Source organism: Methylovirgula sp. 4M-Z18 (assembly GCF_037890675.1).
GTDB lineage: Bacteria > Pseudomonadota > Alphaproteobacteria > Rhizobiales > Beijerinckiaceae > 4M-Z18.
The window spans coordinates 4473831-4586445 of record NZ_CP149574.1 but is presented as its reverse complement, the minus strand read 5'-3'; the positions used below and the strand labels follow the sequence as shown (position 1 = coordinate 4586445).

111 protein-coding genes, 1 tRNA gene, 1 pseudogene and 1 riboswitch (1 of these 114 running past the window's edge) are annotated in these 112615 nt (G+C 61.0%); of the genes and pseudogenes, 54 read left to right on the top strand and 59 right to left on the bottom strand.

Annotated elements, in window-relative coordinates; all coding sequences use genetic code 11:
* Positions 1-51 carry the beginning of a cupredoxin domain-containing protein gene (locus V9T28_RS21230; protein ID WP_158554804.1) on the bottom strand. It extends 297 nt beyond the left edge of the window, so the window shows 51 of its 348 coding nt (coding positions 1-51); its start codon is at positions 49-51; its stop codon lies beyond the left edge, outside the window.
* Positions 52-330: 279 nt separating this feature from the next.
* Here V9T28_RS21230 and V9T28_RS21225 point away from each other — a divergent pair, with 279 nt between their 5' ends.
* A complete protein-coding gene (locus tag V9T28_RS21225; RefSeq protein WP_199500153.1) occupies positions 331-789 on the top strand; it encodes a GNAT family N-acetyltransferase in 459 nt (152 codons plus the stop codon).
* A gap of 191 nt (positions 790-980) precedes the next feature.
* Positions 981-2660 carry a hypothetical protein gene (locus tag V9T28_RS21220; protein ID WP_116401113.1) on the top strand — a complete coding sequence of 560 codons (1680 nt, stop codon included), beginning with the start codon at positions 981-983 and terminating at the stop codon, positions 2658-2660.
* Positions 2661-2713: 53 nt separating this feature from the next.
* Here V9T28_RS21220 and V9T28_RS21215 read toward each other — a convergent pair whose 3' ends face one another.
* Both V9T28_RS21215 and rpsA read right to left on the bottom strand, forming a co-directional pair.
* Positions 2714-3793, bottom strand: a complete 1080-nt coding sequence (locus V9T28_RS21215; protein WP_116401112.1) for a hypothetical protein — start codon at positions 3791-3793, stop codon at positions 2714-2716.
* A gap of 253 nt (positions 3794-4046) precedes the next feature.
* On the bottom strand, positions 4047-5777 hold the full coding sequence (gene rpsA, locus V9T28_RS21210) for a 30S ribosomal protein S1 (protein ID WP_116401111.1): 1731 nt from the start codon (positions 5775-5777) through the stop codon (positions 4047-4049).
* 358 nt (positions 5778-6135) lie between these two features.
* Here rpsA and V9T28_RS21205 point away from each other — a divergent pair, with 358 nt between their 5' ends.
* The 5 genes from V9T28_RS21205 (at position 6136) to V9T28_RS21185 (ending at position 7662) form a co-directional block, all read left to right on the top strand.
* Positions 6136-6342, top strand: coding sequence for a hypothetical protein (locus V9T28_RS21205; protein ID WP_116401110.1), 207 nt, complete (start codon positions 6136-6138; stop codon positions 6340-6342).
* Positions 6320-6550 (top strand): GNAT family N-acetyltransferase, encoded by a 231-nt coding sequence (locus tag V9T28_RS21200; protein WP_116401109.1) that lies wholly within the window; start codon positions 6320-6322, stop codon positions 6548-6550. Before V9T28_RS21205 ends, V9T28_RS21200 begins: the two co-directional genes overlap by 23 nt.
* A gap of 75 nt (positions 6551-6625) precedes the next feature.
* Complete coding sequence (locus V9T28_RS21195) at positions 6626-6898, top strand: hypothetical protein (protein WP_116401108.1); 273 nt, start codon at positions 6626-6628, stop codon at positions 6896-6898.
* Positions 6899-7105: 207 nt separating this feature from the next.
* Positions 7106-7378, top strand: coding sequence for a CopG family ribbon-helix-helix protein (locus tag V9T28_RS21190; RefSeq protein WP_116401107.1), 273 nt, complete (start codon positions 7106-7108; stop codon positions 7376-7378).
* Positions 7375-7662: a type II toxin-antitoxin system RelE/ParE family toxin gene (locus V9T28_RS21185; RefSeq protein ID WP_116401106.1), complete on the top strand. Its 288-nt coding sequence runs from the start codon at positions 7375-7377 to the stop codon at positions 7660-7662. The genes V9T28_RS21190 and V9T28_RS21185 overlap by 4 nt, the downstream gene beginning before the upstream one ends.
* A gap of 360 nt (positions 7663-8022) precedes the next feature.
* Here V9T28_RS21185 and V9T28_RS21180 read toward each other — a convergent pair whose 3' ends face one another.
* The 4 genes from V9T28_RS21180 to V9T28_RS21165 form a co-directional block, all read right to left on the bottom strand.
* Positions 8023-9609, bottom strand: a complete 1587-nt coding sequence (locus tag V9T28_RS21180; protein ID WP_116401105.1) for an acyl-CoA dehydrogenase family protein — start codon at positions 9607-9609, stop codon at positions 8023-8025.
* 170 nt (positions 9610-9779) lie between these two features.
* Positions 9780-10559 (bottom strand): Bax inhibitor-1/YccA family protein, encoded by a 780-nt coding sequence (locus V9T28_RS21175; RefSeq protein ID WP_116401104.1) that lies wholly within the window; start codon positions 10557-10559, stop codon positions 9780-9782.
* 117 nt (positions 10560-10676) lie between these two features.
* Positions 10677-13223 carry an ABC transporter permease gene (locus V9T28_RS21170; protein WP_116401103.1) on the bottom strand — a complete coding sequence of 849 codons (2547 nt, stop codon included), beginning with the start codon at positions 13221-13223 and terminating at the stop codon, positions 10677-10679.
* A 10-nt stretch (positions 13224-13233) separates the two neighbouring features.
* Positions 13234-13944, bottom strand: coding sequence for an ABC transporter ATP-binding protein (locus V9T28_RS21165; RefSeq protein ID WP_116401102.1), 711 nt, complete (start codon positions 13942-13944; stop codon positions 13234-13236).
* A 119-nt stretch (positions 13945-14063) separates the two neighbouring features.
* Between V9T28_RS21165 and V9T28_RS21160 the strand changes: the two genes are divergently transcribed.
* From V9T28_RS21160 to thpR, 3 genes are all read left to right on the top strand, one after another.
* Positions 14064-14651 carry an arylesterase gene (locus tag V9T28_RS21160; RefSeq protein ID WP_116401360.1) on the top strand — a complete coding sequence of 196 codons (588 nt, stop codon included), beginning with the start codon at positions 14064-14066 and terminating at the stop codon, positions 14649-14651.
* 29 nt (positions 14652-14680) lie between these two features.
* The gene (locus V9T28_RS21155; RefSeq protein ID WP_116401101.1) at positions 14681-15730 is read left to right on the top strand and encodes an NADP(H)-dependent aldo-keto reductase; all 1050 of its coding nucleotides are present in this window, start codon (positions 14681-14683) and stop codon (positions 15728-15730) included.
* Between the two features lie 276 nt (positions 15731-16006).
* On the top strand, positions 16007-16540 hold the full coding sequence (thpR, locus tag V9T28_RS21150; protein ID WP_116401100.1) for an RNA 2',3'-cyclic phosphodiesterase: 534 nt from the start codon (positions 16007-16009) through the stop codon (positions 16538-16540).
* Between the two features lie 16 nt (positions 16541-16556).
* Here the strand turns inward: thpR and V9T28_RS21145 are convergent, their stop codons facing one another.
* Positions 16557-17351 carry a helix-turn-helix transcriptional regulator gene (locus tag V9T28_RS21145; protein WP_116401099.1) on the bottom strand — a complete coding sequence of 265 codons (795 nt, stop codon included), beginning with the start codon at positions 17349-17351 and terminating at the stop codon, positions 16557-16559.
* An 89-nt stretch (positions 17352-17440) separates the two neighbouring features.
* Between V9T28_RS21145 and V9T28_RS21140 the strand changes: the two genes are divergently transcribed.
* Both V9T28_RS21140 and V9T28_RS21135 read left to right on the top strand, forming a co-directional pair.
* The gene (locus tag V9T28_RS21140; protein ID WP_116401098.1) at positions 17441-18154 is read left to right on the top strand and encodes a class I SAM-dependent methyltransferase; all 714 of its coding nucleotides are present in this window, start codon (positions 17441-17443) and stop codon (positions 18152-18154) included.
* A gap of 240 nt (positions 18155-18394) precedes the next feature.
* Positions 18395-19345 carry an IS110 family transposase gene (locus tag V9T28_RS21135; RefSeq protein ID WP_116401927.1) on the top strand — a complete coding sequence of 317 codons (951 nt, stop codon included), beginning with the start codon at positions 18395-18397 and terminating at the stop codon, positions 19343-19345.
* A 559-nt stretch (positions 19346-19904) separates the two neighbouring features.
* Here V9T28_RS21135 and V9T28_RS21130 read toward each other — a convergent pair.
* Positions 19905-21203 carry an SAM-dependent methyltransferase gene (locus tag V9T28_RS21130; protein WP_245424174.1) on the bottom strand — a complete coding sequence of 433 codons (1299 nt, stop codon included), beginning with the start codon at positions 21201-21203 and terminating at the stop codon, positions 19905-19907.
* Between the two features lie 287 nt (positions 21204-21490).
* Here V9T28_RS21130 and V9T28_RS21125 point away from each other — a divergent pair, with 287 nt between their 5' ends.
* The gene (locus tag V9T28_RS21125; RefSeq protein WP_116401925.1) at positions 21491-21868 is read left to right on the top strand and encodes a hypothetical protein; all 378 of its coding nucleotides are present in this window, start codon (positions 21491-21493) and stop codon (positions 21866-21868) included.
* A 10-nt stretch (positions 21869-21878) separates the two neighbouring features.
* Here V9T28_RS21125 and V9T28_RS21120 read toward each other — a convergent pair whose 3' ends face one another.
* Genes V9T28_RS21120 through miaB form a run of 4 tightly spaced genes read right to left on the bottom strand, consistent with a single transcriptional unit; the run spans position 21879 to position 25868 of the window.
* Positions 21879-22982 (bottom strand): hemolysin family protein, encoded by a 1104-nt coding sequence (locus V9T28_RS21120; protein WP_116401924.1) that lies wholly within the window; start codon positions 22980-22982, stop codon positions 21879-21881.
* Positions 22979-23476 (bottom strand): rRNA maturation RNase YbeY, encoded by a 498-nt coding sequence (gene ybeY / locus V9T28_RS21115; protein WP_245424173.1) that lies wholly within the window; start codon positions 23474-23476, stop codon positions 22979-22981. Before ybeY ends, V9T28_RS21120 begins: the two co-directional genes overlap by 4 nt.
* Positions 23477-23484: 8 nt before the next feature.
* Positions 23485-24516: a PhoH family protein gene (locus tag V9T28_RS21110; RefSeq protein ID WP_116401944.1), complete on the bottom strand. Its 1032-nt coding sequence runs from the start codon at positions 24514-24516 to the stop codon at positions 23485-23487.
* Between the two features lie 5 nt (positions 24517-24521).
* Positions 24522-25868: a tRNA (N6-isopentenyl adenosine(37)-C2)-methylthiotransferase MiaB gene (gene miaB / locus V9T28_RS21105; protein WP_245424172.1), complete on the bottom strand. Its 1347-nt coding sequence runs from the start codon at positions 25866-25868 to the stop codon at positions 24522-24524.
* A 275-nt stretch (positions 25869-26143) separates the two neighbouring features.
* On the opposite strand from miaB, the gene V9T28_RS21100 reads away from it, so the two are divergent.
* Positions 26144-26401 (top strand): type II toxin-antitoxin system VapB family antitoxin, encoded by a 258-nt coding sequence (locus V9T28_RS21100; RefSeq protein ID WP_116401921.1) that lies wholly within the window; start codon positions 26144-26146, stop codon positions 26399-26401.
* On the top strand, positions 26401-26787 hold the full coding sequence (locus V9T28_RS21095) for a type II toxin-antitoxin system VapC family toxin (RefSeq protein WP_116401920.1): 387 nt from the start codon (positions 26401-26403) through the stop codon (positions 26785-26787). Before V9T28_RS21100 ends, V9T28_RS21095 begins: the two co-directional genes overlap by 1 nt.
* A gap of 12 nt (positions 26788-26799) precedes the next feature.
* On the opposite strand, the gene V9T28_RS21090 is transcribed toward V9T28_RS21095, so the two are convergent.
* From V9T28_RS21090 to V9T28_RS21070, 5 genes are all read right to left on the bottom strand, one after another.
* Complete coding sequence (locus V9T28_RS21090; protein WP_158554853.1) at positions 26800-27636, bottom strand: lysophospholipid acyltransferase family protein; 837 nt, start codon at positions 27634-27636, stop codon at positions 26800-26802.
* 8 nt (positions 27637-27644) lie between these two features.
* On the bottom strand, positions 27645-28127 hold the full coding sequence (rimI, locus tag V9T28_RS21085) for a ribosomal protein S18-alanine N-acetyltransferase (protein ID WP_116401918.1): 483 nt from the start codon (positions 28125-28127) through the stop codon (positions 27645-27647).
* Between the two features lie 5 nt (positions 28128-28132).
* A complete protein-coding gene (tsaB, locus tag V9T28_RS21080) occupies positions 28133-28819 on the bottom strand; it encodes a tRNA (adenosine(37)-N6)-threonylcarbamoyltransferase complex dimerization subunit type 1 TsaB (protein WP_116401917.1) in 687 nt (228 codons plus the stop codon).
* A gap of 77 nt (positions 28820-28896) precedes the next feature.
* Positions 28897-29484: a malonic semialdehyde reductase gene (locus tag V9T28_RS21075; protein ID WP_116401916.1), complete on the bottom strand. Its 588-nt coding sequence runs from the start codon at positions 29482-29484 to the stop codon at positions 28897-28899.
* Between the two features lie 77 nt (positions 29485-29561).
* On the bottom strand, positions 29562-30128 hold the full coding sequence (locus V9T28_RS21070) for a NifU family protein (RefSeq protein WP_116401915.1): 567 nt from the start codon (positions 30126-30128) through the stop codon (positions 29562-29564).
* 212 nt (positions 30129-30340) lie between these two features.
* On the opposite strand from V9T28_RS21070, the gene V9T28_RS21065 reads away from it, so the two are divergent.
* The 5 genes from V9T28_RS21065 to V9T28_RS21045 are packed head-to-tail and all read left to right on the top strand — an operon-like array spanning position 30341 to position 36186.
* Positions 30341-31396: a sugar phosphate isomerase/epimerase family protein gene (locus V9T28_RS21065; RefSeq protein WP_116401914.1), complete on the top strand. Its 1056-nt coding sequence runs from the start codon at positions 30341-30343 to the stop codon at positions 31394-31396.
* Between the two features lie 22 nt (positions 31397-31418).
* Positions 31419-32594 carry a Gfo/Idh/MocA family protein gene (locus tag V9T28_RS21060; protein ID WP_116401913.1) on the top strand — a complete coding sequence of 392 codons (1176 nt, stop codon included), beginning with the start codon at positions 31419-31421 and terminating at the stop codon, positions 32592-32594.
* 53 nt (positions 32595-32647) lie between these two features.
* Entirely contained in the window at positions 32648-34189 is a 1542-nt protein-coding gene (locus tag V9T28_RS21055; RefSeq protein WP_116401912.1) for a sugar ABC transporter ATP-binding protein, read from the top strand.
* Complete coding sequence (locus V9T28_RS21050) at positions 34186-35193, top strand: ABC transporter permease (protein WP_116401911.1); 1008 nt, start codon at positions 34186-34188, stop codon at positions 35191-35193. The genes V9T28_RS21055 and V9T28_RS21050 overlap by 4 nt, the downstream gene beginning before the upstream one ends.
* A gap of 51 nt (positions 35194-35244) precedes the next feature.
* The gene (locus V9T28_RS21045; RefSeq protein ID WP_116401910.1) at positions 35245-36186 is read left to right on the top strand and encodes an ABC transporter substrate-binding protein; all 942 of its coding nucleotides are present in this window, start codon (positions 35245-35247) and stop codon (positions 36184-36186) included.
* A gap of 43 nt (positions 36187-36229) precedes the next feature.
* Here the strand turns inward: V9T28_RS21045 and V9T28_RS21040 are convergent.
* Positions 36230-37647: pseudogene (locus V9T28_RS21040) on the bottom strand (M20 family metallopeptidase).
* 209 nt (positions 37648-37856) lie between these two features.
* Here V9T28_RS21040 and V9T28_RS21035 point away from each other — a divergent pair.
* The 6 genes from V9T28_RS21035 (at position 37857) to V9T28_RS21010 (ending at position 44808) form a co-directional block, all read left to right on the top strand.
* Positions 37857-38642 carry an SDR family NAD(P)-dependent oxidoreductase gene (locus V9T28_RS21035; protein WP_116401909.1) on the top strand — a complete coding sequence of 262 codons (786 nt, stop codon included), beginning with the start codon at positions 37857-37859 and terminating at the stop codon, positions 38640-38642.
* Positions 38643-38712: 70 nt separating this feature from the next.
* The gene (locus tag V9T28_RS21030) at positions 38713-39909 is read left to right on the top strand and encodes an AGE family epimerase/isomerase (protein ID WP_116401908.1); all 1197 of its coding nucleotides are present in this window, start codon (positions 38713-38715) and stop codon (positions 39907-39909) included.
* Positions 39910-39915: 6 nt separating this feature from the next.
* Positions 39916-40812, top strand: coding sequence for an SMP-30/gluconolactonase/LRE family protein (locus V9T28_RS21025; protein WP_116401907.1), 897 nt, complete (start codon positions 39916-39918; stop codon positions 40810-40812).
* Positions 40813-40970: 158 nt separating this feature from the next.
* Complete coding sequence (locus tag V9T28_RS21020; protein WP_116401906.1) at positions 40971-41888, top strand: pirin family protein; 918 nt, start codon at positions 40971-40973, stop codon at positions 41886-41888.
* A gap of 51 nt (positions 41889-41939) precedes the next feature.
* Positions 41940-42953 carry a TRAP transporter substrate-binding protein gene (locus V9T28_RS21015; protein ID WP_116401905.1) on the top strand — a complete coding sequence of 338 codons (1014 nt, stop codon included), beginning with the start codon at positions 41940-41942 and terminating at the stop codon, positions 42951-42953.
* Positions 42931-44808, top strand: coding sequence for a TRAP transporter large permease (locus tag V9T28_RS21010; RefSeq protein WP_116401904.1), 1878 nt, complete (start codon positions 42931-42933; stop codon positions 44806-44808). Before V9T28_RS21015 ends, V9T28_RS21010 begins: the two co-directional genes overlap by 23 nt.
* 22 nt (positions 44809-44830) lie before the next feature.
* On the opposite strand, the gene trpS is transcribed toward V9T28_RS21010, so the two are convergent.
* The 5 genes from trpS to V9T28_RS20985 all read right to left on the bottom strand — a co-directional run bounded on the left by trpS (position 44831) and on the right by V9T28_RS20985 (position 50297).
* Positions 44831-45877, bottom strand: coding sequence for a tryptophan--tRNA ligase (gene trpS, locus V9T28_RS21005; RefSeq protein ID WP_116401903.1), 1047 nt, complete (start codon positions 45875-45877; stop codon positions 44831-44833).
* Positions 45878-45949: 72 nt separating this feature from the next.
* Positions 45950-47506 (bottom strand): murein biosynthesis integral membrane protein MurJ, encoded by a 1557-nt coding sequence (gene murJ, locus V9T28_RS21000; protein WP_116401902.1) that lies wholly within the window; start codon positions 47504-47506, stop codon positions 45950-45952.
* Positions 47507-47707: 201 nt separating this feature from the next.
* Positions 47708-49012 carry an ATP-dependent protease ATPase subunit HslU gene (gene hslU, locus V9T28_RS20995; RefSeq protein WP_116401901.1) on the bottom strand — a complete coding sequence of 435 codons (1305 nt, stop codon included), beginning with the start codon at positions 49010-49012 and terminating at the stop codon, positions 47708-47710.
* A 15-nt stretch (positions 49013-49027) separates the two neighbouring features.
* Entirely contained in the window at positions 49028-49582 is a 555-nt protein-coding gene (gene hslV, locus V9T28_RS20990) for an ATP-dependent protease subunit HslV (RefSeq protein ID WP_116401900.1), read from the bottom strand.
* 82 nt (positions 49583-49664) lie between these two features.
* Complete coding sequence (locus tag V9T28_RS20985; protein WP_116401899.1) at positions 49665-50297, bottom strand: LysE family translocator; 633 nt, start codon at positions 50295-50297, stop codon at positions 49665-49667.
* A gap of 137 nt (positions 50298-50434) precedes the next feature.
* Between V9T28_RS20985 and hisB the strand changes: the two genes are divergently transcribed.
* The 4 genes from hisB to hisA are packed head-to-tail and all read left to right on the top strand — an operon-like array spanning position 50435 to position 52882.
* The gene (gene hisB / locus V9T28_RS20980) at positions 50435-51028 is read left to right on the top strand and encodes an imidazoleglycerol-phosphate dehydratase HisB (protein ID WP_116401898.1); all 594 of its coding nucleotides are present in this window, start codon (positions 50435-50437) and stop codon (positions 51026-51028) included.
* Between the two features lie 3 nt (positions 51029-51031).
* Positions 51032-51475 carry a DUF2628 domain-containing protein gene (locus V9T28_RS20975; protein WP_116401897.1) on the top strand — a complete coding sequence of 148 codons (444 nt, stop codon included), beginning with the start codon at positions 51032-51034 and terminating at the stop codon, positions 51473-51475.
* Positions 51472-52122 carry an imidazole glycerol phosphate synthase subunit HisH gene (gene hisH / locus V9T28_RS20970; RefSeq protein ID WP_116401896.1) on the top strand — a complete coding sequence of 217 codons (651 nt, stop codon included), beginning with the start codon at positions 51472-51474 and terminating at the stop codon, positions 52120-52122. Before V9T28_RS20975 ends, hisH begins: the two co-directional genes overlap by 4 nt.
* A 28-nt stretch (positions 52123-52150) precedes the next feature.
* Positions 52151-52882 (top strand): 1-(5-phosphoribosyl)-5-[(5-phosphoribosylamino)methylideneamino]imidazole-4-carboxamide isomerase, encoded by a 732-nt coding sequence (hisA, locus tag V9T28_RS20965; RefSeq protein WP_116401895.1) that lies wholly within the window; start codon positions 52151-52153, stop codon positions 52880-52882.
* Between the two features lie 37 nt (positions 52883-52919).
* On the opposite strand, the gene V9T28_RS20960 is transcribed toward hisA, so the two are convergent.
* Entirely contained in the window at positions 52920-54041 is a 1122-nt protein-coding gene (locus tag V9T28_RS20960; RefSeq protein WP_116401894.1) for a branched-chain amino acid ABC transporter substrate-binding protein, read from the bottom strand.
* A 286-nt stretch (positions 54042-54327) separates the two neighbouring features.
* On the opposite strand from V9T28_RS20960, the gene V9T28_RS20955 reads away from it, so the two are divergent.
* From V9T28_RS20955 to coaA, 4 genes are all read left to right on the top strand, one after another.
* Positions 54328-55749, top strand: coding sequence for an aminotransferase-like domain-containing protein (locus V9T28_RS20955; RefSeq protein ID WP_245424170.1), 1422 nt, complete (start codon positions 54328-54330; stop codon positions 55747-55749).
* Between the two features lie 163 nt (positions 55750-55912).
* On the top strand, positions 55913-56677 hold the full coding sequence (hisF, locus tag V9T28_RS20950) for an imidazole glycerol phosphate synthase subunit HisF (RefSeq protein ID WP_116401893.1): 765 nt from the start codon (positions 55913-55915) through the stop codon (positions 56675-56677).
* A complete protein-coding gene (locus V9T28_RS20945; RefSeq protein WP_116401892.1) occupies positions 56677-57000 on the top strand; it encodes a phosphoribosyl-ATP diphosphatase in 324 nt (107 codons plus the stop codon). Before hisF ends, V9T28_RS20945 begins: the two co-directional genes overlap by 1 nt.
* A gap of 26 nt (positions 57001-57026) precedes the next feature.
* A complete protein-coding gene (coaA, locus tag V9T28_RS20940; protein ID WP_116401891.1) occupies positions 57027-58025 on the top strand; it encodes a type I pantothenate kinase in 999 nt (332 codons plus the stop codon).
* A gap of 8 nt (positions 58026-58033) precedes the next feature.
* On the opposite strand, the gene V9T28_RS20935 is transcribed toward coaA, so the two are convergent.
* The gene (locus V9T28_RS20935) at positions 58034-58936 is read right to left on the bottom strand and encodes a LysR family transcriptional regulator (RefSeq protein ID WP_116401942.1); all 903 of its coding nucleotides are present in this window, start codon (positions 58934-58936) and stop codon (positions 58034-58036) included.
* A gap of 160 nt (positions 58937-59096) precedes the next feature.
* On the opposite strand from V9T28_RS20935, the gene V9T28_RS20930 reads away from it, so the two are divergent.
* Positions 59097-60332: an MFS transporter gene (locus V9T28_RS20930; RefSeq protein ID WP_116401890.1), complete on the top strand. Its 1236-nt coding sequence runs from the start codon at positions 59097-59099 to the stop codon at positions 60330-60332.
* Positions 60333-60346: 14 nt separating this feature from the next.
* On the opposite strand, the gene V9T28_RS20925 is transcribed toward V9T28_RS20930, so the two are convergent.
* The 5 genes from V9T28_RS20925 to V9T28_RS20905 form a co-directional block, all read right to left on the bottom strand.
* On the bottom strand, positions 60347-61345 hold the full coding sequence (locus V9T28_RS20925) for an adenosine kinase (protein WP_445242175.1): 999 nt from the start codon (positions 61343-61345) through the stop codon (positions 60347-60349).
* 186 nt (positions 61346-61531) lie between these two features.
* Complete coding sequence (locus V9T28_RS20920; RefSeq protein ID WP_116401889.1) at positions 61532-61906, bottom strand: helix-turn-helix domain-containing protein; 375 nt, start codon at positions 61904-61906, stop codon at positions 61532-61534.
* A complete protein-coding gene (locus V9T28_RS20915; protein ID WP_116401888.1) occupies positions 61903-62484 on the bottom strand; it encodes a Smr/MutS family protein in 582 nt (193 codons plus the stop codon). Before V9T28_RS20915 ends, V9T28_RS20920 begins: the two co-directional genes overlap by 4 nt.
* A complete protein-coding gene (gene mltA, locus V9T28_RS20910; RefSeq protein WP_116401940.1) occupies positions 62481-63626 on the bottom strand; it encodes a murein transglycosylase A in 1146 nt (381 codons plus the stop codon). The genes V9T28_RS20915 and mltA overlap by 4 nt, the downstream gene beginning before the upstream one ends.
* Positions 63627-63633: 7 nt before the next feature.
* Positions 63634-64356 (bottom strand): Tim44/TimA family putative adaptor protein, encoded by a 723-nt coding sequence (locus V9T28_RS20905; protein WP_116401887.1) that lies wholly within the window; start codon positions 64354-64356, stop codon positions 63634-63636.
* A 185-nt stretch (positions 64357-64541) separates the two neighbouring features.
* On the opposite strand from V9T28_RS20905, the gene V9T28_RS20900 reads away from it, so the two are divergent.
* On the top strand, positions 64542-64982 hold the full coding sequence (locus V9T28_RS20900; protein WP_116401886.1) for an FxsA family protein: 441 nt from the start codon (positions 64542-64544) through the stop codon (positions 64980-64982).
* A gap of 140 nt (positions 64983-65122) precedes the next feature.
* Entirely contained in the window at positions 65123-65602 is a 480-nt protein-coding gene (gene secB / locus V9T28_RS20895; RefSeq protein WP_116401885.1) for a protein-export chaperone SecB, read from the top strand.
* Between the two features lie 37 nt (positions 65603-65639).
* Here the strand turns inward: secB and dnaQ are convergent, their stop codons facing one another.
* The 4 genes from dnaQ to V9T28_RS20875 all read right to left on the bottom strand — a co-directional run bounded on the left by dnaQ (position 65640) and on the right by V9T28_RS20875 (position 68481).
* Entirely contained in the window at positions 65640-66344 is a 705-nt protein-coding gene (dnaQ, locus tag V9T28_RS20890; protein ID WP_116401884.1) for a DNA polymerase III subunit epsilon, read from the bottom strand.
* A 10-nt stretch (positions 66345-66354) separates the two neighbouring features.
* Positions 66355-66942, bottom strand: a complete 588-nt coding sequence (coaE, locus tag V9T28_RS20885) for a dephospho-CoA kinase (RefSeq protein WP_116401883.1) — start codon at positions 66940-66942, stop codon at positions 66355-66357.
* Between the two features lie 95 nt (positions 66943-67037).
* Complete coding sequence (locus V9T28_RS20880; RefSeq protein WP_116401882.1) at positions 67038-67661, bottom strand: Maf family protein; 624 nt, start codon at positions 67659-67661, stop codon at positions 67038-67040.
* On the bottom strand, positions 67648-68481 hold the full coding sequence (locus V9T28_RS20875; protein ID WP_116401881.1) for a pyruvate, water dikinase regulatory protein: 834 nt from the start codon (positions 68479-68481) through the stop codon (positions 67648-67650). Before V9T28_RS20875 ends, V9T28_RS20880 begins: the two co-directional genes overlap by 14 nt.
* Before the next feature lie 384 nt (positions 68482-68865).
* Here V9T28_RS20875 and hemE point away from each other — a divergent pair, with 384 nt between their 5' ends.
* The 4 genes from hemE (at position 68866) to V9T28_RS20855 (ending at position 73189) form a co-directional block, all read left to right on the top strand.
* Positions 68866-69927, top strand: coding sequence for a uroporphyrinogen decarboxylase (hemE, locus tag V9T28_RS20870; protein WP_116401880.1), 1062 nt, complete (start codon positions 68866-68868; stop codon positions 69925-69927).
* Positions 69928-69929: 2 nt separating this feature from the next.
* Positions 69930-70352 carry a protoporphyrinogen oxidase HemJ gene (gene hemJ / locus V9T28_RS20865; protein ID WP_116401879.1) on the top strand — a complete coding sequence of 141 codons (423 nt, stop codon included), beginning with the start codon at positions 69930-69932 and terminating at the stop codon, positions 70350-70352.
* Positions 70353-70602: 250 nt separating this feature from the next.
* Positions 70603-71868, top strand: a complete 1266-nt coding sequence (rho, locus tag V9T28_RS20860) for a transcription termination factor Rho (protein ID WP_116401878.1) — start codon at positions 70603-70605, stop codon at positions 71866-71868.
* Between the two features lie 103 nt (positions 71869-71971).
* Positions 71972-73189 (top strand): multidrug effflux MFS transporter, encoded by a 1218-nt coding sequence (locus V9T28_RS20855; protein WP_116401877.1) that lies wholly within the window; start codon positions 71972-71974, stop codon positions 73187-73189.
* A 5-nt stretch (positions 73190-73194) separates the two neighbouring features.
* On the opposite strand, the gene V9T28_RS20850 is transcribed toward V9T28_RS20855, so the two are convergent.
* A complete protein-coding gene (locus V9T28_RS20850; RefSeq protein WP_116401876.1) occupies positions 73195-73572 on the bottom strand; it encodes a hypothetical protein in 378 nt (125 codons plus the stop codon).
* A 116-nt stretch (positions 73573-73688) separates the two neighbouring features.
* Positions 73689-75734, bottom strand: coding sequence for a thioredoxin domain-containing protein (locus V9T28_RS20845; RefSeq protein ID WP_116401875.1), 2046 nt, complete (start codon positions 75732-75734; stop codon positions 73689-73691).
* Between the two features lie 58 nt (positions 75735-75792).
* On the opposite strand from V9T28_RS20845, the gene mnmE reads away from it, so the two are divergent.
* The 5 genes from mnmE (at position 75793) to V9T28_RS20820 (ending at position 82137) form a co-directional block, all read left to right on the top strand.
* Entirely contained in the window at positions 75793-77112 is a 1320-nt protein-coding gene (gene mnmE / locus V9T28_RS20840; protein WP_116401874.1) for a tRNA uridine-5-carboxymethylaminomethyl(34) synthesis GTPase MnmE, read from the top strand.
* Between the two features lie 493 nt (positions 77113-77605).
* Entirely contained in the window at positions 77606-79456 is a 1851-nt protein-coding gene (mnmG, locus tag V9T28_RS20835; RefSeq protein ID WP_116401872.1) for a tRNA uridine-5-carboxymethylaminomethyl(34) synthesis enzyme MnmG, read from the top strand.
* Between the two features lie 282 nt (positions 79457-79738).
* Complete coding sequence (gene rsmG, locus V9T28_RS20830) at positions 79739-80389, top strand: 16S rRNA (guanine(527)-N(7))-methyltransferase RsmG (RefSeq protein ID WP_116401871.1); 651 nt, start codon at positions 79739-79741, stop codon at positions 80387-80389.
* A 27-nt stretch (positions 80390-80416) separates the two neighbouring features.
* The gene (locus V9T28_RS20825) at positions 80417-81229 is read left to right on the top strand and encodes a ParA family protein (protein WP_116401870.1); all 813 of its coding nucleotides are present in this window, start codon (positions 80417-80419) and stop codon (positions 81227-81229) included.
* Between the two features lie 17 nt (positions 81230-81246).
* A complete protein-coding gene (locus tag V9T28_RS20820; protein WP_116401869.1) occupies positions 81247-82137 on the top strand; it encodes a ParB/RepB/Spo0J family partition protein in 891 nt (296 codons plus the stop codon).
* Between the two features lie 39 nt (positions 82138-82176).
* Here the strand turns inward: V9T28_RS20820 and holA are convergent, their stop codons facing one another.
* The 5 genes from holA to V9T28_RS20795 form a co-directional block, all read right to left on the bottom strand.
* Complete coding sequence (gene holA / locus V9T28_RS20815; protein WP_116401868.1) at positions 82177-83202, bottom strand: DNA polymerase III subunit delta; 1026 nt, start codon at positions 83200-83202, stop codon at positions 82177-82179.
* Between the two features lie 181 nt (positions 83203-83383).
* Entirely contained in the window at positions 83384-83809 is a 426-nt protein-coding gene (locus tag V9T28_RS20810; protein ID WP_116401867.1) for a DUF302 domain-containing protein, read from the bottom strand.
* Positions 83810-83917: 108 nt separating this feature from the next.
* A complete protein-coding gene (gene lptE, locus V9T28_RS20805; RefSeq protein ID WP_116401866.1) occupies positions 83918-84463 on the bottom strand; it encodes an LPS assembly lipoprotein LptE in 546 nt (181 codons plus the stop codon).
* Positions 84450-87116 carry a leucine--tRNA ligase gene (gene leuS, locus V9T28_RS20800; protein WP_116401865.1) on the bottom strand — a complete coding sequence of 889 codons (2667 nt, stop codon included), beginning with the start codon at positions 87114-87116 and terminating at the stop codon, positions 84450-84452. The genes lptE and leuS overlap by 14 nt, the downstream gene beginning before the upstream one ends.
* A gap of 99 nt (positions 87117-87215) precedes the next feature.
* Positions 87216-87995 (bottom strand): hypothetical protein, encoded by a 780-nt coding sequence (locus tag V9T28_RS20795; protein WP_116401864.1) that lies wholly within the window; start codon positions 87993-87995, stop codon positions 87216-87218.
* A 45-nt stretch (positions 87996-88040) separates the two neighbouring features.
* On the opposite strand from V9T28_RS20795, the gene V9T28_RS20790 reads away from it, so the two are divergent.
* The 3 genes from V9T28_RS20790 to V9T28_RS20780 all read left to right on the top strand — a co-directional run bounded on the left by V9T28_RS20790 (position 88041) and on the right by V9T28_RS20780 (position 90997).
* Positions 88041-88691, top strand: a complete 651-nt coding sequence (locus V9T28_RS20790) for a glutathione S-transferase family protein (protein WP_116401863.1) — start codon at positions 88041-88043, stop codon at positions 88689-88691.
* 249 nt (positions 88692-88940) lie between these two features.
* Positions 88941-90080 carry a GGDEF domain-containing protein gene (locus tag V9T28_RS20785; protein ID WP_116401862.1) on the top strand — a complete coding sequence of 380 codons (1140 nt, stop codon included), beginning with the start codon at positions 88941-88943 and terminating at the stop codon, positions 90078-90080.
* A 230-nt stretch (positions 90081-90310) separates the two neighbouring features.
* Positions 90311-90997, top strand: a complete 687-nt coding sequence (locus V9T28_RS20780; RefSeq protein WP_245424168.1) for a YggS family pyridoxal phosphate-dependent enzyme — start codon at positions 90311-90313, stop codon at positions 90995-90997.
* Here V9T28_RS20780 and V9T28_RS20775 read toward each other — a convergent pair.
* On the bottom strand, positions 90988-92295 hold the full coding sequence (locus V9T28_RS20775) for an MFS transporter (protein ID WP_199500196.1): 1308 nt from the start codon (positions 92293-92295) through the stop codon (positions 90988-90990). The two genes, V9T28_RS20780 and V9T28_RS20775, sit on opposite strands and share 10 nt — an antisense overlap.
* A gap of 119 nt (positions 92296-92414) precedes the next feature.
* On the opposite strand from V9T28_RS20775, the gene V9T28_RS20770 reads away from it, so the two are divergent.
* Positions 92415-92488, top strand: a tRNA-Gly gene (locus V9T28_RS20770).
* 23 nt (positions 92489-92511) lie between these two features.
* Here the strand turns inward: V9T28_RS20770 and V9T28_RS20765 are convergent.
* The 8 genes from V9T28_RS20765 to V9T28_RS20730 all read right to left on the bottom strand — a co-directional run bounded on the left by V9T28_RS20765 (position 92512) and on the right by V9T28_RS20730 (position 100783).
* A complete protein-coding gene (locus V9T28_RS20765; protein WP_245424167.1) occupies positions 92512-93438 on the bottom strand; it encodes a LysR substrate-binding domain-containing protein in 927 nt (308 codons plus the stop codon).
* Between the two features lie 99 nt (positions 93439-93537).
* Entirely contained in the window at positions 93538-94926 is a 1389-nt protein-coding gene (gene argH, locus V9T28_RS20760) for an argininosuccinate lyase (RefSeq protein WP_116401859.1), read from the bottom strand.
* A 47-nt stretch (positions 94927-94973) separates the two neighbouring features.
* Positions 94974-96335, bottom strand: coding sequence for an MmgE/PrpD family protein (locus tag V9T28_RS20755; RefSeq protein WP_245424166.1), 1362 nt, complete (start codon positions 96333-96335; stop codon positions 94974-94976).
* The gene (locus tag V9T28_RS20750) at positions 96328-97215 is read right to left on the bottom strand and encodes a polysaccharide deacetylase family protein (RefSeq protein ID WP_116401858.1); all 888 of its coding nucleotides are present in this window, start codon (positions 97213-97215) and stop codon (positions 96328-96330) included. The genes V9T28_RS20755 and V9T28_RS20750 overlap by 8 nt, the downstream gene beginning before the upstream one ends.
* On the bottom strand, positions 97212-98111 hold the full coding sequence (locus V9T28_RS20745; protein WP_245424165.1) for a polysaccharide deacetylase family protein: 900 nt from the start codon (positions 98109-98111) through the stop codon (positions 97212-97214). Before V9T28_RS20745 ends, V9T28_RS20750 begins: the two co-directional genes overlap by 4 nt.
* Before the next feature lie 167 nt (positions 98112-98278).
* Complete coding sequence (locus V9T28_RS20740) at positions 98279-99106, bottom strand: ABC transporter substrate-binding protein (RefSeq protein WP_116401857.1); 828 nt, start codon at positions 99104-99106, stop codon at positions 98279-98281.
* Between the two features lie 31 nt (positions 99107-99137).
* Positions 99138-99899, bottom strand: a complete 762-nt coding sequence (locus tag V9T28_RS20735) for an amino acid ABC transporter ATP-binding protein (protein ID WP_116401856.1) — start codon at positions 99897-99899, stop codon at positions 99138-99140.
* The gene (locus V9T28_RS20730) at positions 99899-100783 is read right to left on the bottom strand and encodes an amino acid ABC transporter permease (protein ID WP_116401855.1); all 885 of its coding nucleotides are present in this window, start codon (positions 100781-100783) and stop codon (positions 99899-99901) included. The genes V9T28_RS20735 and V9T28_RS20730 overlap by 1 nt, the downstream gene beginning before the upstream one ends.
* Before the next feature lie 424 nt (positions 100784-101207).
* Here V9T28_RS20730 and V9T28_RS20725 point away from each other — a divergent pair, with 424 nt between their 5' ends.
* Positions 101208-101777 (top strand): TetR/AcrR family transcriptional regulator, encoded by a 570-nt coding sequence (locus tag V9T28_RS20725; RefSeq protein ID WP_158554852.1) that lies wholly within the window; start codon positions 101208-101210, stop codon positions 101775-101777.
* Positions 101778-102055: 278 nt separating this feature from the next.
* A complete protein-coding gene (locus tag V9T28_RS20720; RefSeq protein WP_116401853.1) occupies positions 102056-102547 on the top strand; it encodes an acyl-CoA thioesterase in 492 nt (163 codons plus the stop codon).
* A 307-nt stretch (positions 102548-102854) separates the two neighbouring features.
* Here the strand turns inward: V9T28_RS20720 and V9T28_RS20715 are convergent, their stop codons facing one another.
* Positions 102855-103937: a 2'-deoxycytidine 5'-triphosphate deaminase gene (locus tag V9T28_RS20715; protein WP_116401852.1), complete on the bottom strand. Its 1083-nt coding sequence runs from the start codon at positions 103935-103937 to the stop codon at positions 102855-102857.
* Positions 103938-104020: 83 nt separating this feature from the next.
* A complete protein-coding gene (locus tag V9T28_RS20710) occupies positions 104021-104368 on the bottom strand; it encodes a hypothetical protein (protein WP_158554851.1) in 348 nt (115 codons plus the stop codon).
* A riboswitch (SAM riboswitch) is annotated at positions 104351-104430 on the top strand. (Overlaps the previous gene by 18 nt.)
* Before the next feature lie 55 nt (positions 104431-104485).
* Here V9T28_RS20710 and V9T28_RS20705 point away from each other — a divergent pair.
* Both V9T28_RS20705 and V9T28_RS20700 read left to right on the top strand, forming a co-directional pair.
* Positions 104486-105685 carry an O-succinylhomoserine sulfhydrylase gene (locus tag V9T28_RS20705; RefSeq protein ID WP_116401850.1) on the top strand — a complete coding sequence of 400 codons (1200 nt, stop codon included), beginning with the start codon at positions 104486-104488 and terminating at the stop codon, positions 105683-105685.
* Between the two features lie 51 nt (positions 105686-105736).
* Complete coding sequence (locus V9T28_RS20700; RefSeq protein ID WP_158554850.1) at positions 105737-106390, top strand: CGNR zinc finger domain-containing protein; 654 nt, start codon at positions 105737-105739, stop codon at positions 106388-106390.
* Here the strand turns inward: V9T28_RS20700 and V9T28_RS20695 are convergent.
* From V9T28_RS20695 to V9T28_RS20670, 6 genes are all read right to left on the bottom strand, one after another.
* Entirely contained in the window at positions 106364-106786 is a 423-nt protein-coding gene (locus V9T28_RS20695; protein ID WP_158554849.1) for an antibiotic biosynthesis monooxygenase family protein, read from the bottom strand. The genes V9T28_RS20700 and V9T28_RS20695 overlap by 27 nt on opposite strands.
* A 155-nt stretch (positions 106787-106941) precedes the next feature.
* Positions 106942-108489: a tRNA (adenosine(37)-N6)-threonylcarbamoyltransferase complex ATPase subunit type 1 TsaE gene (gene tsaE, locus V9T28_RS20690; RefSeq protein ID WP_116401847.1), complete on the bottom strand. Its 1548-nt coding sequence runs from the start codon at positions 108487-108489 to the stop codon at positions 106942-106944.
* Between the two features lie 141 nt (positions 108490-108630).
* On the bottom strand, positions 108631-110226 hold the full coding sequence (locus V9T28_RS20685; RefSeq protein WP_116401846.1) for a DHA2 family efflux MFS transporter permease subunit: 1596 nt from the start codon (positions 110224-110226) through the stop codon (positions 108631-108633).
* Positions 110227-110232: 6 nt separating this feature from the next.
* Positions 110233-111342, bottom strand: coding sequence for an HlyD family secretion protein (locus tag V9T28_RS20680; RefSeq protein ID WP_116401845.1), 1110 nt, complete (start codon positions 111340-111342; stop codon positions 110233-110235).
* Positions 111339-112022 carry a TetR/AcrR family transcriptional regulator gene (locus tag V9T28_RS20675; RefSeq protein WP_116401844.1) on the bottom strand — a complete coding sequence of 228 codons (684 nt, stop codon included), beginning with the start codon at positions 112020-112022 and terminating at the stop codon, positions 111339-111341. The genes V9T28_RS20680 and V9T28_RS20675 overlap by 4 nt, the downstream gene beginning before the upstream one ends.
* Positions 112023-112104: 82 nt before the next feature.
* On the bottom strand, positions 112105-112587 hold the full coding sequence (locus tag V9T28_RS20670; RefSeq protein WP_116401843.1) for an Lrp/AsnC family transcriptional regulator: 483 nt from the start codon (positions 112585-112587) through the stop codon (positions 112105-112107).
* Positions 112588-112615 lie beyond the last annotated feature (28 nt).

Below are 112615 nucleotides of genomic sequence, written 5' to 3'. Positions count from 1 at the left end.
GCCTGCTGCGGCGAAGAGACATGCGGCGGCCAGCTTTGTCGAGGTATGCATCCCAAAACTCCAATTGGCGGAGTTCAAGGCTCCGCAATTCATACAAAAAGCGCACGTTCCGGTGCGCCTTAGGCCCCATTCCACGGATTCATTAAGCCGTCAACAGGTTGAAAAAACATTAGAATTAGTCGAAATTAACAGAATCGCAGCAGGCAATTGTAAGGGCGGAGATTTTTGCCTTCTTTGCGATGTTTCTAAATTGCGGGTGCGGTGTAAAAAGCGTGCCGGTGCTTCGACAAATGGGCGCGCAACATCGATGACCTCGCGGATATCGACGCCATGACCGAGATTGCCTGGGATTATCACAGCTTCCCGACTTTCATGCTGCAGGACCTGTATGCGGTCTTGCGGCTGCGCCAAAGCGTGTTCATCGTCGAGCAGCAAAGTATCTATCCCGACATCGACGGATATGACGACCGGGCCATGCATCTCATCGGTCGGATCGGCGGCGAGGTCGTCGCCTATGCGCGCGTCTTTCCGCCAGGGGTGAAATATGCGGAATATGCCATCGGCCGGGTGGCGGTGGCAGCCAGCGCGCGCAACCGCGGCCTCGGCCGCGCCGTTATGACGGAAGCCATGTCGCGCATCTTCGACATCGACCGTGACGCCTCCATTCGCATTCAGGCGCAGGCGCATCTTACCGACAGCTTCTACCGCCCACTTGGATTCGCGTGCGTCGGACCGCCCTACGACGAAGATGGAATCCTGCACGTCGATATGGTGAAGGGGCTGCGCTAGACAGCGTTGCGTTTGGGGGCATTGCCCTGGACCGCGAGCTACCGGCTCGCGGTCCAGTTCCTTGTCGCGCGTCGCCATGCGGCCGGTCATCTCAAAATGCGGCTTGTGTTCCCGCGCGCTGGATTGCACGATTCTATTGGGGGCTGGCTGGGACACCTCTCACGCGGCTGCAATAGATTCCGGATTCGTGCATGGACCGTTTCAATCTTGGCACGTATCGGCGTGCGATCACGACACAATCCGCCGAGGCGCAGCGCTGGTTCGATATCGGCCTCAACTGGTGTTACGGCTTCAATCACGACGAGGGCATCAAGTGCTTCGAGCGCGCGCTTGCGGCCGATCCCGATTGCGCCATGGCGTTGTGGGGAATCGCTTACGCCGCAGGCCCCTATTACAACCTGACGTGGAAGGAGCATGGCCCGGTCGAGGCGAAAAAGGCCACGCATCTATGCTTCGATCATGTACAGCGGGCGCTCGCCCTCGCCCATCGGGCAAGCGATGTCGAGCAGCGTCTGATCGCCGCGCTGGCATGCCGGTTTCAGAAACCGCATCCGGTTTCGCCGGAAGAGTTCGAATGTTGGGACGATGCCTATGCCGCCGAAATGCGGCGGGTCTATTACGCCTTCCCCGACGATCATGACGTGATGGCGCTGTTCGTCGAAGCGCTGATGATGCGCACCGTGCGCCGCCTGTGGAACCTCAAGACCGGCGTGCCGACACCGAATTCCGATGCGCTGGAAGCCTTGGCAATCTGCGAGCGTTCCATCGCGCTTGCGGATCAAGCGGGCGTGCCGCAGCATCCGGCCATTCTTCACCTGCACATTCATCTGCTCGAAATGTCGCCTATGCCCGAACGGGCTTTGCGCTCGGCGGATGTGCTGGGCGAGATGTGCCCCGACGCGGGGCACATGAATCATATGCCCGGCCACATCTATGTACTGTGCGGCGATTACGACAAGGCCAAGACCGCGAGCGAGAAGGCGGTGCGCGCCAACGATTTGTATCTTGCCTATACGCCGAACCCGACGAGCTATCTCCTGAGCTGCTGCCACGATCTGCATCTCATGATGTTCACCTGCATGTTTCTCGGCCAATACGGCTCTGCGCTATGGGCCGCCGACAAGGTGCGGCAATTGGTGACGCGCGAAGCGGTCACCATTCCCGACCGGCCGAAGCTCACCTGGACCCTCGAAGGCTATCACGCGATGAAATCGCATGTGCTCGTGCGTTTCGGCCGCTGGCGCGACATCATCGATGAGCCGGAGACGGCGGAGCCGGAGCTTTATGTCGTCACCGCCGCCCTGCAGCATTATGCCAAGGGCGTTGCCCATGCGACGCTGCGCCAATTCGATGCGGCAGAGAAGCGGCGCGATGCTTTTCTCACGCATATGCGCCGTATCCCGCTCGAGCGCCGGTTCTTGAGCAATCCGACGCGCGATTCCCTCGCTGTCGGCGCCGCGCTGCTCGCGGGTGAACTCAGCTATCATCAGGGCCGGCACGAGGAGGCGTATCGGCATTTGCGCCGGGCGGTGGAACTCGACGACAATCTCTCCTACACCGAGCCATGGGCGTGGATGCATCCGCCGCGCCACGCGCTGGCCGCGCTGCTGCTCGATCAGGGCCATGTGGACGAAGCCGAACAGGTCTATCGCGACGATCTGGGCCTGAGCGACAAGGTGCAACGCTGCACGCAGCATCCCGACAATGTGTGGGCGCTGCATGGGCTGGTGGAATGTCTAAAGCGGCGCGGTGAGAGAGAAGAGCTTGCCGTCTATCAACCGAAACTGACCGCGGCGCTCGCGAAGACGGACATGGTGATCAGCTCGTCCTGCCTCTGCCGCACGAGCGTGATTTTTCAGAAGCAGGGATAAATCCACCAGATTGAATTGGCCTTGGGTCCGCCGATCACCGGCGGCAGCCAGCGTTATGCCGGTCGCTTCGGATGGAACAAACGACTTAGATAGCGGAACGGCCGCGTAGTCTTCCAACTCGTGGAATTGTAGATATCCGCGATTTGCTTGCGCAGCTCGCGTTCCGTGCGCAGCATCCGCTCATAGTTGACCGAGAGGGTGTCACGTTCGCGCGCGGCATGATCCCGCTCCTGAGCGGTGCGATCCCGTTCTTGCGCAATATGATCCCGCTCTTGGGCGGCGCGATTCCGCTCGGCGGTCATGCGGTCTTTCTCTGCGATCGCATGATCTCGCAATGAGGCGAGTTGTGCTCGATCGGCATTGAGAGCGTCGATCGTGCTGCGCGCTTCAGATAGATCGCGCTGCAGTCGCTCGGCGCGGTCGGTCTCGCGGACTCGCAGATTTTCGAGCTGTCCGGCCCGCCGCCAAATGTCGATCGGTGCGCCGTCGACATCGACCTTCTCCCCGACGAAGCTCGTACCGTCGAGAGCCGGATGCGCGGGGAAGGGGTGTCCATCGTCAAAATATCCCGCCTCGTCATGGCAAAGATAATTGCCCTGCATGCGGGGAAAGAGAATCGTCGACACGAACTGGTCATTTTGACCCCACTGGTCGTAGCGACCCCATCCATCGATCAGTTCGGCGATGTCGGGGAACGAGCCGCCCAGAGCACCCCACATGCCGCCGAGTGCCGCGCTGCGATGATGAGCCGAGTCCCGCATGAGATGAAAAGGTTGTCCCGACGCGATCCATGCATCGACGGCGCTGCGCTCGCGCGGGTTCAGCCGGGAATCTGTATCCCTGACGATGAACCGCTCGACGTCTGCCTCCGCCGCGACAAGGAAGCGCCAGTAGCGCCCATACATCGGCCCTTTGCTCGCGGTCGTGACGGGAACGACCTCCGCGCCGCCCTCGGAGAGGGAGCGGACGTAGCGGTCGGGTACCGTGCCATCGACATAATAGCGGCACACCCAGCCTGCGTAATGTTTCTGCGACAGCTCCAGATTGTGGAGAGCACCCTCACAATAGAGGCGGTGCGAACCGTAGAGGCTGAAGCTGATGATCCGCTTCGCGCCGGTTTTGGCCTCTCTCATTCGTCCCGCTCCCCCACCACTTAGGTCCCAATGCTAGAGGCCGTCAGAAATCGCGTCTGAACCCAGCGACCCACCCCAAGACCAAGTTTCAAAACGGCCTCTAACTATCCGATTTTCCAATTTGCAAATCCAGATTCTCGAACGACGGAAATGACGATTCAGGTCTGACAAAACGACCAGGCTTCGTCGCAGATAAAATAAGGCCCGCGTGGGAGTTCCACGCGGGCCCCATATTCAGAATGGCTCGAGCGAATTATTCGCCCTTGCGTGCCTTGTTGAGCGCCGCGCCCAGAATGTCGCCAAGCGAGGCGCCCGAGTCGGCCGAGCCGAACTGGGCGATCGCTTCCTTCTCTTCGGCGACTTCCAGCGCCTTGATCGAGACGGCGATCTTACGAGCCTTGCGGTCGAACAGGGTGATGCGGGCATCCACTTTTTCGCCCACCGCGAAGCGCTCGGGGCGCTGGTCGGCGCGGTCGCGGGCGAGTTCGGAGCGCTTGATGAAGGCGGTCAGGTCGGTGCCGGCGATTTTCACGTCGATGCCCGAATCCTTCACGTCGATCACTTCGCAGGTCACGACAGCACCCTTGCGGACAGCGTCGCCGCCGTCCTCGCCGGTCGCGGTCGCAGCCTTGGCGAAGGGATCGCCGCCGAGCTGCTTGATGCCGAGTGAGATGCGCTCCTTCTCGACGTCAACGTCGAGAACCTGCGCACGCACCACGTCACCCTTCTTGAACTCCTCGATCACCTGCTCGCCAGGACGGTTCCAGTCGAGGTCGGAAAGATGGACCATGCCGTCCACATCGCCGTCGAGGCCGATGAACAGGCCGAATTCGGTCTTGTTCTTGACTTCGCCTTCGACTTCCGAACCGACGGGGTGCTTCTGCGAGAAGCTTTCCCACGGATTGGCGAGGGTCTGCTTGAGGCCGAGCGAAATGCGGCGCTTGTTGCTGTCGACTTCGAGCACCTGCACGTCGACTTCCTGGCTGGTCGAGACGATCTTGCCGGGGTGGACGTTCTTCTTGGTCCAGGACATTTCCGAGACGTGGATCAGGCCTTCGATGCCCGGCTCCAGTTCGACGAACGCGCCGTAGTCGGTGATGTTGGTCACGCGGCCATGGAAGCGGGCGTTGATCGGATACTTGCTCTCGATGTCGTGCCACGGATCTTCCTGCAACTGCTTCATGCCGAGCGAGATGCGGTGGGTTTCGTGGTTGATCTTGATGATCTTGACCTTGACCTGCTGACCGATGTTCAAGACTTCGGTCGGGTGGTTCACGCGGCGCCAGGCGATATCGGTGACGTGCAGCAGGCCGTCGATACCGCCGAGGTCAACGAACGCACCGTAATCGGTGATGTTCTTGACGGTCCCTTCGATCACCTGACCCTCTTCGAGGTTGGCGACGATTTCGTGGCGCTGTTCGGCGCGGCTCTCTTCGAGCACGGTGCGGCGCGACACGACGATGTTGCCGCGGCGGCGATCCATTTTCAGGATCTGGAACGGCTGCGCGACACCCATCAGCGGGGTGACGTCGCGGATCGGGCGAATGTCGACCTGGCTGCGCGGCAGGAAGGCCACGGCGCCGTCGAGATCGACGGTGAAGCCGCCCTTGACCTGGTTGAAGATGACGCCGTCGACGCGCTCTTGCGCTTCGAACGCCTTTTCGAGCTTGACCCAGCTTTCTTCGCGGCGGGCCTTGTCACGGGAAATGACCGCTTCGCCGAGCGCGTTTTCGATACGCTCGAGATAGACTTCGACGGTGTCGCCGACCTTCAGGGTCGACTCGCGGCCAGGGCCGGTAAATTCCTTCAGAGCAACGCGGCCCTCGGTCTTCAGACCGATATCGATGACAGCCACGTCTTTTTCAATCGCGACGACCGTGCCCCGGACAACGGAGCCTTCGAAGGCGTCGGACGAGCCATAGCTTTCTTCCAAAAGCGCGGCAAAGTCCTCGCGGGACGGCGCGTGAGCTTGAGATGCAGACATATTTTCTCCTGAGAGCCTCAGTTGAGGCGGCGTCGGATAGGTTTTTGCCGATAAGCAAAACCTTGGTTGGTGTTGCGGGTGCCCGTCTCTTGGCTCCGGTGCTTAGCTGGCGTTGCAGCAAGCCACCGCCTGACGGCGGGCCGACGCTGGCCGGAGCGAAACGGACATTTTCCCCCGAAAAGCTGAAGGTTCAGCCTCCTGGAAGAGGCGGTTCCTTAGCAGACTGGCGGGCGTCCGGGCAAGCAGAATATCGGGTTTGGGGCCGGAAAAGGGAACGGAGTGATCCTCCCGCCGCGGGGTTGACGGACGATTCTCTTGCCACATCTCCACCCACACGCCGCTTTCAGGAACCGAGCATATGAACCATCCTCTCGATCGCCCGATCTGGACCGCTTTGACCACCCGGCAGACGGGTTTTGCGCAAGAGGCTGGCGGCATCCGGCGTTATCATCCGGCTTTCGGCGTTTTTGCGGCGAGCGCCGAGGGCACGCCCGAGAGCTTCCGCGATCTTGCCGCGCTGGTGCCCATTGGCGGGCGAGCGCATGAAGCCGGGGCCTTTTACTGAGGTCAGCGGCGTCTGCACCCATCCCGATCATCGTGGACGCGGCTATGCGGCTGGGCTCATGCGCGAGGTCGTACGCGCGATCCTGGCGCGGAACGAAATCCCTTTCCTGCATGTCCTCGCCGATAATTTTGGCGCAATCGCGCTTTACAACCGACTTGGTTTTGTCACGCGCTGGCAGCCGATGCTGACGGCGTTGGAAAGGCATTGATCGAGACGGATTTTGGACGCTGCCGACAATTTGCAGTGAAGGCTCGGTGTCCCGCCTCATTCGAAGGAGGTTGCCATGGGCATGCTGAACAAACGAATTGCATCGTCGTCCGGAAGGACGCGCAACGTCCGCCCGCTTGCCGGTTCCATGCGCCCGATGGATGTGGCGCGGGATGAACACCTGTCCCACCTGCAAAAGAAAAAAGTCCTGGATGAAATGGAAATCATCGCCTGGTCGTTGCAGCGTGCGGACGATGAAGGCATGGGCGGCGGCGAGCCCGACCGGCTCGAGGATGTGGTGGAAGCCAAAGAGGCTATTCACATCGGAACATTGGGCCGCACGCAATAGGCTCTACGGCAAAATCCGCCCCACCAAATCCTCCTGCCACGACGACAGATCGCGCGTGCCATATTGCGCTCCGACCGTATATTTCAGCCGCGTCTGCACATAAGCTTTCGCCAAGTCCGGCTGCGTCCACGCCGGTTCTTCGAGAATTCATGCTTGTATCAGATCGCCTTTGTACTAGAATGTATACATTATCATACAGGATGCCGCATGTCTTCTTCCGTCTTTTCCGTCCGGCTCGATATTGCCGCCAAGAAGCGGCTGGAGGCGCTCGCCAAAAGCACCGGCCGCAGCCGATCGTTTCTCGCCGCCGAAGCCATCAACGATTATCTCGCCGATAATGAGTGGCAGATCGCAGGCATTCAAAAGGCAATTGAATCCCTGGACGCGAACGGCGGGGTGCGCGATGGCGATGTCCGAGCCTGGATCGAGTCCTGGGACACGCCTGCCGAAATCGCTCGGCCAAAGCCCGGTAAAGCATGAACATCGTCTGGTCCGACGAAGCTTTGGACGATATTGAGCAATTGCGGACCTATATCGCGCAGGACAATCCGCATGCGGCACGGCGCGTGGCAATCGCGATTGTCGATGCCGTCACGAAGATGCTGCCGAGCAATCCAGAAATCGGCCGACCTGGTCGTGTTTCAGGCACGCGGGAACTTGTAATTCCACGGTTGCCCTATATCGTGCCTTATCGCGTGCGGAACGAGACGATACAGGTGCTTAGAGTTTATCACGGCGCCCGGAAGTGGCCGGAGCGGTTTTAGGATCGACTTTATGGCATGAAGGCTACCGAGAGAAGATTGGGATGCGTGACGTAAGTGATGCGGAAACGGAAAAACAAACCGCAAAGCGCCGCCGTGGGCGCTTCGGCGCTTCGGCGGTTTGGCTTTCCTTATTGCGTTGGCGATTTTCCGCCTTTTTCAGGGTCCGCATTCTTCTCCCGTAGTGATACCTCCCGGGAGCATTCATCCTAATGATGCCAGCAATCCACTCGACTTTTCGCATTTCTCGCGTGGATCCATGACTATGAGAATGCCATTGCAATACCAAAATTCCAGACCGCGTAATGATATTCCTACGGATACGGCCGTAAAATAGGGTTCGCTTCAGCTTTGCCTGTCGGCCTACGGCAAAATCCGCTCAATCAATTTCCCCTCCCGTTGCGAAAGATCGCGAGCGCCGTACTGCATGCCGACGGGGTTGATCAGCCGCGTTTGCACATAGGCGTCCGCCAAATCCGGCCGTCTCCGCGCCAGCGCCGCTGCTGCCGCGAGCTTGGCGAGGTAATCGCAAATCGCGCGGGCATGGGCCTCGTTGGCGGGGTTGAAGGGGAGGGCTTGCTCCAAGCCGCACGCCTCTTGCAAACTCTTCACTAGTTCTCGCGCGGCGTCGGGTGCTTTAGCAAGGGCGCGCAACACGTCGAGCGCCATCACGTTGCCGGAGCCTTCCCAGATCGCATTGACCGGGGCCTCGCGGTAGAGGCGGGCGAGAGGCCAGTCCTCCGTGTAACCGTTGCCGCCCAAGCACTCCATCGCCTCGTAGAGGAAATGCGGCGCGGCCTTGCAAACCGCGAATTTCGCGGCCGGCGTGATCAGGCGGGCATAAGCGGCTTCTTGCGGGTCTGTACCGGCCCGATCGAAGGCGGTCGCGACGCGTAAAGACAGGGCGGTCGCCGCCTCAACCTCGAGCGCGAGATCGGCGAGCACGCTGCGCATCAAGGGCTGATCGATCAGCCGTTTCTGAAACGCGAACCGATGCCGGGCATGGTGTGCGGCCTGCGCGACGCCGGAGCGCATCAGGCCGGCGGAGGAGACGAGGCAATCGAGCCGGGTCAATTGCACCATCTCGAGAATGGTCCTGATGCCCTCGCCTTCGGCGCCGAGCCGCTGCGCATAGGCGCCGTGAAATTCCACTTCCGACGACGCGTTCGATTTGTTACCGAGCTTGTCCTTGAGCCGCACGAAATGCACCGCGTTTCTCGCGCCGTCGGGCCGGAAGCGCGGCACCAAAAAGCAGCTCAGGCCGCCCGGCGCCTGCGCCAGAACGAGAAAAGCGTCACACATCGGCGCCGACATGAACCATTTCGCGCCGGTGATTTCGTAAAAATCGCCGTGCCGCGCCGCGCTCGTCACATTGCTGCGCACATCGGTGCCGCCCTGCCGCTCGGTCATGCCCATGCCGAGCGTCACCGCGCCCTTCTCCCACCAGGGCCGCAGCGCCGGGTCATAGGCGCGGCCGCAAATCTTTGGCAGCCAGTTGCGCGCGATCTCCGGTTCGCTGCGCAGGGCGGCGACGCTCGCATTGGTCATGGTGGTGGGGCACATGTGCCCGCTCTCGGTCTGCGTCGCCATGAAGAGGCGCGCCGCGCGCGTGGCATGGGCAGCCGCGCCGTCCGCGCCGTCCCAGGCCGAGCAATGCAATCCCGCTGCGATGCTCGACGCCATCAGCACGTGATAGGAGGGATGAAACGACACCTCGTCACGCCGCTCGCCGCGCTGATCGAGAATGTGCAGCACGGGCGGATAGATATTGGCGAGCCGGCCGTGATCGAGCATCGCCGCGGCGCCATAAGCCGCGCCGAAACGTGAAAGATCGGCCTTGGCCGCATCGACACCCGCGGCGCCGACCTGCTCGCGCAGCGCGCAATTGTCGTCGAAGAAGTTGCGGTCCTGGTAGAGGGGCGATTGATTGGGCGAGACGAGCTGTTCCATGCGGCCCTCTTCAAAGCGCTCTTTGCAGCAAGACTATATTACTTTCGCTGCAACCGAGAGTGTCAAATCGTCATGGCAAACGCGCGGGATGGGTTGGGCTGCCGATATCGCCCCCAAATAAAAAGCCCGCCGATGGCGGGCTTTCTGGTGTCTCTAAGACGTTTACGCGATCAATTGCGGCGGTCGCCGAAGATGCGCAGCAGGGCGACGAACAGGTTGATGAAGTCGAGATAAAGCGCCAGTGCGCCGAAGATCGATTTCTTCGTGACGACCTCGTAGCCGTCGCCTTCATAGTACATGGCCTTGATCTTCTGCGTATCCCATGCCGTCAGGCCCGCGAAAATCACGACCGCCAGATAGGACAGCGCCAATTGCAGGCCGCTGCTTTGCATGAAGATGTTGATCAGCGACGCAATGACGAGGCCGAATAGGCCCATGACCATGAACGAGCCCATGGCGCTCAGGTCGCGGCGGGTCGTATAGCCGTAGATGCTCAAGCCGGCGAAGGCCGCCGTCGTGGACAGCAAGGCGTTGGTGATCGACACCGCCGTGTAAACCAACAGGATCGAGGACAGCGACGCGCCCATGGCTGCGGCGAACACGAAGAACGCGATCTTAGCCGCCTGTGCCGACATCCGGTTCATGCCCATCGACATGTAGAAGACGATGCCGAGCGGCAGCAGCATCACCACATATTTCAGCGGCGAGGCGAACAGGGTAATGCCGAATGGGGTAATGTAGAGACCGTGAAAGGCGACCGCGCCTTCCACCGGAACGGCGCTCGTCGCCATGGCAAACAACGCATAGGCAACCACACCCGTGATAGCCAATCCCAGCGTCATGTAATTGTACACGCCGAGCATATAGGTGCGCAGGCCCTGGTCGATTGTGACGCCGGCCTGCGTGGTCGACCCGTAACGCGGGGTCGAATAGCGGTCGAAGTCCGACATGGAACATTCCTTCTGTTATGGCCTCCGAGAGGCCCACGCCCCATAATATGAGCGGTTGCGGTGGCAAAACAAGGGCCGAATTGCTCCGGGACCGGGGCCGGCAAGGCTGCCGTTCGATCACAAATCGCGGAGGTAAGGCGCCGGCTTCAGCCCCAGGATTCGCCAAGTGCCGAGAAGGCCCAGCACGATCGTCACGCCCAAGGCGATAAGGACGGCGGCGAAGGCCGGGCCGAGGAACAATACAAAATCGAGCTTCATGATCCGCTCTGCAATGCCCCAGGCCGCCAGAATGCCGGCCAGCACGCCGAACAGCGCCGTCACCAGCCCCAAAAGCACATATTCGATGAGATAGGCGCCGAGCAGCCTGGCCCGGGTCGCGCCCAGGGTTTTCAGCACCACCGTGTCGTGAATACGCGCCCGCTGGCCCGCCGCGAGCGCTCCCGCCAGAACCAGCATGGAGGTGAGCAGAGCGATCGAGGAGGCGCCGCGAATGGCATAGGCGAGCTCTCGGGTTTCTTTCAGCACCGTTTCGAGCACGTCATGCACCCGGACCGAAGTGATGGAAGGGAAGGCGTCGCTCACATCCTTGAGCAATTTCAGCTCGTCCGCATCCTTCGTCTGCGGCGGGTAGGTGATGGTCGCGAGAAGCGTATGCGGCGCACCGGCGAACGTGTTGGGCGAGAAGACGAAAACGAAATTGATGCCGAAGCTGCGCCAGTTCACCTCGCGCAAATTGGCGATTTCGGCGGTGACATTGCGGCCAAGCACATTCACAGTCACGTTGTCGCCGATCTTCAACCCGAGCCCGTCGGCGATCTGTTTTTCCATCGAGACGAGCGGCGGGCCGCTGTAATCCGCCGCCCACCAGGTGCCGCCTGTGAGTTTCGAGCCCTCCGGCACTTTGTCGGCATAGGTGATGCCGCGGTCGCCCTCGAGCACCCAGGCCGCATTGTCGCTCGGCCGCGCTTTTTCGACATCCGTGCCGTTGAGCTTGACGAGACGGCCGCGCATCATCGGCACTTCTTCCAGATGAGCCGCGGCCGCAACGTGATCTTTCATGAAGGCGTCGAAAGCCGGTTTCTCGCTGCTTTGAATATCGAGAAAGAAGAAGCTCGGCGTCTTGCCGGGCATCGCGTGCGACAGCGCATCGGTGATGTTGCGGTCGATCAAGGTCAGCGTGACCAGCAGCGCGAGGCCAAGCCCGAGCGAGAGTACGACCGAGGGCGTCAGCGCGCCGGGACGGTGAATATTGCCCAAAGCGAGCCGCAAGCCGGGATGCGCCACACGCGGGACGCGGCGCGCCAGCGCCATCAGCCCGAGTGCGACGAAGCGCAGCAACACATAGGCGGCAAAGGCCGCGCCAATATAGATCAGCGCGAGATGCCGGTCGGTCGAAAAGGCAAGCGCCGTGCCGGCCAGGGCGAGAGCCGCGGCGGCAAGCATCGCGAGATAGCGCCGGCGCGGCCAGGCGCTGCTGTGATCGACCGTGTCGCGAAACAGCGCCGAGACAGGCACGTCATGCGCCTGGCCGAGGGGCCCAAGCGAAAAGACCAGCGCTGTAAGGAGCCCGTACACCGCGCCGAGCACCAGTTCCTGCGGATAGACCGCCGGAATGAACGGCACCGGGATGAGCGCGCCGAACGCCGCAGACAGGCCAAACGGCAACAAAGCGCCGATGACGAGACCGATGACGACGCCAAGGCACGCGATCAGCATGACCTGCGCCAGCGCGATGGCGAACACCGTGCCGCCGGTCGCGCCGAAGGATTTCAGGGTCGCGAGGGTCGCGCGTTTGCGGTCGACATAGAGCCGCACCGCATTGGCAACACCAACGCCCCCGACCACGAGCGACGTCAGACCGACGAGGGTGAGAAATTGCGTGAAGCGCGCAATGTCTTTGGAAAATTCCGGCGAGACATTGTCGCGCGTGCGCACCTGCCAGCCGGCCTCCGGAAAGGCCTTGTTGGCATCGGCGACGAATTGCGCGACTTGCGCATCACTCGCCGGACCGTTGGGATCATGCAGCAAAACACGGGTCGTCCAGCGCACCAGGGCGCCCGGCTGGATCAGGCCGGTCGCGGCGAGATTATCGGTACCCATCAACACGCGCGGCCCGAGCGAAATGCCGGCGGCGAGCTTGTCGGGCTCCGACACCAGAACAGCGCGAATTTGCAGCGACGTATTACCGATCAGCAGCGTGTCGCCAACCTTCGCATTGAGCCGCACCACCAAAGCGCGATCGACCGCAATGCCGTTGCCGGCAAGTGCCTGCCCGATCGGCATCGGCGGGTCGAGTTCCACCGCGCCGCGCGTCGGATATGCTGCATCCACCGCCTTCAAATCGATCAAGGTCGGCGGCGGCGCGTTATCGCCCGGCATGCGGGCCATGGCGCGCAGGGTCGCGACGGTGGAAAGGCTGCCGTGCGCTTGCAGAAACGCCTGTTCTTCGGGCGAGAGGGTTTGGTGGATCAGGCTGAAGGAGGCATCGCCGCCGAGGATCTTGCCGCCCTCGCGCGCGAGGCCATCGACGAGTGCGCGCGACACCGAGTTCACGCCGCTGATCGCTGCGACGCCGAGCGCGATACAGGCGAGGAAGATCCCGAAGCCGCGAATGCCGCCGCGCAAATCGCGAAAGGCGAGGCGGACAATGTAGGGGAGCAGCATTTGAAAATCCCTACTGGGCCGCAACCGCGAGGGACGCCGCATTCATCCGCACATCCTCAACCCGGCCCGAGCGCAGCCGGATCGTGCGGTCGCAGCGCGCGGCGAGGGCATTGTCGTGGGTGACGAGGACGAGCGTCGTTCCGCGCTCGCGCCTGAGCGCAAACAACAGATCGGCGATCGCCGTGCCGTTGGCCTCGTCGAGATTGCCGGTCGGCTCGTCGGCCACCAGGATGGCCGGGCCCGGCGCCAAAGCCCGGGCGATCGCGACGCGCTGCTGCTCGCCACCCGAAAGTTGCGCGGGATAATGCGACAGACGCTCGCTGAGGCCGACCAATTGCAGCTCTTCCGCCGCGCGGGTGAACGCATCGGCGCGGCCGGCAAGCTCCAGCGGAATCGCCACGTTTTCGAGGGCCGTCATGGTCGGGATGAGGTGGAAGGACTGGAAAATGATGCCGATTTTCTGGCCGCGGAAGCGGGCCAAGGCATCCTCGTCGAGCCGCTCCATCGGCTGGCCGTCGACCAGAATGGAGCCGGAATCCGGCCGCTCCAGCCCCGCTAGGGCCATCAGCAAGGTCGATTTGCCGGAGCCCGACGGCCCGACGAAACCCGCCGCCTCGCCGCGCGCGATCGATAATGAAATTCCTTTCAGGATATGGACACGGGACGCCCCGCGCCCCAGACTTAGGTGAATATCTTTCAGTTCAATCACACCTTGAGTCATTCATGCCGTTCCGTCTGCGCGCGTCGACTTGCGCGAAAGCCCAATATGGTCACCGCGCTGCATTTCTCCAAGCCTTGCCCGCAATCATCGCTTTTCTGTGCGCGCTTAGTGTCGGCTTGATGGCTTTTGCGCCCTCCGCTTCGGCCCGCACCCTGCATGTGGTCGCGCTCGGCGACAGTCTCACAGCCGGCCTGGGGCTGCCGCAAGATCAGTCTTTCCCGAGCGTGCTGCAAAAGGCGCTGCGGGCGAAGGGATGGGACGTGGAGATCGCCAATGCCGGTGTTTCCGGCGACACCGCGGCCGATGGCCTCGCGCGGCTCGACTGGTCGGTGCCTGACGGCACCGACGCGGTCATCCTGGAACTCGGCGCCAACGACATGCTGCGCGGCCAGGATCCGGCCGGCACGCGCAAGACCCTCGACAGGATCGTCACAAAATTGAGCGACCGGCATATCAAGGTGCTGATCGCCGGCATGCGCGCCAATCCGACCCTGGGCGCGGATTATGGGCGGGCATTCGACGGACTTTATCCCGACCTCGCCATGACCTATAAGCTGCCGCTCTATCCGTTCTTTCTCGACGGCGTTGCGGGCGACCCGAAGCTCAACCAGCCCGACGGGATGCATCCGACCGGCAAAGGCGTCGAAATCATCGTGGCCCGCATTCTCCCGTCCGTGGAAACGCTTCTGCAAAGCATTTCGCCCTAATCAACTTCTTGAAAAACAACGGAGTAATCATGGAAAAGCGCAAGCTTGGCCGTACTGGTCTTGATGTCTCGCTGATCTGCCTCGGCACGATGACCTGGGGCCAGCAGAACACCGAGGCCGAAGGCTTTGAGCAGATGGATTACGCGGTCAGCCGCGGCATCAATTTCTTCGACACCGCGGAAATGTATTCGATTCCGCCGCGGCCCGAGACGCAAGGCTCGACCGAGCGGATCATCGGCAATTGGTTCAAGGCGCGCAAAAACCGGGACCAGATCATCCTGGCCAGCAAGGTCGCCGGCCGCAGCGACATGGGCTGGATGCGCCAGGACGGCGCGCCCTCGCAATTGTCGAAGGCCCAGATAACCGAGGCGCTGGAAAGCTCGCTGAAGCGGCTGCAGACCGATTACATCGATCTCTATCAGTTGCACTGGCCCGACCGGCCGACCAGCCGATTCGGTGCCCATGACAATACGTTCCGCGGCACGATCGAGCCGGACGAAAACCCGATTCATGAAATTCTGGCGACGCTGGACGGGTTCGTGAAAGCCGGCAAGGTGCGCTTCATCGGCCTCTCCAACGAGACGTCCTGGGGCACGATGCGCTTCCTGCACGAATCGGAAACCCGCCGCCTGCCACGGGTGCAGAGCGTCCAGAATGCCTACAATTTGATCAACCGCACCTATGAGCAGGGCCTGGCCGAGGTCACGCTACGCGAGGATGTCGGCCTGCTCGCTTATTCGCCCCTGGCGCAGGGCTACCTGACCGGCAAATACCTCAACGGCGCGCGGCCGGCCGGGGCGCGCTCGACTTTGTTCAACCGCGGCCAACGGTACGAGAAGCCCGGCGCGGAAGAGGCGATCGGCAAATATGTCGCTCTCGCCAAGGAATTCGGCCTCGATCCGGCGCAAATGGCCGTGGCCTTCGTGAATTCGCGGCCCTTCGTCCATTCCAACATCATCGGCGCGACGACGATGGAGCAGCTCAAAACCGACATCGCATCGGTCGACGTGGAAATTTCGCCGGAGCTGGAGGCGCGGATCGACGCCATCCACCAGCTCCACACCAATCCCTGCCCTTAAAAAGGGTTAAGCATCTCCCGGCTGCGCCACGCGGCCGGGAGAAGGGACCGCCGCATCGGACCGGCGCGCGAAATAGCTGGCGATAAGCGCTGTGACGCCGATGCAGGCCACGCTCCTGGCGACATCGCCGGGCTTGAAAAGTGCCTGTGGGCACATAACTTGCTTGGGGAAAAGGACACAGATCTGTCTTAGATTTTTACAATTTGCGTTTTCTCTATAATTTAGTGGTGTCTGGGTGATTCGTTTCGCCCCGGCCGCATAAGAAGGAGCACCGCCATGCCCCGTCTGTTCACCGGTCTCGAAGTACCTAACGAGGTTGCACGGGAGTTGGCGATGTTAAGGGGCGGGATTTACGGCGCCCGCTGGATCGATGTGGAAAATTACCACATCACCCTCCGCTTCATCGGCGACATCGACCATTCCAGGGCCCGCGATATCTTCTCCGAGCTTGGCCGGGTCCGGCGCAAGGGCTTCACCGTCACGCTCGACGAACTTGCCTCCTTCGGCGGCGACAAACCCCGCGCCATCGTCGCGAAAGCCAAAGCGGCGCAGCCGCTTCTGGATTTGCAGGCCGAGGTCGAGCGCACGGTGCGCCGAGCCGGCATGCCGCCCGAACCACGCAAATTCGTGCCCCACGTGACCCTGGCGCGGCTGAAGACGACCTCGCCCATGGCGGTCGCCGATTATTTGGGCGCGCGCGGCTTCCTGTTCTCGCCGCGCTTCGAAGCCAAACGCTTCGTGCTGTTCTCCTCGCGCGATTCGGTCGGTGGCGGCCCGTATGTGGTGGAAGCGGCCTATCCGCTGATGTGATAGCGGCGTCGACGAGTCATCCGGCAGGAAGACCGATGCCTTCCGCAGAAGCTCCGAACTGGCTTGGCGAGATTTGGAAATGGCGTGAGAAGGCGCGTGAAAAGGCTGCAGCGCTGCCAAAGCCAACGTCTGCCGCCACGACCTTGACGCTTTTCCCGGCCTTGAGGGAGATCTGCGCCAAGGTCAGTCGCCAGATGGTTAGGTAATTGCCAGGCGATTGCCCCACGGTCTCTGTGAAGGTTCTGATGAACCGACCGCGCGTCATGCCCGCGATCCCTGTCAAATCCTCAATGCGCCACGCCCGCGCTGGATCGTCGTGCATGGCGACAAGGCAAGGATGAAGTTCTGGATGCGCGAGTCCCGCCATGAGCCCCGCCTTCACCGTCTTGTCGGCGATCGCGCGACGGATGGCGTAGACAACGACGATCTCGCTCAATCTCGCTCGGACAGAGCCACCCCCGCACTGTGAGACAGCCTCTTCCGCGACAATCAGTTCCGCCAGAACGCGGAGCTGCGGATCGTCCTTGAGCGCGAAGACGATCTCGGATGGCAACACGCCGACGAGCGGGTTCTTGTTGCCGCCGAATTCCAGGCTCGATGCGGCAAGACTCCGCGCGTCGGGCATCGCCGGCACAACGATCCCGGCCCGCGGCCGGTAAATCGCATGCGTGGGACCTTTTCCTTCTCCGGCGGCAACGATGAGCAGATTGGCGGCGTCCGCCGTCGGGCACGGGCGCGCGACCAGCGGAAAGGCGCGCAAGAATGCGAACAGGCGATCATGCTTTTCCTTCGATATAGAATTTTCGATCATAAGACTGCGCCTCTACGTGCTTTAAAGTACGATACGCTCTCCGGCATGAATTTTCGATCCCCTTGCAGGGCATAGCAACTGGACATCTCATGACCCAAAGTTCCCACGCGAAATTCGATTGTTTCCGGGCCGATGAATATGGACATCAGGCGCGGATCGCCCTGGCGGGATATGACGCCTGCCATGAGCTTTCGGCCTGCATCCTGTCGGCCTCCCTCCGCTCCATGGGCGAAGCGCGCGTGCTGGTTGTCGGCGCCGGTGGAACGGGCGGCGAAATCATCGCCGCCGCGCGGCTGGAACCCATGTGGAAATTCTTCGCGATCGACCCATCGGAACCGATGCTGGCACTCGCCGAGGGGCACATTGGGGCAGCCGGTCTACAAGAGCGCGTGGCGTTCATACGTGGTGAACTCGCCGATCTGCCGAACCGGCCGGAATTCGATGCGGCCATTATGATCGGGGTTCTGCACCATATTCCGACGGAGGCCGGCAAAGCGGACATTCTTGCTCGGCTTTCCGAGCGGCTGCGGCCCGGAGCGCCGCTGGTGCTGGCCGGCAATTATCGTCCCTATGCGTCAGAACCGCTTCTGCTGGCGGCGTGGGGCAATCGGTGGCGCATGCATGGGGCGGGACCGGACGAAATCGAGGCCAAACTGGCAAAGATCATGAATGGCGCCGTACCGCCCGAAACCGAGGAAAAGGTGGAGACGCTTTTGTCCGACGCCGGCTTCGATAAGCCGCGGAGGTTCTTTGCTAGTCTTTTCTGGGGAGCATGGCACACGAGAAAGCGGCCTATCTGTTGATGTGATGTTGATGACCGGCGCGGAAGCAATCACAGACATTTGCCGTCATTGCGAGCGAAGCGAAGCAATCCTGTATGTTTGTAGAGCGTCACGCGTTGGTGTGACGTGAGGCGGGTGTGGCGCGGAAGCAATCCAGGCAACACCGTGATGATGGCGAGCGCATGCCCGCCTCCTGTTGTGACCGAACAGTCGATTGGGCGGCGTGTTTGACCGCGCTGGTCCGGATACAGGAGAGGCTTCATGATCGTCTTGTCGAACGCCGCCGGGATTGATGCCGGGCGGGATTTTCTGGATGTTGCGGTTGAACCGTGCGGCCATGTTCGCCGGGTCGCCAACGCACCTGCCGGCATCAAGGCCTTGCTGGCCTGGCTGACGCGCCGACAGGTGCGGCGCGTCGTGCTGGAGGCGATCGGCCCCTATGCGGCGCGCCTCGTGCGGGCCCTTGCCGATACCGGTTTCGAGGTCGGCCTCGTGGATCCGCGCCGCATCCGGGCCTGGCGGACCGCCGAAGGACGTCGGGCCAAAACGGATCGGCTGGACGCCAAGCTCATTGCGCGCTTTGCTCTGCGCATGGAAAATATCATCCGCCCCGTGCCCACGCCCCAGGCCCAGCGCATCAAGGCGCTGTCGACACGCCGTCGGCAGATCGTCGAGATGATTGCGATGGAAAAGACCCGTCTGAAGCAGGCTTTTGACGCGGACATCGCCCAGAACCATCGAGAGACGATCGCTTTCCTGACGAGCCAGCGCGCGGCGCTCGAGGCGGAGTTGACCGCATGCCTGACGGCCGACGATGGCGGCGCCCGCCTAGCCCTACTGCAGACTGCGCCAGGGGTCGGGCCGGCGGTGGCCATCACGCTCCTGGCGGACCTGCCGGAACTCGGAACGCTGGATCGGCGGGCCGTGGCTAGCCTCGCCGGCCTCGCGCCCCAGATCACCCAGAGCGGTCTCGACAAGGGGCAAGCGCACATTGCGGGCGGACGCCCCTGTCTGCGCAATGCGCTCTATATGGCGGCCCTTGCGGCAACCCGATCCAAATCCGGAATGCGCAGTGAGTATGAAGCCATGCGCAACGCCGGAAAACCACCCAAGGTCGCTCTCATCGCCATCGCACGAAAACTCCTGGTCATCCTCAACCATATGATGCGCGAGCGCCGACCCTGGACACCAAATCCCTCACAAAAAACTTGACGCAAAACACAGTCGCCATCCCCCAACCGATGGGTTGGAACATGTCTCGTGACACATCGTACGCATGGTTTCGCGATTCACTGCAACGGAACCGTTTGGGATAAATTTTTATCAAGAATGGATGGATTGCTTCGTCGCTGCGCTCCTCGCAATGACGCGAGACAACTATCCTATTGAAGAAAAATTCACTGAGCAGATTCCAAATTATTGTCTTTGCTCGGCTTCTCTCAGTCGCCGTTCATGTTCCCAACGCCATTCATTGTAAGCGCCTGGATCGGGATTCTCTTTCAATCTCAAATAGTAATGCGCCCGGCGACCTACATCCTCCTCGCCCTGATGATGAAAAAAAGTCATCGTTTTGAACTGGTATGCCTATGGATTCGCAATGGTTCGAGTCTGTGAAAAGTCTGTAGTACTCTCGCGCCAGTGACGAAGCATCATCTGAAGAATAATCAGACTCTTCCATCAAATGCTTGATTACACCATCAAACAGCGTGTTTGTTTCTTCGTCCGTCGGCAGTTTGGGTTCCACAATCAAGCCTCCACAAAACTCCAGGCTTCACTCATACCAGTCCGCCCGCGTCGGCGGCAGGCCAGCGGAGCCTTTGCTCTTTTTCGACACCAGCGTCTGGAAAATGCCGACCGCGCCGCGTTCGAAGGCGAGCGCACAGCCGGCGAGATAGAGCAGCCAGATGCGCAATTTCGCGTCGCCGACTTCCGCCGCCGCCGCGTCGCGATGCGCGTAAAGACGCTCGCACCATAATCTGCAGGTGCGCGCGTAATGTTCGCGCCAGGCCTCGACGTCGAGCACCTCGAAACGGTTGCGCTCGAGATTGGCGAGCGACATGCCGATATGGTCGAGTTCGCCGCCGGGGAAAATGTACGTTGTGATGGCGCGATATTGCGAATTCTGCTTGCGGAAACTTTTGTCGTCGCGCTTGGCCGGCCGCGCGATCGCATGGTTGAGTAACAAGCCGCGCGGTTTCAAGAGATCGTGCATCTTTTGAAAATAGGCTTGGTGATTGTCGATGCCGACATGTTCGAACATGCCGATCGACGCGATCTTGTCGAATGTGCCGGAAATGTCGCGAAAATCGCGCAGTTCCACATGCACGCGATCCGCGAGGCCCAAACGTTCGATCTTGGCTTTGGTGAAATCGAGCTGTGCCTGGCTGAGCGTCACACCATAGGCTTCAACGCCGTAATGCTGTGCCGCGTGGCACACGAGGCCGCCCCAGCCGCAGCCAATGTCGAGAAATTTCTCGCCCTTCTGCAGCCGCAACTTGCGGCAGATCATATCGAGCTTGGCCTTCTGCGCCTCCTCCAATGAGGCGTCCCAGCGCGGATAATAGGCGCAGGAATATTGCATCTCGGGATCGAGGAAGAGGCCGTAGAAATGGTTCGACAGATCGTAATGGAATTGCACCAGCGCCTTGTCGTCGCGTCCGGCCTCTTTCTTGTCGGCGATCTTGCCGGTGAAATCATGGCGCGCCGTCTCCTGCGCCGAACCGAAGACGAAGGGCAGGGCGCTTTTGATAAGCAACGCCTTGTTGAGCCGCTTGAACAGTTTTTTCGTCTGCATTTCGCCGCGCTTGGCGGCAAGATCGAGCAAGGTGCCGCCCTCGATCTCGATTTCGCCGGAGGCGAGGCAGCTGACGATCGTATCGAACCGCGGACGGCGCGCGAGCCGGGTCAGTGCCGTTGGCGTATGAATGGCAACGCCGACCGTCGACTCCGGCCGCGTGCCGAGCGGAATCTTCTCACCGTCCCACAGACGCACATAGAGATCGGCATCGAGATGGTCGGCGAGATGGGTGATGAGGGTCTGCGCGGCTTTCAGGCGTTTGTCGGGTTGCACGGCGGGCTTTGCTTTCCGGATGAAGGATCGGTGTGCTTTTAACACATCGCGGCGGGAAGGCGAGCAACGCCACGGGTTGAAGGCAAAAACGTGACCGCCGACCACATTTTGGTTATTCTTCGCCGCTAATGCGGTCCTCATACCAACGTTCACGAAGAGTGACCGTTGGTTCCTTTCTTCATTTTTCGCCTTTTCAAGGCGATAGCGAAAAATGAAGAGCGGTCCAAAGGTCGCTTCTCGCGACCTTTGGTATTACCGATCAATTCATGACGCGAAGGCGAGATGTAATGCGATTTGCCACAACCCTCTCCGCGCTGGTTCTTTGCACCGGCGCCGCCCTGCTGACAGCCTCGGCCGAGGCTGCGACGATCAAACACAAGACGGTGGGATGCCGCAAAGATGCCGATCTGAAAAAACCGGCAGCGTTCGAGAGCATGATCACCAACGGCGAATGTTTCCAGCTTCTCGACGATTCGACCGTCTCGGTGGATCAGCGGCACGGGCCTTATGTTTGCGTGCGGCCGTCCGGCGTGATCGATTGTCTATGGGTCGCCGCCAATGTGATCGACGAAGCCGGCGGGACGTCCGAGTCGGACTCGCATGCGTCGATGGGCCAGGCGTTCTTCATGAAGCCCTTCACCTTGAAGCCCAAGCAAGAACAATAAGCGGCTTGTTCTAGCCTGATATGTCCTTGCCTTCGGCCGGATTGCCTGCGTCCTCGGCCGGCTGATCGGCGGGTGTTTCGTCATTGCGCCGGCGCGCCCGCCGGGCTTGGACCGCCGCATTGGCCGATCCCGGCGGATGAATGCGGATGCGTTTCAGCCGGCGCGGATCGGCATCGACGATCTCGAATTCCAGTCCGTCCTTGGCCGCGACGATTTCGCCGCGCACCGGCACGCGTCCGGCGAGACTCGTGACGAGGCCGCCGAGCGTATCCACTTCCTCGGCGTCGGCCATGCTGGTGAGATCGGTGCCGACGGCCTTGGAGACATCTTCCAGCGAGCCGCGCGCATCGACGACGAAACTGCCGTCGGGAGCGGCGTGCACGTTCAGCGTCTCGGCTTCGTCGTGCTCATCCTCGATATCGCCGACGATCATTTCGACGATGTCCTCGATCGAAACGAGGCCGTCCGTGCCGCCATATTCATCGATCACCAGCGCCATATGGGTGCGCGTCGCCTGCATTTTGACGAGCAGGTCGAGCGCCGGCATGGAGGGTGGCACGAACAGGACGGGACGGAGGATTTTCGCGCTGGAAAGCGGCACCGAAAAATCGAGCATGCCGAAAGCCGGCCGCCTTGCCGGCTCCTCCGGCGCGGCCTCCGCTACGGCCGCCTTACCGCGCCGTTTGCGACGCACACCGCTTTCGGCTTTCGAGGCAAGAAAATCGATGAAGTCGCGGATATGCACCATGCCGCGCGGATCGTCGAGCGTGTCGCCATAGACGGGAAAGCGCGAATGGCCTGCGGTGCGGAACGCACTCAAGGCATCGGCCAAGCTGATCTCGGCGGGGAGCGCGATAATGTCGGCGCGCGGGATCATCACGTCCTCGACCCGCAAATCATGCAGGCTAAGCACGTTCTTGAGCATCAGGCGCTCTTGCTGCGAGATATCCGCCGAGGTCGTATGTTCCTCGAGCGCATCTTCGATATCGTCGCGCACGGATGCATGTGTGATGCCGAGCATCGTCCGGAGCCGGGTCAGAAGAGTCGGCCGCTCCACGGCGACCGCATCGTTCTCGCCGTCGCCCAAAATCTCGCGCTTCTCACTCGTACTCATGATCGTGGTGCCTCGATCAGACTGAGGTCGCGGTAGGGATCGTCGATGCCAAGACGCTGCAAACTCCGCCGTTCCAAATCTTCCATCACCTGCGCTTCGTCTTCGCTCATATGGTCATAGCCGATGAGATGCAGGAACCCGTGAATGACGAGATGGGTGACGTGATCGCTCAGCGCCTTCGCCTCGTCTTTGGCCTCCCGTGCACAGGTCTCGAACGCGATGGCGATATCGCCCAGCATCGGCGCCTTGCCAAGATCCTGCACGGCCGCAGCCGGAAACGACAATACATTGGTCGGCTTGTCGAAGCCGCGCCACTGCTTGTTGAGCGTCTGGATCTCCGCATCATCGCAGAAGAGCAGACTGAGTTCCGCGTCTTTCTTGAGCTTCACTTTGGTCTCGCCGCAGGCCGCCGCAACCGCACGGGCGGTAAGCGCCAGCAACGCCTCCTCGTCGCCAAGAGCATTCCAGGCGTCGGATTCAATAGCGATGTCCACAACCGGTGTCATGATGACTGACTGTTCGCCTTTCGCGCAGCCGCCTCATAAGCGCCGACGATCCGGCGCACGAGATCGTGCCGCACCACATCGGAATCCTTGAAGACCACGTGACCGATGCCTTCGAGCCCGCCGAGCAATTGGATCGCCTCACTCAGGCCCGAGCGTTGGCCGGGCGGCAGATCGGTTTGCGTCGGATCGCCGGTGATGATCATGCGCGAGCCTTCGCCAAGGCGGGTCAGGAACATTTTCATCTGCATGGAAGTCGCGTTCTGCGCCTCGTCGAGCAGAATGGCCGCATTGGTCAGCGTGCGCCCGCGCATGAAGGCGAGCGGTGCCACCTCGATCATGCCGGTCTGCATGCCGCGTTCGAGAAAACGGCCGTCCATGAAATCATGTAGCGCATCATAGATCGGCCGCAAATACGGATCGACCTTGTCCTTCATGTCGCCGGGCAGGAAACCGAGACGCTCGCCTGCCTCGACCGCCGGGCGCGACAGCACAAGCTTGTCGACGATGCCTTGTTCGAGCAGCGAAACCGCATGCCCGACCGCGAGCCAGGTCTTGCCGGTGCCTGCAGGTCCTGCCGCGAAGACCATTTCGCATTTCTTCATGACACGCAGATAGTAATCCTGCGCCTGATTGCGCGCCCGCACGAGCCCACGCTTGCGCGTGGAAATGTGATCGAAGCCGAACGATTTGGCTTCGGTCTCCTTGGGGAAGAGCGAGCCTTGCAGCACGCCTTCCTCGATGATCCCGTCGACATCGCCGGGGGAGGCCGATTGGCCTTGTTTCACACGCTCGTACAAGATTTCGAACACTTTCTGCGCCCGTGTCACCGCCTCGGGCGCGCCTTTGATGACCACGTGATTGCCGTTGGCATTGGCCGATACGTTCAGCCGGCGCTCGATGCGCGCGATATTTTGATCGTAGTGGCCAAATACCAGAGAGGCGAGCCGGTTGTCTTCGAAGGCGAGCGTCACTTCGGCGCCTTTGTCAGCCGGCAAGGATTGCTTCGTGTCCCGCGTGCCGCCGTTCAGTAATGTCAAGCGCGCCTCTCCTGCAAAGGTTTATCGAGCAATTCCCCGAGCAGCGAATTGCTGCTCAATCCCACGATCCGTACCGGCACCACCTGACCGATGAGCGAGACGTCGCCGTCCGCATGCACCGCTTGCAGCCAAGGCGTCTTGCCGCCGATCTGGCCGCTATAGCGGCCGGGCTTTTCGACCAGCATCTCGGTGGTGACGCCGACCGTCTCCTGATTGAACGCCTGGCGCTGCGCCTCGACCAAAGTCTGCAGGCGGCCTAAACGCTCGGCCATCACCTCATGCGGAATGTGGCCGTCCATCTCGGCCGCCGGCGTGCCCGGACGCGAGGAATATTTGAACGAGAAGGTCGAGGCGAAACCGACTTCTTCGATCAGGTCGAGCGTCGCCTGAAACTCCGCTTCCGTCTCGCCGGGAAAGCCGACGATGAAGTCGGAGGACAGCGCAATATCGGGCCGGACGCTACGGATACGCCACACAAGATCGATATAGTCCTGCGCCGTGTGCCTGCGGTTCATCGCCTCGAGAATGCGGTCAGATCCCGCCTGCACCGGCAGGTGCAAAAACGGCATGAGCTGCGGCAGATCGCCATGGGCAGCGATGAGCTCGTCATCCATGTCGCGCGGATGGCTCGTCATGTAGCGCAGGCGCGCGACGCCCGGCACGTCACTGAGGCGGCGCAGCAGGCGGCCGAGCGTCCAGGCCTTGCCGTCCGGCCCGATGCCATGCCAGGCATTCACGTTCTGGCCGAGCAGCGTGATTTCGCGTACGCCATGGGCGGTAAGGCGTTCGACCTCGCTCAGGATACGGTCGACGGGGCGGGAAAATTCCGCGCCGCGCGTGTAGGGCACGACGCAGAAGGTGCAGAATTTGTCGCAGCCTTCCTGCACGGTCACGAAAGCCGAGACGCCGCGCGCCCGGGTTTTCTCCGCCGTCGGCTGGGTGAGCGCGTCGAACTTGTCCTCGACCGGGAAATCCGTGTCGACGACGCCGGGGCGGCGGCCGAACGCGCGCTTTTCCCGCGCCTCGCTCAAAAGATCCGGCAGGCGATGATAACTCTGCGGCCCGACCACGACGTCGACCGCCGGCTGCCGGCGAATGATTTCGGCGCCCTCGGCCTGGGCAACGCAGCCGGCGACCGCGATCATCGTCTCGCGGCCCTGCGCGGCGCGCTCCTCTTTCAGCACCCGGACCTTACCGAGCTCGGAAAAAATCTTCTCGCTCGCCCGTTCGCGAATATGACAGGTGTTCAGGATGATGAGGTCGGCGTCTTCGATTTCGCTTGTCTCGTCAAAACCTTCCGGCGCTAGCACGTCCGCCATGCGACTGGCGTCGTAGACATTCATCTGGCAGCCGTAGGATTTGACAAAAAGCTTGCGCCGATTGCTAGTTCCTTGATCTATCTCTCGTTTTCCGTCCAAGTGACCCGTCTCTGCGCCCGTCCGTCGCGTCATCTGCGAGCTAAAATGCCTTCCGCCCCAAAGCGGCCTTGTCGGTCTCTTTTACGTCTTTTTGCAGAGGATGAGAACAGAAAGATGACATCTGGAGGCGCGTCGAGCGGTTTGACACACATATCGAGGCAGGGTAGAATTAGCCATAAATGGTAGAAAATGAGGCTTCGATGTCTCTCAACATCAAAAATCCGGAGACCGTTGCGCTTGCGGCGGAGGTCGCGCGGCGTGCCGGCCAAACGAAGACCGCCGCAATCCACCAAGCCCTCCAGGAGCGCTTGAAGCGGATGGGCGGGGACGACGCAGCCAACGAGCGCCTGCTGGCGGAACTGCGGGCGATTTCCAAGCGCGTGGCATCGCTGCCGAAACTCGATGACCGCAGCGACGAAGAGATCATCGGCTATGACGAACACGGCGTGCCCATCTGATGGTCATCGATACCTCCGCGCTCGTCGCCATTCTGCAGAACGAAGCAGAAGCCGAAACGTTCCGGCACGCCATCATAAATGCGCCCCTTCGCCTGGTCCCCGCGACCTGCGTCCTTGAGGCCCGCATGGTGCTGGTGGGCCGGCGCGGCGAAGCGACCCTTGCCGAACTCGATCTGTGGCTGGCCAAGGCCATGGTCGACATCGTACCTATCGACACCTCGCTTATCGACATCGCCACCACGGCTTGGCTGACCTATGGCAAAGGCCGTCATCCCGCCGGCCTGAATTTTGCCGATTGTCTCTCCTACGCCTTGGCGAAGCGCGCCGGCGAGCCCTTGCTGTTCAAAGGCAACGATTTCTCGCTGACTGATATTGAAGCGGCGTGATTTGCGCGTTCTTCATTCCGCCGGACTCGCGATCAGTCCGACATTTGTCCCGACGGGCTTCACATCGGCTGCGTGCCCGTGCACCAACTCTCCCAGCCTCGTGCGGGTCGTCATGCGCACCGCCGCGCACAGATCCTTGCGCGTCATGGCCTGCGTCACTTGCACCGGTTCGTCGAAACTCACCACGCAATCGACCGGGCCGTCGCGCAGCAAGTCCCACAGATGCGGCGCCAATGTCATGTCGCCGTACCAGGCGACCTGCATGCGGCCGATGCGGCCGAGCGGTAGGCCGTCGCGCCGCATGTAGGCGATGCTCACCGGTTGTACCCAAACGTCCCCGTCGCGCAGGGCTATTTTTGCCGCCTCGAAATGCGAGGAATGGAATTTCATCAGCCGATTGCCGTCGCCCGTCGTGCCTTCGGCGAACAACACGACCCGATCACCGCGCCGCATATGCGCGGCGAGTTGCGCGTTGACCGCCGGGATCGCGGTGCGGCGGCCGCGCACCACGAAGATCGTGCCGCAAAGCCGCGCCATCGGGCCGATGATCGGCCACGTGCCCACCTCGCTTTTTGCGAGGAAACTCAGCGGATAGAGGCCGCCCAGCACGGAAATATCAGTCCAGGAAACGTGATTGGGGGCCAGCATCAGGGTCGGCACCGACGCGGGCGACCCGACGGCGCGGACGCGCAGCCGCAACAGGCGGCACAGGCCACGATGAAACAGAATGACCAGCCAGGTCTGCATCCGTGCCGTGCCGAAGCGCCGCAAAACCATTTGCGTCGGCACGCCGAACAGAAAAAAGCCGAGCAAGAAGAGCACCAGACCACAGGCGCGCAGATAGGCCATCGAAAACATCACCCCAAATCGCAGCGCAGCATCAAGGCCGTCGCCGTTGAGCCGTCAGCTTTGCGGTAATAGCCGTGGCGTTTGCCAATTTCATGAAAGCCAAGATGCGCATAGAGCCCCTGTGCGGCAACATTGCCATCCTCGACTTCCAGAAACAGGCTTTTCACCTGCGCCTCCGTGAGCCGTGCCATATGGGCATTCAGCAGCTGGCGGCCGAGGCCCCGGCGCCGGTGATGGGGATCGAGCACGATCGACAGAATTTCCGCCTCGTCCGCCACGGTCTGCGACAGGACGAAGCCGAAAAGCGCTTGGCCGTGGCTGTCGAAGATCCCGTCGGCGACGGTCGTGCGGGCGCCAAGCAGTCGCTCAAAATCCGCCTCGCTCCAGGCATGGGCGAAAGCGGATTCATGCAGGCGCGCGCAGTCCTGCGCGGCGGCCATATCGAGCGGCCGGATAAGGGAAGGAGGCGTCTTGCCGAAGAGGGAGAACATTTTTCTTACGGCACGCGGGCGATGCGGCCTTTCTCCTGCGGCTTGGCGTCGGGCGCTTTGAGATAATAGGGCGTCGGGCGCGCCGTCTCGGGATCGGACAAGAGGCCGAGCCGGCCGATATAGGCTACATCGGGGGCAACCAGCGCGCCGACCGCCTCGGCCCGCAGGCCGATCGACCAGGCTTCGATCGCCAGCAGCGGCGCGCCGGAACCGGTGAAGCGGTAGGGGTCGGAGCCGCAGGTGCGGATCGCGTCGCGCACCGTGGTGAGGCGCGGCGGCACGATCATGCGGCCGTTGCCCGCCATGGCGTGATAATAGACATTGCCGTGATGGGCGTCGATCGCCGCAACGATCGTGGTCGGCAGCTTGTCCGCGACGAGCGGTGCGGCCAGTGCCGATAGGGTGGAAACGCCGACGACCGGGATCGAACAGGCGATGCCGATGGCGCGGGCCGCCGCAATGCCGACGCGGATGCCGGTGAACGAACCCGGACCGACCGACACGGCCACCCGCTCGAGCGCCTCGAACCCGCCCGGGATTTGCGAGACGACCCGGTCGATCATCGGCATCAACGCCTCCGCATGGCCGCGCGCCATGACGATGGATTCATGCGCCAAAGGTTTGACCAGGTTGGAATCGAGCACACAGACCGAGCAGGCGCCGAGCGCCGTATCAAGAGCGAGAATCTTCATATTGGAACCATAGACGAACGAAGGGCCGGCTTCCAGCGCGCCATGCGGGCGGCATCGCCACTCTCCGTTACATCACGTCACAGAATTTTTGCGAATTCGTCAAAATCGAGCCGCGGATTGCGCGGGAAGAGCTTGGACACATCGCCATAGCCGAGATTACACAGGAAATTCGCCTTGATCTTGCCGTCCGGGAAAAACGCTTTGTCGAGGCCGTCCGCATCGAAGCCCGACATGGGGCCGCAATCGAGCCCGAGCGCGCGGGCCGCCAAGATCAAATAGCCGCCTTGCAGGCTGGAATTGCGGAAGGCGGTCGCACGGATCGCGACATCGTTACCGGCAAACCAGCTCCGCGCATCGGCCTGCGGAAACAATTTCGGCAGTTTCTCATAAAATTCAAGGTCTTGTGCGACGATCACGGTCACCGGCGCCACCATCGTCTTGTCGCGGTTGCCCTCCGACAAAAACGGTTTCAGCTTGGCCTTGGCTTCCGGCGATTTGAGGAAGAACAGCCGCGCGGGCGAGCAATTTGCCGAGGTCGGGCCCCATTTCATGAGATCGGTCAATTGGTGCAGCAAGGAATCGGGGACATCCTTCGGGAGCCACACATTGTGGGTCCGGGCTGTGCGGAACAATTGATCGAGCGCAGAATCGGGCAGGGCTGACATGAAGGCTCCTTGATACGGTAACGGGCCTATCCGTTTTGCCGGGTAGGCCCGTTCAGTTCACAAATGGTCGGGTGAAATCAGACCTGCTCGACCGCGCGCACGTCGGGGAGAAAATGCCGCAGCAGGTTTTGAATGCCGTGTTTGAGCGTTGCCGTCGAGGACGGGCAGCCGGCGCAGGAGCCCTTCATATAGAGATAGACGATCCCGTCGCGAAAACCGCGGAAAGTGATGTCGCCGCCATCGCCGGCCACCGCCGGCCGCACCCGCGTATCGAGTAATTCCTTGATCGTCGCCACGGTTTCGGCATCGCTTTCGGCGTAAAATTCGGCATCGCCGCCGTCCGCGTCGGACGTCACGACCTCGCCTTCCAGCAAGGGCTCGCCCGACTGGTAATGTTCCATGATCGCGCCTAGGATGGCTGGCTTGAGATGCTGCCACTCGCCTTCGGATTTGGAGACAGTCACGAAATCCGATCCGTAAAACACGCCGGAGACGCCGGGAATGGAGAAGAGCGCCCGCGCGAGGGGTGAACGGCCCGCCTCTTCGACGCTCCGCATATCGAGCGTGCCTTCCCCCATCACCGGCTTGCCGGGAAGAAATTTCAAAGTCGCCGGATTGGGAGTGGCTTCGGTTTGAATGAACATGGCCGCTGTTTTACCTCTCGACGCCGTCGCTCAGGCCTGTGGAGCGTTTAGAATAACTCTAACACATGTAGTGCTTTGCCCGGGAGGCGGCAATCCCCGCCGATCACCGCCGCGCCATTCATTCGAGCTATGCCGATTCGGCCCTTGCGGGCCATGATCAAAAAGGCTGAAATGCTAGTCAACAAGCCGATAGGCATGACGGGGAGCGAGCGGTGAAGACCATTCAAGGACCGGCGATATTCCTGGCGCAATTTGCTGGCGACGCGGCGCCTTTTAACTCCTTTGCATCGATCTGCGCCTGGGCCGCTTCGCTCGGCTACAAGGGCGTGCAGATCCCCTCCTGGGACAAAAGATTGTTCGACCTCGAGCGCGCCTCCGAGTCGCAAACCTATTGCGACGAGATCAAAGGCGTCGCGGCGAGCCATGGCCTTGCCGTCACCGAACTCTCGACGCATTTGCAAGGGCAATTGGTCGCGGTGCATCCCGCTTATGACACGGCCTTCGACGGCTTTGCCGACGCGGCCGTGCGCGGCAATCCGAAGGCCCGCACCGAATGGGCGATCGATCAGGTCCGGCGTGCGCTGACGGCCTCCAGGCGGCTCGGCCTGTCCGCCCATGCGACTTTTTCCGGCGCCTTGGCGTGGCCCTATATTTACCCCTGGCCGCAACGGCCGGCCGGCCTGGTCGAAGCGGCCTTCGACGAACTCGCCAAACGGTGGCGGCCGATTCTCGATCACGCCGATGCGCAAGGGGTCGATGTCGCCTATGAGATTCATCCCGGCGAAGACCTGCATGACGGCGTTTCCTACGAGATGTTTCTGAGCCGCGTGAACAATCACAAGCGCGCCAATCTCCTGTACGACCCATCGCATTTCGTGCTGCAGCAGCTCGAGTATCTCGACTACATCGACATCTACCACGAGCGGATCAAAGCCTTTCACGTCAAGGATGCCGAATTCAACCCGACCGGACGGCAAGGCGTCTATGGCGGCTTTCAATCCTGGGTGGATCGCGCCGGGCGCTTCCGCTCGCTCGGCGACGGGCAGGTGGATTTCGGTGGCATTTTCTCGAAACTGACCGCCTATGATTATGCGAGCTGGGCCGTGCTCGAATGGGAATGCTGCCTCAAACATCCTGAGGATGGCGCGCGCGAAGGCGCCGAATTCATCCGTCATCACATCATTCGGGTGACGGAAAAAGCCTTCGACGATTTTGCCGACGCCGGCACGGATGATGCCGCCAACCGCAAAATGCTTGGGCTCGCTTAACGTTCGAAAAAGGATCACGCGCATGGCGATTGAGGGAAGCAAAACGACGCAGCGCGTGCCGCGCATCCGCCTGGGCATGGTCGGCGGCGGGCAGGGCGCCTTTATCGGCGCAGTGCATCGCATCGCCGCCCGGCTCGACGACCAATATGAGTTCGTGGCCGGCGCCTTGTCTGCCGATCCGGCGCGCGCCAAGGCCTCGGGCGAAGAACTCGGACTTGCACCCGATCGCGTTTACGCCTCCTTCGCGGAGATGGCGAAAGCGGAAAGTGCGCGGCCGGACGGCATCGAAGCTGTCGCGATCGTCACGCCCAATCACATGCACGCGCCGGCGGCCAAGGCGTTTCTGGAGGTCGGCATTCATGTCATCTGCGACAAGCCGCTGACGACGAGCGTCGCGGATGCCGAAGAGCTGGCGGCGCTGGTGCAATCGAGCGGTAAGATTTTCGCCGTCACCTACAATTATTCCGGCTATCCGATGATCCGGCAGGCGCGCGCCATGGTGGCAAACGGCGAACTCGGCCCGATCCGTCTGGTGCAGGCGGAATATCCGCAAGACTGGCTGACCGAGAGGATCGAAGCAAGCGGGCAAAAACAGGCGAGCTGGCGCACCGATCCCGCCCGCTCCGGCGTCGGCGGCTGTATCGGCGACATCGGCACCCACGCCTACCATCTCGCCTCCTTCGTGACCGGCCTGAAGCTCGACTCAGTGCTCGCGCAGCTCACGAGCTTCGTCGAAGGCCGCGCGCTCGACGACGACGCGCAAGTGATGCTGCGCTTTGAAGGCGGCGCCAAGGGCCTGTTATGGGCGAGCCAGGTGGCGGTCGGCCATGAGAACGGCTTGAAGCTCCGCATCTACGGCACCAAGGGCGGACTCGAATGGGTGCAGGCCGACCCGAATTACTTGTGGTTCACGCCCTATGGCGAACCCAAACGGCTCTACACCCGCGGCGGCGCCGGAGCCTTGCCGGACGCGGCGCGCGTGACCCGTGTGCCGGGCGGCCATCCCGAAGGTTATCTGGAAGGTTTCGCCACGATCTATGCCGAAGTGGCGAAAGCCATTCAGGCCGCGCGGACAGGCGCAAAGCCCGATCCCGACGTTCTGTTTCCCGGTGTCGCGGATGGCGTGTCGGGTGTAAAATTCGTCATGGCGGCGCATGACTCGAGTACGCGCGGAAACGTTTGGGTCAAGCTGCCGTAAGCAACGGCGGCACCGGCAAAACAATCGATTGACACTGCAGCAGGGAGGGCGGGGTGTCGGGAGGTTCTGGCGAGCACGCGGATTCAACGCCTGCCGAGGCTGTTCTCGCGACTCTTGGCGTCTCCAAGAGCTTTGGCGGTATCGAAGTCCTGAGCGACATTTCCATCGACCTCCATGCCGGCGAAGTGCATGCGGTGATCGGCGAGAACGGCGCCGGCAAATCGACGCTGATGAAGATTCTTGCCGGCCACTTGCCGCCAAGCGCCGGCACGTTGCGCATCGACGGCCAGGATATTCACTTTGCTGGGCCGGCAGAGGCCGAGCGGCGCGGCATCGTTCTGGTGCATCAGGAAATTTTTCTCGCACCGCATCTGACCGTCGCGCAGAACATCTTTCTCGGCCGCGAGATCCGCCGCGGCATCGGCCTCGACGATGCGGCCATGAACCGCCGCGCGCATGCGGCAGTGCTGGAACTCGGCGCCGACATCAGGCCGACGAAAGTTGTCGAACAGCTCTCGATCGCCCAGCGCCAGCTCGTGCAGATTGCGCGCGCCCTTTTGGTGCCGCACCGGGTGGTGATCTTCGACGAGCCGACCGCATCGCTTACCACGATCGAGACCGAGGCGCTGCTGCAAGTGATCGAGGCGATCAAGGCGAAGGGCATTGCCGTTCTCTACATTTCGCACCGGTTGCAGGAGGTGAAGGCGATTGCCGACCGCGTGAGCGTGCTGCGCGACGGCAAGTGGATCACCACCAGAGACATCGGCGCGCTCGAACCGCTCGACATGGCGCGGCTCATGGTTGGCCGCGACATCGCGAACCTTTATCCCGCCAAGCCGCCTGTGCCGCCGGCGAAGGCACTGCTGCAGGTCGAAGGCTTCAACGTGCCGGGCTTCGCGCGGGATGCAACTTTCACCCTGAACGAAGGGGAGATCCTCGGCTTTGCCGGGCTGATCGGCGCCGGCCGGACCGAATTGTTCGAAGGGCTCCTCGGCCTGCGGTCCGGCGCCGGCCAGATTCGCGTGGGCGAGACCGCGCGCCACTTTCACAATGCGCGCGAAGCCATGGATGCGGGCATCGTCTATTTGAGCGAGGATCGCAAAGGCAAAGGCCTGCTGCTGGCGCAGGATTTGCGCATAAACTTAAGTCTCGCGGCGCTGGCGAAGTTCCAGCATGGACCTTTGATCGATACGGTGCGCGAATGGTCGGCGCTGGACGAAGCGTTCAAGACTTTCGACATCCGCGCTCGCAGCAAGAAGCTGCTCGCCGGCCAGCTTTCCGGCGGCAACCAGCAAAAGTTGCTGGTCGCCAAAATGATGCTGCTGGAGCCGAAAATCGTGATCATCGACGAGCCGACCCGTGGCATCGATGTCGGCACCAAGGCGCAGATCTATCGCTTCATTGCTTCACTGGCGCGAAGCGGCAAGGCGGTGATCGTGATTTCCTCCGAAATGCAGGAGCTGATCGGCCTGTGCCATCGCATTCTCGTGATGCGCAACGGCCGTATCACCGGCGCCGTCGAAGGCGGCCAAATGACGGAAGCACAAATCGTCGTCTACGCGACCGGCGTCGATGAGCGGAGCGCCGCCCCATGAGCGAACAGGTAATGCCAGAGCCAAAGAAACGTGCGTGGCAGGATTCCGATCTGCGGACTTTCGCGCCCTTCGCCGCGCTGATCGTGCTGATGCTTGTCGGCTACGAGGTCAATACGCGTTTCATCGATCTCGAAAATCTCACCAATGTGCTCGCGCGCAGCGCGTTCATCGCGACCATCGCGGTCGGCGCGACCTTCGTCATTACCGCTGGCGGGCTCGATCTGTCGGTCGGCTCGATGGCGGCGCTGGTCTCGGGCTCGATGATCCTGTTCCTCAACCGTGCGCCGATCGAGAATCCCTATCTTCTGCTTGCAGCCGGCATGGCGTTGGCGCTGGCCCTCGGCGCGGTCTGCGGCCTGCTGAACGGCCTTGGCGTCACCAAGGGACATATCGAGCCGTTCATCGTCACCCTCGGCACCATGTCGATCGCGCGTTCGCTGCTGATCTGGCTCGCGAATGGCGGCTCGATCGCCATGAAGTCGATGGACCTGCGCGCCGATTACCGACCTGTCTATTTCGGCTCGATTTTCGGCGTGCCCTTTCCGGTTCTGGTCATTCTTGCCGTCGCCTTGATCGGCGCGTTCCTGCTGTATCGCACGGCGTTCGGGCGGCATGTGATGGCGGTAGGGTCGAACGAGGATGTCGCGCGCTATTCCGGCATTTCGGTCGCGCGGGTGCGCACGCTGACCTATGTCATCCAGGGCATCTGCGTGGCCATCGCGGTGCTCGTCTATGTGCCGCGGCTCGGCTCGACGACCTCGACCACCGGTCTTGGCTGGGAGCTGCAGGCGATCACCGCCGTCGTGGTCGGCGGCACGGCCTTGCGTGGCGGCGTCGGGCGGATTTGGGGCACGATCTGCGGTGCGCTGATCCTCGAAGTGATCGGCAACATCATGGTTCTGTCGAATTTTATCAGCGAAAATCTGGTCGGCGCTGTGCAGGGCGCGATCATCATCATCGCGATGCTGGTGCAGCGCTCGCTCGCGCGCAGGGCCAGCTCGTGAAGGAAAAACGCCATTCCTGCAATATCGAAGTTCACGCGAAGGGAGGAATCAATGCGTAAAATATTGACGGGTCTGATGATGGCGGGGGCGCTGTCCATTGCCGGTGCGGCGCATGCCGCCGACACCAAAACCATCGCCGTTTCCATTCCCGCCGCCGACCACGGCTGGACCGGCGGTGTTGTCTATCATGCCCAACAGGAGGCAAAGGCGCTGGAAGCACGCTATCCGGGCCTGAAAGTCATCGTCAAGACGTCGCCTGATGGCGCGAGCCAGGCCAATGCGCTCGAGGATCTCGCCACCCAGGGCATCGATGCGCTGGTGGCGCTGCCGCACAATTCCGATGAATTGACCGATCCGATCCGGCAGGTAAAATCCAAAGGCGTTTTCATCACCGTGGTCGACCGCGCCTTGCGCGAGCCGATCCAGGATCTCTATGTCGCGGGCAACAATCCTGAACTCGGCCGTGTCGCCGCCGCCTACATGAAGGATAAACTTAGCGGTAAAGGCGACATCGTCGTGATCCGCGGCTTGCCGATCGTGATCGACGAGCAGCGCGTGAATGCGTTCAACGACGGCATTAAAGGCACCGATATCAAGGTGATCGACAGCCAGTTCGGCAATTGGAGTCGCGACGATGCCTTCAAAGTCATGCAGGACTTCTTGACCAAACATCCGAAGATCGATGCCGTCTGGTGCCAGGACGACGACATGGCGGTCGGCGTGCTCGAAGCGATCAAACAGGCCAATCGTACGGACATCAAATTCGTCGTTGGCGGCGCCGGCATGAAGGACATGGTCAAGAAAGTGATGGATGGCGACAACATGATTCCCGTCGACGTACTCTATCCGCCGGCCATGGTCGCGGTCGCGATGGACCTGACCGCGGCCGGGCTCTACGACAAGGTGCCGGTGCGCGGGTCGTATATTCTCAACGCCACGCTGGTGACGAAGGAGAATGCAAAGAATTTCTACTACCCGGATTCGCCATTCTGAAGCGACGACACAATCCCTTCTCCCCGTTTACGGGGAGAAGGGCTCACCCTGACATCGCAACCGGCGGCTTCACATCGTCCGGGATCGGATTGACGAAGGACGTGCCAGCGAGCGGTCTTGCAGATCGGCCTTCGCCTCGGCGATCAAGTCCGGCTTGCGGATCAGATCAAGCGCAGTCGCGGCCATCACCTTGGCGCAGTGCTCCATCCCCTTGTGCGCCAGCGCGCTCTTGCCCTGCGCCACCACTTGCCAAGAATGGCCGGGCGTGCCGATGGTCCATGTGGCGCCGCGCATTTGCACGGTCGGCACCACCCAGCTCACGGTACCGACATCGGTCGAGCCGACGAGGCTGGTATCGCCGGCGCCGAGCGGCACGATGGCATCGGCAAGCGGCAGGCCTTTGCGCAACGGCACGCCGCCGCGCCGGAAGGCCGCGACGACATCATCCGCCGACAGCGTTGCCTGTATCTTTTCCGCGAAGGCCTTGTCACGCGCGTCGAAATGCGGCGGTCCGAGATGCAAGAGATGCTTGTGCATCAACGCTTCCAGCGTGCCATTGCCGACGAGATTGGCGTCGCCGCTTACAACCTCGCTGCGCACCTGCGTCTCGGTCATCAGCGCGGCGCCCTCGGCGATCTTCTTCACCCGCGCTACCAGCGCCTGCAATTCGGGCAAATCGCGGCCGCGTACCAGATAACGCACCGTCGCCTTGGCCTGGACCACGTTGGGCGCGGGGCCGCCCGCATCGATGAGCGCGTAATGAACCCGCGCGGTGCTCGGCATATGTTCGCGCATGTAATTCACGCCGACATTCATCAATTCCACGGCGTCGAGCGCCGAGCGGCCGAGATGCGGCGTCGCGGCCGCATGGGATGAACGGCCGGTGAAATGGAAATTCAATTCGTTGCAGGCGAGCGAAACCGGATTGTTGACCGCCGGGAAACAGGCCGGATGCCACGAGATCGCAATATCGACGTCATCGAACACGCCCGCCCGCACCATGAAGCCCTTGGCCGAGCCGCCTTCCTCCGCCGGACAGCCGTAATAGCGCACGCGGCCCTTGAGTTTATGCTTGTCGAGATAATCCTTGACCGCGGTCGCCGCCATCAGCGCGCCGGCGCCGAGCAGATTGTGCCCGCAGCCGTGGCCGTGGCCGCCTTCGGTAAGCGGCTGCGCGGCGGCGATGCCGGCCGCCTGGCTCAAACCCGGCAGCGCATCGAACTCGCCCAGGATGGCGATGACCGGCCCGTCCTCGCCCGCCTCGCCCATCAGAGCGGTTGGCAGATCTGCGACATGTTGCGTGACGCGAAAGCCTTGCGCCCGCAGCATTTCGAGATGCGCTTCGCTCGACAGCACTTCCTGATAATTGAGTTCCGGCGTTTCCCAGACCCGATCGCTCAGTTCAAAGAAGGCCTCACGTTTGGAGTCAACGAGTGTCCAGATTTCTTCGACATTGGGCATGAAAGGGCCTTTCAGGAAATTTGTTGGCACGCGACTCCGAGTTGCTGTGCGCCTGTCGGCAAAAGCAGCAACATCGGGTGAGTCGCTTTGGTAATCACACACGAATCATAGCCGCTATCGTGTCAATTTTCTGGCACCTTTGCGTTTGATTGACTAGCATGGTAGCGGGTCGATCGGCGGTTTTCGCACCGTTCGGTTGGGAGGAAACAATGGAAGATTTCGCCGGTAAGACGATCCTCGTGACGGGCGGTAGCCTCGGCATGGGATTGGCTTGCGCCACGCGTTTCGCAAAAGGTGGCGCCAATGTCGTGATCGTCGCCAACGACGACAAGTCAACGGACGAGGCCGTCAAATCGCTCGGCGATAAAGTGATCGGCTTTGTCGGCGACGTGCGCAAGAGTGCGGACATGGCGGCGGCGGCGGCCAAGGCGGTGCAAAGATTTGGCGGCATCGACTGCCTCGTGTGCTGCGCAGGCATTCAACGCTACGGCACCGTTGTCGAAACCGACGAAAACGTCTGGGACGATGTGCTGGACATCAATCTGAAAGGCATTTTCCTCGCCGCGAAATATGCCATTCCCGAAATCAAGAAGCGTGGCGGCGGCGCCGTCGTGGCGATTTCGTCGATCCAATCCTATGCCTCGCAAACCTCCGTCGCCGCCTATACAGCGAGCAAAGGCGGCGTCAATGCGCTCGTGCGCGCGATGGCGCTCGATCATGCCCACGACAATATTACGGTGAACGCGGTCTGCCCGGCTTCCGTCGATACGCCGATGCTGCGGCACAGCGCCGAGCTTTACAAAGGCAACAAGACAGCGGAGGACATTCTTGATGCCTGGGGCAGGGGCCATCCGATCGGCCGGATCGGCCAACCCTGGGAAATCGCCGAAGCCGTGGCGTTTCTGTGCAGCGACAAAGCCCGCTTCATCACCGGAGCCGATCTGAAGATCGATGGCGGCGTGATGGCCAAGGTCGGCATCGTGCTGCCGGAATAGGCCGGATCGCGCCGCAGGTATCGTCACATTCATCTGCAACACTTTTCGCACTGTTGAGGACATCGAAGCAATGACACTGCCCAACTTCCGCTCTCCGGACTTCCTGCTCGATCACATGAACAGGATCATGAATTTCTATTATCCGATCTGCATCAACAATGAGAACGGCGGATACTACAACGAATATCGCGACGACGGCTTCATCACCGATCGCGTCAATCAGCACATCGTCTCGACCACTCGGTTCATCTTCAACTTTTCGCTCGCCGCCGGCCTGTTCAACCGGCCCGAATTCGTCGACGCCGCCAAGCACGGCCTCACCTATCTGACCGACGTGCATCGTGACAAAGAGATGGGCGGCTATTTCTGGGAGATGGCTGGCACCGCACCGAAGGACGACAGCAAACAATGCTACGCCCATGCCTTCGTGCTGCTCGCCTATGCGACCGCGATGAAGGCCGGCATTCCCGGCATGCGCGAAAAAATCGCTGAAACATGGGATTTGCTGGAACAACGGTTCTGGCTGCCGCACGATAATCTCTATGCCGACGAATTCCACCGCGACTGGCGGCCCTTGTCCGATTATCGCGGCCAGAACTGCAACATGCATATGTGCGAGGCGATGATCGCAGGCTATGAGGCGACGGGCGAGACGCGCTATCTCGACCGCGCCGAGACAATCGCGCAACGAATCTGCGTCGACCTTGCGGCGCAGGCGAACGATGTGGTGTGGGAACATTATACCAAGGACTGGACGGTCGATTGGGAATACAACAAGGACAATCCGCGCCATCAATTCCGACCCTACGGCTATCAGCCGGGCCATATGACCGAATGGGCGAAGCTGTTGCTGATTCTGGAGCGCTACCGGCCGAAAGACTGGATGCTGCCGAAGGCCGAGAAGCTCTACCAATATGCCATGGCACGCGCGAGCGATGTCGCTTACGGCGGCCTGTATTATGCTTTCGGCCCGAACGACAAGATCTACGACCCCGACAAACATCATTGGGTGCAATGCGAAACCCTCGCCGCCATTGCCTGTCTCGCGATGCGCACCGGCAAGGAGCGCTACTGGCAGGATTACGATGCGCTGTGGACCTTCAGCTGGAACCACATGATCGACCGCGAAGGTGCCTGCTGGTACCGTATGTGCTCGCCGGAGGGAAAGCCGTTGAGCAACATCAAGAGCCCGGCGGCGAAGACGGATTATCATCCGTTCGGCGCCTGCTACGAGATCCTGCGCGTGACCGGCCAACTCAAAGGATAAGCGGGGATGAGCGTCAAACTGGTCCTCAATCCGCAGATGAACACGGGCGAGAGCATCGTGTGGGATGAGCGCAGAGAGAGTCTGTGCTGGGTCGACATCGGCAACAGGCGGATTCACCGCCTGCATCCCGCGAGCGGCCGGCACGAACAATGGGACGCGCCCGATTTCGCGACCTCCATCGGCCTACGCGAGGATGGCAGCGCCATCGTCGGCCTCGCGCGGGAAGTGGCGCTGTGGGATTTCGGCGGGCCGTTCAGGACTTTAGCGACGCCGGAGCCGCATCTGCCGGACAACCGCCTGAACGAAGGCGTCGTCGCGCCCGACGGCTCCTTCTGGGTCGGCACGATGCAAAGCAACCTCAATCCAGACGGGAGCGAGAAGGAAATGACGGCGATGCAAGGGTTTCTATACCGCATCGCCCCGGACGGACGGGTGACGCAATTGACGAAGCAAGCAGTCGGGATCAGCAACACGATGGTGTGGCTGGACGACGGGCGTTTCGTCTCCGCTGATACTTTGGCCAATCAGATGCACGTTTACAGGGTCGCGGAGGACGGCGCCGGGCTCTATGACCGGCAGGATTTCTTCGGCCCTTACGATCGCGGCCTGCCCGACGGATCGTGCCTCGATGCCGAAGGTTATGTCTGGAATTGCCGGGTGGTCGGCGGCTATGCGGTGGCGCGCATTGCCCCCGACGGCACGCTCGACCGGCTGATCGACCTGCCCTGCGCCTGGCCGACGAGCTGCACCTTCGGCGGCCCTGATCTCGCGACGCTATATGTGACCTCGGCACGCTTTACCATGAGCGCCGAGCATCTCGCCGCCAATCCGCAGGAAGGCGCGTTGTTTGCGGTCGAAACTGGCTGCCGCGGCCGATTGCATCATCGCTTCAAGGGAGCCTGACCGATTTGCCGAATTGGCTGGGCTAGGTGTAAAGGCCTTGGGTAAGATCGACAGCACAGAGTTCCAGAAGCTCGACGATTTGGGGGCAGGAGCTAAATCCTAGGCAGACGACAATAGATCCGACCGCCCAAACATCCACCCGCGACAGGAGCGTTTCCATGACCCTTTCCTCCAACGCCGCCGTCGAACAAGTCATCCTCCCGCCCGTGCGGGATCTGGGCGACGGTTTCAAGGTGCGGCGCGCCTTGCCCTCGGCGATGCGCCGCATGGTTGGGCCGTTCATCTTCTTCGACCAGTTCGGGCCGATCGTGTTCCGGGTCGGCGAGGGCCAGGACGTGCGGCCCCATCCCCATATCGGCCTCTCCACCCTCACCTATCTGATTGACGGCGAGATCGTGCACCGCGACAGCGCGGGAAACATGCAGGCGATCCGAGCTGGGGAAGCGAATTGGATGACGGCCGGGAGCGGCATCGTCCATTCCGAGCGCTCCAGCCCCGAGGCGCGCCGGGTGCCGAGCGCGCTGTTCGGCCAACAGATCTGGATCGCGCTGCCGACGGCTGTGGAAGAGATCGCCGGGCATTTTTCCCATCATGACGCGCAAAGCCTGCCCGTGCTGACCGGCGAGGGCGCGACCCTGCATCTGGTGGCGGGCATGGGGTTCGGCGCAAAATCGCCGGTGCCGGTCTATTCCGACTTGATCTACGCCGATGTGCAGCTTGCGGCCGGCGCCCGGTTCCAGATCCCGCCGGAACATATCGAGCGGGGGATCTATATCGTCTCCGGCGGCGTCGAGATCGTCGGCCAGGACGGCGTGTTCGGCGACACGCAGCTCATCATTTTCCGCCCCGGCGCCGAAATCATCCTGCAAGCGCAGGGTCCGACGCGTTTCATGATGATTGGCGGCGAACCCCTACCCGAAAAGCGTTACATCTACTGGAATTTCGTCTCGTCCTCGCGCGAGCGGATCGAGCAGGCGAAAGACGATTGGCGCAATCAGCGCTTTCCCGGGATCGTGGGGGAATCCGAATTCATCCCGCTGCCAGCCGACCCGCCGAACGTCACTTGGAAGGATTGAGTCTCATCGGCGAAGGCGGCATAAAGAGGCGGCAGACGGGGGAGACTATTCATGACTACACTCACGCGGCGCGGCTTTGCGCTTGGTACGGGCGCGCTCGCGGTCTCGGCTTTTGCCATTGGCAGGGCCCGTGCGGCGGAATTCAGCTATAAATTCGCCAATAACCTGCCCATCTCGCACCCCTTGAACGTCCGCGCGCAAGAGGCGGCGAACAAGATCCGCGAAGAGACTGGCGGGCGCTTCGACCTGCAGATCTTCCCGTCCAGCCAGCTCGGATCGGATACCGACACGCTGGGGCAGATTCGCTCGGGCGCCGTCGATTTCTTCACGCTGTCGGGCCTCATTCTCTCGACGCTGGTGCCCGCGGCCTCGATCAACGGCATCGGCTTTGCATTCAAGGATTACGACACGGTCTGGACGGCGATGGACGGCAAGCTTGGCGCCTTCATCCGCGGCGAGATCGAAAAGACCGGAACGATCCTTGCCTTGGAAAAAATCTGGGACAATGGGTTCCGCCAGACGACGACCTCGACGAAAGCGATTGCGACGCCGGACGATTTTGCCGGCTTGAAGATTCGCGTCCCGCCATCGCCGCTTTGGACGGCACTGTTTAAAGCCTTCGGCGCGGCGCCCACGACGATCAATTTCAACGAGACCTACAACGCCCTGCAATCGAAGATCGTCGATGGCGAGGAAAATCCACTGGCGGTGATCGACACGGCCAAGCTGTACGAAGTGCAAAGCCATTGCTCGCTGACCAATCACATGTGGGACGGCTTCTGGCTGCTCGCCAATAAGAGCAATTGGGAAGCGCTGCCGGAGGATGTCCGCACCGTCGTCAGCAAACATCTGAACGCGGCCGGCCTGAACGAACGCGCCGATATTGCAACCCTCACCACCGGCCTGCAGACGAGCCTTGCGGCCAAGGGCATGAAATTCAACACCGTCGATCCCGCGCCATTCCGCGACAAGCTCAAGTCCGCCGGGTTCTACAAGGAGTGGAAGGCAAAATACGGTGATAAGGCTTGGGCCGCGTTGGAGGATGCGGTGGGGGCGCTGGGGTGAGGGGGCGATCTGGACCACGAGATATATTTTTCCCGTGACATTCTCCCGCCTCGAACGCCTGCTCATCCGCCTCGTCGAAATCCCAGCGGCATGTCTTGTCGTCGCCGAGATCGCGGTTCTGTTTTCCGGCGTCGCCGCACGTTATGTCTTTCGCGCGCCGCTCACCTGGTCCGACGAAGTCGCCTCCATCCTGTTCCTCTGGCTCGCGATGTTCGGTGCCGTGCTTGCGCTCGCCAAGGGCGAGCATATGCGCATGACCGCCCTGGTAACGCGTCTGCGCGGCGCACGGCGCGATTTCTTCGATGCGTTGAGCGTGGCGGCGGGCTTGGGATTTCTCATCTGCATCCTTGGTCCCACCTTGCATTGGGCACAGGACGAAAGCATCGTCGCAACACCCTCTCTTGAAATCTCCAGCCTCTGGCGTGCGGCAGCCTTCCCGATCGGCATTGGCTTGATGATCGTCTTTTCGCTGCTGCGTCTGGCCATGCGCACATCATGGGTTCATACGTTCGCGGCGCTCGTTGTCGTTGCCGCGCTCATGGCCGCTTTCTGGGAAGCGATGCCGATATGGAAGAGCCTCGGCAATTGGAACCTGCTCGTGTTCTTCTTCGGCTTGGTTGCAACTTGCGTGTTCTCCGGCGTGCCGATCGCCTTTTCCTTCGCGCTGGCGACGCTCGGCTATCTTGCCCTCACGACACGTGTACCGCTGACGACTTTGGTCGGCCGGATGGATGAGGGCATGGCGCATTTGCAACTTCTGGCGGTGCCGCTCTTCATCGTGCTCGGCCTCCTGATGGAAATGACCGGCATGGCCAAGGCGATGGTGCGTTTTCTCAGCGCGCTGCTCGGCCATGTCCGCGGCGGACTGTCCTATGTGCTGATCGGCGCAATGTATCTCGTCTCCGGCATTTCCGGCGCCAAGGCCGCCGATATGGCCGCCGTCGCCCCCGCGCTGTTTCCCGAAATGATCGCGCGCGGCGAGAAAGCCGGCGATCTTGTCGCGCTGCTCGCCGCGACCGGCGCGCAGACCGAAACGGTGCCACCTTCGATCGTGCTGATCACCATCGGCTCGGTGACCAGTATTTCGATCGCCGCGCTGTTTACCGGCGGCCTGGTGCCTGGCCTGGTGCTGGCGATTGGCCTCTGTCTCGTCGTCGGATCGCGGACGCGGCACGAAACCGCGCAGCTTGCGCCGCGTGCGACCATGGCGGAGATCGGCAAGTCCCTGCTGCTGGCGCTGCCCGCCCTTGCCTTGCCGTTCATCATCCGCGCAGCGGTGGTGGGCGGCGTCGCGACCGCAACGGAAGTCTCGACCATCGGCATCGCCTATACGCTGCTTGCGGGCTTGGCTTTCTACCGGCAATTCGACTGGGCTCGGCTCGGCCGCATCCTCGTCGAGACGGCAACGCTGTCGGGCGCGATTCTCCTCATCATCGGCGCCGCCTCGGCCATGGCCTGGGGCCTGACGCAATCGGGCTTCTCGCGCACGCTCGCCGCAGCCATGACCCATCTGCCGGGAGGGTCCTACAGTTTCCTGATCGTCTCGATCCTGGCCTTCATCATCCTTGGATCGGTGCTGGAAGGCATTCCGGCCATCGTGCTGTTCGGGCCGCTGCTCTTTCCCATCGCGCGCACACTCGGCATCCACGAGGTGCATTATGCCATGGTCGTCGTGCTCGCCATGGGCCTCGGACTTTTCGCCCCACCCTTCGGCGTCGGCTATTACGCCGCCTGCGCGATCGGCAAAGTCGATCCGAATGAAGGCATCGGTCCGATCCGCATCTACATGCTGGCGTTGTTGGCCGGGCTGATCGTGGTCGCGGCCGTGCCGTGGTTGTCGATCGGGTTCTTGTGAAGAACAGTTTCGTGCAGCGTGATCACCGCACGAAACCAACGATATCCTTCACCGCATCCATATTCTGTCGGGCGATCACCCGCGCGCGATCCGCTCCGTCCTTCAGCACGGAATCGATATAGGCCGCGTCACCGCTGAGACGCTTCATCTCGGCCGTCACCGGCCCGAGCTTCGCCACGGCGAGATCGACCAGCGCCGCCTTGAAGGCCGAGAATTGGCCGCCGCCGAATTGCTTCAGCACCTCTTCCTTCGACTGGCCCGACAAGGCGCTGAAAATGCCGATCAGATTCTCGGCTTCCGGCCGGCCGGCGAGACCCTGCATTTCGGAAGGCAGCGGCTCGGGATCGGTCTTGGCGCGGCGGATCTTCAGCGCGATCGTGTCCGCATCGTCGATGAGATTGATGCGCGAATAATCCGACGGATCGGATTTCGACATTTTCTTGGTGCCGTCGCGCAGCGACATCACGCGCGTGGCCGGACCTTGGATCATCGGCTCGGGCAGCGGGAAAAATTCCTCGCCAAAACCGTGTTCGGCAATCGAGGCGGCAAAATCATTGTTGAACTTTTGCGCAATGTCGCGCGCGAGCTCAAGATGCTGTTTCTGATCTTCGCCGACCGGCACGTGGGTTGCGCGGTAGACGAGAATGTCGGCGGCCATCAGGTTGGGATAGGCATAGAGGCCGACCGACGCATTCTCCCGGTCCTTGCCCGCCTTCTCCTTGAACTGAGTCATGCGATTGAGCCATCCAAGCCGCGCGACGCAATTGAACACCCAGGCGAGCTCGGCATGTTCCGCGACCTGGCTCTGATTGAAGATGATGTGCTTCTTCGCGTCGATGCCCGCGGCCAAATAGGCGGCCGTCACCTCGCGGATGCTCTTGCGCAATTCATGCGGATCTTGCGCGACGGTGATTGCATGCATGTCGACAACACAATAAATGCAATCGTGCGTGCGCTGCATCGCCACCCAATTCACCATGGCACCGAGATAATTGCCCAGGTGCAGATTTCCCGACGGCTGCATGCCGGAGAAAACGCGCGGCGGGATAGTGAGACTTGTCTCGGTCATGGAACACTCAGATTTAAAAATCGTGGGATGGGGCAGGTTTATCGCAATGCACGGGCGCGAAGGCAAGAGGATTCAGCGCTTGATCATCTGCCGCAATTCGGACCAATTCATCGCCCCCAGAAGGCGGCAAAGAACGAGATAGGCAAGCAATCCGGACCCGCATAGTGCCGCAAGGGCGATCACCTTGACGGCAAAGGGCTCGGCGACATCCAGCCATCCCTGCAGGAACCACATCGCGATGGCGAGAATGAGGCCCATCGCGAGCGACGCGCTGAGAAGCCGGGCGCAGCGCGACGCCATCGCGCGCGTGATCCGAAGCTGTCCCCGCCGCCACAAAAGAAACCCTAAACCAAGCGCATTGAACCAGCCGGCAAGGCTCGCGGCGAACGCAATGCCAGCGCTGCCGTAGGTGCGAAACAGCAACAGGGACAGCACGATATCGAGCGCTGCACCGAAACAGGCGATCAGCATTGGACGGCGCATATCGTGCCGCGCGAAGAAGGCCGGCTGCAATGCTTTGGCGATGATGTAACCGGCAAGGCCGAGTGCATAGGCGCGCAATGTCGCCGCAGTCGCACCGCTCGCAAGGGGCGAAAACACGCCATGCTGAAACAGAACCGTGACAATCGGCTCCGCCGCAACGCAAAGTGCAACCGATGCCGGCAGCGTGAGGAACAGGCTGAATTCCAGCGCGCGGCTCTGTGCGCGCTGCGCGCTGGATTCATCGCCACGGGCGAGATGGCGGCTGAGTTCGGGCAGAAGCACGAGCCCAAGTGCGACGCCGACAATGCCGAGCGGCAGTTGATAGACGCGATCGGCATAATAGAGATAGGAAACCGCTCCCGCCGCGGCCGAACCGATGATCGTTCCAACGAAAGCATTCACATGGGTAATGCCGCCGGCCAAGATGCCGGGCACGCTCATCGCCAAAAGGCGGCCGACATCGCGCGATGGTTTCGGCCAGCGCGGCACGAAGCCGACATGCGCCGCGCGAACACCCAACCCGCACAACAGCAGTTGCGCGAGGCCGGCGAGACTGACGCCGACGCTCAGCCAGATCGCAGCCTGCCGCGTGCCGGAAATTCCGGCGATGAAGCAGAGCAAAATCGAGCCGAGCAGCACGATATTGAGCGCAACCGGCGCGAAGGACGCGACGGTGAAGCGATGTGCCGCATTCAACAGGCCGGCGAACAAGGCCGCCAGAATGGCGAAGCTTAAGAACGGAAAAGTCAGGCGCGCCAGAAAAACGGTGAGCGCAAATTTGTCGGCCTGCGCGGCAAAGCCAGGCGCCAACGCATAGACGACCAACGGCATGAAGATTTCCGCCAAAACTGTCAGCGCGAGCAGCAACAGGCAGAGATGGGCGAAAACATTGGCGGCAAAAGCGCGCGCCGCCGCCGCGCCGTTCGCTTCCGCCTTATCGATATAGGCGGGCACGAAGGCGGAATTGAACGCGCCTTCCGACAAGAGACGGCGAAAGAGGTTGGGCAGGCGGAACGCCACGACAAAGGCATCGGCCAAGGGGCCCGAGCCGAGCGACGACGCGATCAGCATATCGCGGGCAAAGCCGAGCAAACGCGAGAGGGCGGTGCCGGAGCCGACCGTGAGAAAGCTACGGGCGAGGGACATGTGCCGCTCTTACAGGTGTTGGCTGGAAGCCGCGTGGCAACGGGTCTTGCACTCCTCCCTCATCCGTCATTGCGAGCGCAGCGAAGCAATCCATCTCCCAACCTACGTTACAATCGATTGTCTGGCAGCAGCGGTCGCGACTGCGGCCAAATTATCAGGGGAGTGGATGGATTGCTTCGCTGCGCTCGAAATGACGAGCACCTACAAAATAAACCGGCTCAAATCCGCGTTGCGCGCGAGGTCGCCGATATTCTTTTCGACAAAAGCGCCGTCGATCGTGATCGTCTCGCCGAAACGGTCGGTCGCGGTGAAGCTGATGTCGTCGAGCACCCGCTCCATCACGGTCTGCAACCGGCGCGCGCCGATATTTTCCACCGTCGAATTGACCTGCACCGCAACTCGCGCCAAAGCCTCGATCGCATCGGACGTGAAGACGAGGTCGACGCCTTCCGTCTTCATCAGTGCCACATATTGCTTGATCAGGCTCGCTTCCGTGTCGGTCAGGATGCGGCGGAAATCCTCTTCGTTGAGCGAGGCGAGTTCGACGCGGATCGGCAGACGGCCCTGCAATTCCGGCAAGAGGTCGGACGGTTTTGAGACGTGAAAGGCGCCCGATGCAATGAAGAGAATGTGATCGGTCTTCACCGTCCCATGTTTCGTCGCCACATTGGTGCCTTCGATCAGCGGGAGAAGATCGCGCTGCACGCCTTCGCGCGAAACGTCACCGCCGCGGCCTTCGCGCGAGCAGATCTTGTCGATCTCGTCGAGGAAGACGATGCCATTGCTTTCGACTTCGCGAATCGCCTCTTGCACAAGCTGTTCTTGATCCATCAGCTTGTCGCTCTCTTCCGCGATCAAGGGTTCATAGGCTTCGCGCACGGTCGTGCGGCGGGTCTTCGTGCGTTGGCCGAAGCCCTTGCCGAAAATGTCGCCAATGTTGATGGCGCCGACCGAAGCGCCCGGCATGTTCGGCAATTCGAACATCGGCAGGCCGCCCGACGATTGCGTCAGTTCGATCTCGATTTCCTTGTCGTCGAGTTCGCTCGCGCGCAGCTTCTTGCGGAACGAATCGCGCGTCGTGCCGCTCGCGTTGGCGCCGACAAGCGCATCGAGCACGCGCTCCTCAGCAGCAAGCTGCGCCTTGGCCTGCAGGCCTTTGCGCTTTGAGTCCTTGATGAGCGAGATACCGACTTCGAGCAAGTCGCGAACGATCTGCTCGACATCGCGACCGACATAACCGACCTCGGTGAATTTTGTGGCTTCGACCTTCAAGAACGGTGCGTTGGCGAGCTTGGCGAGCCGGCGGGAAATTTCCGTCTTGCCGCAGCCGGTCGGCCCGATCATCAGAATGTTTTTCGGCAGAACTTCTTCGCGCATCGTGCCTTCAAGCTGCAGACGCCGCCAGCGGTTGCGCAAAGCGATTGCCACGGCACGTTTCGCGTCGCCCTGGCCGACGATGAAGCGATCGAGTTCGGAGACGATTTCACGGGGAGAAAAGTCGGTCATAAAACTATCCTTGAATCAAATCGTCTCGATCACCAGCGAGTGATTGGTGAAGACGCAAATGTCGGCAGCGATCTTCATCGCGCGGCGGACGATTTCTTCGGGATCAAGATCGGTATCGATCAACGCGCGGCCGGCGGCCAGCGCATAATTGCCGCCCGAGCCAATCGCCATAACACTGCCTTTTTCGCTCTGCTCCGGCTCAAGCACGTCGCCAGTGCCAGTGAGCACGAGCCCGGTCGTCTTGTCGGCCACCAGCATCATCGCCTCGAGGCGGCGCAAATAGCGGTCGGTCCGCCAATCCTTGGCGAGTTCGACGCAGGCGCGGGTCAACTGGCCGGGATATTGCTCGAGCTTGGCTTCGAGCCGCTCGAACAAGGTGAACGCGTCCGCCGTCGCACCGGCAAAACCGGCGATCACGTCGCCCTTGGCCAGGCGCCGGACCTTTTTGGCATTTCCCTTGATGATCGTATTGCCAAGGCTGACCTGGCCGTCACCGCCGATCACCGTCTTGCCGTCCTTGCGGACCATAAGAATGGTAGTGGCGTGCCAGGATTGGGGGGATTCACTCATGCGGAACTCTCTCGGGGCCAAAGGACCGGACACGACCGATCTATGGGCCCGCGAGGTCAGTTGCAAGAGGCGAAGGTGATCTCTAGCGGCTAGCGTCCGTCGCAATCTTGACGGCCAGCGCCGCCAAAACCGTGCCCATCAGATACCGCTGCACCTGGCCCCAGGTCGGGCGTTTGGCCAGGAATCCGGCGATCGTGCCGGCGGTAATCGCGAAAAACGCGTTGCCGATCACGCTGACCACGATCTGCGTCGCGCCAAGAATCAGTGATTGTTCCAGCACATGGCCGGCCTGCTGGTCGATGAACTGAGGCAGCAGCGACATATACAACATGGCGATCTTGGGGTTGAGCAGCGACGTCACAAATCCCATGGTGAAGAGCCGTCGCGGCGAATCCGGCGGCAGATCGCGGACCTGGAACGGCGCCCGGCCGCCGGGCTTGAGCGCCTGCCAGGCGAGATAGGCGAGGTAGATCGCGCCGCCGAAATGCAAAGCGTCATAGGCGAGCGGCACGGCAAAAAGCAGCGCCGTGATGCCGAAAGCCGCGCACAGCATGTAAACGAAAAAGCCGAGCGCCACGCCCCCGAGCGAAATCAGCCCGGCCAAGCGGCCCTGGCAGATGGAGCGCGAGACGAGATAAATCATGTTGGGGCCAGGCGTCAGCACCATGCCCAAACAGAGCAGCGCAAAGGCTGCCCAAGTCGAAAAAGCGATCATGACAGGATCCAAAACAAGTGATTATTAAGCCTATACAACACCATAGGCCTTTGGCACGAGTGCTGAAATCGCATAGCTCTATGGCCAAAAGGCCTCGAGCTTGTTAGAAGCCTCACGTTTTAACGGGAAACCCCTCCATGCGCAGCGCTGCCATCACGCGCACCACCAAGGAAACCGACATCGCCGTCAAGGTCAATCTCGACGGCACCGGCATCGCCAAGCTCGCGACCGGCATCGGCTTTTTCGAACATATGCTCGACCAGATCGCCCGCCATGCGATGATCGATCTGGAGGTGGCCGCCAAAGGGGATCTGCATATCGATCAACACCATACGGTGGAGGATGTCGGCATCGCGCTCGGCCAGGCGATCCGTGAAGCCTTGGGCGACAAGCGCGGCATTACCCGTTATGCGCACGCCTATCTGCCGATGGACGAGACGCTGACCCGCGTCGCGCTCGACTTTTCGGGCCGGCCGTTCTTGGTTTGGAAAACGAGCTTTTCCAACGCTAAAATTGGCGACTTCGACACCGAATTGGTGCGCGAATTCTTTCAGGCTTTCGCGATGAATGCCGGTTTGACCTTGCATGTGGAAACGCTTTATGGCGACAACAATCACCATATTGCCGAATCCTGCTTCAAGGGTCTTGCACGCGCCTTGCGCGAGGCGATGACGGTCGACCCGCGCCAGGCCGACAGGATTCCCTCGACCAAAGGCACATTGGGGGGGTGAACTATGGCTATTTACACCATTCATGTTCCCAACGGCGAGATGCTGCCGGAAGCGGCGGATCAAGTCCGGTTCGTACCTGAGCAATTCGCGTGGCGCGCGCTGGTGTTCGGCCCGCTGTGGCTGCTGTGGAACCGATTGTGGGTTGAAGGCAGCGCCGCGCTGGCGCTGATCGTCGCCTGGTACGGAATCGTCCGCTGGCAATCCTGGCCCGAAAGCGCGTTTGGGCTCGGCGTGCTGCTGCTCAATGTGCTGCTCGGCCTCGAAGGGCGCACCTTGCTGCGCGCTGCCTTGACCCGGCGCAATTACACGCTGACCGGCGTGGTCATGGGCGACACTTTGACAGCAGCAGAGCTGCATTTCTTCAGCCGCTGGACGCCCGGCGCGCCGCAGCCACAGCAAAGCCCGGATGTGATCGGCCTCTTTCCGCAGGCGGAGGGCCGCCGGTGAGTGTTGCGATCATAGATTACGGCTTGGGCAATTTGCATTCGGTGCAAAAGGCGTTCGAGCGGGTGGCGCAGGAGGCGGCTCTGCCCGGCCCCATCCTCGTCACGGCCGATCCGGACAAGGTCCGCGAGGCCGACAGGATCGTCCTGCCCGGTGTCGGTGCTTTTGCCGATTGCGCCGCCGGCCTCAATGCCATTGCCGGCATGCGTGATGCGCTGGAAGAGGCGGTGCGGCACAAGGGCCGGCCGTTCCTGGGGATTTGCGTCGGCATGCAATTGATGGCCTCGCGCGGCCTCGAACATGTGATTACGCCGGGTCTCGATTGGATCGCTGGCGACGTGAAGGCAATCACGCCGAGCGATGCGAATCTGAAGATCCCGCATATGGGCTGGAACACCCTGCGGATCTTGCGCGAGCACCCGCTGCTCGCCGATATCGCTACGGGCGAACGGGGCTTGCACGCCTATTTCGTCCATTCCTTTCACCTAGATGCCAAGCATCTCAGCGACGTCGTCGCGGAGGCCGAGTACGGCGGTCCCGTCACGGCGATCGTCGCCAAGGACAATATGTTCGGCACCCAGTTTCACCCCGAGAAAAGCCAGACGCTCGGGCTGCGGCTCATCGGCAACTTCCTGACCTGGAAGCCTTGAAGCCAAAATGATCTAAGAAAGCCAAACCATGATTCTCTTCCCCGCCATCGACCTGAAAGAGGGCGAGTGCGTGCGCCTCGTCCATGGCGATATGGCGCAAGCCACCGTGTTCAACACCAACCCGGCCGCGCAGGCGAAAAGCTTTGAGGCACAGGGCTTTGAATATCTGCACGTGGTCGATCTCGACGGCGCCTTCGCCGGCAAGCCGATGAATGCGCAAGCGGTCGATGCGATCCTCGCCACCGTCAAAATGCCGATGCAGCTCGGCGGTGGCATTCGCGACATGCGCACCATCGACGGCTGGCTCGCCAAGGGCGTCGCCCGCGTCATCATCGGCACGGCAGCGGTGAAAAATCCCGACCTCGTGCGGGAGGCCGCACGCCGGCATCCGGGCCGCGTCGCCGTCGGTATCGATGCGCGCGACGGTCTGGTCGCCGTGGACGGCTGGGCGCAGACGTCCGAGATCACCGCTAGCGAACTCGGCAAAAGATTCGAGGACGCCGGCGTCGCCGCGATCATCTACACGGATATTTCGCGCGACGGGGTGTTGAAGGGCCTCAATCTCGACGGCACGCTCGCCCTCGCCGAGGCGGTCCAAATTCCGGTCATCGCCTCGGGCGGGCTTGCCTCGCTCGACGATGTGAAGCAATTGTTGCAGCCGCGCTGCGCCAAGCTGGCCGGTGCAATCACCGGGCGCGCGCTATATGACGGGCGGATTGACCCGGCGGAAGCGCTGGCGCTGATAAAAGCGCGCCGATGAAAAGCCAGTTGGCAGCAGATTTGTTTTGTTATGAGCCCTACTTCGCCAGCTCGGTGTAGGTGATCTGCCCAGCTGCATCCTTATTCCAGGAGTACATAACGTAATCGGGATCTTTGCGGTCGCCTTTGGCGTCAAAAGAAAGATCACCTAGGACGGTATGGAAGATCATGCCCGAATGGATGGCATCGGCCATCTGATGCGAGTCGAGGCTCTTTGCTGTATCCGCTGCCTGTTTCATGATCTCGACGGCGGCATAAGAATAAAATACGAAGGCGCCGGGGTCGACATTTTTGGCCTTCATTTCTGCCACAAGCTTTGCAGCAGAGGCTTTCTTGGCTGGATCCGGACCGAAAGTCATAAGCGTGCCGATAACGGCATCTCCGCCGATGGTGGCGTATTCATTGGTCACGATACCATCGCCAGACATTATTTGCACTTTCATCCCCTGATCGTGCATTTGACGGGCAATGAGACCACCCTCTGTCTGCAAGCCGCCCCAATAGACCACATCGGCCCCGGATTCCCTGATTTTAGAGACAATGGCGGAGTAATCCTTCTCGCCTGCGTTGACGCCTTCATAAAGCACTTCTGGCACGCCCTTGGCCAACGCAACCTTGCGCGTCTCGTCGGCGAGCCCCTTGCCATAAGTGGTTTTGTCGTGGATGAAAGCGACTTTCTTACCTTTGAGTTCCTTGGCAAGATAAGCGCCGGCAACCGCGCCCTGCTGGTCGTCGCGCCCGCATGTGCGGAAAACATTCCACATTCCGCGGTCGGTCAGCTTCGGGTTTGTCGCACCCGGGCTGATGTCGAGCATGTCGTTGTCTTCATAGACTTCGGAAGCCGGAATATTGACACCGGAATTATAATGGCCAACCACCAGTTTGACGCCATCAGCGGCAAGCTTATTGGCAACGGATACGCCCTGCTTGGGATCGGAAACATCGTCGCCCTCATCAATCTCGATCTTCTGACCAAGGACGCCGCCGGCGGCATTGATGTCATCGACGGCCAGTTTCGTGCCGTCCAAGATCTCCTTACCGAATACCGCGTTCGGGCCGGTCATTGGGCCGACGACGCCAAGCTTAACTTGTGCCTGCGCTGCGCCCGCCCAAGCAAGGCCAACACACAACATCAGGCTGGATAGGTGCAATGTTTTCATCCGATTCCTCCTAGGATTGTAAGCGTCCGAATTTGGTCGCCGCCTCGAAACAAGGGCTCGAACGCTATTGGCTCGCTGGAACCATTATTGTGTGGATATAAAAAATTAGTCAAGCCACACAATTGAGGATTTTGCAAAAAATCCCTCACCTCGTAATTTGAGCAAAACCTGGCTAAAATACCGAAACTGGCGGCAAACCGGTGATACTGGACCATTGGCCCCATCCGCTGCTATAAGGAATCGGCGGCACAGAATCTCAAAAGCACTTCTGGCGGATCTATATTGTGTGGGACATCTCGTGACGGCAAATAGGACAAAAACATTCGCCTTGTCCGCCAATGAGCAACCAAAAGCGGTTCGCATACCGACCTATTTGGAAATTGCCGGCGAACTGGAGGCCAAAATCAGATCCGGCGAATTGAAACCCGGCATCAAGCTCCCCCCGCAACGGAATTTTGCCAGGGAGCGGGGAATCAATGTTTCCACCGTGACGCGAGCCTATCGGGAACTCAAGAATCTTAATCTTGTCGTGAGCAGCACCAAGCGCGGAACCGTAGTCGTGCCGGAAACACTCATGCCTCGCGTGGACCGGTCGATGGCATCCCGCGAACTGATTGACCTGACGGTTAACCGGCCTGCTGTTGATGATTTCAAGCAACGCCTGGCTGATACTTTGCCGCTTCTTGCCAATGATCCACGCTTCTCCGAATTGCAAGAATATCAACCGCCGGAAGGCCCCGCCTGGGCGCGGGCGGCCGGCGGACGCTGGATTGCGCTCAATGGGTTTGAGCCTGACATCGACGATATTGTTCTGACAAGCGGCGCCCAACACGCCTTGCTGGCTGCGATCGGCAGCGTCATCAGGCCCGGCGACACCATAGCTGCCGACCGGCTGACCTATTACGGTCTAAGAGCTTTGGCGCAGATGTTCCAATTCAATATCGTCGGCATCGGCAGCGACCCAGAAGGACTCGCCGCTGACGAGTTGGACGATCTTTGCCGCCGCCAGCGGATCAAGGCTGTTTTCGTCATACCGTCGCTGCATAATCCTTGCGTGGTGACGATGAGCGAAGCGCGCAGACATGCGCTGGTAAAAATCGCCGAACAACACGATGTGACGATTATCGAAGATGACGTCTATGGCCCGATGCTGAAGGTGAGACCGCCCGCGCTGATCACATTGGCGCCAGAGCGCACGTATCATATTTCCGCATTGTCGAAGGCACTGGCGCCGGGATTGCGCATTGGCTATTTGCTTTGCCCGAACGGTCGTGCGGTGCTGGCGGCAGATGCCGTGCGCACGACAGCTTGGATGTCCAATCCGCTTAGTGCCCTAGTTGCAAGCCGTTGGCTGAATGATGGCACGGCCCAGGCGATTCTTAACGCGCAGCTCACCGAACTGCGGGCGCGCAACCTGATCGCAACGGCAATTTTGGCCGGCGCTGACTTTAATTTCGACCCGCGCTGCATGTTTATATGGTTGAAATTGCCCGCACCCTGGCGTTCGGACGAGTTTGCGGCCAACGCCAAAGCCAAGGGTGTCGCCGTCATGCCGGCAACGGCCTTCGCGGCCGATCGCCAACCTGTCGAACATGCCGTGCGAATTAACCTTGCCTGCGCATCCTCTCGCGACGAACTCGCAACGGCACTTCGCATTATAGCGACGACATTGGCAGACGGCCCAAGAGCCGTTTTTAGGTCGGTATGAAGGACGGCGCGCTGACGACCGGGGTTCATTTCGCCCAACCCAAAGGAGGCCTCAGGCCGCCCGGCAATCCTTGCGCCAAAGGCAACTTTTGACAAATTGGCCTATAAATCCCAGGCTCCAACGCTACCTTGACACAAGCGCGACAATCCCACAAAGCCTCGCCATGCTGAAATCCCGCATCATTCCTTGTCTCGATGTCAAAGACGGCCGTGTCGTCAAAGGCGTCAGTTTCCTCAATCTGCGCGACGCGGGCGATCCGGTCGAATGCGCGATCGCCTATGACGCGGCCGGCGCGGATGAATTGTGTTTTCTCGACATCACCGCGACCCATGAAAACCGCGGCATCCTGTTCGATGTCGTCGCGCGCACCGCCGGCTGCTGCTTCATGCCGGTCACGGTCGGCGGCGGCGTGCGCAAGCTCGACGATATTCGCAACCTGCTGCTCGCAGGGGCCGACAAAGTGTCGATCAATTCGGCCGCCGTCGCCAACCGCGCCTTCGTGAAGGAGGCGGCGGAAAAGTTCGGCAGCCAATGCGTCGTGGTGGCGATCGACGCGAAGAATGTCGCGCCCGGCAAGTGGGAAATCTTCACCCATGGCGGCCGCAAGGGCACCGGCATCGACGCGGTGAATTTCGCCCGCGAAGTGGCGGAGCTCGGCGCCGGCGAAATCCTGCTCACCTCTATGGACCGCGACGGCACGAAGGTCGGCTTCGATCTTGAGCTCACCCGTAGCGTCGCCGATGCGGTGTCGATCCCGGTCATCGCCTCGGGCGGCGTCGGCACACTCGATCACCTCGTCGACGGGGTGAAAAAGGGCCATGCCAGCGCGGTTCTCGCGGCCTCGATCTTCCATTTTGGCGAATATACGATCGGCGAGGCCAAAACCCATATGGCGCAAGCCGGTATCCCGATGCGGATGGATAGCTGATGTCTGCTTTTACCCTGGATGATCTCGCCGGCCTGATTGCGGCCCGCGCCAAAGCCTCGGGCGACACGTCCTACACCCGCAAATTGCTCGACGGCGGCCAGCCGCTCGCCGCCAAGAAGCTCGGCGAGGAGGCGGTCGAAACCGTGATCGCGGCGATCCAGGGCGACAAAAAGGCGCTGAAAATGGAAGCCGCCGACGTGCTGTATCATCTGCTCGTCGTCTTGCAGGCTGGCGGCGTTCCGTTGCAGGATGTTATGGACGAATTGGCACGGCGCACCGGTCAATCCGGTTTGGAGGAGAAGGCCGCGCGGCAAACGCAATAAAAGGGACACTGTGATCCGCCCTCGGGATGACAGATGCGCCTGGGGGGCGGGCTGAAATGGATCAACGCGTGACGAGCAATTCCGAAGAGGCCGAACTTTCACCGTACCGGCATTTCAGCCGCAGCGAATGGGCGGCCCTTCGCGCCGACACGCCGCTGACCCTGACCATCGACGATCTCGCCAAGCTGCAATCGCTGAACGACCCGATTTCGATCGAGGAAGTCGTCGCCATCTATCTTCCGCTCTCGCGCATGCTCGCGCTTTATGTCGCGGCGACTCAGGGGCTGTTCAAGGCGACCCAGCGCTTCCTCGGCGCCGAGGATGGCAAAGTGCCTTACATCATCGGCGTCGCCGGCTCGGTCTCCGTCGGCAAATCGACGACGGCACGCGTGCTGCGCGCGCTGTTGTCGCGCTGGCCGAATACGCCCAAGGTCGACCTCGTCACCACCGACGGTTTTCTCTATCCGAATGCCGAGCTGCAGGCGCAAGGCCTGATGGAGCGCAAAGGCTTTCCCGAAAGCTACGACGGCACCGCAATCATTCGCTTTCTCGCCGATGTGAAGGCCGGCAAGCATCATGTCCAGGCGCCGATTTATTCGCATCTCGTCTATGATGTGGTGCCGGGCGAAACGGTCACCGTCGACCGGCCGGACATTTTGATCTTCGAAGGCCTGAACGTTTTGCAACCCAATCGCGGCGGCAAGGAATTGCGCGAAATTCCGTTCGTTTCCGACTTCTTCGATTTCTCTATCTATCTCGATGCGACCGAGGCGCAATTGGAGTCCTGGTATGTCGCGCGTTTCATGAAATTGCGCGAGACGGCCTTCCGCGATCCCAGCAGCTTCTTCCGCAAATTCGCCGACCTCTCAGACACCGAAGCCGTCGAGATGGCGAAATCGGTCTGGTCGCAGATCAATCTGCCGAACTTGCGCGAGAATATCCTGCCGACTCGGCCGCGCGCGAGCCTCATCCTGAAAAAAGGGTCCGACCATCAGATCGAGCGCGTCTCGCTGCGCAAATTGTGAGCGGCCCCTTAGCGGCCCCAGGCGACAGGTTTTGCCGGTTCCTTGTCCGCGATCACGAAGTCGACGAAGGCGCGCAGCCGCGGCGTCATGAAGCGGCTCGACGGCCAGAGAATATAAAACGGTATCTCGCGGCAATGATCCTGTAGCACAGGCACAAGTGCGCCGCTCGCCAATTGCTCTTGGATGGCGATATCGGGAATCGATGCAAGACCCATCCCCGCTTCGGCAAGCCGCAATTGCGGCTCCAGCGTGTTGACGACCATGGCGGCACCCGGTTGCCAATCCGCCTCGACGGTGCAACCAAGCGCCCAATCCTGCAGCTTTCCCGTCGCGGGCAGGCGATAGTAGATGCAATCGTGCGTAGCCAAATCTTCCGGACGCATAGGCGTGCCGCGCCGGCGCAGATAATCGGGCGCGCCGACGATCAGCAGGCGGAACGATCCGACCTTGCGGCCAATCAGCGTGGAATCATGCGGCTCTCCCGTGCGGATCACCGCATCGAACCCCTCGTCGATCACATTGACCAGACGATCGGAGCAATCGATTTCGAGTTGAATGTCGGGATAGGTGTTGCGAAATTCGGTCAACTTCGGGATGGAAAGAACGGCCATCAGCGGCACGCTGATCTTCAACCGGCCGCTCGGCTTGCCGCGAACTTTTGAAAAATCCGATTCGGCCCGTTCAAGCTCCTCAAAGATCCGCCGGCAGCGTTCGAGAAAACACGCGCCTTCCGCCGTCAAGGTGATCGCGCGCGTGGAACGCTGAAAAAGATGGACACCAAGCTTCTGTTCGAGCCGCGCGACCGCCTTGCTCACGGCGGAGGAGGAAATGCTCAGCCGCCGTCCGGCCAGCGTAAAGCTTCCGGCATCGGCCACCTGCACGAAGATATTGAGCGGACCCAAACTATCCATCATGACATCTTACTCGCGCGATTCATGACCGTTTTGTCAGAACTGTTTGGATATATGGCCGTGTTGTCCACAATCAATCATCTGCTAGCTCCTGCTTAACAGCGCCGCCCGCTTGCGGCGGCCTCGCGCGGCCCCTGCCGCGTCCCATCAGGAGTTTTGGATGACCTCGCCATCTTGCCTCGAAACCGAGCCTCGTCTTGCAGGACCGGCCAATCCCACCGATCGCAGCAACCGCCTGCCTCTCGCCAAACTCGCGGCCTTGACGTTCGCCGCCTTCATCGCCTTGCTCACCGAAATCATGCCGGCCGGGCTCCTGCCGCAGATCAGCGAAGGGCTTCGGATTTCGGACAGTCTGTCCGGCCAGTTCATCGCCACCACCGGCATCGGCGCGATGCTGGCCGCGATTCCTTTGATGCTGACGACGCAAGGGATCTCGCGCAAGCGTCTGACGCTGATCGCGGCCGGTGGGCTCGTGGCGATGAATTGCGTCACCGCTTTGTCCGACCAATATGTCATCACCCTCGGCGCGCGGTTCTTGGGCGGCATTTTCATCGGCCTGAATTGGTCCGTCGTTTTTGTCTATGCGCTTCGTCTCGTGCCGCCGCATCTGGCGGCCCGGACCATCGCGATCATGACCCTGGCGATCCCGCTTGCCTTCACCCTCGGCGCACCGACGGTGGCTTTCCTCGGCAAAATCATCGGCTGGCGCGAAACCTTCTGCATCGTTGGCCTTTGCGGCATTTTGGATCTTATGTGGATGGCGATCGCCTTGCCCGATGCCGCCGGCCATGCGCGCCAAGCCAAGGTGCGGCTCGTCCCGACATTCTTTTTACCCGGGCTGCGGGCGGTGCTTTTTGCGACGCTCACCTATGTACTGGCCTACAGCATCCTTTACACCTATATCGCTCCGTTGCTCGCCAACGCGCATTTGACCGAGCATGTCGACTCGCTGTTGCTGATTTTCGGCGGCGCATCGGTCTTGGGTGTCATCGTCTCCGCAATCTGGGCCGACCGCTGGCTGCGCGGCATGATCCTCGGCTCGACGCTCCTTTTCGCCGCTTGCGCCATCGCGCTTGGCGCGTGGAACGAGTCGCCAAGCGCCGTAACTCTTGCCATCGCCTTTTGGGGGATTGCCTACGGGATAGGCCCGGCGCTGCTCACCGCGGCGACGTCGCAAACCGGGGGCGAAGCCGCGGATGTCGCGCAAGCGTTTCTGGTGACGGTCTGGAACCTTTCCGTTGCCGGCGGCGGCGTGATCGGCGGCTTCGTCCTCAGCCAATTCGGGATCGCACCGTTTCCCTGGATTGCCGCCGGTCTGCTCGCATTGAGCCTTGCCACGATCTGGCTCGCCAAGAGCCATGGCTTTCCCAAAGCCGCGAAGGCCGTGCCAACTTGAAAGAAACGTCTCGTCTATCCAAGCCCATGCATCTTGGCGTGCTGGGCAAGATCGAGCTGCGGGCGGGCGCCCAGGTGCTGAATGATCTCGGCGGCGGCAAGTCCCCCGAGATTGGCGCAGGTGACGTAATCGGCGCCTTTGGCAAGACCATAGAGAAAACCACCGGCAAACAAATCGCCGGCGCCGGTCGTATCGACGAGCTTGTCGATCGGGAAGGCGGGAACCACATGGGTCGCTTGGCCTTCGACAACCATCGACCCAAGCTCCGACCGCGTGACGATGCCAAGCACGTTCTCATCGCGCAGCGCCGACACCGCCGTTTCGAAATCGCTCGTCTCATAGAGCGATTTCACCTCGCTCTCATTGGCGAAGACAATGTCCACGATACCTTTGCGCATCAGGTCGAGAAATTCGGCGCGATAGCGATCGACACAAAACGAATCCGACAAGGTGAGGGCGACGCGCCGGCCCGCCTTGTGGGCGATATGCGAGGCCTTGACGAAAGCATCCTTGGCGGCGGGCGGGTCCCACAAATAGCCTTCGAGGTAGACGATGGCGGAAGATTCGACGAGTCGCGAATCGATGTCCGCGACGGACAGATTCTGCGACGCGCCGAGATACGTATTCATCGTGCGCTCGCCGTCTTCGGTGACGAAGATGAAGGAGCGCGCGGTCGCGGGACCGTCCTTCGGCTGCAGCGTCGCGAAATGCACGCCGGTCGAGCGTAGATCATGCGCGAAAAGATCGCCGACATCGTCGGCCTTCACCTTGCCGATATAGGCGGCACGGGCGCCGAGGCTTTGCACGCCGACGATCGTATTTGCGGCCGAGCCGCCGGAGATGATCGTCGCCTGGCCCATGGCCCCATAGAGATGCTCGGCGCGCTCTTCGTCGATCAGGTTCATCGCGCCCTTTGGAATGCGCTCCCGCACCAGAAACGCATCGTCCGCCCGGGCGATGACGTCCATGATCGCATTGCCGATTCCGAGCACATCGTAACTTTGGGTCATCATCGCATCCGAGTTCAAAAAGCCTGCCCCTGTCGCATTGCTGGTGCGGGGCGTCAAGCGCGGAAACCTTGTACCAAAGGTCGCGGACGCGACCTTTGGACCGCTCTTCATTTTTCGCTATCGCCTTGAAAAGGCGAAAAATGAAGAAAGGAACCAACGGTCACTCTTCGTGACCGTTGGTATTACGCCTCAGCCCGTCTTCCGCTTGGTTTTGCGCTCCTCGAGAATGGCGAGCATGGCGGCCAAATCCTCGGGCTCCAGCCCCTTGACCTCGCGCGCCAAACGGTTGGCGAGTTCGGTGGCGCGCGAGGACAGGCCCGACGTGTCGACAATGACGCGCGGGGCCGAGAGTTGGGCGAGGCGATTGAGCTCGTCCGCCTCGTCCCAAATAATGTTGAAATAGGCGATCGTATGCTGCACGAACCGCCACGGCGGCTTGCCACGATGGCCATGCTCCAGCGCTGAAAGATAGGCGGCCGACACGCCGAAATCGGCGGCCAGCGTTTTCAGCGTTATGCCGCGCGCTTCGCGCAATTCGCGCAGCTTTTCGCCGAACGGCGTCATGGGTGGCGCCCCAGGCGGCGGATCCGGACGTAAAGCGCGCCCGCCCCGCCATGGGCGATCGATGCTTCCTCATAGCCGACAACGACGCTGCGCAATTCGGGACTCGCCAGCCATTGCGGCACGAACCGCCGTAAAATGCCACCTTCGCGGCCATAACCCAATTCGTCGCGCACCGACTTGCCCTTGCCCGTGACCACGACCACCAGTTTGGCGCCATCCGCTTGCGCGCGCAGAAGAAACCCGATCAGCGCGTCATGCGCCGCGCTCTGGCGCAACCCATGCAAATCGATCACGCCATCGACCTCGATCCGCCCCCGGCTCACCTTCTGCCGCATACGCCGCTCCAGCGGCACGAGCGGCGGCAAAGCGGGCTTGGCCGGCGGCGGCGCTACAGGATCCGTTTTGGATCGTGCCGAGCTTGCAGCGGGCGGTTTGGCAGGAGCCGGACGTGCGGGCGCCGGTGGACGGTGGACGCCGGGACGCGCTTTGACATGCCGCGTCACGTGTAGCCACAGCTCGATATCTTCGTCGCTCAGCCGCCGGTCGCCGGATTTGAGCAGCGTGCGCGGTTCCTTCACGGCACACTCCCCTTGGGCAGAAACACGACGAACCGGCCGGAATGCCGGATTCCGCCGGCGCGCACGCCGGCCTCGTCTCCCGTGCCGAAAAACACGTCGGCGCGCGCTGCGCCCAGAATCGCCGAACCGGTATCTTGCGCGATCATGAGGCGGCGAAAGCCGGTCGCGTACTCGCCTTGCCATGGCATTTCGGACTCGATCCAGAACGGCAATCCGTAGGGCCAAGTGCGCCGATCGACCGCGATCGAGCGCAGCGGCGTCAGCCACACGCCGGCCGCGCCAATTGGCCCCTGGGCGGGATCGGCGGCACTGCCGCCGCGGAAGAAAACGTAAGAACGGTTTCGCTGCATGACGTTGCGGCCCTCATCGCCCTCGTTCAGACCATGATCCCGCAGCCAGGATTTAAGCCGTGCCAATGACATTTCGGCCAAGGGCACGCCATGTTCCTCGACGATCAGGCGGCCGATCGACGTATAGGGCTGACCGTTACGGCCGGCATAGGTCAGGCGCAGCAAATCTCCGTCGGGCAGGCGCACGCGGGCCGATCCCTGCACCTGAATGAGAAAGACTTCGACCAGGTCGCGCAGCCACACGACCGGCTTGGTATGGCGCGTGATCGCGCCGCGTTCGATCTCGCTGCGCATCGGATAAGGCTCGAGCGCGCCATCAGCACGCCGCCGGGCCGCCGCGAGGCCTGGATCGAAACCGTCGGGGCGCGGTGTGCCCTCGTTCAGTGTCACGAGATCGTCGGGCCGAGCCAGAATGGGCGCGGCAAATTCAGCTGTTTCTGTAGGCGAACCGGCAACCTCCGGTTCGTAATAGCCGGTCAGGAAATTGGCGCGCTCGTCGCGCGAGTCCGGCGCCGGCCTGATTTCGCACGGGACGAAATGCGTCGAAAAAAAAGCACAAGCCTCAGCCTGCCCCAGTTCCGCCCGCAGGCTCGCAACGCGGCGGAACAGGTCCGTCAACTTTGCGTCCACCGGCACGCCGGGCCGCAAGGGCGGTGTGCCGGCAAGATGTGCCTCCGCCGTGCGGCGGAACGTCTCGAACGCCGCGCTCAGATCGTCTTCGGCAAATCCCACAAGATCGGCAAAAACAAGCGGGCACAGGGTTGCGCCGCTAGGTCCCAAAAACGGCTCCATCCTCACATCAAGCATCGGAATGGGTGGTGACGAGCAGCCAATTGGGATTGCGCGAACCGATATCGCGCTCGAAGGTCCAGACGTCGGTGACGTCGGCCACCTTGCCCGCCTCGCCGGCAACCACGGCGCCGGCCTTGTCATAGGTCGCGCTGATCAATTTCGACACGAATCGCACGACGATATGCGCCATGCGGCCGCGCACGTCCGCGGATTCGATACAGGCTTGGTCCATCGACACGAATGTCGTCTCGACCCGCTCGCCGCGTTCCCGGCGCTCGCCGATCACCTGGGCGAAGGAGGCGTAGACATCCGGCGCCAGAAGAGGCTTGAGGGTTTTGGTGTCGCCGGCGGCGAAAGCAGTCAGAATGATCTCGTAGGCCGAACGCGCGCCGCTCAGAAATGACGAACCGGAAAAGGCGGGGTCCGCAACCAGGATCGCATCAAGGCCTTTATCCGCGGACGAGCCCTCTGCGATCACACCCTTCCAGCGGTCCGGATCGGTGATCGGCTTGACCGGCGTCGCGTCATTGGCCGGAACGGGCATGCGCAATGCATTGGTGTTCTGGCCGAAACCCGGTCGGGTATCCTCTTTGGGCGACGGGTTCTGAAACGGGTCGAACGGCGGCCGCTCATGGCCGTTTCGGGTCCCGAGCACAGTATACAGCCACCACACCACAAGCGCCGCGGCCACGGCAAGGATCAGTGTGGAGATATCGTACGACCCGGTCATTCACCCATCTCTAATTCGTCTGTAATTCGTCAAAGGGTCTCTCGGGACCCCTTGGGATCTTCACCCCATTGTCATATATCATGGGCCGGGCGAAGACACCGATTGATATATAGCCCTGTTCCGCTGGCCTGACGAGGTTTTCGGATTCCGCGGCAGGATGTTGGTTTCGCCCTAAGAGGTTGATCATGCGCCGCAAACACATCGTGATTCTCGCCGTTCTGGCTTGGTTCGTGGCCGAATGGTACGCTTTTTGGGCAGTGGCGGAGGCAATCGGCCTCGGTGGAGCCCTGCTCTTGGGCCTCGCGACCAGCATTTTGGGCGGACTCCTGCTGAAAAAACTCGGCCAGGACACGATCGCCGCCTTGCGCCGCAATTTGGACGGCGGCGTGCTGCGCGAAAGCGCGGTGGTCGACGGCACATTGACGGCGATTGGCGCTATTCTGTTGATTTTGCCGGGATTTCTTTCCGACGTCGTGGGCTTCGTCCTCGCCCTACCGGTCATCCGGCAATGGCTGACCGGCCGCTTGGCGCCGGCGCCAGCCTTTACCGCCCCGCGCGCGCCCAAACAACCCAAGGTGGTCGATCTTTCCGCCGATCTGTGGAAGCCTGTCGACGAGCCGCGATAGGAGTGGAACGCGGCCCGCTTTTTGCGCACCGGTCCCACCTTGTTCGCTGTGATCATCCGTGCTACGCGGCGGCGGCGCTAGGGCACGGAACCTAGGCCAACCGTAGATTCGCACGATTTCCCACCCTGAGGAGACCTCCCATGGCCGAGGCCAATGGCAAAGCCGCCCAAGACACCGAGGCTGCCCCGCAACTCGCCGTTCTCGCGCAATATATTAAGGACCTGTCCTTCGAGAACCCGCGCGCGCCGCAATCCTTGGAGGGCCAGCAAGGCCAACCGGGCCTTTCCGTGAATGTCAATGTGAACGGCAAGCAGGTGGGCGATCACCTTTTCGAGGTCAATTTGATGATCGAAGGCTTCGCCGGCGATGCCGCCAAGCCCTTGTTCAAATTCGAACTCGATTATGCCGGCATTTTCCGGGTGGCGAATTTCCCGCAGGAACATGTACATCCGGTCGTCATGATCGAATGCCCGCGGCTCCTCTTCCCCTTCGCCCGGCAGATCATCTCCTCCACGGTCTCCAATGGCGGTTTCCCGCCGCTCAATCTCGACCCGATCGACTTTGCCTCGCTCTACGCCCAACGCATGGCGGAGTCGGCCGCGGTGCAAGCCAAGACTTGAGCGAAAAAGCAGCCGTATAGCGCGAAAACGGACCCTTTCACTGGTCCGTTTTTTCTTTTGAATATTGCGCCCAAATAGATTGTTCGCCGAGCGTCGCGACGAAGGTGCGATGGGCGGCAAGCTCTTCGTCGGTCACGCGCGGCGGCAACGGCGTGGGGCGCGTCTTGACCCGCGACTTGCCCGCCTCCTGGCGCATCGCCACCACGTTGGAGCTCAATCCAAGCGCGGCCTGCCGGCCGCCGCTCAGCTCGGCATAGACTTCGGCGAGAATCTCCGCGTCCATCAATGCGCCGTGCTTGGTGCGGCGCGAATTGTCGATGCGATAGCGCTGGCACAGGGCATCGAGATTGTTGGGCGCGCCTGGATGCTTGCGCCGCGCGATCGCCAGCGTATCGACCACATTCTCCATGCCGATCGTCTCGCGCCCGGCGCGTTTCAATTCGGCATTGATGAAACGCATATCGAATTCGGCGTTGTGAATGACCAAGCGCGCGTTGCTGATGAAGGCGAGAAAGTCGTCGACGACAGCGGTAAACACTGGCTTGTCGCTCAGGAACTCGCTCGACAGGCCGTGCACGTTGAACGCCTCCATCGGCATGTCGCGTTCCGGATTGATATAGACGTGGTAGGTCTGGCCCGAAGGGATCTGATTGACGATTTCGACACAGCCGATTTCGACGAGCCGATCGCCCTTGTTGGGATCGAGCCCCGTCGTTTCGGTATCGAGAATGATCTCACGCATCGTTATCAACCTAATCTAGTGCGCTGAGCGCCCGCAACAGATCCCGCACCTGCCGCCTGGTGAAATCGAGATCCCCCGCCGTATCGATCACGACATGCGCCCGGCGCCGCTTCTCCGCATCCGGCATCTGTTTGGCGAGAATGGCGTGGAAGCGCGCTTCGCTCATTCCTTCGCGTGTTAGCACGCGCGCCTTTTGCACGGCGAGCGGCGCCGAGACGACGACGACCATATCCACGTACTTATCCCCACCCGTTTCGAAAAGCAGCGGAATATCGACAACCGCGACGCGCGCACCGTTCTTTTCAGCCTGCTGCAAAAACGCGTCACGCATCTCGCGCACGAGCGGATGGATGATCGATTCCAATTTTGCCAATTGCTCGGGATCGTGCAGCACTTGTTGCCCGAGCAAGGCGCGATCAATGGCGCCGGCGCGACTGACCCCTGGAAAGGCCGCTTCGATCAACGGAACGGCCTTGCCGCGATAAAGCGCATGGACACTCGCATCGGCATCATCGACCGGAACGCCCATAGCGCGGAAAACCGCCGCCACCGTCGATTTGCCCATGCCGATGGAGCCGGTGAGACCAAGAACGAGCATGACGAAGGCCTCACAAATACAAGTTTATACACAGCCTATACAGGACTTATGCACAAGCTGTCACGCGCATGGACTTCCTTGCTGCGCAAAACCTGTCAGCCGATCATCAGGTCCAAGCGCCGCAGGGCCGCAAGCAATTTCAGCAGCGGCAACCCCAAGATCGTCGAATGATCGCCTTCGACCGTCTCGAACAAGTGCATGCCCGTACCCTCGATCTGATAGGCGCCGACGCACTGTAACGCCGCGTCCCCTATCGCATCGAGATAGGCGGCGATGAAGTCGCCCGACATCTTCCGCATGGACAGGCGCGCTTCGCTGGACTCTTCGGCAATGACATCGCCGCGCGCAACGAGGCTGAAGGCGGAGATCAAGCGATGCGTCTTGCCGGCAAATTGCTGCAACTGGGCCGCCGCGTCCTGCATCGTCTCGGGCTTATGAAAGATCGTGCCGTCAAGACACAGGATTTGATCGCAGCCCAGAACATAATGTTTGGGATGGTGCGCACTGACGGCCAATGCCTTGGCGCGGGCCAGATGCCGTGCGAGACTTTCGGGCGATCCGCCATGTTCGCGCTCGAGAGCCCGCTCGTCCACCTGAGCTGGAACGGCAGTGAAAGCGAGACGAGCGGCACGCAGAAGATCCTGGCGGACGGCGCTTTTCGAAGCGAGCAGCAGCGGCCTATCGCCGCGCCAGAATGTCGGCCGATCAGGCTTGGGCAATGAACTTCATCCGATGCGCCCGGTAAAGATCGATTATCGCCGCTGCGGTCTCCTCGATCGAGCGCCGAGTGACGTCGATCACTGGCCAGCCATATTGATTGAACAGCCGCCGCGATTGCGCGATCTCTTCGGCGACGGACATTTTATCGACATAGGGCGTTTCGATATCAGCATTCAAGCTGAGCAGACGGTTTTGCCGGATCTGCACGATGCGCTCGGGCGACGCGAACAGGCCGACGATGAGCGGATTGCGCAGATCGGAAAGACCGGCCGGCGGCGGCACGCCCGGCACGATCGGAATATTCGCCGTCTTGATCCCGCGATTGGCGAGGTAGATCGAGGTCGGCGTTTTCGACGTGCGACTAACGCCCAAAAGCACCACGTCGGCCTCCTCCATATTGGCGGGCATCTGACCGTCGTCGTGCAACATCGTGAAATTCAGCGCGTCGATCCGTTTGAAATAATCGGCATTGAGCATGTGCTGCGCGCCGGGCCGCGCATCGGAGACGGTGCCGAGATAGGACTGAAACAAGTTCAGAATCGGCTGCAGCACCGAAAAGCAGGGCGAACCGCTCTCCTTGCAGGCTGCCTCCAGCTTTTCGATCAGGTCCTGTTCTACCAATGTGTAGAGAACGATGCCGGGCGCATTGTCGATTTCGGAGATCACCCGGTCGAGTTGCTGGGTACTGCGCACCAGCGGATAGACGTGCTCGATCGAGGAAACGCCCTGATACTGGGCGGATGCCGCCCGACCGACGGAAATCAAGGTTTCGCCGGTCGCATCCGAGACGAGATGCAGGTGGAAATAATTGCGGCTCATCGGGACGCTCTCATCTTTTCACAGGCGGGGAGGGAGCTTGTGGAAAACGCGGGACAGGTCGGCCGCAAACAGGCGGACTGGGGACAGGATGACGATTTCGCGACGACCCATCAACAGTAAAGATGAGGTGAATGAAATAAGATACTCCTTCTCTGAGAAACGGGGATAACGGGGAGAAAATCTTAACAATACCTTAACATAGACCTAGGTTACCGTTTGAAAACCTTAACGAATTATTAATGGGCGTAAGCGTGCGCAAGCCGCCGCGCGAAGCGGTAAATTTACGATTAACGCGGGGATGGAATGTGCGGGCTTGCGGATAATGACAATCCAAGCTCTAAGCACAGCAGACACAGAGTCAAAGATTTAAAAAGATATTTAGATATGACCTTGAACGTCCGTGCTTCCTCTCAAGCCAAGCCGCTGCTTCGCGTCTTGCAAGGCGAACACATTGCCCAGCGTCCGGTCTGGCTGATGCGGCAGGCGGGGCGGTATCTGCCCGAATATCGCGACATAAGAGGAAGCGCCAAAAGCTTTCTCGATTTTTGCTATTCGCCCAAGCTTGCCAGCGAGGCGACCTTGCAGCCCATCCGCCGTTTTGGCTTCGACGGGGCGATCCTCTTCAGCGATATTCTCGTCATTCCCGATGCGCTGGGACAAGAGGTCTCGTTCGAGGTCGGCGAGGGGCCGAGACTGAAGCCGATCGAAACCGCAGCGGACCTTGCGCGGTTACACGATAGGATCGATTTGAAGCGCCTTGCGCCGGTTTTCGAGACCATCCAGCGGGTGCGACCCGAGCTGCCAGCGGATGTGGCTTTTCTGGGCTTCTGTGGCGCGCCCTGGACCGTTGCAAGTTACATGATTGCCGGTCGCGGCACGCCCGATCAGGCACCGGCCCGGCTCTTCGCCTATCGCTTTCCGGACCTGATGGAACGGCTGATCGACAAGCTCATCGACGCCTCCATTGCCTATCTGAACGAGCAGATCGCCGCCGGCGTGGATGCGGTACAGATCTTCGATTCCTGGGCAGGCGTCTTGCCTGCGGGCGAGTTCGATAAATGGTGCCTCATCCCCCTGCAAAAGATCATCGGCGGGGTCAGGAGTAAGCATCGGCAAGCGAAGATCATCGCGTTTCCGCGCGGCGCCGCATCGCATCTCGTCCGGGTCGCGCGGCTGTCGGGAGCCGATATGATCGGTCTCGATACGGCAGTCGACCCTGTTTTCGCCCAGCGGGAGGTACAGAGCCTCGTGCCGGTGCAAGGCAATCTCGATCCGCTCGCGTTGCTTGCAGGGGGCAAGGCGCTAGATCACGCGGTGGACGGCATTTTGAAGGCTTTCGCCAAAGGCGGCCATGTCTTCAATCTCGGCCACGGCATTCTGCCCGAGACGCCGATCGCCCATGTCGAGCAAATGCTGAAGCGCATTCGGACCTTTTCGGAGATATGATCATGTATTTATGGATCAAGGCGCTGCATGTGATTGCGGATTTCGCCTGGATGGCGGGAATGCTCTATCTGCCGCGCCTGTTCGTCTATCACGCCGAGACGCCGGTCGGCTCGCCGCAATCGGAGACGTTCAAGGTGATGGAACGCCGGTTGCTGAAGGCGATCATCAATCCCGCCATGGTGGTGGCATGGCTGACCGGGCTGTGGCTCGCTTATGAAAGCGAAGCCTATAAACAGGGCTGGTTTCACGCCAAATTTGCGTTGGTTCTTCTTCTTTCGGCGGTGCACGGCATTCTGGTCGGCAAAGTGCGTGCCTTCGCCGAGGATCGGAACGTAAAATCTTCAAAATATTACAGGATTTTGAACGAAATCCCGACGGTCCTGCTGATCGGCATTGTCATTATGGTGATCGTACGACCGTTCTGACTTGAACGGCGTTCAAGCCCTATCTTGTTCGCCTAGGTTCAAAAAGATTTGGGCTCTCTTGCCAAAGATCTGGAATCAGCATAAATGATGAATTCCCTCCCTATGCAGTTGGATGTTTCTTAACTTTTGCGTGGCGCAAAATTCCGCGCTGAAACATCGGAGCGCAACGTCTGTTTGCGCTTGAATGAGCTGCTTTCTCCCCCTTATGGGCCACGGAGAACGTGGCTCTTTTCCAGGATAACCCCCCACAATGCGGGAAATTAAACTTCAAGAATTAAAAGCCAAATCCCCGACTGAATTGCTCTCCTTTGCCGAAGAACATGAGGTCGAAAACGCCTCGATCATGCGCAAACAAGAATTGATGTTTGCCATCTTGAAGCAACTGGCCAGCCGAGAGATCGAGATTATCGGCGAAGGGGTCGTCGAAGTGCTGCAGGACGGTTTCGGCTTCTTGCGCTCGCCGGACGCCAATTACCTGCCCGGTCCGGACGATATCTATGTGTCGCCGTCACAGATCCGCCGTTTCGGCCTGCGCACGGGCGATACGGTCGAGGGGATGATTCGCAGCCCTAAGGAAGGCGAGCGCTATTTCGCGCTGCTCAAAGTCACGACGATCAATTTCGAAGATCCGGAAAAAATTCGGCACAAGGTGCATTTCGACAATCTGACGCCACTTTATCCGAACCGGCGGTTGCGGCTCGAGATCGAGGATCCGACCCGCAAGGATTATTCTGCCCGCGTCATCGATATTGTCTCGCCGATCGGTATGGGCCAGCGCGCACTTATCGTCGCGCCGCCGCGCACCGGTAAGACGGTGCTGCTGCAGAATATCGCGCAATCGATCACCGCCAACCATCCCAATGTTTATCTGATCGTGCTTTTGATCGACGAACGGCCGGAAGAAGTCACTGACATGCAGCGGTCGGTCAAAGGCGAGGTCGTGTCTTCGACCTTCGACGAGCCGGCGCAGCGGCACGTACAAGTGGCGGAAATGGTGATCGAGAAGGCCAAGCGTCTGGTCGAGCATGGCCGCGATGTGGTCATTCTGCTCGATTCGATCACCCGTCTCGGCCGCGCCTATAACACCGTCGTGCCGTCGTCAGGTAAGGTGCTGACCGGCGGTGTCGACGCGAACGCGCTGCAGCGGCCGAAGCGCTTCTTCGGTGCGGCGCGCAATATCGAAGAAGGCGGCTCGCTCACCATCATCGCCACCGCCCTGATCGATACCGGATCGCGCATGGACGAAGTGATCTTCGAAGAATTCAAGGGCACGGGCAATTCGGAAATCATCCTCGACCGCAAAGTGTCCGACAAGCGCGTCTTTCCGGCAATCGACATCACCCGCTCCGGCACGCGCAAAGAGGAACTGCTGGTGCCGCCGGACGTGCTCAAGAAAATGTATGTGCTGCGCCGCATTCTCAACCCGATGGGGACGGTGGATGCCATCGAATTCCTCTTGGGCAAGTTGCGCGAGACCAAGGTCAATGCGGATTTCTTCGAGAAGATGAATACCTGACGCGCGTTCCAACTGGGGCGCGGCTGTTGCCAGATCTGGTCGCGCGCCCTAGCTTAGCTGGACCAGTTCGATTTTTGATCTCTGGAAAAGCGATTCTTCCGTCATGAAACCCAAATTTGTCGGCTACGCCGTGGTGCTTGGCTTGCTGAGCGCCATCGGCCCATTTGCCATCGACATGTATTTGCCCGCCTTGCCGGCGATCAAGGCGACGCTCGGCGCCGATACCGGCACCGTGCAAATGAGCCTGATGGCGTTTTTCATCGCGATCGGCGTGTGCCAGCTGATCTATGGCCCTTTGTCCGACATGCTGGGTCGGCGTATGCCGCTCTATTTTGGCCTCGGCATTTTCATGGTCGGCAGCCTCGGCTGTGCGCTCGCGAAGGACATTCATGTCCTGATGGGCTTCCGCTTTTTGCAGGGGATCGGCGCGTGCGCCGGCATGGTCGTCCCTCGGGCCGTGGTCCGAGATCTCCATACCGGCCCCGAGGCGGTGCGGCTCATGTCGTTGCTGATGCTGGTTTTCAGCGTGTCGCCGCTGCTCGCCCCGCTCACGGGCAGTTTCATCATTGCCTGGGCAACCTGGCGCATGATCTTCTGGATGGTGATCGTTGCGGCGCTTGGCGGCATCGTTCTGATCGCGATTTTCCTGCCTGAGACCCGTCCACCATCCGCCCGAACCGAAAGCGATTTCAAATCGGCTTTTGCCGGCTATCGCACATTGATGACCGATCTGCCGTTCCTGGGAATCACGTTCATCGCCGCGTTCGGCATCAGCAGCTTTTTTGCCTATCTCGCCAATTCGGCCTTCGTGCTGATTGAACATTACGGCCTCACGCCAACCCAATATAGCCTATGCTTCTCGCTGAATGCGGCAGCGTTCTTCGCGGCTGCGCAGAGCAACGGCATGCTCGCCGCGCGCTTCGGTCTTCGGAACGTCGTTCGTTTTGCGACCTTCGGCTATGTGGTGCCGATGCTGCTTTTGGCGGGCCTTGTGCTTGCCGGCGTCAATCATATTCTCGTGCCGATGGTGCTGTTGTTCATCGGCTATGCTTTTCTCGGCCTGGTCATTCCAAATTCCGTGGTGCTGGCGTTGGAAGATCATGGCAAGATCGCCGGCACGGCCTCGGCGCTGATGGGCACGTTGCAATTTTTGACCGGCGCCGCGGTGATGGCCGTGACCAGTGCGCTCGGCGGCACGTTACAGGTGATGATTCTCGCGATTGCCGTCTGTGCACTCGTGTCCTTCATCCTCGCGCAGATCACCCTCGCAAGCCGCCGGCCACCACATACTATGGCGGCGATCGAATCGTCCGCCGAATAGATCGATTAAAATTTCGACCAGCATATTTTCGCGCGGGCGTTGATCCAACATGCGTTATCATTGCTGCGCGTTACTGTCCCGAGCGAACTGTTTGCATGTGTGGAGCGGGGTGTCTCGTTCCACCATGCTTCGGCGTTGTCGCTATTGCCTGGAACGACGTTCACATAGGCAAAATAGGGCGAACCGGCATTGGGGCCTTGTGACTCCCCTGTTCCGATGCTGAAACTGCCGTCGGAATCTGCATCGACATTGCATCGCCCGTTCAGGTAATTTTTGCCGTCGACTTGCAGCAAACATTTGGCGGGGAATGCCTGTGCGCCGCTGATTGCGGCAAGGACTATCAACGGCACCATAGTCCAAACGATGAGCAGTGCGGATCGCATCACGACCTCCTTTGAACGGTCGCGAGCATCATGCACCAGCTAGCGCACAAAATGCACTGCCGAACGCAAGACGTCTGAATTCGATTATGAACCTAGTTTATTGAAGCTGCCGCGATCTAAGAACGTTCACCTGACAAAACGGCTCGCAAATCTGCGGTGCTATAGATTGGCAGAGAGCAGGTGCCCGCCGAACAAATGAAAACGGCGCCGTGCTTAGCCAAGGCACGTTGCGCCTGCGTCGGGTGATGATCCGGCAATGTCCCCTCGCCAAAATCGACGATGATGCGATTGAGCGGCGATGCACCGGTGGCGGCTTGGCGCAAAGCATCGAGATCCTTGCCGATGAGGACGATTTCCTTGGCGCGCAGGCGATAATCGAAACCGCTGAGTAAAGCACAATGCCCAAATGGATTTTTTGCAATCGCCGCTGTGACACTGTGTAAAAGCGCGTCGGCCTTGTCGCGCCACGTCTCGTCGCCCGTGAAGGCCGCAAGCTCGATCAATGCCTTGAGCCAGACACTATGGGCGTTCGGCACAGCATCGTCGCTTGTCGGACTGAGTTTGACGATCAAGTCTTGCGCGTCGTTCGCCGCTTGCGTCAGCAAGCCAGACACAGGATCGAGATGATAGGTTTCAAGCGCGCGCGCCCAATCGAGTGCCCACGCGAGAAAGGTCGGATCATCGGGCCGCGCCTGCTGCAAGCAGAGGGCCGCGCGGATCATCTGGACATGGTCAAGGGCAAATCCCGGACGGACCGCTTGCCCGCCGCGAAAGGAATGGCCGATGCGCTCATGTCCATCGGCGCCGCGATAGGCGAGGGATTGTACGATGCCATGAAAAGCCCGCTCCGCCATGGCGATCCAGTCCCGACGCTGCAAGCTCAATCCGGCCTGGACCAGGGCCGCAATCATCAGGCCATTCCAATCCGCCAGGATCTTGTCGTCCAGCCCTGGGCGAATGCGGGCGCCGCGGCGGGCCAAGAGCTTCTGCCGCAGTCCCTCGAGACGGCCTTCTTCTCCGGCCTCGCCGAGCGGCATGTCGAGCCGGTTCAAAATGATGGTGCTTTGACCGGTGTGTTCGTCATGCCAATTGCCGGCCTCGGGACAATCGTAGAACCGGGCAAAAAAAGCGGCATCTTCCTCGTCCAGAACATCCGCGATCTCGGTCCAACTCCAGACGTAGAACTTGCCTTCCACACCCTCGCTGTCGGCATCGAGGCTGGAGAAGAAAGCACCCGTTTGCGGATCGGTCATTTCCCGCACGAGCCAATCGACCACGCCCTCCATCCGGGCGCGGAACAGCGGCTCGCCCGTGGCCTGATGGGCAAGATTGAGTAGGTCGAGCAGTTGCGCATTGTCGTACAGCATCTTCTCGAAATGGGGCACCAGCCAGCGCGCGTCGACCGTGTAACGGGCGAAGCCGCCACCAAGGTGATCGTAAATGCCGCCCTGGCAAATCCGCCGCAAGGTGTGCAGCAACGCTTCACGCAAATGCGCATCCTCCTGCCGGTCGGCGCCGCGCCAGAGGAATTCGAGGATCGGTGCATTGGGAAACTTCGGTGCGCCCGACAGACCGCCGTTGACCGGGTCAAGTGCCTGGCCGAGCCGTTCGGCCAATCCGTCGAACATGGCAGGGGTGAGATCGAGATCCGTACGGCCCGTCGTTTCCGATCGGAGGGCTTCCGTGAGGGTCATCGTATTATGCGTGATCCGGTCCGGATCCGATTGATAGATTCGACGTACTTCCCGCAAAACGGTCTTGAAGGCCGGCTGGCCATATCGGGCTTGCGGCGGAAAATAAGTGCCGCCCCAGAAGGGCTCGCCGGACGGGGTCAGGAACATGGTGAGCGGCCAACCGCCATGCTGACCGAGCGCGTGCAGTGCGCTCATATAGATATGGTCGATGTCCGGCCGCTCCTCGCGGTCGACTTTGATATTGACGAAGAGATCGTTCATCAGATCGGCGGTTGCCTGATCCTCGAAACTCTCATGCGCCATCACATGGCACCAATGGCAGGCGGCATAGCCGATGGACAAGAGAATCGGCTTGCCCAATCGCTGCGCTTCGGCCAAAGCCTCCTTGCCCCACATCTGCCAATGGACCGGATTGTCCCGGTGTTGCAGCAGATAGGGGCTCAGCGAGTGGTCGAGTTCGTTGCGCATGGCGGGATCCGTCGTGATATCTTGCGATTATCGGGTTGTGGACAGGTAAAGCCAGGGGATTTTTGTGCAGCAGGAGACAATCTTCGCGCTTGCGACAGGGGCGGGCAAAAGCGCGATCGCCATCATTCGAATTTCCGGACCGCAAACACGGGATGCATTGCAGGCCCTGGCGGGCCTTGTGCCGGTGCCGCGTCTGGCGACGCTCGCGGCCTTGCGCGATGCGAAGGGCCGTGTCCTGGATCAGGCTTTGGTGTTGTGGTTTCCTGGTCCCAGTAGCTTTACAGGTGAGGATTGCGCGGAACTGCACCTGCACGGCGGCCGCGCCGTCATCGCCGGTGTTATTTCCGCCCTGGCCGCCCTTGCAGGATGTCGCCCGGCGGAGCCTGGCGAGTTCACCCGCCGCGCCTTCCTAAACGGCAAAATGGACCTGACGGAAGTGGAGGGTCTTGCCGATTTGATCGACGCCGAGACTCAGGCCCAGCGGCGACAGGCCCTCCGCCATCTCGACGGCGCGCTCGGACAACAGGCGGAACGGTGGCGCGAGGCGCTGCTGCAGGCGCAAGCTGCGGTAGAAGCGGAGATCGATTTTTCCGATGAAGGCGATGTTCCGGCCGATGTCGCTGCCGCCATGGCGGTGCGTGTTCAGTTTGTTTTGCAGGATCTTCGCGCGCTGCTTGCGGCACCGCCGGTGGGGGAGCGGATCCGCGACGGATTTCACGTGGTCATTGCCGGTCCGCCCAATGCCGGCAAGTCGACGTTGATGAACGCGCTGGCGAGGCGGGACGTCGCAATCGTCTCCGCTCAGGCCGGAACGACGCGCGATCTTCTGGAGGTCCATCTCGAACTCGACGGACTGCCGGTGGTGCTGGTCGACACGGCCGGGCTGCGCGCGGCGAGCGATGAGGTGGAGCAGGAGGGTGTGCGCCGCTCGCTCGCCCGGGCGGAGCGGGCCGATCTGATTTTGAGCTTGCGCGAGATCGGGCAGGGCGGGGCGGATCTGATCGTCGCATCAGACGCGCCGCAGCTCGATGTCCTCACCAAAGCCGATGCGCATCCGGGCGCCACCGCGCACAAGAGCCTGGTCATTTCCGCCCGCACTGGCGCAGGGCTCGACCGATTGGTGGCGGAGGTCGCGAACCGGGCACGGGCCGGGTTGGTCGGCGGCGAGGGTGGCCTGATCACTCGGGAGCGGCATCGCCAGGCCTTGCAGGCAGCAGAAGCCTGTCTCACGCGTTTGATTGAGTCGCCAAATCTGCCCATTGAGCTGGTGGCAGAAGAATTGCGCCTGGCGGCCAACGAACTGGGCCGGATTTCAGGCCGGATCAGTCCTGAGGATATCCTGGGTCAAATCTTTTCGAGTTTCTGCATCGGCAAGTGAGGCAATGTTTCACGTGAAACATTGGAGGGATGTCAAAACACGGGACCGACGGCGCCAAGCATCGGTCTAAATGACAGCCTCGCCATCATTGCGAGGAGCGGAGCGACGAAGCAATCGACCTGCATGAAGAACAAGAGGCTCCCGAAGCTGGAGACCCTGTCCGCTGCGGAGATGGATCGCTTCGCTGTGCTCGCAATGACGATCTGCGGGTCTGACGAATTCTATTCATCCGATTGTTCTGAAGCCCCGTTTACCTCGAGAATCCAGCAAAACTCCGGATGCGTCGCACACCAAAACGTGATATCGGAAGCGCCGAGCATTGGTCCAAATGACGGCCTCGCCGTCATCGCGAGGAGCGGAGCGACGAAGCAATCCACCTGCATGACGGACAAGAGGCTCTCGTAGTTAGGGGCTCTGGCTGCTACGGGGGATGGATTGCTTCGCTTCGCTCGCAATGACGGGGTGGCAGGTGTCCATCAAATTCGAGTAAAACATGTCCCAGGTTTTTGACGTCATCGTTGTTGGAGGCGGGCACGCGGGCTGCGAGGCTGCGAGCGCGGCGGCGCGCATGGGCGCGCGCACGGCTCTGGTGACGCATCACTTCGAGACGATCGGCGCCATGTCCTGTAATCCGGCGATCGGGGGCTTGGGCAAAGGTCATCTCGTGCGCGAGATCGATGCGCTCGATGGGCTCATGGGCCGGGTTGCGGATCAAGGCGGCATTCAGTTTCGTGTCTTGAATCGTCGCAAAGGCCCTGCGGTGCGCGGCCCGCGCGCCCAGGCCGACCGGAAGCTTTACCGTCTGGCGATGCAGGCGGCGATCCGGGAGACCAACAATTTGACGGTGATTGAGGGCGATGCGTTCGATCTCGAGTTGCAAAATGGCCGGGCCGAGGCTCTTTTGATGGCGGACGGCCGCCGCTTCGCCTGCGGCGCCTTGGTCCTATCCTCCGGCACCTTCCTGCGTGGTCTCATTCATATGGGCGAGGTACAGATCCCGGCCGGACGCGTCGGCGAGGCGCCGTCGGTCGGCTTGTCGGCCACATTGGAGCGCTGCGGCTTCGCGCTCGGCCGCTTGAAGACGGGCACGCCGCCACGGCTGAACGGGAGGACGATCGATTGGGCGTCGTTGGAGCGGCAGCCGGGCGATGACGTTCCTGAACCCTTTTCCGCCCTCACCGATCGGATCACCAACCCGCAAGTCGATTGCCATATCACGCGCACGACCGAAACCGGACACGACATCATCCGCGCCAATATCCACCGCGCACCGATGTATTCTGGCCAAATCGCCGGCCGTGGACCGCGTTACTGTCCGTCGGTCGAGGATAAGATCGTCCGCTTCGCCGATCGCGACAGCCATCAGATTTTCCTGGAGCCGGAAGGGCTCGACGACGACACGGTCTATCCGAACGGGATTTCCACCTCCCTACCCGAGGATGTGCAGAAGGCCTTTATTGCAACGATTCCCGGGCTGGAGCGCTGCGAGATTCTGCGTCCGGGCTATGCGATCGAATATGATTTCATCGACCCGCGCGAACTAAAGCCGACGCTGGAGACCAAGCGGGTGGCCGGTCTATTTCTGTCGGGTCAGATCAATGGCACGACCGGCTATGAAGAGGCAGGGGCGCAAGGGCTGGTCGCCGGCATCAACGCGGCGCTTACCGCGTCCGGTGCGCCCGGCCTGACCTTCGATCGGGCCGAAGCCTATCTTGGGGTGATGATCGACGATCTCATCACGCGCGGCGTCACCGAGCCCTATCGGATGTTCACGTCCCGGGCTGAATATCGGCTGACTTTGCGGGTCGACAATGCCGATCAACGACTTACGGCCAAGGGCCTTCAAGCCGGCTGCATCGGAACAGCGCGATGGCAGGCTTTCGAGCAGCGGCATCAGGCCCTGCGTGAGGGGCGGGAACGACTCGAGTCCCTGACGTTGACGCCGACCGAAGCGGCCAAACACGGCCTTGCGCTCAATCGGGACGGGATCCGCCGCTCGGCTTTCGAGCTCTTGTCCTATCCGGAAATCGAGCTGCCGCAGCTTTGCGGCATCTGGCCTGAACTCAAGTCGATCGCGCCCAATATTGCGGCTCAGCTCGAAATCGACGCCAAATATGCCGTGTATTTGGAGCGGCAGCAGACCGATATCGATCGTTTCCGGCGGGACGAGGATCTCGCCTTGCCTAACACGCTGGATTACGCGGCGATTGCCGGCCTATCGCACGAACTGCGGCAGAAACTCGATCAGGTTCGCCCGGCAACCCTTGGCCACGCCGGGCGCATTGAAGGCATGACACCGACCGCGTTGACGCTGTTAGCCGCGCGCGTTCGCCGGCGCGCCTGAAGAGCGTACTGGTCGGCGGAATCTTGGCCCAGTTCACGGTTTTGAACTGGTTTCAGGGGACAGCGCGAGTTCGGATTTGCGGACGGGCCTCTGAAATATGGGCAGCCCGTCTAAGCTCACTGAGAGCGAAGCAATCCACCCTCCTGCGAATCTCGGGTGCAACCAACCGAATCAGTGACATCAACTTAACGAGAATGCTACGTTTTGCCCGGAAGGGCGGCGCGTTCAAGGACCTAAAGTCGCAGCATAAATTCTTCTGGAGCGGTTTCGGCAGACCACGAAATGTCAAAGCAGACCAACACGTTAAACGATTATCAGACCGCCTTAAGTCTCATGGATGTTTCACGTGAAACGCTGGAGCGCTTGCAAATCTATGCCGATTTGCTGATAAAGTGGCAGAAGACGATCAATCTGGTCTCACCCGCAACGTTGCCGCATCTTTGGGTTCGGCATATCGCCGATTCTGCGCAAGTGCTGGATTGTGCGCCCGAGGCGCGGGTGTGGGTGGATATCGGGTCGGGCGGCGGCTTTCCTGGTCTGGTTACCGCCATGCGTTTGGCAGATCGGCCGGATGCGAAGGTGCATTTGGTGGAAAGCGACCAGCGCAAATGCGCCTTTCTGCGCGAGGTCTCACGGGCGACGGGCGCGCCGGCGGAAGTTCATGTGGGGAGAATTGAAACCATTCTGCCCGGCTTGAACATCGAGGTGAACGCCGTTTCAGCACGGGCCTTGGCGCCTTTGGCGCAATTGGTCGACTATACGAAGAATCTGCTGGAGAAAGGCGCGATCGGCGTGTTTTTAAAGGGGCAAGATGTCGATAAAGAATTGACCAGTATAGTGAAATATAGTAACCTTAATTATCAACTGAAGTTAAGTAAAACGCATCAGGATGCGCGCATCGTGATTGTAAAGTTACGCGATGCATCAACATAGTTCATGTAAAATTTCCGGAGTTATTTCATGGCTCTCAATCCTGGTGTTAGAATTCTCGTTCTTGCCAATCAGAAGGGCGGCGTCGGCAAGACAACCACGGCGATCAATCTGGGCACTGCGCTGGCCGCGATTGGCGAGCGGGTGCTGATCGTCGATCTCGACCCGCAGGGCAATGCGTCCACCGGGCTCGGCATCAATCGCAAGGACCGTTCGCTCTCGACCTACGATGTGCTCGTCGGCGAGCAGCCCTTGAGCGCGGTCATTCGCGAAACCGCGGTGCCGCGGCTTTGCGTCGCGCCCTCGACGCTCGATCTGCTCGGCGTCGAACTCGAAATTTCGCCGCACAAGGATCGCGCGTATAAATTGCGCCATGCGGTGCAGACGCTGGTGTCATCGGCACCGGACTCCGAACGTTTCACCTATGTGTTGGTCGATTGCCCACCGTCGCTCAATCTGCTGACGATCAATGCGCTGGTCGCGGCCGATTCCGTCGTCGTGCCGCTGCAATGCGAATTCTTCGCGCTCGAAGGTCTGTCGCAATTGCTGTCGACCGTCGATCAGGTGAAGCGCACGCTCAATCCTGAGCTCACGATTCACGGCATCGTGCTGACGATGTTCGATCCGCGCAACAATCTCGCGACGCAGGTCGTCGCCGACGTGCGCAAGTTCATGGGCGACAAAGTCTATGACACGATCATCCCACGCAACGTGCGCGTGTCCGAAGCGCCGTCGCATGGCAAGCCGGTGCTGCTCTACGATTTGAAATGCCAAGGCAGCCAAGCCTATTTGCGCTTGGCATCGGAAGTCATTCAGCGCGAGCGCAGTTTGCGCGCCGCATAGTAAGAAGCAGGTCGATCATGTCAGAAGACTTTCCACGTCAGCGCCTCGGCCGTGGTCTTGCCGCTCTGCTTGGCGATGCGCCAGAAGAGCCTGTGGCACAGCGCGAACCGGTTCGTGGCGGACGGCGCGTGCCGGTCGAATTTTTGCGGCCCAATCCAAAGAATCCGCGTAAAGCTTTTGCGGAAGAGGATTTGGAAGATCTCTCGAATTCCATTCGCGAGAAGGGGGTCATTCAACCGATTCTCGTGCGTGCGATCAGCGGCTTAAGCGACGCGTTCGAAATCATTGCCGGCGAGCGGCGCTGGCGCGCGTCGCAGCGCGCGGGTTTGCACGAAGTGCCGGTTCAGGTGGTTGAAGCGACCGACAAGGAATCGCTCGAACTTGCGATTGTCGAAAACGTGCAGCGCGCCGATTTGAACGCGCTCGAAGAAGCGCAAGGCTACCAGCATCTCATTGCCGAATTCAGTTACACCCAAGACGATCTGTCGAAGAAGATCGGCAAGAGTCGCAGCCATGTGGCAAACACGCTGCGGCTGTTGCGCTTGCCGGAATCTGTGCGGCGCATGTTGAGCGATGGCGATTTGTCGGCGGGCCACGCACGCGCCCTGCTGGCCATTCCAGATCCCGAAAAGCTGGCGAAACTCATTGTCGAACAGGGCTTGAGCGTGCGCGATGCGGAGCGCGCCGCGCAAGTGCAATTGGAAGATGCGACGACCAAGGCCAAGGCGCCGCGCAAGGCATCGATCGAGAAAGATGCCGACACGCGCGCGCTGGAGCGCACCTTGACCGATGTGCTGGGCTTCGTCGTGACGGTCGACCATAAGGATCCCGGCGGCGAATTGCGGATCAAATATAAGAACCTCGAACAGCTCGACGAATTGAGCCACCGGCTGAAGGCGTTCGGGTAACGAATGGAGCGCGGCCTGGAAGGCTGCGGTCCATTCCATTCAGCGGCTTTTCGCCGCGAGCGCTACGGCCCAAAGTGCACGCACCGCAATCACTTCGCCGAGACGGGGCTCGCGCCGGGCGCGGCCGACGGCTTCGGCGAGAATGGCGATGGCGCGCGCCAATTTCGTTTCGCTCCAGCCGTTCAATTGCCGCTGAACGGTCGCTTTGCGTTTCCAGAACAATCGCGGCATAGCGGACATCAGTGCGCCCTCCAAGGGCTTGCCGCCGTCGATATCGAGTCTTGCACGATGCAGGCTGATTGCATGCCGCAGCGCCGTGCCGATGAGAACGCCGGGGTCGCCGCCTTCCATCCACACCCGGGCCGCCGTTTCGTCGATCGAGCCGTATTGGCCGCTGAACGCGCCATCGATGGCTGTGTCGACGGACAGCGCTGATGCGTCCGTGACGATCGCCTCGACGTCCTGTGCGTCGATCTGCTTTTGCCCATGCGCATAAGTGACGAGCTTGCTCAGTTCCGCGCGCGTGGTGAGCCGGTCCGCGCCGAGAAGATCCGCCAGCATTTGTCTTGCGTCTTGCGAAATCGTCAGGCCAGCTGCGTGAAGTTCGGCGTCGATGAGTTTTTGCACGGCGGCGGCATCGTCGGGATAGCATTCGATCGCCGCCGCGGCTTTCTCCTTCTCAAGCAGCTTGCGCAGCGGCGCGTCTTTTTTCAGCGCTCCGGCGCCGATAATGATCGCGCAATCCACGGGTGGCGCGGCAAACAGCATTTCGAGCGCCGGCGCAAAATTCTTCGATCCCGCGTCAACTAGAATGGCGCGGCGGCCGCCGAACATCGGAATCGTATTGGCTTCGTCGACAAGGCGCAAGGGATCTGCGGCGACATCGTCGCCGTCGAGACGAATGAGCTGAAATGGATCGGCGACATCGTCCACGCTCGCTTTGGTTAGCGCTTGAACGCGCTCGGCGATGAGCCCCGGATCGTTGCCGTGAATCAGGAAGGCAAAGATCGCCTTCGGCGGATCAGCGAGAAAGCGATCGGCATCGGCATTCTTGATGGCAGTCATGACGTCGTGCCGCCTTCAGTTTTCGTAACGATCAAAGCCTCCATGGCTCCATATCGTCTTAGAGCATTTTCCAGCAAAGTTGCCCGACTTTTCGGTTAAGAACCGAAGGTCCGCGTAGCGAAAATGCGACAAAACAAAGATGTAGAATAATTTCGCGATTCTGAAAGAACGCAAAATTGCTCTAGGAAACCGTCGCGAAGAGCTTGCCCACCTTTTCGCTCAGCTCAGCCGCAAGTTCTTGCAGAGCGGGATAGGGTTTGAAGAGCGATTCGACCCGGCGGCAACGCACGGTGATCGCGCCGTCACGCCCCTCCATCACGACGGCTTTCAAGGGGATTTCCGGAAAGGCGGCCGGATCGAGAGCGAGCAGGCGGGCGGCGTAGCGCGGATGGAAAAACAGGATTTGCCGCGCACCGAGGATCGAGTACCCACCCCGTTCCAGCAGCATCTGCGGATTGATTTCATGAATCACCCCCATATCCAGCGTTTCGATTTCCCGCTTCAACCGATCGATTGTTGCATGAAACCCAAGCGTCGACCGGACAACGCATTGATCTTCCGAAACGGATGGCTCGGCATAATCCACTTGGATCAAATCTTGTGTCATGTCGTCGAGCTTCGGTTTGAAAGGTTGGACGGTCTGGTCCCATATCTTCGACTGGAATTGTCAACTTAATCAGTCGACAATTCCTACCAAAATACCGTCACATCCACGCTACGGCGTATTCTGCGCCAATGCCCCGGCCAGGCGCGTGCGGATCTGATCGGCCAACACTTTCGTGTTGCGAATCTCCGCATCGCGCGCCGCGCGGATATTGGCGAAACGGTTGTTGCTGCGCGTGTAATCGGCGGAGCTTTTGGCTGTCCCAGTCACGACCGGCGCACCGCCGCCAGCCGGCAGAAGCTTATAATCCGCATCGAGGACGACGGTTGCCGCCGCGGCATAGCCGCCGAAGGAATTGTACAGCGGCACTTGCACGCTTTCGCGCACTGTCACCAGAAGATGATATTTCGGCTCGGGCGCCTGGCCCGTTCCGTTGAGCGCGAAGATCAATTCGTTGCCGAGATAGTGGCCGACGCGATCGGGGATCGGGTCGACCTTGATCGCCTGCAATTCCTTGACCAGCGGCGAACCGTCCGGACCGGTCGAGGCGAATTCGGGCTGGAAGCAGCCGGCAAGCGGCGTGGCGAGCAGCAACAGGGCGGCAAAACGCGCGCCACGCGCGAGGCCGGACATCTGGTTTCGCTTAAACGACGACATTGACGATCCTTCCGGGTACCACAATGATCTTCTTCGGCAGCTTTCCCTCGAGCGCGCGCTGCACCGATTCAACCGCCAATGTCGCAGCCTCGATATCCGCTTTCGACGCGTCGCGCGGCACGCGCACGTCGCCGCGCTTCTTGCCGTTCACCTGCACCGGCAGCACGAGCTCATCTTCTTCCACCAGCGACACATCGGCAACCGGCCAGGCCGCTTCCGCGACCAGATCCTGGTGGCCGAGCGCCGCCCAGCATTCTTCGGCAAGATGCGGCATCATCGGCGCGAAAAGCTGCACCAATATGTCGCCGGCTTCGCGGAAAGCATAGCGCATGTCATCGCCGATCTGCGCGTCGTCGATTCTACCGATCGCGCTCGACAGCGTGTTCACCAGCGTATTGATATGCGCGATGCAGACATTGAACCGTAGCCGCTCCACATCGGTGCCGACCTTGATCAGCGCGTCATGCACGGCTTTGCGCACGGCGAGGGCGGCGTCCGAAAACTGGTTCGGGGCAGCCGCGCCGGCCGGCAGAGCAGCGTCGCTCAATTCGCCAACGAGACGCCACAATTTCTGGATGAGACGGGCCGCGCCCTGCACACCTTCCTCGGTCCAGATGACGTCGCGCTCGGGCGGCGAATCCGAGAGCACGAACCAGCGCGCCGTATCGGCGCCATAGGTGCCGATGATCTCGTCGGGATCGACCGTGTTGCGGCGGGATTTCGACATTTTCTCAATCGAGCCGATCTCGACTTCCGAGCCGTCGCTGAGCAGATAGGCGCGGCGGCCATTGGCGCCGCTCTCGATGCGGATTTCACTGGGTGCGACCCAATCGCCCGCCTTGCTGCGATAGGTCTCATGCACCACCATGCCTTGCGTGAACAGGCCGGCGAAAGGTTCCTTCACGCCGCCGTGGCCGGTGATCTGCATCGCACGAGCAAAGAAGCGCGAATAGAGCAGATGCAGAATCGCATGCTCGATACCGCCGATATATTGATCGACCGGCAGCCACTCATTGATCGCCTGGGGCGTCGTCGGCGCATCAGCATTGTGCGGATCGGTGAAGCGGGCGAAATACCACGAGGAATCGACGAACGTGTCCATCGTATCGGTCTCGCGCCGCGCCGCCGCGCCGCATTGCGGACAGTTCACGTGCTTCCAGGTCGGATGCCGGTCGAGCGGATTGCCGGGCTGGTCGAAGGCGACATCGTCTGGCAGTTTCACCGGCAGGTCTTTGATCGGCACCGGCACCGTGCCGCACACTTCGCAATGGATGATCGGGATCGGGCAGCCCCAATAGCGCTGGCGCGAAATGCCCCAGTCGCGCAGGCGGTAATTCACTTGCCGCTTGCCCTGCGGCGCATTGCGTGTGGCGCTTGCGCCATTCGCAACAATTTCGGAGCTCTCTTCGATGCGGGTCGTTTCCAGCCGCTTGGCCACTTCCTCTTTCGCCTGCGGAATGGTCATGCCGTCGAGGAAGCGCGAATTGATCATCGTGCCGTCCCCGTCATAGGCGGTGTCGGTGATCGTGAAGCTCGCGGGATCGATGCCAGGCGGGCAGACGACGGGCGTAACGCCGAGGCCATAGGCGTTGACGAAATCGAGGTCGCGCTGATCGTGCCCCGGGCAGCCGAAAATCGCGCCCGTGCCGTAGTCCATCAGGATGAAATTCGCGACATAGACCGGCAATTCCCATGACGGATCGAACGGATGCACGGCGCGGATGCCGGTGTCGTAGCCCTTCTTCTCGGCCGTCTCCAAAGTTGCGACGGACGTGCCCATGCGGCGGCACTCGTCGATGAAGGCCTGCAGCTTCGGGTCGTTCTGCGCGGCTTTGGTGGCAAGCGGATGGTCGGGCGCGATCGCCATGAATTTCGCGCCAAACAACGTGTCTGGACGCGTCGTGTAGATTTCGAGCTCGTCGGCGCTGGTCGCATTGGCGCGCAAGCCGAAACGTACCAGCAGGCCTTCCGACTTACCGATCCAATTGCGCTGCATCAGCCGCACTTTTTCCGGCCAGCGGTCGAGCGTCTCCAGCGCCTGCAGCAACTCGTCGGAGAAATCCGAAATCTTGAAGAACCATTGCACGAGTTCGCGCTGCTCGACCAAGGCGCCGGAGCGCCAGCCGCGGCCGTCGATCACCTGCTCGTTGGCAAGCACCGTATGATCGACCGGGTCCCAATTGACTTTCGATTTCTTGCGATCGACCAGGCCGGCGCGCAAAAAGTCGAGGAACAGGCGCTGCTGATGCTTGTAATAGCTCGGATCGCAGGTGGCGATTTCGCGCGACCAATCGAGCGACAGACCCATGTTCTTGAGCTGGCCGCGCATGTGATCGATATTGGCGTAGGTCCATTTCGCCGGGTGGGTGTTGTTCTGCATCGCGGCATTTTCCGCCGGCATACCGAACGCGTCCCAGCCCATGGGGTGCAGCACGTTGAAGCCACGCGCCCGCTTGTACCGCGCCACGACGTCGCCCATGGCGTAATTGCGCACGTGCCCGACATGGATGCGCCCGGACGGGTAAGGGAACATTTCCAAGACGTAATATTTGGGCCGCGGGTCGGCGTTCTCGGTCTTGAACGTCCCGCGCTCGGTCCAGATTTTCTGCCATTTCGGCTCGGCTTCGCGGACGTTGTAACGGTCGGGTCTCATCGGATGGGTCGGATCGCTTCGTAAAAGATGAAAGATGCGGCAAGAAGCATGATTTTCCCTGCCGGGTCAATGGAGAGCGCCTAGTTGGACCGAGACCGGTCACTCCGCCGGCTGGGTTGTCGGCTGGTGCATGCGGAGCAGTGACACGCCCTGGACGGCAAGGGCGCTCAGGACGGCCGTGACGTAGGTCACCGGCAGGCTGAACTGCGTGAGCATCAGGCTCAGCACATAGAAGAAGACGGCAAAACCGAAAAGGGCGGCGGCCATACCGCGCATCACTTGGGCGGCCGCCAAATCGCCCAGCATGCGATGGGCGAAAACGGTCAGAATGATCGCCATGAAGGGGATCGAGGCGAGAATGCCGCTCATCTGGGGCCCGACATAAGGCGCGATCAGCGTCACGCCGACGACGAGAAACGTGATCAGCACCATGCGCGCCGGCAAGTCCCACCAGGGCGAGCCGACGCGCTCGGCGCGCACGAAACTACGCGGAATGAGGGCGAGCGCCAGGAAAAGCCCGGCGATCGAGAGCAGAAACAGCCAAAGCCGCGACACGCCGGCCCATTGCAGCGCGCCGGAGACGAGCGCAAAGGCGAAGCAGGCCGTGGCCAAAGCGGTCGGCCATCCGCGCGCCGCCATCCGACAATAGACGATGCAAAAGCAGGCTTGCGCCGCTGTCGCGGCCAGCGAGCCGGCCGTGGCCCGTGCCGCAAAGTCGATCCCGTGCTCCAGCGCCAAAAACACCGAAATCGGCCCCGAGGTCAGGGGCAGGCCGACGAGAAAGCCGCCGATCGCCTCACCCCAGCGGCGGCTCGCGAGGCTCGCGGCGAGCAACAGCAGCGGCGTGACGGTGAGTTTGAAAAGCAGCAGGTCGTTCATCGGCTTGGGTATGACAGGAAGAAGCGAACGAAGTATGAGTGCACAATGACCAAATGTATCGTTTACGGCGATTTTTCGAGTGCCTATGTGCGCACGGTGCGCCTGACGCTCCTCGAAAAACACGTGCCCTTCGATTTGGCCGAAGTGGATGTCTTTGGGGCGGATGGACCACCCGACACCTATCTGGCACATCATCCGTTCGGCCGCATCCCCGCATTTTCTCATGACGGATTTGAGATTTTCGAGACCCACGCGATCTGCCGCTATATCGACGAGGCCTTTGACGGCCCGAGCCTGCAGCCGCGGGACGTCAAGCTGCGGGCGCGTATGGCGCAAATCGTGGGTCTGCTCGATTCCTATGCCTACCGGCCGATGGTGTGGGACGTCTTCGTCGAGCGCGTCCGGCGTCCGCTGCAGGGCGCCGTGTCCGACGAGGCCAAGATTACCTCGGGGCTCGCGAAGGCCAAGCGGGTCTTGGACGTCTTGGAAGATCTTCTGTCCGATTATGCCTGGCTCGCTGGTCCGGCCCTGTCGCTCGCCGATCTGCACTTCTATCCGATGATCGATTATTTCTGCGCCGCCGGCGAGGGCAGGGCGCTTGTCGCGGCCCACCCGAAATTGGAGGCGTGGCGACGCCGGTGCGCGGACCGCGAGTCCATCAAGGCCACGGTGTCGCCGCCGCTCTTGCAGATTTGAACCCCACCGGCGCGGAATGAAGCCAAAATGCCTTTCAGTGGCTTTCCGCGATGCATCTTCTTGGGTATATATCATAAAATTCAGGATCGATTTTCTGGTGCAATGGTGCATTCATCCAGCAAACGGTGGGCACGTGTTTCAAGATGCGATTGCTCATGAGCCTCATCAATCCACCCCCAATGCATGATTGGGAATCCGAATTCCTAAGACATAGCAAGTTCTAATCTCACGCGAACCGACACGTGGACCATGGTGCTCGACGGCATTACCGTTCTTTTCGACACAGCGCTTCTGTCGGTCATTGTCGGGGCGTTGCTCATTTTCGCGGGCACCCGCCAGAACGGCGACCGTTCCTTGCCGATCTGGGGTGCGGGCTACCTCTGTGCGTCCGCTGGAGTGTTCCTGTTTGCATTGCGCTCGCACATTCCCGATATCTGGTCGGTCGATCTCGGGGGCAGCGGGCTCATTCTCGCCTACGGTCTGTTTTTTGCCGGCGTGCGCCGTTTTGCGGGGCATCGGACGCCGCTCTGGGTCATCTTCGCCGGATCTGCGATCTGGTTGTCGGCGTGCCGGATCGAAGCGTTTTACAATTCCGGTCAGGCGCGCATCATCCTCTTTTCGGGGATCGATCTGGCGTATCTCGTGGTGACATGTGTCGCCCTCGCGCGCATCCGTGAGGCGCTGCCGTCGAAGGCGCCCTTGGTCTTCGTGCTTGGGCTCCATTCGGTCGCCTATTTTACGCGGGCACTCAGCGCGTTTTTCATTCCGTCCCCGAGCGGCACCCATATCGTCATCACGCCCTGGTTCATCGTCCTCGCGGTGGAGAGCTTTTTCCATCTCGTGGCGTCGAGCCTGCTTCTCGTCACCATGTCGAAGGAACGGTCCGAAAACCGCGTGCAGCGGTTGGCATCGATAGACTCGCTGACCGGCCTGCACAACCGTCGCTCTTTCCTGGAACAGGCCTCCTTGAAATTGAAAGGGAGCGCGCAAAGGATGCGACCGGCCTGCCTGCTCATGATCGACATCGATCATTTCAAGGCCATCAACGACGAGGCGGGACACCAGGCTGGCGACAAGGTTTTGCAGGAAGTCGCCATCTTGCTGGAGCGAGGGGTGCGCCCGATGGATCTGTGTGGACGGCTCGGCGGCGAGGAATTCGTGTGCTTCCTTGCGGATTGCGATCGCTCGCAAGGTCGCGACGTGGCAGAGCGGCTGCGCCTGACGATCCAGAGGGAGTTGGCCGGCCTGACCGTGAGTGTCGGGGTTGCGTGCACAGAGGACATTTCCGCCGAGGTAGACCTGGAGCACATGCTCTTGGCGGCGGACCATGCGCTCTATGCGTCCAAGAAAGAGGGGCGCAACCGTGTCACGCTGGCGAGAGTCGCCTGAGCGGACGCGGTTCCTTCGCACAGACCGTGACGGCCAATTGTAAAATTCTTCTGTCAAATGTGACTGATCTATTGCATGAGCTAAACGTCTTTCTCTTGTCCGATACCAACGGTCACGAAGAGTGACCGTTGGTTCCTTTCTTCATTTTTCGCCCTTCAAGGCGATGTTGAAAAATGAAGGGCTGTCCAAAGGTCGCTTCCGCGACCTTTGGTGTAACAAATGGTGCGCGTGTGTCTGAAGATGTGGTTGCGAATTGGCGGAGCGTTTGTTCGGAGATCGCGCGCGCCGCGACCGATTGCGGCCGGGCGGCGGCGGACGTCACGCTCGTCGCCGTTTCGAAAACCTTTGATGGCGATCACATTTGGCCGGTGATCGAAGCCGGTCAGCGGGTGTTCGGCGAAAATCGCGTGCAGGAGGCGAAAGCCAAATGGCCGGATTTGCGCGCGCGCACCAAGACGCTGGGCGCGGGTGCGATTCAACTGCATTTGATCGGGCTGCTGCAATCGAACAAGGCGCGCGAAGCAGTAGAATTGTTCGATGTGATCGAGACTGTCGACCGGCCGAAAATCGCCGAGGCGCTTGCAGGCGAGATCGCCCGTCAGGGCAGGCATCCGCGTCTCTATGTGCAGGTCAACACCGGTGCCGAGCCGCAGAAGGCCGGCATCCTCCCCGAACAGGCGGATGATTTCATCGCGTCCTGCCGTGGCCTGGGGCTCACCATCGACGGCCTGATGTGCATCCCGCCGGTCGAAGGGCTCGCCTCACCGCATTTTGCGCTGCTCGCGCAAATTGCGGTGCGCAACCGCGTGCCGAAGCTTTCCATGGGCATGAGCGCGGATTATCCGCTCGCCATCCAGAACGGCGCGACACATGTGCGGGTCGGCAGCGCGATCTTCGGCCATCGCGATCACGGGTGATCGAACGCCGCCGCCGCGGGCTGCGCGCGGCGCAGAACGAGCACCAAAATGCAGCCCACCGCCGAGAGGATCGCCAGCGGCATCAGCCCAAGCGTGAAACTGTCCGTCGCTTCCTTGATGCGGCCGAGCAGCCACGAGCCGAAAAGGCCGCCGAGATTGCCGACCGCGTTGACGAGCGCGATACCGGCCGCCGCCATGCCCGAACCGAGCCATTGCGTTGTCAGCGCCCAGAACGGCCCCTTCATCATATAGGTGCCGGCGACGGCGATGCAGAGCAGGATCAGAAGCGCCGTCACTCCATTGGTGAGCGGGGCGACGGCCAGGCTGACCGCCAGAAGGGCGAGCGGAAAGGCCGTGTGCCATGTGCGCTCGCGAAGTTTGTCCGAATTCAGCCCCCACAGGATCATGGCGACGCTGGCGATGGCGAAGGGAATGACGTTGAGCCAGCCGGTCTCCATGTCGGTGAGATCGAAGCTTTTCAAGATCTGCGGCTGCCACAGCGACAGGCACTGGCTCGCCCCCGAAGCGCCGGCATAGATGAAGGCAGCCGCCCAGACATAGCCGTTGCTCAGCACCGTGGCGAGGGGCACTTTGGCGGCTTGGCCCTTGCTTTCCCGTTCTTCCGCCAGCGCTCGGTTCAGCCAATCCTTCTCCGCGGCGCCAAGCCAATTCACCTCGCGCGGGCTCGACGGCAAATAGAGATAGGCGATCACGCCGAGCAGGGCCGCCGGAATGCCTTCCAAAACGAACAGCCAGCGCCAGCCAGCCATGCCGAGCCAGCCGTCGGTTTGCAACAAGGCGGCCGAAATCGGCGAGCCGAGCAGGCTGGAGACCGGAATCGCCACCATGAACAGCGAGATGATGCGGGCACGGTAGGCCGCGGGAAACCAATAGGTGAGATAGAGAATGACCGCCGGGAAGAAGCCGGCCTCCGCCGCGCCGAGCAAAAGGCGCATGGCATAAAAGGACGTCGGTCCGGCGATGAAAGCGGTCGCCGCCGAAACGAGGCCCCAGGAAATCATGATGCGGGCGATCCAGATCCGCGCCCCGACCTTCTGCATGGCGAGGTTGCTCGGAATTTCGAACACCACATAGGTTAGATAAAACAATCCGCCGCCAAAGCCGAAAACCTCCGGCGAAAGGCCGATGTCCTTGTTCATATGCAGGGCAGCAAAGCCGGCATTCACCCGGTCGACGAAGGCGATGAAATAGGCCAGCATCAAAAAGGGGATGAGCCGCCAGGTGATCTGGCGCATCGTGGCGTCAACGTTTGGTTCTGAAAATGGAGTGTTGCTCATCATTCCTCCCGCATTTTAAGGAATATGAGCATCGCCGGCCGGTCATGTCCAGGGAGGAGGCGTGGGCGTCCGATCGCATTGACAATACGGGCCCGCTCCTTTAGCTCATTCAACTGAGCGCGGGTATAATGTAATGGCAGCCTGTCAGCTTCCCAAGCTGAACGCGCGGGTTCGATTCCCGCTACCCGCTCCATCTTCCAACTTGTCGGCAAATCGTCACGTCTCAGCGTGACCGCTGACGGCCGCGTCACCGGGTTTGACGACATTCCCAGAGGGTTGCCGAACGTCCATGAGCCACGCGATCAGATCGGCGACGCGTTGGCGCGAATCGCTGCGGGACGGATAAACCGCATAATAGCCGTAGCGGCTTTCGACCACCCGCGGGAAGGGGCGCACCAACTCGCCCGTCTTGAGCTCCGGCTCAGCCAGATAAAGGTCTCCCATCGTGATGCCGTAGCCGGTGGCCGCTGCCGTCATCGCGAAATCCTGCGTGTCGAAAATCTGGTTCCGCGCCGGACACAGATCATATGCGCCCTCCGCCTGCAACCACAGCGCCCAGTCGCTTTGGCGCGGGTTCGAATGCAGGAACACGCAGGACCGGAGCTTTTCGATCTCTGCCGGATGACCCAAAGTGTCGGCAAGATCGGGTGAACACATCGGCGTGAGTTTCTCCGCAAGCAGCAGAAAGACGTCCATGCCGGGCCAATGGCCGTTGCCATAGGTGATCAGCAAATCGATATCGCCCACAGTGAAAGTCGGGCGCGCGAACCAGGCCGTATCGATCGTGATGTTCAGATTCTCGTGCCGGTGGTGCAAATCCGGCAAGCGAGGCAGCAACCACCGGCGCGCGAAGGTCGGCGGCATGCGCACGGTGATGCTGCGGCCGCCCATCCGCGTCGCCTCGAATGAGTTGCGGAGCGAAATGAGCAGGCCGTCGATGATCGGAATCATCGCGGCTCCCTGCTCGGTCAGGACGACTTTGCGGGTGTGGCGTTCGAAGAGTCGGCAGCCGAAATAATATTCGAGCTGTTGGATCTGCCGGCTGACCGCGCTTTGGCTGAGATGGAGTTCGGTCGCCGCCGCGGTGAAACTGCCGGTTTCCACGACCATGGAAAACGTCTGCAACGTCTGCAATGGCGGCAAACGATTCTGCTCCGACCCAATCCTCAAAACGTACCTCCGCGACAGCGACCTAGTAATGAAACAGGTCTCGCTGCCGCGGTAAAGTACTGCGCCGATCGGTCAGGCGACGCGCTGCCGCACCTCGGCGATCGCCTGCCGCACCTGCTCGGGCGCCGTGCCGCCGCGATGATTGCGGCTCGCAACCGATCCGCGCACGGTCAACACCGCAAAGACATCGTCGGCGATCAGCGGCGCGAAGCCCTGCATGTCCGCGAGCGGCATGTCCGACAGGGTTGCGAGCCGCCGGTCGCGCGCCGCGCCGACGATGGCCGCGACCGCATGATGCGCATCGCGGAACGGCAGACCGGCGCGCACGAGATAGTCGGCAAGATCGGTTGCCGTCGAATAGCCCATCTGGGCGGCGGCGAGCATCTTGTCGGCCCGCACCTTGATCGTCGGCAGCATCTGCGCGGTCACCGCCACAGCGGCACGTACATTTTCAAGCGTATCGGTCAGCGGCGGCTTCGATTCCTGCTGATCCTTGTTGAAGGCGAGCGGCTGCGCTTTCATCAGCGACGCAGCGGTCGCGAGATTGCCGATCACGCGCGCCGCCTTGCCGCGCACGAGCTCGGCGAGATCCGGGTTGCGCTTCTGCGGCATGATCGAAGAGCCCGTGCAGAACTGATCGCCGACTTCGATGAAATCGACCATCGGCGTGCACCAGAGAATGATCTCCTCCGAGAGCCGGGACAGATGTCCCATGATGACGGCGCCGGCCGCACAGATATCGACCACATAGTCGCGGTCGGAAACGGCATCGAGCGAGTTGCGGAAGGCGCTAGTGAAGCCAAGCTCCTTGGCGCTGTAGGCAGGATCGATCGGGTAGCTTGTTCCCGCGAGCGCGGAGGCGCCGAGCGGCGAGATGTTGAGACGGTCGCGTGCTTGCGCGACGCGATCGAGATCGCGCAGGAACATGTCCGCATAGGCCATCATGTGATGACCGAAGGTGACGGGCTGCGCCACCTGCAGGTGGGTGAAGCCCGGCATGATCGTATCGGCATGCGGCTCGGCAAGGTCGACGAAAGCGCGAATCAGCGTCTTCAATTCGTCAGCCAGCGCATCCAGCTCGGCCCGCGCGTAAAGCCGGATGCCGGTCGCGACCTGGTCGTTGCGCGAGCGCGCGGTGTGCAGCTTCTTTCCCGCATCGCCGACGAGCGCCGTCAGGCGGCTCTCGACATTCATATGCACGTCTTCCAGTTCCTTTTTCCACACGAAGGTGCCCGCGCGCATCTCGTCGGCAATCTGATCGAGACCCGATTGGATGGCGTCATTCTCGACGTGGTTCAGGATGCCAGCGCGCGCGAGCATCTTGGCGTGCACTTTCGAGCCGAGCACGTCGTAGAGCGCAATGCGCTTGTCCTGGTCGAGGCATTCGTGAAAGTCGCGAAAATCCGTCGAGACGGCTTCCTTGAAAAGCGGCGACCATGTCGCCTGTGCCGATTTTGTCATGACGTTACCTCCAGTCGATCGGATGAATGTCTCGCGTCGCTCGCGCGTCACTGCAACATCGTGAGCAGCGTCCGCGTATCCTCGATGCATTCGAGAGTGAGGACGGCATCGCGCAGGCGTTCGATTTTTTCTGCTTGCAACGCAATGCCGGCGAGGTCGCGATATTTGTCGACGATCTGCTGTTCGCTCAGCGGATTGGCGGGACTGCCCAAGGGAAATTCGACGCCGGCGGTGAGATGCTGTCCATCTTCCGTCAGCAGCGAAACCACGGGCTCGTCCTCGTCGCTCATGGCGGGGTCGATGCGCACGGTCTGCCGATCGAGCCACGGTTGAATGCTCGGATTCCGCCACGCAGATTCTTCCAGTTCGGCGAGGGAGACCTTGCCGTAAAGCAGCCGCGCCGCCAGTGCATAGGGCAGGCTCATCTGCGCTTGCGCCCGCGATGCCACGGCCTTGCTGCCGCACATGCCGAACTGAAACCGGCTCATGTCGACGGTGATCGATGTGATCGCGTCATGCGCGAGCGCATGTTGCCGCAACAGCAGATCCACCGCGTCGATCGCGGCATGAGTGCCGCGGCAGGTGGCGTAGGGTTTGATCGAACAGCGGTCAATGCGCCAGTTCTCGCCAAAATCGCGTGAAAGCGCTTCCGCGTCGGCCTCACCACGACAGAAAGTCTGGAAAAAACTTCCCCAGCTTTCGCGCTCAAAAATGGCGCTGGGTCCTTGAAAGCCTTTGGCCGCAAGGTTTCCGGCGACGATCCCGCCTTCGGCCCCACGGCCGGCATGCAGCTTCTTGGCGGCACTGCTGTCGTGAATGAAGGCCCAAGTCCCGCCCGCGAAAGAGCAGGCCAAGCCGAGCGCCGAAGCCATATGCTCCGCATCGAATTTCATCAGCGCCGCCACCGCTGCCGCCGCGCCGAACGCGCCGCAGGTGCCGGTCGAATGCCAACCGATGCCGTTGTGAACCTCATAGCCGCCGGCGGCTTCCAGGACGCGACGGCCGGCTTCGTAGCCGATGATGACGCTTGTCAGAAAATCGCAACCATGAACGGCTTGCTGCGTGGTGCCGAGTGCGGCGATCGCGGCCGGCAGAACGACGGCGCCGGAATGGTCGCAGCCGCCACTGTCGTCCAGTTCGAAAGCATGGGCCGAGACACCGTTGACGAAGGCCGCCGTGCGCGCATCCGCCGACAGTGGCGTGCCCCAGATGGGCGATGTGCCTTGCGAAGCGTCGAGCCCGAACCCGTCCAGCACCATGCGCGTTTCCGGCGATGTCGAACCGGCTATCGCCGCGCCAAACGTATCGAGAATATGGAGCTTCGCCTTCGTAACAGTTGTGGCTGGAACATCGGCGAAATCCACCGATGTCAGCTTGCGCGCGAACGCATGGAGAAACGTCTCAGCCAAGGTTCTTCGCCTCTTGCAGGTAGGCTTCGTAAACCTTGAGAGGATGTTGTTCAGGCGGAACATCGCCGGTCGCGCGATGCCAATCGGCGACCATGGCGCCGGTCGCGAGCCAGACGTCGTCGAAGCTGCGAATATGCGCGAGCAGATCCTCGACGATCGCGATGCGGCCGGGCGTGCCGCTCCATTCGGGGCGCAGTTGCAGCACATAGCAAAGGCCGAACGCGCGGTAAGCATCAAACTCCGCAAGCCAATTGTGCAACACGCCGTCATAGGACGGAATGCGGCTCTGTCCCTTGGGAAAAGCGGGCGTGAAATTGAACTGAAAATACGGGCGGTCTTCCAGTTCCATATGCACCGGCAGTTCCACGAGGCCAGAGGCGTGCGAATAGGGAACGTCGTCGCCATTCAGTGACGCCGACCAAAGATAACCGGCCTCGGACAACAGCCGGTCGAAACGATGGGGCCAATTGCCCATGGGCAGGCGAAAGCCGGTGGCTTCCTTACCGGACAATCCATGCAACGTTTCGCGCGACCGTTTGAGCAGGTCGAGCGATTGCACGGGAGCGAGCGTGTCATAGCGCTCGTACGCTAAGCCATGGCTCTCGACGTCGTGTCCCGCGGCGGCGATGTCGCGCACGAGGCCGGCATGTTTTTCTGCTACGTTCGCCGGAACGAACCAGCTCGTCGGCCGCCCGAACCCCTCGAATGTCCGGCACAGACGCTCGACGCCCCGCGCGGCGCCATATTGCCACACGGAAAAGCTTTTGCTCCGGTCGCGAAGGTCCGGAGCTTGCGCGAGCGCGTCCAAGCCATCATCGAAAATAACGGAAATCACTGCGGCGCAACGCTTTCTATCCGGCCATTTTGTTGCGTCCGTCATGGGCGTGCCTCCAAATTTGCATTGGGGCCATGCTGCTCGATCCACCATTGGGCGATGTCACCGCAGCGAGTGGCCCATACCGCATCGCCATGCCGCCGGATCGCCAGGAACAGGCCTTCCAGAATCGAGAGGCGGCCGGGCTTGGCGCAGACTTTGGGATGGAAGATGGTGGTCCAGCACAGGCCCACGCGATGATAGCCTTCGAATTCCGCGCACCAGTTCCGCATCACGATGCGATAGTCGGCGATGCGATCGAGGCCGATGGGGAAATCCGGCTCTTCCGTGTAGGCCAACGTGGCATAATCGTCGACGTCCCAGCGTCCCGGAATTTCGACGAGACCGTGCGGCGACGAGGCTGCGGGGTGAAAATAGGGGCGATCATCGCCGCGCATCGAACTCGAATAGATGACGCCAAAGTCATACAGCAGCTCCGCCGTCGCGGGACTCCAGTCGCCGGATGGCGTGCGAAAGCCGATGGGCGTCACGCCCAATCGCTCTTTGAAAATGCTGCGCGAGCGTTCCATGATGTCGAGCTGCTGTCGCAGGCTGCACTCGAAGAAGAGCTCGTGCCGATGGCCGTGATAGGCGATTTCGTGCCCCTCGCGCACGATGCGTTCGCAATTGTCGCTCCAGTGTAGCACGACCCATGTGGGCACGAAGAACGTCGCTTTGAGATCGTACCGGCTAAGCAAGTCGAGCAGGCGCGGCAGGGCTCTCCAGGGGCCGTAGGCGCCTTGCGTGAAATAGCGTGGATTGGTGAGAAGCGAGCCGTCCAGCATGGCGTCGCCGGTCGGGCCGTCGACGTCGAAGGCCAGCGCCACCGCCGATTGTCTGCCGGTGGGCCACAGTGCATTGCCTTGACTGGTAAGAAAATCGGATTGATGCAACATCGTCATTTTGATCCGCTTTGGGAGCGCAGTCACCGACACGCGACCGCGCTCTTGAAGCGCGCAAAGTCTCGTTCGGCCGGCTGAAGGACCGGCCGCTGCAGACGGCATTTGGGGTGTTTTCCTGTCGGTCGCTCCGCACGAGCGCGGAGCGACGCGGGTATCCTACTCGGTGATCACTTCACGCCGTTGACGACCGCTTTCTCCACGGCGTTGTGCACCAGGCCCCACTTCTTCAGCAGCTCGGCATAGGTGCCATCCTTAATGACCTCGTCGAGCGCACCGGCGACCGCATCGCGCAGAGCGGCATTGTCCTTCTTGAAGCCCATTCCGAACGTGTCGTTGCTCAGGAGCGGATCGCCGACGAGAACGAATGTATCCGGCTCGAGGCTCATCTGATAAGCGATCGTTTCGATGCCCTGGACCACCGCATCATAGCGTCCCTGCTTCATGCCGAGACGGGCGGCGTTGGAGTCGGTTGTTCCTTCGAAGTTGATGGCCGGCTTGCCCTTGGCGACGCAATTGGCATCGCTCCAGGTCTTGACGTTATCGCCAAACGTCGTGCTGCGGCTGCCGGCGACGGTCTTGCCGCACAGGTCTTCCGTTTTCTTATATTGATCGGCATTTGCCTTCACGGTGAACAGGATCGGGCCGCTCGTAATATAGTCGACGAAATCCATGCTCGCCTGACGCTTCGTATTGTCGCTCATGCCGGAGATGATCATGTCGCCGCGGCCGGTCTGCAGACTGCTCGGCAGTTCCTGGAATGCCGTCGTCACGAACAGCGTGTTCAGATTGAGCTTCTTGGCGATCGCATTGGCGATGTCGATGTCGAAGCCGTCCAACGTGCCCTTCTGCGGGTTGACGAACTCCATCGGCGGATAGATCGGGTTGGTGAGGATGCGAAGCTCGCCCGCATTGATCAGGTTGAGTTTTGTTTCAGCGCTGGCAGCTCCAGTCGCCAACAGGGCGAGAGCGGAAACGGCGATTTTAAGAAATTTCATGACCTTCTCCTCAAGGTATGTGTTTTGATGGTTACAGCACGGCAGAGATGAAGTTCTTCACTCTGGGATTGGTGGGATTTTCCAGGATCTGCGACGGTTTGCCGATTTCGACGATCCGGCCGGCGTCCATGAAAATGACCCGGTCGGCCACTTCGCGGCAGAAGCCAAGTTCGTGCGTGACGACGATCATGGTCGTGCCGGAGGCGGCGAGTTCCTTCATGACGCCGAGCACTTCGCCAACGAGTTCCGGATCGAGCGCGGAGGTCGGCTCGTCGAAGAGCATCGCTTTCGGTTTCATCGCGAGCGCGCGGGCGATCGCCACGCGCTGCTGCTGGCCGCCGGACAACTCGCCCGGATAGGCATTGGCTTTGTTAGCCAGGCCGACACGCTCTAGCAGTACCCGCGCTTCTTCCACGCATTGCTGTTTTGGGCGCCTTTGCACGCCGACCGGGCCCTCGATGATGTTTTCAATAACGGTGCGGTGCGGAAAGAGGTGAAAGCGCTGGAACACCATGCCGACCGATTGGCGTTGTCGGGCGATCTCCTGGTCCGAAAGCGGATAGAGACGATTGCCGTCGCGTCGGTAGCCGGTGATTTCGCCGTCAACAATGATATAGCCGGCATCGATGCGTTCGAGCTGGTTGATGCAGCGCAGGAACGTACTCTTGCCCGAACCGGATGGGCCGATGATGCAGACGACCTCGCCCTTCTGGATATCGAACTCGATATCGCACAAGACATGGAAGTCGCCGAAATATTTCTGGACGCCGCGGGCGATGATGATCGGTTCCATCACGCCGCCTCGCTGATATTGGCCGTTGCGGCCTGATCGGCTTGGCCGCGCCGCGCGCCCCATCCTTTGGAGAAATATCGCTCGACATACATCTGGCCGATGCTGAGAATCGTGACCACGACCATGTACCAGATCGCCGCCACGATCAGCAGTTCTATGACGCGCGAGTTGACGTAATAGACGTCCTCGACGCTGCGCAGGACCTCCGAATATTGGATGACGCTGGCGAGCGAGGTCAGCTTGACCATGCCGATCGTTTCGTTGCCGATCGGCGGCACGATCACGCGCATTGCCTGCGGCAGCACGATCTTCAGCGTCGCGCGCAGTTTCGTCATGCCGATGGAGAGAGCCGCTTCGGTTTGTCCCTTGTCGATCGACAAAAGCCCCGCCCGGACGACTTCCGCCGTATAAGCGCCCTGTTGAATGCCGAGGCCGAGGAACGCGGCGACGAACGGCGTCATGATGTCGACGGTGCGGAAGGAAAACAGTCCAAAAAGTCCGATCTTCGGGAAAATCAGCGCAAGATTGAACCACAGGAGGAGCTGCAACAAAGCAGGGGTGCCGCGAAACAGCCAGACGTAACCCACGGAGGCGCTTCGTAAGACCGGATTGTCGGACATGCGCATGATCGCAGCGATCACGCCAAGCGCGATGCCGAGCACCATGGCGCAAAACGTCATGATCACGCTGTTAGCAACGCCCATCAGCACGGCATGCGCGAACAGATTGTCGCCGACGTAGCTCCAGGCGATATCGCCGATCCAGAAAGCCCGGATCAGCAGGAGCAGCAAAATGATGAAGAAGGCAGCTAGTAACTTCGTACCAATCTTGCGTCGCGGCACCATGACAAGCTGGCCGGGATCGGCAAGCATGGTATCGTTCATCTTCGTTCCCCAGTTGTTTCACATCTCTCAGGATGCGATTGGTGCAGACCCTAGTTATGAGGGGCCGATCTCGGCAAACGAAATATGAACATGCAATTCATGCAAAAAATTCATTAAAAGCGGCCCGCAGGGAACAGCTTCATTTCGTTTGTCATCGAACGTCCCGGCAATAAGCATATCGTAAAATGAATTGCCCGGACATCGTCCGGGACGCGCATCGTCGCAGTCTTCTGCCGCGGCCGGTGGTCACGCCGCCGATCGTGCGACTATTGGAGAGTTGAACCGCATTTTGGCTGAGGCTATAAAAAACGTAATCAATAACGATAATCGGGAGAGCGTGGTGTGTGCGACGAATTCAAAAGAACCACCAAAGACGTCGCCGAATAAATTTGCAAAGCGCCAGGCTGAGCTGGCGGAGGCTACGTTGCATACGCTCGCAGACCTTGGCTACGCGCGGACGAGTTTGCGCGACATTGTTCAAAATTCTCGATTTTCCCACGGCGTGCTGCATTATTACTTCAGCGACAAGGTCGATTTGATCACCTATTGCGTGCGGGATTACAAAACGCGGTGCATCAGCCGGTTCGACCAGATTGCGGCCGATGCGACATCCTCCGGGCAGCTCGTCGATCAATTCGTGAGCGGTCTTGGGCAGGCCATCACCGAAGACGCCCGGTTGCACCGGCTTTGGTACGATTTGAGGTCGCAGTCGCTCTTCGAGCCGATCTTCCGCTCGGAAGTGAACGAAATCGATGCCGCGCTGGAAGACATGGTCTGGCGCATCGTGTCGCGGGGCTTCGAACTCGGCGGCATTGAGCCGGTTCTGCCGAAGGGTGCGATCTATGCCGCGATCGACGGCATGTTCCAGCGGGCGCTGTTGCGCTATTTCGACGGCGACACCTTGGCCGGACCGCAAATGCAGGAGCAGGTGCGCTTCTTCCTCGCGAGCTGCGGCCGGAAGAAAGCGCCCGAGCCGCTCAGCGCCGGCTACTGACCTTGGAACGCCATTGGACCTCGCTCAGCCTAAAAATATTATTGTTTCAATTCAATATGTTAGCAGACGTCCGTGTCACGTGCGCTCAGTTATACGCTCGCAAGCCATAATTTCCTGAGGGCCGGCGGATCTCGGCATTTGCCGCGAATATTTCAATTGCAGCACAGGTCCTTAACGGCGAAAAGTGGGCCAGCCTTCGTTGAAAAATTCATCGATTTCAGGACCATCGCGTAATACGATTTCTTGACGACGGTCGTCGAAACGCAGGATTATTGAGCATGGAACGCCGGCGCCTAGAGATGACCATTCTGATGACGCCTGAAATGGCCAATTTCAGCGGCAAAGTGCATGGCGGCGCATTACTCAATCTGCTCGATCGCGTCGCCTTTTCCTGCGCGTCGCGCTACTCGAGCCGTTATGCAGTGACGCTCTCGGTGGATCAGGTGACGTTCAAGGAGCCGATTCATGTCGGCGAACTTGTAACCTTCCGCGCCTCGATCAACTCTACGGGGCGAACGTCAATGGAGGTAGGCATTAGGGTCGAGGCGGAGAACATCCGCTCCGGCAGCAGCAGGCACACCAATTCATGCTATTTCACCATGGTGGCCGTGGATGACGAAGGTCATCCAGTTACTGTGCCAACGTTCGAGCCGCAGACGCCAACAGAGGAACGGCGTTACCGCGCCGCGACACTGCGCCGGACACTGCGCCGCGAGATTGCCGCTCGCCTCGAGTCAGTCGCCGAACTTGGCGTCGACAAGCCCGCGTAGCGGCGAAACGCTCCATCCGCACAATAAGCCGCGAAATTTTTGCGGCTCGGCACGCTCAAGGGCCCGGGGGGGAGATGAACAGATCATCAAGGCCTGGATTGTGGCCGTCGGTCACGTGGAAGCTCCCCCAAAGGGTGAGTCTGGGTAGAAAACTGAGCACGCGAGACGCAGCTAAGCGATCGGTGGCGCGCCAAGAATCTCAACAGGTTGATCGTGGGGGAGCGAACTTCAATGGCGTTTGAGCGAGATGAAACGACGCTGAGCGAGGTTGGATGACTTTCCAAGCTAGGTGCTCCGATTGCCGCGGCTACCGGAAGTGTTTCGACAGCTTTAAGCCCTGCGCCTGGTAATTTGACGTCGTGTAATCGCCGTAGAGCCGCTGCGGGCGCTCCGACATGCGCTCATAGACTAGACGGCCAACGATCTGCCCGTCCTCCAGAATGAACGGCACGTCGTGCGAGCGCACTTCGAGCACCGCGCGCGCGCCGGCGCCGCCGGCCTCCACCGCGCCGAAGCCCGGGTCGAAAAAGCCGGCGTAGTGAACGCGGAACTCGCCGACCAGCGGATCGAAGGGTGTCATTTCGGCGGCGTGATCGGGCGGCACGCGCACGGCCTCTTTTGAGGCGAGAATGTAGAATTCGCCCGGATCGAGCACGAGATATTTGTTGCCGTGCCCATAGATCGGCTCCCAAAAGTCGAGCATATCGGCGCTGGCACGCTTATCGACGTCGATCAATCCCGTATGGCGTTTGGCGCGATAACCGATCAGACCGTTGCCGTCGAAGCCGGAGAGGTCGACCGACACGGCGACGCCCCCCGAGATCGACGGCTCGGCGGACGTCACCAAAGTCTCCGTCTCATGCAGGGCGCGATGCGCGGCATCGTCGAGTCTTGCGTCGCCGTTGCGGAAACGGATCTGCGACAGGCGCGAGCCGGTGCGCGCCAGAACGGGAAAGGTGCGCGGCGAAATCTCGGCGAAGAGCGGCCCGCGGTACCCGGCATCGATCTGGTCGAATTCCTGGGCCCGGTCGGTGATGACGCGGGTAAAGACGTCGATCCGCCCGGTCGAACTTTTCGGATTGGCCGAGGCCGAAACGCTCGGCGGGAGAGCGAGACCCTCCAGAAGTTCGGCCACATAGACCGTCCCAGTCTCAAGCACCGCGCCGGCCTGGAGATCAACCTCGTGCAGCGCCAGCCAGCCGAGGCAGTCGGCGACCTTCCGGCCGGGCCCGGGTAGGAAGCTCGCGCGCATCCGCCAGGCCCGCCGGCCGAGGCGCAGGTCGAGGCTTGCCGGTTGCACCTGGTCGGACGCGAAATCCTGCGCTTTGATAATTGCCCCGGTTTCCGCCAATTCTTCGATTTGGCGGGCGGAAAGAATGCCCTGCATCATCGTGTGATTTTGCCTGTCAATATTTGGATTGTCCTGAAACGCGCTCCAAAGCATCTTGCGGTCAGGAGCCCCATGGCAAGCATTTACTGGTGCTTTTCCTGTTCAGCATAGCAAAGCTGCCTTTCGTCGTCGTCGTGGATCATGTTGCACCAGCCGCTCGACTTGTCCTCTCTGGCATAGCAACGGTGCCGCATGTCGTCATCATGAATAGTGCTGCATCCGCTCGCTGCGGCCCAGTTCGGCAAAAGTGCAAAAAACAGGCCGAAGACGATGAACGGGATCCGCATATGCCCTGCCTGCCTTTTGTCTTGCCCTCTGGCCGCATTCTTTTCATTAGACCAGATGCCATATCGCGTCACAAGCGACATCACAAGGCAAGGCATTGACGCGACCGAGGTTCTGCCTATAGAAATGACGCTCATCGTGGTCATTTGAGCCGGTCGGCTTGCCGCCACGTTAAACAAAGCGCTAAAAAGGCCGGGCATGAAGCCTGGCTGCTATTCGCGCCGGGCTTTTTTCATGCCCGCGCGCAGTTTGGAGAGAGAAAAATGAGTGACCACGGCAAATTGCGCCCCGAAACCTTCCGCCCCGCGACCCAACTCGTCCATGGTGGCACGCGACGTTCCCAATTTGCCGAATTGTCCGAAGCGATGTTCCTGACGCAAGGCTATGTCTATGACACGGCCGAGGCGGCGGAGGCGCGTTTCAAGGGCACCGACCCGGGCTTCATCTATTCGCGCTTTTCCAACCCGACGACGGCGATGTTCGAAGACCGGATCGCCTTGCTGGAAGGCGCAGAATCCGCGCGCGCGACGGCGACCGGGATGGCCGGCATCACCGCCGCATTGCTGGGGCAGGTGAAGGCGGGCGACCATGTTGTCGCGGCAAAGGCGCTCTTCGGCTCCTGTCGCTATGTGGTGGAGGAATTGCTGCCGCGGTTCGGCGTGGCGAGCACGTTGGTCGACGGCTACGATCTCGACCAATGGCGCAAGGCGATGCGGCCCAACACGAAAACGTGTTTTCTCGAAAGTCCGACCAATCCGACGCTTGATGTGTACGACATCGCCGGCGTCGCCAAGATTGCCCATGACGGCGGCGCCACCTTGGTAGTGGACAATGCCTTTGCCTCGCCCATCCTGCAGCGGCCGCTGGAACTGGGCGCCGATTGCGTCGTCTATTCCGCGACCAAGCACATCGATGGCCAGGGCCGCGTTCTTGCCGGCGTCATCCTCGCGTCGGAGGAATTCATTCAAACGCATGTCCATAATTTGCTGCGTCAGACCGGTCCGTCGATCTCGCCGTTCAACGCCTGGATCATGCTCAAGGGCCTCGAAACCTTGCCTGTGCGCGTCGCCGCGCAACAGGCAAGTGCCGCAAAAATCGCCGATTTTCTCGCCGAACAGCCTGGAGTCACGCGCGTGATCTATCCGGGCCGTGCCGATCATCCGCAGCATGAACTGGCGAAACGCCAGATGAAGGGCGGCGGCACGATGATTTGCTTTGAAGTGAAGGACAGCAAGGCCGGCGCGTTCCGTCTGTCGAACGCTCTGTCGATCATCAAGATCTCCAACAATCTGGGCGATGCTAAAAGCATCATCACCCATCCGGCGACGACGACCCATCAGCGTTTGGCGCCTGAGGCGCGCGCCGAAATGGGCATTACGGACGGCATGCTGCGCCTGTCGGCCGGCCTGGAAGACGTCGACGATTTGATCGCCGATCTAGGCAACGCGCTGAAAGCGGTCTAAGCCGCACCAGCGGCGTTTTCACACGTCGTGCTTTGTGTCACGATGGCGGCCATGCGCAAGCCACCGCCATCGTCTGAATCGCGTGCCGGATCGCTGCCACTGGTGGGCGGCGTTCTGGCGCTCGACTTTTGCAATACGTCCTCGGGCCGCAGCACGGAGCGGCATCTGGAGCATCTGCACGGCGCTGACGATATCGTCGCATGGGCGCAACATACAATGTTGCTCGACGAAGCGCGTGCGGCGAAGCTGCGCGTGCGCGTCGTGCGCGAAAGTGCTGTGGCACAAGCGCTTTTGAGGCGCGCACTACATCTGCGCGACGCGATCTATCGGCTGAATGCAGCGCTTGCCCAACACGCGGTGCCGACGCAAGCCGATATGGACGCGCTGGCGCATGAACATGCGGCCTGTCTTGCCAAGGGCCAGCTTGCCACCCACGATGGTGCCTTCGGATGGACGTGGGATATTGATGCCGCGCCGGTCGAAGCGGTGCTCGGGCCCATCGCCGCGTCCGCAATGACGCTCCTCACCCAAGCCGATCATGCACGGCTGAAACAATGCAGCGGCCATCAATGCGGCTGGTTGTTTCTCGATGTCAGCAAGAGCAACAAGCGGCGCTGGTGCGAAATGGAAGTCTGCGGCAACCGCGCCAAACAGAAGCGCCTGCGCGGCCGCGCAGCGTCAGCTCTGCCAAAGGTTGACGTCTAGGGCGAAGTGGCGGACCAGCGTTTCCTTGTCGATCAGAAATTCCTGATCCCGCGGCAGGTCATGCACATGGGTATATTGCTCGCCCGCATAACCTTTGATCGCGTCGATCGAGTCCCAATACGAGATCACCATGAACTCGCCTTCATCGGCGGTCTTCGACACCATCATCTGGACGCCGCGATTGCCCGGCAGGGCCGCAATCTTTTTGACGCCCGCCTCGTACAGATATTGCCGATACTCGTCGGCTTTGGCGGCCGGCGTACGCCCATGCCAGATCCGCGCCACCATGGGATGCTCGGTGAGCACGGGCATTTGCGCCGCCATCGCTTCAGAGACCAAGCCCGCCGCTGCGAGACCGGCCAAAAGCCCCGTCATTTCCCGTCGCGTCTGATCCATCGTCCCCTCCTCGGTCGATGGCATAGAATAACTTGTAAAATATCATTTACAAGTTATTTTGAGCGTGAAGCGCTGCCGTTCGGGCAAGCAAAATTGCGCCTGCGGCAAGCCGTAAGCTAGGTAAATCCGGTAATTTGGGGGAGGGGAGGACGGCTCTAACTGCCTGCGCCGAGGACGCGCGGCAGATTGTCCACGTACCATGTCTTGATCGGCTCGAGCGCCGGATGTGCCAGGCACTTGGCCAGATAACGCTCGATCCGTGGGATATGGGCCAAATATTGCGGCTTGCCGTCACGCTTATCGAGCCGCGCGAAGATGCCCAGAATCTTTGTCGCGCGTTGCACGCCCATGATCGCATAGGCGCGGGCGAAAGCTGGCGTATCGAATTTAGCGTCGGCCAGGCGGCGCAGGCGGACATAGTCGCCGAGCAGCCTGATTTCGAGCTGCGCGGGCACGTCCACCCGCGCATCCTGCAGCAGCGCCGCAACATCATAGGCGGGCGGGCCGAGCACGCAGTCCTGAAAATCGATGAGGCCGATCCGAGCGATGCCCTGCCGTTCGCTGAGCCAGAGCAGGTTGGGCGAATGATAATCGCGCAAGGTCCAGGTTGTGGGCGCTTCCAGAAGCTCGGTCAGCAAGTCGCGCCACAGGGACACAAAAGTCCCGCGTGCGGCCGAGGTGAGCGACGCGCCGGCAATGTAGGGCGCATACCAGTCGCACAGAAGCTCCGCCTCGATCAGCATGGCGTCGAGATCGTAGACGGGAATATGGTACGCCTCGCCGTCGGGCAGCTGCAGCGTCTCGGGTAGGTCCTTGCTGTGCAAATCGGCGAGGAGCGCGACCGCCGCGCCGTAACGCTCCGGCACCGGGCCATCGGCATCGACCACGAATTGATTGCCGAGGTCCTCCAGAATCGCGAGCCCGCCGTCCATGTCCTGTGCATGGATCTTGGGTGCCGAATATCCAAGCTGGCGCAGGCCGATGTCGACGGCGATGAAGGCATGGATCGTGTCGGAGAGTTTGGCGACCGTGCTGTAGGGCTTGCCGAACCGCACCGCCGGACCGACCGGGCGCGGCGGCGAAATCATCAGGATCGCCTGTTCGCCGTTCGGCTTGCGCAAGCGCTCGTAGGCGCGGGTCGACGCATCGCCGAGCATGAAACTCCGCGTCGCCTCGGCCCAGCCGCTTGCCCCCAGGAGCGCGTCGGTGGCCTTGGCGCGCGCCACGATCGGCGCGAATGTGCCGATCCCGGTGAGCACCACATGCCGGTAACCCGCGCTTCGGCCGCTGTCGAGATAGAAGGCGATGTTCAGCCGATCGGCGGTCAAGATCTCGCCGGCACGGTCCGGCCATTCGACGAGGACCAACGCGTCCTCGGCTGCTTCGTCCCAGCCGAGTTCGGCGAGCTCGCTCGGATGCTCGATCCGGTAAAGATCGGCATGCACGATAGGAAATTCTTTCGTGTCGTAGATCTGCATCAGCGTGAAGGTCGGGCTCGGCACTTCAAGTTGCGCATCGCCCGCCAGGTGACGGATCAGGGCGCGCGCAAAAGTCGTCTTTCCCGCGCCGAGATCGCCCGACAGCGTGATGAGATCGTTGGCGCCCACGAAATGCGCGATCTCCGCGGCGAAAGCGTCCGTCGCCGCTTCGTTGGGCAGATCGAGAGACCAAACCGATTGCTGTACGGACGGTTCGAACGACATAGGCCTCACCCTGTTCCTATCGTCGCAGCCTTATCCCACGAAGAGATTAATGCCGCTACAATGGCAGATCTCGCGTGCACCGAGATGAGGGGCTCTACCATATATTGTCCGTCGTCTCCAACACGGCGGGGATCGCCGCAGTCAATGGGCCGGTGGCGCGCCGGCGCTTGGCGAAGCCTTGCGCAGCAGGAAGACGAGCGGAATCAGCGCCATGAAGACGATGCCGAGCAGACGGAACGTGTCGATATACGACAACAGCGCCGCTTGGCCCTGCAAGGTCGAGTAGAGAAAGCCCTGCGCCTGCTGCAGCGATCCGCTCGCGTCGCCCGATTGTCCGACGAACAGGCGTTGCAACGGCTGGACCGCGTTGTCGTAAAGGTCGCTGTACGGGTTGACGTGGCTGACAAGCGTGTTCTGATGCACCTGCTGCATGCGGTCGATCATCGTGTTGGTGAGCGAGATGCCGAAGCTGCCGCCAAGATTGCGCATCATGTTGATGAGGCCCGATGCATCGTTGTTCTTCTCGCGCGGCACGCCGACATAGGCGACCGCACTGATCGGGATGAACAGGAAGGGCAGGCCGATCGATTGAAAGGCGCGGGCAAAGGCGAATGTGTAATAGTCGGCGTCGAGATAGAAACGTGTCATATACAGAGTGCCGAGCGACGTCGCGGCGAGGCCGAAGGTGATCAGCACGCGCGTGTCGATCAGCCCGACCGTCCTACCGACGACCGGCATCATGACGAAGGCGACGACACCGCCCCACGAAAGAACGAGGCCGGCGTCGGTTGCTGTGTAGCCCATCAGACTTTGCACGAATTGCGGCACCAATTGCGTGCTGCTGTTTAGGATGAAGCCCAACATGAACATCATGAGATTGCCGATCGCAAAATTGCGATTGAGCAGCAGGCGCAAGTCAACCAGCGGATCCTTGCGCACCAATCCCCAAACAACAAAGCCGATGAGGCTCGCCGTCGCGATCATGCTGAGCCAGAAGATGAAGCTCGAGCCCCACCAGTCGTCTTCCTGGCCTTTGTCGAGCACGACCTGCAAGGTCGACATGCCGACGGCGAGGAAGGCGAAGCCGATCACGTCGAAGCGGACGCCGTTGACAAGCCGCGCCGCGCGGGCCGCGACCCAATCCAGCGGGTCGAAGATAACTTGCAGCGCGAGCAGCGTGACGGCGATGCCGACCGGAACGTTGAGCAAGAACACCCAGCGCCAGGAAAAACTGTCGGTGATCCAGCCGCCGAGCGTCGGTCCGATCGCGGGCGCTACGACAACGGCGATGCCGTACATGGCAAAGGCTTGGCCCCGCTTATTCGGCGGAAAGGCATCCGCGATGATCGCGAGCGCACTCGGCTGCAAGCCGCCACCAACTGCGCCCTGCAGCGCGCGAAAGACCGTCAAAAGCCCTAAGTTCGGCGCGATGCCGCACAGAAGCGACGTGATGCTGAATCCGACGATGCAACCGAGGAAATACCGTCTGCGGCCTAGCGTGGCGGAGAGCCAGCTGCTCATCGGCAGAACGATGGCGTTGGCCGCCAGATAAGAGGTCAGCACCCAAGTCGATTCGCTTTGGCTCGCCGCAAGATTGCCGGCGATATGTTGCAGGGCGACGTTCGCGATCGATATGTCGAGAACTTCCATGAAAGCCGCACAGCCGACGGTCAGCGCGACAATCCACGGATTGACGGAACGATGCTCCGGTATCGCAAGGACGGCTGCGTCGGTCATGATCGTTCACCGCACTTTCACGCTCGGCACGACCGACATGCCGGGGCCCAAGGGCAATTGCGGATCCGGCGCATCGTCGAACATGATCTTAACCGGGACCCGTTGGACGACCTTGACGTAATTGCCGGTGGCATTCTCCGGCGGCAGCAAGCTGAAGGCCGCGCCACTACCCGGCTGGAAACTGTCCACGTGACCGTTGAAAGTCTTGCCGGGAAAGGCGTCGATGGCCATCTCGACATGCTGGCCGACACGCATCGTGTCGAGCTGCGTCTCTTTGAAATTCGCCGTCACCCAGACGTGCGTGGGGACGAGCGCCATGAGATTTTGCCCGACTTGCACATAGTTGCCGGGCGAGACGTTGAGACGCGCGACGCGGCCGTCAGGCGCCGCTGAAATCTTGGTGTAGGAGAGGTTGAGCCGTGCCTGTTCGACCTGGGCCGCGGCGCTGTCGAGATTGGCCTGTGCGGCGGCGATCTGGCTGTCGGCGACCGCCAGCAGCGCCTCGTCCGCCGCATGTTTCTTCTGAGCCGCCGTCAGATTCGCGGCGGTACTCTCGGCGTTCGCGGTGGAATTATCGAGCTGCTGGGCCGAGATCGCATGGGCCGCCACTTGCTCCTGATCGCGCTTCAGCTGAATTGCCGCGACGGCGGCATTGGCGCGGGCCACATCGATCTGCGCGAGCGACTGGGCGGCATTCACGTCATCGACCGCGCGCTGCGCCTTGCTCTGCACCAGATTTGCCGCTGCGCTGGCCTGCTGCGCAAGCGCCTGGTCGAGGCTTGCCTGGAACGTGGCGGGATCGAGTTCGACCAGCACCTGTCCGGCCGCCACCGTTTCATTGTCGTTGACCAGCACGCGCACCACGCGGCCTCCCACTTGCGGTGCGACCTGCGTGACGCGCACGTCGATGAAGGCATCGTCGGTCGATTCCCAGTCCCGCGTCTGCAGCCACCAATCGACGCTCCCAGCGATGATCGCGGCAAGCAGGAGGAGGAAGATGATGAGACGCGGCCAGAGGCGACGTTTCTGCGCTGCCGCAGGGGCCGTCGTGACATTGCTCCGTTCCATCTCGCTCGGTTCGGCTGTTGCGACAGCCGCAGGTTGCTCGTCGCTCATTTTGCGGCTCCAACTTCGGGCTGATCAAGGCTCTGCGGCATCGGCTCACCCGGTGCGAGTCCGTGCGCGAGAATATCGAGAAGGGTGCGGCACAATGCATTGGCGTCGATCGCCTGACCGGTGACCGGATAGAACGAATGTTGCCACAGCATGGTGAGCAGCATTGGTCCGACGATGCAATCGATGGTCCGCTCAACGTCCATCGTCCGGAATTCGCCGCTCTGCATGCCCGACTGCAGCACACGCCGAAACTGCTGCCGGCCGCGGTTGATGACTTCGTCGAAATAGAAGCGGGTGATTTCGGGAAAGTTTCCCGCCTCTGCCAGCACGATCTTGGGAATCGAACTGGCCGGCGTCATGATGCCCTTGGACCATTCGGTCAAGAGCAGTGCGAGAACTTTGCGCGCGGGCGCCGAAGAGCTTTCGACGAGTGCTTCGGCCCGGGTGATGTTCGGCAAAATCGTTTCGCGGACAACGGCCTTGAACAGCTCGGCCTTGTTCGGAAAGTACAGATAGAGCGTCCCTTTGGTGACGCCCGCGCGTTTGGCGACATCTTCGAGCCGCGTCGCGGCAAACCCGCGCTCCACAAAACAGGCCAGCGCGGCCTCGGTGATTTCACCCGGCCGGTCCGCCTTACGCCGCCGCCACTGCGGCTCAGTTGGCGATAGCTTTTCACTCATGTAAATAACTTACCAGTCAGTTATTTATTTTGCAAGCAAATAAGGGAGGCGGGCCGCCATGTCAACTTTTCTGGAAAATGCTCTATCGCAGCGGCGGCAGGCGCGGTTTGACCGAGGCGGATTTGATCACCGCGGTGCTGGTTACGGCGTGATCGGAGAGCCCCTCCAACACGTCGTCCATTTCCTCGATCGAGCGCACCACGAGCCGGGCAAGAAAGGGGTCGTCGCCGGTGATCTTATCGCAGGCGATGAATTGCGGGGTTTCCTGAATCAGCTTTCCGACGAGATGCAGTTTGCCGGGCAGGGGGCGGATCCGCACCAGCGCCGAAATTTGGTAGCCAAGCGCGCGCGGATCGAGATCAAGCGTGTAGGCGCGAATAACCTGGGCATTTTCCAGCCGCCGCAGCCGATCCGAGACGCTTGGTGCCGACATGCCGACAAGGCGGGCAAGATCGCTCACCGGCAGCCGGGCATTTTCATCGAGCAGGGCAATGAGCTTGCAATCGACCTCGTCCAGCGACGCGGCATCAAATTGCAGGTTCTTTGACGATCTAGCCTTCGACATGCAGAGACCTTGGCACGTTTTCCTTAAT

Bases quoted from the DNA above. Each gene is read 5' to 3' on its own strand.
- V9T28_RS21225 (WP_199500153.1), top strand. From the start codon at position 331: ATGACCGAGATTGCCTGGGATTATCACAGCTTCCCGACTTTCATGCTG.
- V9T28_RS21220 (WP_116401113.1), top strand. From the start codon at position 981: ATGGACCGTTTCAATCTTGGCACGTATCGGCGTGCGATCACGACACAA.
- V9T28_RS21215 (WP_116401112.1), bottom strand. From the start codon at position 3,793: ATGAGAGAGGCCAAAACCGGCGCGAAGCGGATCATCAGCTTCAGCCTC.
- rpsA (WP_116401111.1), bottom strand. From the start codon at position 5,777: ATGTCTGCATCTCAAGCTCACGCGCCGTCCCGCGAGGACTTTGCCGCG.
- V9T28_RS21205 (WP_116401110.1), top strand. From the start codon at position 6,136: ATGAACCATCCTCTCGATCGCCCGATCTGGACCGCTTTGACCACCCGG.
- V9T28_RS21200 (WP_116401109.1), top strand. From the start codon at position 6,320: ATGAAGCCGGGGCCTTTTACTGAGGTCAGCGGCGTCTGCACCCATCCC.
- V9T28_RS21195 (WP_116401108.1), top strand. From the start codon at position 6,626: ATGGGCATGCTGAACAAACGAATTGCATCGTCGTCCGGAAGGACGCGC.
- V9T28_RS21190 (WP_116401107.1), top strand. From the start codon at position 7,106: ATGTCTTCTTCCGTCTTTTCCGTCCGGCTCGATATTGCCGCCAAGAAG.
- V9T28_RS21185 (WP_116401106.1), top strand. From the start codon at position 7,375: ATGAACATCGTCTGGTCCGACGAAGCTTTGGACGATATTGAGCAATTG.
- V9T28_RS21180 (WP_116401105.1), bottom strand. From the start codon at position 9,609: ATGGAACAGCTCGTCTCGCCCAATCAATCGCCCCTCTACCAGGACCGC.
- V9T28_RS21175 (WP_116401104.1), bottom strand. From the start codon at position 10,559: ATGTCGGACTTCGACCGCTATTCGACCCCGCGTTACGGGTCGACCACG.
- V9T28_RS21170 (WP_116401103.1), bottom strand. From the start codon at position 13,223: ATGCTGCTCCCCTACATTGTCCGCCTCGCCTTTCGCGATTTGCGCGGC.
- V9T28_RS21165 (WP_116401102.1), bottom strand. From the start codon at position 13,944: ATGACTCAAGGTGTGATTGAACTGAAAGATATTCACCTAAGTCTGGGG.
- V9T28_RS21160 (WP_116401360.1), top strand. From the start codon at position 14,064: ATGGCTTTTGCGCCCTCCGCTTCGGCCCGCACCCTGCATGTGGTCGCG.
- V9T28_RS21155 (WP_116401101.1), top strand. From the start codon at position 14,681: ATGGAAAAGCGCAAGCTTGGCCGTACTGGTCTTGATGTCTCGCTGATC.
- thpR (WP_116401100.1), top strand. From the start codon at position 16,007: ATGCCCCGTCTGTTCACCGGTCTCGAAGTACCTAACGAGGTTGCACGG.
- V9T28_RS21145 (WP_116401099.1), bottom strand. From the start codon at position 17,351: ATGATCGAAAATTCTATATCGAAGGAAAAGCATGATCGCCTGTTCGCA.
- V9T28_RS21140 (WP_116401098.1), top strand. From the start codon at position 17,441: ATGACCCAAAGTTCCCACGCGAAATTCGATTGTTTCCGGGCCGATGAA.
- V9T28_RS21135 (WP_116401927.1), top strand. From the start codon at position 18,395: ATGATCGTCTTGTCGAACGCCGCCGGGATTGATGCCGGGCGGGATTTT.
- V9T28_RS21125 (WP_116401925.1), top strand. From the start codon at position 21,491: ATGCGATTTGCCACAACCCTCTCCGCGCTGGTTCTTTGCACCGGCGCC.
- V9T28_RS21120 (WP_116401924.1), bottom strand. From the start codon at position 22,982: ATGAGTACGAGTGAGAAGCGCGAGATTTTGGGCGACGGCGAGAACGAT.
- miaB (WP_245424172.1), bottom strand. From the start codon at position 25,868: ATGAATGTCTACGACGCCAGTCGCATGGCGGACGTGCTAGCGCCGGAA.
- V9T28_RS21100 (WP_116401921.1), top strand. From the start codon at position 26,144: ATGTCTCTCAACATCAAAAATCCGGAGACCGTTGCGCTTGCGGCGGAG.
- V9T28_RS21095 (WP_116401920.1), top strand. From the start codon at position 26,401: ATGGTCATCGATACCTCCGCGCTCGTCGCCATTCTGCAGAACGAAGCA.
- V9T28_RS21090 (WP_158554853.1), bottom strand. From the start codon at position 27,636: ATGGCCTATCTGCGCGCCTGTGGTCTGGTGCTCTTCTTGCTCGGCTTT.
- rimI (WP_116401918.1), bottom strand. From the start codon at position 28,127: ATGTTCTCCCTCTTCGGCAAGACGCCTCCTTCCCTTATCCGGCCGCTC.
- tsaB (WP_116401917.1), bottom strand. From the start codon at position 28,819: ATGAAGATTCTCGCTCTTGATACGGCGCTCGGCGCCTGCTCGGTCTGT.
- V9T28_RS21075 (WP_116401916.1), bottom strand. From the start codon at position 29,484: ATGTCAGCCCTGCCCGATTCTGCGCTCGATCAATTGTTCCGCACAGCC.
- V9T28_RS21070 (WP_116401915.1), bottom strand. From the start codon at position 30,128: ATGTTCATTCAAACCGAAGCCACTCCCAATCCGGCGACTTTGAAATTT.
- V9T28_RS21060 (WP_116401913.1), top strand. From the start codon at position 31,419: ATGGCGATTGAGGGAAGCAAAACGACGCAGCGCGTGCCGCGCATCCGC.
- V9T28_RS21050 (WP_116401911.1), top strand. From the start codon at position 34,186: ATGAGCGAACAGGTAATGCCAGAGCCAAAGAAACGTGCGTGGCAGGAT.
- V9T28_RS21045 (WP_116401910.1), top strand. From the start codon at position 35,245: ATGCGTAAAATATTGACGGGTCTGATGATGGCGGGGGCGCTGTCCATT.
- V9T28_RS21035 (WP_116401909.1), top strand. From the start codon at position 37,857: ATGGAAGATTTCGCCGGTAAGACGATCCTCGTGACGGGCGGTAGCCTC.
- V9T28_RS21030 (WP_116401908.1), top strand. From the start codon at position 38,713: ATGACACTGCCCAACTTCCGCTCTCCGGACTTCCTGCTCGATCACATG.
- V9T28_RS21025 (WP_116401907.1), top strand. From the start codon at position 39,916: ATGAGCGTCAAACTGGTCCTCAATCCGCAGATGAACACGGGCGAGAGC.
- V9T28_RS21020 (WP_116401906.1), top strand. From the start codon at position 40,971: ATGACCCTTTCCTCCAACGCCGCCGTCGAACAAGTCATCCTCCCGCCC.
- V9T28_RS21015 (WP_116401905.1), top strand. From the start codon at position 41,940: ATGACTACACTCACGCGGCGCGGCTTTGCGCTTGGTACGGGCGCGCTC.
- V9T28_RS21010 (WP_116401904.1), top strand. From the start codon at position 42,931: ATGCGGTGGGGGCGCTGGGGTGAGGGGGCGATCTGGACCACGAGATAT.
- trpS (WP_116401903.1), bottom strand. From the start codon at position 45,877: ATGACCGAGACAAGTCTCACTATCCCGCCGCGCGTTTTCTCCGGCATG.
- murJ (WP_116401902.1), bottom strand. From the start codon at position 47,506: ATGTCCCTCGCCCGTAGCTTTCTCACGGTCGGCTCCGGCACCGCCCTC.
- hslU (WP_116401901.1), bottom strand. From the start codon at position 49,012: ATGACCGACTTTTCTCCCCGTGAAATCGTCTCCGAACTCGATCGCTTC.
- hslV (WP_116401900.1), bottom strand. From the start codon at position 49,582: ATGAGTGAATCCCCCCAATCCTGGCACGCCACTACCATTCTTATGGTC.
- V9T28_RS20985 (WP_116401899.1), bottom strand. From the start codon at position 50,297: ATGATCGCTTTTTCGACTTGGGCAGCCTTTGCGCTGCTCTGTTTGGGC.
- hisB (WP_116401898.1), top strand. From the start codon at position 50,435: ATGCGCAGCGCTGCCATCACGCGCACCACCAAGGAAACCGACATCGCC.
- V9T28_RS20975 (WP_116401897.1), top strand. From the start codon at position 51,032: ATGGCTATTTACACCATTCATGTTCCCAACGGCGAGATGCTGCCGGAA.
- hisA (WP_116401895.1), top strand. From the start codon at position 52,151: ATGATTCTCTTCCCCGCCATCGACCTGAAAGAGGGCGAGTGCGTGCGC.
- V9T28_RS20960 (WP_116401894.1), bottom strand. From the start codon at position 54,041: ATGAAAACATTGCACCTATCCAGCCTGATGTTGTGTGTTGGCCTTGCT.
- hisF (WP_116401893.1), top strand. From the start codon at position 55,913: ATGCTGAAATCCCGCATCATTCCTTGTCTCGATGTCAAAGACGGCCGT.
- V9T28_RS20945 (WP_116401892.1), top strand. From the start codon at position 56,677: ATGTCTGCTTTTACCCTGGATGATCTCGCCGGCCTGATTGCGGCCCGC.
- coaA (WP_116401891.1), top strand. From the start codon at position 57,027: ATGACAGATGCGCCTGGGGGGCGGGCTGAAATGGATCAACGCGTGACG.
- V9T28_RS20935 (WP_116401942.1), bottom strand. From the start codon at position 58,936: ATGGATAGTTTGGGTCCGCTCAATATCTTCGTGCAGGTGGCCGATGCC.
- V9T28_RS20930 (WP_116401890.1), top strand. From the start codon at position 59,097: ATGACCTCGCCATCTTGCCTCGAAACCGAGCCTCGTCTTGCAGGACCG.
- V9T28_RS20925 (WP_445242175.1), bottom strand. From the start codon at position 61,345: ATGATGACCCAAAGTTACGATGTGCTCGGAATCGGCAATGCGATCATG.
- V9T28_RS20920 (WP_116401889.1), bottom strand. From the start codon at position 61,906: ATGACGCCGTTCGGCGAAAAGCTGCGCGAATTGCGCGAAGCGCGCGGC.
- mltA (WP_116401940.1), bottom strand. From the start codon at position 63,626: ATGGAGCCGTTTTTGGGACCTAGCGGCGCAACCCTGTGCCCGCTTGTT.
- V9T28_RS20905 (WP_116401887.1), bottom strand. From the start codon at position 64,356: ATGACCGGGTCGTACGATATCTCCACACTGATCCTTGCCGTGGCCGCG.
- V9T28_RS20900 (WP_116401886.1), top strand. From the start codon at position 64,542: ATGCGCCGCAAACACATCGTGATTCTCGCCGTTCTGGCTTGGTTCGTG.
- secB (WP_116401885.1), top strand. From the start codon at position 65,123: ATGGCCGAGGCCAATGGCAAAGCCGCCCAAGACACCGAGGCTGCCCCG.
- dnaQ (WP_116401884.1), bottom strand. From the start codon at position 66,344: ATGCGTGAGATCATTCTCGATACCGAAACGACGGGGCTCGATCCCAAC.
- coaE (WP_116401883.1), bottom strand. From the start codon at position 66,942: ATGCTCGTTCTTGGTCTCACCGGCTCCATCGGCATGGGCAAATCGACG.
- V9T28_RS20875 (WP_116401881.1), bottom strand. From the start codon at position 68,481: ATGAGCCGCAATTATTTCCACCTGCATCTCGTCTCGGATGCGACCGGC.
- hemE (WP_116401880.1), top strand. From the start codon at position 68,866: ATGACCTTGAACGTCCGTGCTTCCTCTCAAGCCAAGCCGCTGCTTCGC.
- hemJ (WP_116401879.1), top strand. From the start codon at position 69,930: ATGTATTTATGGATCAAGGCGCTGCATGTGATTGCGGATTTCGCCTGG.
- rho (WP_116401878.1), top strand. From the start codon at position 70,603: ATGCGGGAAATTAAACTTCAAGAATTAAAAGCCAAATCCCCGACTGAA.
- V9T28_RS20855 (WP_116401877.1), top strand. From the start codon at position 71,972: ATGAAACCCAAATTTGTCGGCTACGCCGTGGTGCTTGGCTTGCTGAGC.
- V9T28_RS20850 (WP_116401876.1), bottom strand. From the start codon at position 73,572: ATGCGATCCGCACTGCTCATCGTTTGGACTATGGTGCCGTTGATAGTC.
- V9T28_RS20845 (WP_116401875.1), bottom strand. From the start codon at position 75,734: ATGCGCAACGAACTCGACCACTCGCTGAGCCCCTATCTGCTGCAACAC.
- mnmG (WP_116401872.1), top strand. From the start codon at position 77,606: ATGTCCCAGGTTTTTGACGTCATCGTTGTTGGAGGCGGGCACGCGGGC.
- rsmG (WP_116401871.1), top strand. From the start codon at position 79,739: ATGTCAAAGCAGACCAACACGTTAAACGATTATCAGACCGCCTTAAGT.
- V9T28_RS20825 (WP_116401870.1), top strand. From the start codon at position 80,417: ATGGCTCTCAATCCTGGTGTTAGAATTCTCGTTCTTGCCAATCAGAAG.
- V9T28_RS20820 (WP_116401869.1), top strand. From the start codon at position 81,247: ATGTCAGAAGACTTTCCACGTCAGCGCCTCGGCCGTGGTCTTGCCGCT.
- holA (WP_116401868.1), bottom strand. From the start codon at position 83,202: ATGACTGCCATCAAGAATGCCGATGCCGATCGCTTTCTCGCTGATCCG.
- V9T28_RS20810 (WP_116401867.1), bottom strand. From the start codon at position 83,809: ATGACACAAGATTTGATCCAAGTGGATTATGCCGAGCCATCCGTTTCG.
- lptE (WP_116401866.1), bottom strand. From the start codon at position 84,463: ATGTCGTCGTTTAAGCGAAACCAGATGTCCGGCCTCGCGCGTGGCGCG.
- leuS (WP_116401865.1), bottom strand. From the start codon at position 87,116: ATGAGACCCGACCGTTACAACGTCCGCGAAGCCGAGCCGAAATGGCAG.
- V9T28_RS20795 (WP_116401864.1), bottom strand. From the start codon at position 87,995: ATGAACGACCTGCTGCTTTTCAAACTCACCGTCACGCCGCTGCTGTTG.
- V9T28_RS20790 (WP_116401863.1), top strand. From the start codon at position 88,041: ATGACCAAATGTATCGTTTACGGCGATTTTTCGAGTGCCTATGTGCGC.
- V9T28_RS20785 (WP_116401862.1), top strand. From the start codon at position 88,941: ATGGTGCTCGACGGCATTACCGTTCTTTTCGACACAGCGCTTCTGTCG.
- V9T28_RS20775 (WP_199500196.1), bottom strand. From the start codon at position 92,295: ATGAGCAACACTCCATTTTCAGAACCAAACGTTGACGCCACGATGCGC.
- argH (WP_116401859.1), bottom strand. From the start codon at position 94,926: ATGACAAAATCGGCACAGGCGACATGGTCGCCGCTTTTCAAGGAAGCC.
- V9T28_RS20750 (WP_116401858.1), bottom strand. From the start codon at position 97,215: ATGACGGACGCAACAAAATGGCCGGATAGAAAGCGTTGCGCCGCAGTG.
- V9T28_RS20745 (WP_245424165.1), bottom strand. From the start codon at position 98,111: ATGACGATGTTGCATCAATCCGATTTTCTTACCAGTCAAGGCAATGCA.
- V9T28_RS20740 (WP_116401857.1), bottom strand. From the start codon at position 99,106: ATGAAATTTCTTAAAATCGCCGTTTCCGCTCTCGCCCTGTTGGCGACT.
- V9T28_RS20735 (WP_116401856.1), bottom strand. From the start codon at position 99,899: ATGGAACCGATCATCATCGCCCGCGGCGTCCAGAAATATTTCGGCGAC.
- V9T28_RS20730 (WP_116401855.1), bottom strand. From the start codon at position 100,783: ATGAACGATACCATGCTTGCCGATCCCGGCCAGCTTGTCATGGTGCCG.
- V9T28_RS20720 (WP_116401853.1), top strand. From the start codon at position 102,056: ATGGAACGCCGGCGCCTAGAGATGACCATTCTGATGACGCCTGAAATG.
- V9T28_RS20715 (WP_116401852.1), bottom strand. From the start codon at position 103,937: ATGATGCAGGGCATTCTTTCCGCCCGCCAAATCGAAGAATTGGCGGAA.
- V9T28_RS20710 (WP_158554851.1), bottom strand. From the start codon at position 104,368: ATGACCACGATGAGCGTCATTTCTATAGGCAGAACCTCGGTCGCGTCA.
- V9T28_RS20705 (WP_116401850.1), top strand. From the start codon at position 104,486: ATGAGTGACCACGGCAAATTGCGCCCCGAAACCTTCCGCCCCGCGACC.
- V9T28_RS20700 (WP_158554850.1), top strand. From the start codon at position 105,737: ATGCGCAAGCCACCGCCATCGTCTGAATCGCGTGCCGGATCGCTGCCA.
- V9T28_RS20695 (WP_158554849.1), bottom strand. From the start codon at position 106,786: ATGGATCAGACGCGACGGGAAATGACGGGGCTTTTGGCCGGTCTCGCA.
- tsaE (WP_116401847.1), bottom strand. From the start codon at position 108,489: ATGTCGTTCGAACCGTCCGTACAGCAATCGGTTTGGTCTCTCGATCTG.
- V9T28_RS20685 (WP_116401846.1), bottom strand. From the start codon at position 110,226: ATGACCGACGCAGCCGTCCTTGCGATACCGGAGCATCGTTCCGTCAAT.
- V9T28_RS20680 (WP_116401845.1), bottom strand. From the start codon at position 111,342: ATGAGCGACGAGCAACCTGCGGCTGTCGCAACAGCCGAACCGAGCGAG.
- V9T28_RS20675 (WP_116401844.1), bottom strand. From the start codon at position 112,022: ATGAGTGAAAAGCTATCGCCAACTGAGCCGCAGTGGCGGCGGCGTAAG.
- V9T28_RS20670 (WP_116401843.1), bottom strand. From the start codon at position 112,587: ATGTCGAAGGCTAGATCGTCAAAGAACCTGCAATTTGATGCCGCGTCG.